74 protein-coding genes and 1 tRNA gene are annotated in these 90643 nt (G+C 46.7%); 39 read left to right on the top strand and 36 right to left on the bottom strand.

Features of this window, described 5'->3' with window-relative positions; all coding sequences use genetic code 11:
- Positions 1-166 precede the first annotated feature (166 nt).
- The 5 genes from IAQ59_RS07165 to IAQ59_RS07145 all read right to left on the bottom strand — a co-directional run bounded on the left by IAQ59_RS07165 (position 167) and on the right by IAQ59_RS07145 (position 7257).
- Positions 167-1531: a phospholipase D-like domain-containing protein gene (locus IAQ59_RS07165; protein WP_209330103.1), complete on the bottom strand. Its 1365-nt coding sequence runs from the start codon at positions 1529-1531 to the stop codon at positions 167-169.
- Position 1532: 1 nt separating this feature from the next.
- A complete protein-coding gene (locus tag IAQ59_RS07160) occupies positions 1533-2549 on the bottom strand; it encodes a WD40 repeat domain-containing protein (RefSeq protein ID WP_209330102.1) in 1017 nt (338 codons plus the stop codon).
- 20 nt (positions 2550-2569) lie between these two features.
- Entirely contained in the window at positions 2570-3949 is a 1380-nt protein-coding gene (locus tag IAQ59_RS07155) for a serine/threonine-protein kinase (protein WP_209330101.1), read from the bottom strand.
- A 124-nt stretch (positions 3950-4073) separates the two neighbouring features.
- Positions 4074-5195 (bottom strand): site-specific tyrosine recombinase/integron integrase, encoded by a 1122-nt coding sequence (gene xerA / locus IAQ59_RS07150; RefSeq protein WP_209330100.1) that lies wholly within the window; start codon positions 5193-5195, stop codon positions 4074-4076.
- Between the two features lie 319 nt (positions 5196-5514).
- Positions 5515-7257: a GMC family oxidoreductase gene (locus IAQ59_RS07145; RefSeq protein ID WP_209330099.1), complete on the bottom strand. Its 1743-nt coding sequence runs from the start codon at positions 7255-7257 to the stop codon at positions 5515-5517.
- A gap of 261 nt (positions 7258-7518) precedes the next feature.
- Between IAQ59_RS07145 and IAQ59_RS07140 the strand changes: the two genes are divergently transcribed.
- The 10 genes from IAQ59_RS07140 to IAQ59_RS07095 all read left to right on the top strand — a co-directional run bounded on the left by IAQ59_RS07140 (position 7519) and on the right by IAQ59_RS07095 (position 19888).
- Positions 7519-9234 (top strand): IlvD/Edd family dehydratase, encoded by a 1716-nt coding sequence (locus tag IAQ59_RS07140; RefSeq protein WP_209330098.1) that lies wholly within the window; start codon positions 7519-7521, stop codon positions 9232-9234.
- A gap of 59 nt (positions 9235-9293) precedes the next feature.
- On the top strand, positions 9294-10070 hold the full coding sequence (locus IAQ59_RS07135; RefSeq protein WP_209330097.1) for an SDR family NAD(P)-dependent oxidoreductase: 777 nt from the start codon (positions 9294-9296) through the stop codon (positions 10068-10070).
- A gap of 202 nt (positions 10071-10272) precedes the next feature.
- The gene (locus IAQ59_RS07130) at positions 10273-12381 is read left to right on the top strand and encodes a bifunctional aldolase/short-chain dehydrogenase (RefSeq protein WP_209330096.1); all 2109 of its coding nucleotides are present in this window, start codon (positions 10273-10275) and stop codon (positions 12379-12381) included.
- A gap of 10 nt (positions 12382-12391) precedes the next feature.
- On the top strand, positions 12392-13675 hold the full coding sequence (locus tag IAQ59_RS07125) for a sugar isomerase (RefSeq protein WP_209330095.1): 1284 nt from the start codon (positions 12392-12394) through the stop codon (positions 13673-13675).
- Positions 13676-13745: 70 nt separating this feature from the next.
- The gene (locus tag IAQ59_RS07120; protein ID WP_209330094.1) at positions 13746-15074 is read left to right on the top strand and encodes an FGGY-family carbohydrate kinase; all 1329 of its coding nucleotides are present in this window, start codon (positions 13746-13748) and stop codon (positions 15072-15074) included.
- A 158-nt stretch (positions 15075-15232) separates the two neighbouring features.
- Positions 15233-16156, top strand: coding sequence for an alpha/beta hydrolase (locus IAQ59_RS07115; protein WP_209330093.1), 924 nt, complete (start codon positions 15233-15235; stop codon positions 16154-16156).
- 153 nt (positions 16157-16309) lie between these two features.
- Positions 16310-17650 carry a metal-dependent hydrolase family protein gene (locus tag IAQ59_RS07110; protein ID WP_245189478.1) on the top strand — a complete coding sequence of 447 codons (1341 nt, stop codon included), beginning with the start codon at positions 16310-16312 and terminating at the stop codon, positions 17648-17650.
- Positions 17651-17760: 110 nt separating this feature from the next.
- Positions 17761-18609, top strand: a complete 849-nt coding sequence (locus IAQ59_RS07105) for a universal stress protein (protein WP_209330092.1) — start codon at positions 17761-17763, stop codon at positions 18607-18609.
- A gap of 146 nt (positions 18610-18755) precedes the next feature.
- Positions 18756-19058, top strand: coding sequence for a hypothetical protein (locus IAQ59_RS07100; protein ID WP_342450686.1), 303 nt, complete (start codon positions 18756-18758; stop codon positions 19056-19058).
- A 47-nt stretch (positions 19059-19105) separates the two neighbouring features.
- Positions 19106-19888 carry an alpha/beta fold hydrolase gene (locus IAQ59_RS07095; protein ID WP_209330090.1) on the top strand — a complete coding sequence of 261 codons (783 nt, stop codon included), beginning with the start codon at positions 19106-19108 and terminating at the stop codon, positions 19886-19888.
- A 4-nt stretch (positions 19889-19892) separates the two neighbouring features.
- On the opposite strand, the gene IAQ59_RS07090 is transcribed toward IAQ59_RS07095, so the two are convergent.
- On the bottom strand, positions 19893-21017 hold the full coding sequence (locus tag IAQ59_RS07090) for a Na/Pi symporter (RefSeq protein ID WP_342450685.1): 1125 nt from the start codon (positions 21015-21017) through the stop codon (positions 19893-19895).
- Between the two features lie 285 nt (positions 21018-21302).
- On the opposite strand from IAQ59_RS07090, the gene IAQ59_RS07085 reads away from it, so the two are divergent.
- The 4 genes from IAQ59_RS07085 (at position 21303) to IAQ59_RS07070 (ending at position 26273) form a co-directional block, all read left to right on the top strand.
- Positions 21303-22439, top strand: a complete 1137-nt coding sequence (locus tag IAQ59_RS07085) for a hypothetical protein (RefSeq protein WP_209330089.1) — start codon at positions 21303-21305, stop codon at positions 22437-22439.
- A gap of 19 nt (positions 22440-22458) precedes the next feature.
- Positions 22459-22902 carry a nucleoside deaminase gene (locus IAQ59_RS07080; RefSeq protein ID WP_209330088.1) on the top strand — a complete coding sequence of 148 codons (444 nt, stop codon included), beginning with the start codon at positions 22459-22461 and terminating at the stop codon, positions 22900-22902.
- A gap of 115 nt (positions 22903-23017) precedes the next feature.
- Complete coding sequence (locus IAQ59_RS07075) at positions 23018-23626, top strand: superoxide dismutase (RefSeq protein ID WP_209330087.1); 609 nt, start codon at positions 23018-23020, stop codon at positions 23624-23626.
- A 211-nt stretch (positions 23627-23837) separates the two neighbouring features.
- Positions 23838-26273 (top strand): TonB-dependent receptor, encoded by a 2436-nt coding sequence (locus IAQ59_RS07070; RefSeq protein ID WP_209330086.1) that lies wholly within the window; start codon positions 23838-23840, stop codon positions 26271-26273.
- Positions 26274-26329: 56 nt separating this feature from the next.
- Here the strand turns inward: IAQ59_RS07070 and IAQ59_RS07065 are convergent, their stop codons facing one another.
- The 3 genes from IAQ59_RS07065 to IAQ59_RS07055 form a co-directional block, all read right to left on the bottom strand.
- Entirely contained in the window at positions 26330-26794 is a 465-nt protein-coding gene (locus IAQ59_RS07065; RefSeq protein WP_209330085.1) for a MaoC family dehydratase, read from the bottom strand.
- Positions 26795-26915: 121 nt separating this feature from the next.
- Complete coding sequence (locus IAQ59_RS07060) at positions 26916-27992, bottom strand: MBL fold metallo-hydrolase (protein ID WP_209330084.1); 1077 nt, start codon at positions 27990-27992, stop codon at positions 26916-26918.
- A 37-nt stretch (positions 27993-28029) separates the two neighbouring features.
- Positions 28030-28266 carry an acyl carrier protein gene (locus IAQ59_RS07055; RefSeq protein ID WP_209330083.1) on the bottom strand — a complete coding sequence of 79 codons (237 nt, stop codon included), beginning with the start codon at positions 28264-28266 and terminating at the stop codon, positions 28030-28032.
- Positions 28267-28489: 223 nt separating this feature from the next.
- Between IAQ59_RS07055 and IAQ59_RS07050 the strand changes: the two genes are divergently transcribed.
- Positions 28490-28996, top strand: coding sequence for a DUF1572 family protein (locus tag IAQ59_RS07050; RefSeq protein WP_209330082.1), 507 nt, complete (start codon positions 28490-28492; stop codon positions 28994-28996).
- A 12-nt stretch (positions 28997-29008) separates the two neighbouring features.
- On the opposite strand, the gene IAQ59_RS07045 is transcribed toward IAQ59_RS07050, so the two are convergent.
- The 3 genes from IAQ59_RS07045 to IAQ59_RS07035 form a co-directional block, all read right to left on the bottom strand.
- A complete protein-coding gene (locus IAQ59_RS07045) occupies positions 29009-29215 on the bottom strand; it encodes a glycerophosphodiester phosphodiesterase family protein (protein ID WP_209330081.1) in 207 nt (68 codons plus the stop codon).
- 96 nt (positions 29216-29311) lie between these two features.
- Positions 29312-29935 (bottom strand): TIGR04282 family arsenosugar biosynthesis glycosyltransferase, encoded by a 624-nt coding sequence (locus IAQ59_RS07040; RefSeq protein WP_209330080.1) that lies wholly within the window; start codon positions 29933-29935, stop codon positions 29312-29314.
- Between the two features lie 151 nt (positions 29936-30086).
- A complete protein-coding gene (locus tag IAQ59_RS07035; protein WP_209330079.1) occupies positions 30087-30527 on the bottom strand; it encodes a hypothetical protein in 441 nt (146 codons plus the stop codon).
- Positions 30528-31079: 552 nt separating this feature from the next.
- Between IAQ59_RS07035 and IAQ59_RS07030 the strand changes: the two genes are divergently transcribed.
- Both IAQ59_RS07030 and yjjX read left to right on the top strand, forming a co-directional pair.
- The gene (locus IAQ59_RS07030; protein WP_209330078.1) at positions 31080-31787 is read left to right on the top strand and encodes a YebC/PmpR family DNA-binding transcriptional regulator; all 708 of its coding nucleotides are present in this window, start codon (positions 31080-31082) and stop codon (positions 31785-31787) included.
- 30 nt (positions 31788-31817) lie between these two features.
- Positions 31818-32399, top strand: a complete 582-nt coding sequence (gene yjjX, locus IAQ59_RS07025; protein WP_209330077.1) for an inosine/xanthosine triphosphatase — start codon at positions 31818-31820, stop codon at positions 32397-32399.
- A 259-nt stretch (positions 32400-32658) separates the two neighbouring features.
- On the opposite strand, the gene IAQ59_RS07020 is transcribed toward yjjX, so the two are convergent.
- Positions 32659-33651 carry an NTPase gene (locus IAQ59_RS07020; RefSeq protein WP_209330076.1) on the bottom strand — a complete coding sequence of 331 codons (993 nt, stop codon included), beginning with the start codon at positions 33649-33651 and terminating at the stop codon, positions 32659-32661.
- 73 nt (positions 33652-33724) lie between these two features.
- On the opposite strand from IAQ59_RS07020, the gene IAQ59_RS07015 reads away from it, so the two are divergent.
- A complete protein-coding gene (locus IAQ59_RS07015; protein ID WP_209330075.1) occupies positions 33725-34630 on the top strand; it encodes a M28 family peptidase in 906 nt (301 codons plus the stop codon).
- A gap of 11 nt (positions 34631-34641) precedes the next feature.
- Here the strand turns inward: IAQ59_RS07015 and IAQ59_RS07010 are convergent, their stop codons facing one another.
- Both IAQ59_RS07010 and IAQ59_RS07005 read right to left on the bottom strand, forming a co-directional pair.
- Positions 34642-35337: a hypothetical protein gene (locus IAQ59_RS07010; protein WP_209330074.1), complete on the bottom strand. Its 696-nt coding sequence runs from the start codon at positions 35335-35337 to the stop codon at positions 34642-34644.
- 86 nt (positions 35338-35423) lie between these two features.
- On the bottom strand, positions 35424-37898 hold the full coding sequence (locus IAQ59_RS07005) for a bifunctional UDP-N-acetylmuramoyl-tripeptide:D-alanyl-D-alanine ligase/alanine racemase (protein ID WP_209330073.1): 2475 nt from the start codon (positions 37896-37898) through the stop codon (positions 35424-35426).
- Between the two features lie 177 nt (positions 37899-38075).
- Here IAQ59_RS07005 and IAQ59_RS07000 point away from each other — a divergent pair, with 177 nt between their 5' ends.
- The 4 genes from IAQ59_RS07000 to IAQ59_RS06985 all read left to right on the top strand — a co-directional run bounded on the left by IAQ59_RS07000 (position 38076) and on the right by IAQ59_RS06985 (position 40536).
- Positions 38076-38417 carry a hypothetical protein gene (locus IAQ59_RS07000; RefSeq protein ID WP_209330072.1) on the top strand — a complete coding sequence of 114 codons (342 nt, stop codon included), beginning with the start codon at positions 38076-38078 and terminating at the stop codon, positions 38415-38417.
- Positions 38418-38431: 14 nt separating this feature from the next.
- Complete coding sequence (locus tag IAQ59_RS06995) at positions 38432-39277, top strand: sugar phosphate isomerase/epimerase family protein (protein WP_209330071.1); 846 nt, start codon at positions 38432-38434, stop codon at positions 39275-39277.
- A 99-nt stretch (positions 39278-39376) separates the two neighbouring features.
- Positions 39377-39859 (top strand): TlpA family protein disulfide reductase, encoded by a 483-nt coding sequence (locus tag IAQ59_RS06990; RefSeq protein ID WP_209330070.1) that lies wholly within the window; start codon positions 39377-39379, stop codon positions 39857-39859.
- Positions 39860-39972: 113 nt separating this feature from the next.
- A complete protein-coding gene (locus IAQ59_RS06985) occupies positions 39973-40536 on the top strand; it encodes a pyridoxamine 5'-phosphate oxidase family protein (RefSeq protein WP_209330069.1) in 564 nt (187 codons plus the stop codon).
- Here the strand turns inward: IAQ59_RS06985 and IAQ59_RS06980 are convergent.
- The 6 genes from IAQ59_RS06980 to IAQ59_RS06955 form a co-directional block, all read right to left on the bottom strand.
- On the bottom strand, positions 40533-41870 hold the full coding sequence (locus IAQ59_RS06980; RefSeq protein ID WP_209330068.1) for a neutral/alkaline non-lysosomal ceramidase N-terminal domain-containing protein: 1338 nt from the start codon (positions 41868-41870) through the stop codon (positions 40533-40535). The two genes, IAQ59_RS06985 and IAQ59_RS06980, sit on opposite strands and share 4 nt — an antisense overlap.
- A gap of 27 nt (positions 41871-41897) precedes the next feature.
- Positions 41898-43067, bottom strand: a complete 1170-nt coding sequence (locus tag IAQ59_RS06975) for an AIR synthase related protein (protein ID WP_209330067.1) — start codon at positions 43065-43067, stop codon at positions 41898-41900.
- A gap of 41 nt (positions 43068-43108) precedes the next feature.
- On the bottom strand, positions 43109-45034 hold the full coding sequence (locus tag IAQ59_RS06970; protein ID WP_209330066.1) for a CHU_0125 family OmpA-like outer membrane integrity protein: 1926 nt from the start codon (positions 45032-45034) through the stop codon (positions 43109-43111).
- A gap of 43 nt (positions 45035-45077) precedes the next feature.
- Positions 45078-45563, bottom strand: coding sequence for a hypothetical protein (locus IAQ59_RS06965; RefSeq protein ID WP_209330065.1), 486 nt, complete (start codon positions 45561-45563; stop codon positions 45078-45080).
- A 167-nt stretch (positions 45564-45730) separates the two neighbouring features.
- A complete protein-coding gene (locus tag IAQ59_RS06960; RefSeq protein WP_245189477.1) occupies positions 45731-46525 on the bottom strand; it encodes a (Fe-S)-binding protein in 795 nt (264 codons plus the stop codon).
- 24 nt (positions 46526-46549) lie between these two features.
- The gene (locus IAQ59_RS06955) at positions 46550-47875 is read right to left on the bottom strand and encodes a 4Fe-4S dicluster domain-containing protein (protein ID WP_209330064.1); all 1326 of its coding nucleotides are present in this window, start codon (positions 47873-47875) and stop codon (positions 46550-46552) included.
- Between the two features lie 90 nt (positions 47876-47965).
- Between IAQ59_RS06955 and IAQ59_RS06950 the strand changes: the two genes are divergently transcribed.
- Positions 47966-48038: transfer RNA gene (locus IAQ59_RS06950), tRNA-Phe, on the top strand.
- 269 nt (positions 48039-48307) lie between these two features.
- Positions 48308-48916: a DUF6134 family protein gene (locus IAQ59_RS06945; protein WP_209330063.1), complete on the top strand. Its 609-nt coding sequence runs from the start codon at positions 48308-48310 to the stop codon at positions 48914-48916.
- Between the two features lies 1 nt (position 48917).
- On the opposite strand, the gene IAQ59_RS06940 is transcribed toward IAQ59_RS06945, so the two are convergent.
- The 5 genes from IAQ59_RS06940 to IAQ59_RS06920 all read right to left on the bottom strand — a co-directional run bounded on the left by IAQ59_RS06940 (position 48918) and on the right by IAQ59_RS06920 (position 57333).
- Positions 48918-51350 carry a PAS domain-containing protein gene (locus IAQ59_RS06940; RefSeq protein WP_209330062.1) on the bottom strand — a complete coding sequence of 811 codons (2433 nt, stop codon included), beginning with the start codon at positions 51348-51350 and terminating at the stop codon, positions 48918-48920.
- Between the two features lie 140 nt (positions 51351-51490).
- Positions 51491-55078 (bottom strand): response regulator, encoded by a 3588-nt coding sequence (locus tag IAQ59_RS06935; RefSeq protein WP_209330061.1) that lies wholly within the window; start codon positions 55076-55078, stop codon positions 51491-51493.
- Positions 55079-55189: 111 nt separating this feature from the next.
- A complete protein-coding gene (locus IAQ59_RS06930; protein WP_209330060.1) occupies positions 55190-56212 on the bottom strand; it encodes a pseudouridine synthase in 1023 nt (340 codons plus the stop codon).
- Between the two features lie 174 nt (positions 56213-56386).
- Entirely contained in the window at positions 56387-56947 is a 561-nt protein-coding gene (scpB, locus tag IAQ59_RS06925) for an SMC-Scp complex subunit ScpB (RefSeq protein WP_209330059.1), read from the bottom strand.
- A gap of 2 nt (positions 56948-56949) precedes the next feature.
- The gene (locus IAQ59_RS06920) at positions 56950-57333 is read right to left on the bottom strand and encodes a TraR/DksA family transcriptional regulator (protein WP_209330058.1); all 384 of its coding nucleotides are present in this window, start codon (positions 57331-57333) and stop codon (positions 56950-56952) included.
- Positions 57334-57605: 272 nt separating this feature from the next.
- Here IAQ59_RS06920 and IAQ59_RS06915 point away from each other — a divergent pair, with 272 nt between their 5' ends.
- The 3 genes from IAQ59_RS06915 to IAQ59_RS06905 all read left to right on the top strand — a co-directional run bounded on the left by IAQ59_RS06915 (position 57606) and on the right by IAQ59_RS06905 (position 60630).
- Entirely contained in the window at positions 57606-58238 is a 633-nt protein-coding gene (locus IAQ59_RS06915) for a 3-keto-disaccharide hydrolase (RefSeq protein WP_209330057.1), read from the top strand.
- Between the two features lie 24 nt (positions 58239-58262).
- The gene (locus tag IAQ59_RS06910) at positions 58263-59420 is read left to right on the top strand and encodes an Ldh family oxidoreductase (protein ID WP_245189476.1); all 1158 of its coding nucleotides are present in this window, start codon (positions 58263-58265) and stop codon (positions 59418-59420) included.
- 70 nt (positions 59421-59490) lie between these two features.
- A complete protein-coding gene (locus tag IAQ59_RS06905) occupies positions 59491-60630 on the top strand; it encodes a hypothetical protein (RefSeq protein WP_209330056.1) in 1140 nt (379 codons plus the stop codon).
- Positions 60631-60841: 211 nt separating this feature from the next.
- Here IAQ59_RS06905 and IAQ59_RS06900 read toward each other — a convergent pair whose 3' ends face one another.
- The 5 genes from IAQ59_RS06900 to rhaM all read right to left on the bottom strand — a co-directional run bounded on the left by IAQ59_RS06900 (position 60842) and on the right by rhaM (position 66894).
- Positions 60842-61006: a hypothetical protein gene (locus IAQ59_RS06900; protein WP_209330055.1), complete on the bottom strand. Its 165-nt coding sequence runs from the start codon at positions 61004-61006 to the stop codon at positions 60842-60844.
- 25 nt (positions 61007-61031) lie between these two features.
- The gene (locus IAQ59_RS06895) at positions 61032-62450 is read right to left on the bottom strand and encodes a purine-cytosine permease family protein (protein ID WP_209330054.1); all 1419 of its coding nucleotides are present in this window, start codon (positions 62448-62450) and stop codon (positions 61032-61034) included.
- An 85-nt stretch (positions 62451-62535) separates the two neighbouring features.
- The gene (locus tag IAQ59_RS06890) at positions 62536-63585 is read right to left on the bottom strand and encodes a GntR family transcriptional regulator (RefSeq protein ID WP_209330053.1); all 1050 of its coding nucleotides are present in this window, start codon (positions 63583-63585) and stop codon (positions 62536-62538) included.
- A gap of 145 nt (positions 63586-63730) precedes the next feature.
- Positions 63731-66547, bottom strand: a complete 2817-nt coding sequence (locus tag IAQ59_RS06885; protein ID WP_245189475.1) for a glycosyl hydrolase — start codon at positions 66545-66547, stop codon at positions 63731-63733.
- A 32-nt stretch (positions 66548-66579) separates the two neighbouring features.
- The gene (gene rhaM, locus IAQ59_RS06880) at positions 66580-66894 is read right to left on the bottom strand and encodes an L-rhamnose mutarotase (RefSeq protein WP_209330052.1); all 315 of its coding nucleotides are present in this window, start codon (positions 66892-66894) and stop codon (positions 66580-66582) included.
- Positions 66895-67367: 473 nt separating this feature from the next.
- On the opposite strand from rhaM, the gene IAQ59_RS06875 reads away from it, so the two are divergent.
- The 4 genes from IAQ59_RS06875 (at position 67368) to IAQ59_RS06860 (ending at position 73613) form a co-directional block, all read left to right on the top strand.
- Positions 67368-68126, top strand: coding sequence for an SDR family NAD(P)-dependent oxidoreductase (locus IAQ59_RS06875; RefSeq protein ID WP_209330051.1), 759 nt, complete (start codon positions 67368-67370; stop codon positions 68124-68126).
- A 97-nt stretch (positions 68127-68223) separates the two neighbouring features.
- On the top strand, positions 68224-71673 hold the full coding sequence (locus IAQ59_RS06870; RefSeq protein WP_209330050.1) for a ThuA domain-containing protein: 3450 nt from the start codon (positions 68224-68226) through the stop codon (positions 71671-71673).
- 176 nt (positions 71674-71849) lie between these two features.
- The gene (locus tag IAQ59_RS06865; RefSeq protein WP_209330049.1) at positions 71850-72617 is read left to right on the top strand and encodes an NRDE family protein; all 768 of its coding nucleotides are present in this window, start codon (positions 71850-71852) and stop codon (positions 72615-72617) included.
- Between the two features lie 15 nt (positions 72618-72632).
- A complete protein-coding gene (locus IAQ59_RS06860) occupies positions 72633-73613 on the top strand; it encodes a YpdA family putative bacillithiol disulfide reductase (protein ID WP_209330048.1) in 981 nt (326 codons plus the stop codon).
- Here IAQ59_RS06860 and IAQ59_RS06855 read toward each other — a convergent pair.
- Both IAQ59_RS06855 and ade read right to left on the bottom strand, forming a co-directional pair.
- Complete coding sequence (locus tag IAQ59_RS06855) at positions 73606-74880, bottom strand: sensor histidine kinase (protein WP_209330047.1); 1275 nt, start codon at positions 74878-74880, stop codon at positions 73606-73608. The two genes, IAQ59_RS06860 and IAQ59_RS06855, sit on opposite strands and share 8 nt — an antisense overlap.
- Positions 74881-74964: 84 nt before the next feature.
- On the bottom strand, positions 74965-76626 hold the full coding sequence (ade, locus tag IAQ59_RS06850) for an adenine deaminase (protein WP_209330046.1): 1662 nt from the start codon (positions 76624-76626) through the stop codon (positions 74965-74967).
- Between the two features lie 132 nt (positions 76627-76758).
- Here ade and cmk point away from each other — a divergent pair, with 132 nt between their 5' ends.
- The 8 genes from cmk to IAQ59_RS06810 all read left to right on the top strand — a co-directional run bounded on the left by cmk (position 76759) and on the right by IAQ59_RS06810 (position 83851).
- The gene (gene cmk, locus IAQ59_RS06845; RefSeq protein ID WP_209330045.1) at positions 76759-77436 is read left to right on the top strand and encodes a (d)CMP kinase; all 678 of its coding nucleotides are present in this window, start codon (positions 76759-76761) and stop codon (positions 77434-77436) included.
- An 11-nt stretch (positions 77437-77447) separates the two neighbouring features.
- The gene (locus IAQ59_RS06840) at positions 77448-78347 is read left to right on the top strand and encodes a 4-hydroxy-3-methylbut-2-enyl diphosphate reductase (RefSeq protein WP_209330044.1); all 900 of its coding nucleotides are present in this window, start codon (positions 77448-77450) and stop codon (positions 78345-78347) included.
- Between the two features lie 132 nt (positions 78348-78479).
- A complete protein-coding gene (locus tag IAQ59_RS06835) occupies positions 78480-79844 on the top strand; it encodes a Na(+)-translocating NADH-quinone reductase subunit A (RefSeq protein ID WP_209330043.1) in 1365 nt (454 codons plus the stop codon).
- A 3-nt stretch (positions 79845-79847) separates the two neighbouring features.
- Positions 79848-81050 (top strand): NADH:ubiquinone reductase (Na(+)-transporting) subunit B, encoded by a 1203-nt coding sequence (locus tag IAQ59_RS06830; RefSeq protein WP_209330042.1) that lies wholly within the window; start codon positions 79848-79850, stop codon positions 81048-81050.
- The gene (gene nqrC / locus IAQ59_RS06825) at positions 81037-81804 is read left to right on the top strand and encodes an NADH:ubiquinone reductase (Na(+)-transporting) subunit C (RefSeq protein WP_209330041.1); all 768 of its coding nucleotides are present in this window, start codon (positions 81037-81039) and stop codon (positions 81802-81804) included. The genes IAQ59_RS06830 and nqrC overlap by 14 nt, the downstream gene beginning before the upstream one ends.
- A gap of 28 nt (positions 81805-81832) precedes the next feature.
- The gene (locus IAQ59_RS06820) at positions 81833-82516 is read left to right on the top strand and encodes an NADH:ubiquinone reductase (Na(+)-transporting) subunit D (RefSeq protein WP_209330040.1); all 684 of its coding nucleotides are present in this window, start codon (positions 81833-81835) and stop codon (positions 82514-82516) included.
- A 13-nt stretch (positions 82517-82529) separates the two neighbouring features.
- Positions 82530-83141 (top strand): NADH:ubiquinone reductase (Na(+)-transporting) subunit E, encoded by a 612-nt coding sequence (gene nqrE, locus IAQ59_RS06815; protein ID WP_209330039.1) that lies wholly within the window; start codon positions 82530-82532, stop codon positions 83139-83141.
- A 104-nt stretch (positions 83142-83245) separates the two neighbouring features.
- A complete protein-coding gene (locus IAQ59_RS06810; protein ID WP_209330038.1) occupies positions 83246-83851 on the top strand; it encodes a DUF502 domain-containing protein in 606 nt (201 codons plus the stop codon).
- Between the two features lie 130 nt (positions 83852-83981).
- On the opposite strand, the gene trxA is transcribed toward IAQ59_RS06810, so the two are convergent.
- The 3 genes from trxA to IAQ59_RS06795 form a co-directional block, all read right to left on the bottom strand.
- Positions 83982-84302 (bottom strand): thioredoxin, encoded by a 321-nt coding sequence (gene trxA, locus IAQ59_RS06805; RefSeq protein WP_209330037.1) that lies wholly within the window; start codon positions 84300-84302, stop codon positions 83982-83984.
- Between the two features lie 89 nt (positions 84303-84391).
- The gene (gene dnaE / locus IAQ59_RS06800) at positions 84392-88678 is read right to left on the bottom strand and encodes a DNA polymerase III subunit alpha (protein WP_209330036.1); all 4287 of its coding nucleotides are present in this window, start codon (positions 88676-88678) and stop codon (positions 84392-84394) included.
- Positions 88679-88818: 140 nt separating this feature from the next.
- Positions 88819-90594: a purple acid phosphatase family protein gene (locus tag IAQ59_RS06795; protein WP_209330035.1), complete on the bottom strand. Its 1776-nt coding sequence runs from the start codon at positions 90592-90594 to the stop codon at positions 88819-88821.
- Positions 90595-90643 lie beyond the last annotated feature (49 nt).

Here is a 90643-nt window from a genome sequence, read left to right as displayed (position 1 = left end):
TACGAATCTATGCTTTCCTATTACCTCAAATCGCAACCTACAATCCAGTGAACCGCCGGATACGAGACCCGTACGTCCGGTGGTGTGAGAGGCGCACCTCGCTAACCTAACGGTTGGCGGGGCCGTCTACTCGATTATAAGCCGTTTTTCTTTCTTTCGTCATATTTTAATCTTCAATTTCAAGTTGTAATTCTTCAAGTTCTCTCGTCAATTTATCTTTTGTCCTTTGGAAATAGTCGTCCCAGTCTTCAATGCTGATTATTATTTTAAAGGTGTCGCTTTCTTTTATTGTAATGATTTCTGTTTCAAGGATTTTTATCTGTCTTTTAAGTTTAGCAATAGCCACTTTCAATAAGTCTTTTTCTTGAACTGTCTCCGATTTTGTTTTGAAGAAATTTCCTTTTTCAAGGTCATCAAGTATCTCAGTTACCTTATTCAAGTCATTTGCATCATACGCTTGTTTTAATTCTATAAAAATTCTTTGTGCTGCTTCCTTAAATTCATCCGCTACTTTGTCGGGATGGCATAAAACTGTGGCTTTACGAAATTTCTTTTTGAGTTCTAATTTTTGCTCGTCTGTTAATTCAAAGATTTCCTTTTCCTTTTCGGCATCAAACTGTTCACGATATTGCCTTTCGTCATTTTCAGCTTTTTCATATTTTGTTTTGTCTGCTTTGAATTTCAGTTTGCGCAGTTTCAAAATATCGAGAATAATTTCACCTAATTCAATTGAATGACGGTGTTGAAATTCAGAAAGCAATTTTTCAAGTTCTATCTTTTCATTGTCAAACCCGTTAAGTTGATTTTCTAAATTCTTAATTTCAAGTTTAAGAGCTGCAATTTCGGGGTCAGTCCAAATTGAAAGTTGCTGATTTTTTGAAATGAAAATTTGAATTTTGTTTATTGCTGAACCAAATTCTTCATTCCTAACATCTTCAATAATATCCTTTAGGTCAGAGTTGAAATCGTATTTCTTAAGTTTTGTACTTTCTTTGTTTAATTCTTCAATATCTTCAAGTAGAATGTAGTTTTTGAGAATTTCTAACCTTTTAATGATTTTGTTTAATGGGAAAATAATTTCTTCAATGACTGCATCTGGATAATATTGTTTGCGTATACTATTGAATTCAGATATGAATTGTTCTGCTAAGGTCGTATCGTTACTTGTTATGATTACATTCTCAAAATTGCTTTCTGCTTTATAGCTCCAATTGTATGAACCTGTAATGACTGTGCTATAATCAATGACACAAAATTTATTATGCATTAATTCTGTATCACCGTTACCGATTTTATAAACTTTTGATTTGGCAGTAAGCAACTGCTCAAAATCAAGTGATGAATTTAGGTTAATATTGTCGTTAGAAATAATGAGAGAAACGGTGCAACCGTTTCTTGCTTTATTTACTAATTCATTGAAAAGGTTTTTGTTAGTAAACCAAGCTACTGCGATAAACACAGATTTCTGTGCTTTGCTAATTTCTTGCTGAATTCTTTCAGCGATATTTTCAAATACTGCTTCTGTTTGCATACTATAACCAAAATTTTACTGTTTTATCCCAACTTCCAGAAGTAAGTGTTTTATTGGTTGAATTGTATTTCAGCGAACTAATTTCTCTTGAGTGAGCATCAATCGATTTCATCAATTCTCTATCCATAAAGTCCCAGACAATTATTTTTCCGTCCCATCCACCAGAAAATAATATTGTCTCATTCTCTGCAAATTCTAGGGCTGATACAAAGTCTGTATGACCTTGAAGAATTGTTTCTGTAATATTCTTCTTTAAATTAAAAATCCTAATTAATTTATCACCGCTGCCGATAACTAAATATCTGCAATCTTTTGTGATTTTTAGAATTTTCGTATCCCAGCCAGCTTCTATTTTTCTTGTTTGGACTAGTTTTTGAAAATCCCATTCTATAATGTAAAAATCCCACCCACCGCTGTATAGGAATTCTCCGTTATCGGAGAATTCAATTGATAGAATTATTGCTTCGTGTCCTTCTAAAGTATGTAAACATTTCCAATTTGTCGTTTCCCAAACTTTTAGTGTTTTATCGTGACTTGCAGTAATAAGGAAATTTCCGTCTGGACTAAATTTAACAGCTGAAATGCTTCTTGTGTGACCTATGAGTTTTTTAATGATGTTGCCGTTTTCTAAATCGATAATTGTTGTTGAAAAATCTTGAAAGCCACCAATAGCGGCAATATTATTTTTTGAGCTTACTGATAAAGCTTCAATCATACCGTGTATAGCAGTAAATTCCACATTTATAGTATTCTTGTTAATATCCCAAGCAACGAGAGAGCCGTCATTGCTACCACAGCCAATATACAGTTTGTCATTATTTATCTCAAGTTGATTAATTGCACCTTTATTTCTAAAGTATTGAAATACTGTTTCACCTTTAAACTTAAAATTTGCTAATCTTCTATCATTAAATTCACTTAATATCTTATTTGTTACTTCAATTGAATTTCCAACTCTAACTAAACCAGTTGAGGTGATTGGAATTAATGAATTGTTTGAGTTTTCTTTTTCAGTCACTTTATTTAAGTTGAGAGTTTTTACCAGTCTGCCATATCAGCGTTACGTTTTGCATTTTCTTCTTCTTTCCGTTGTTTAATTTCGAGTTGTAAAGCTTGAATTAATGGGTGAAGTTTTGTTGAAGGCACTCTGTCAGCAATGTATTCATAAGAGTCCAAGTTGTCCTTTAACATTTCAACAACGGCAACTGCATCTTGGTCGTTTTTGGTCTCCTGTAGCATCAAATCAAACACTTCCATTGCGTTGTATCTGTTGCAATAAACTGAAGCAAATAATGTCATTCGCATTGCCTTTATCTTTGTTTCTAAATCTTTGCTTCCTTTAAAAACTCTATTCATTGCATTAGCAACGAGTTCGGCTTCTGAAAAGTCAATTCTTGATTCTCTAAAGTATTTTTCAGTCGTAGTACTGTAAACGTCTATAAGGTCGTTGCAAAGTGCTGGAAAATTTGCTGCAATTATTTCTAGGATTTGTTTTGGAATATCATTGAATTTCTTGAAGAATGTTTCAGGGTCGTCATTGAAATTAAATAGAGTTTTTACTATGTCTTCAACATTGTCCTTGTCATATTGATTTACTTTTAAATTATCCTTGGCAATATTTATTAAATTCTCGTAAGCATTTGTCGGATTGGCTTGCGGTTTAAGTGAGAGTAAATAGTTATTCAAAGCATTTTCAAGTTCTCCAACTGACTTATACCGATTTTCAGGGTTGTCTGCAATGCACTTTTGAATTATATAAAGAAGTCCGCCAGGTAAGATGTCTTTTTCAATTAGTGTTGGATTTCTATTGGTGAATACATTATAAATGGTTTTACCAAGTTGGTAAATGTCACTTTTCACATTTGCATTTTTTGTGCCGCCAGATTTGAAAAATTCTGGCGGAATGAAACCCTGTGTTCCCATATAAACATTCGAACTTGTCAATATTGTGCTGTCACGGTCTTTAAATTTACCAAGACCTAAATCACTCATTTTTACTTTATTGTCGGTGCTTATTAAAATGTTTTTGGGTTTAATGTCACGGTGAATGATACCTGATAAGTGTATTGCATTAATGCCATTGCAGACTTGAAGTAGTATATCAATTGCTAGTTCTTGATTTGCTTGAAGTTTCTCAAGTTTTTTATCAATGGAGAACTTGCAAAGTGGCATCACAAAGTATGGAATTACACCATCTAAATTTTCAGCAAGAACTTCAATTACGTTGTCGTGCTTAATACTTGCCATCAAGCGAACTTCACGTCTAAATCTTTTTATACTTTCTTCGTCTTTGTCAAGGCATACTTTTAAAGCAAATAAATTATCTCCTTGCTGGACCTTGAAAACTTTACCCATTCCACCTTCGCCAATTTCTTCAACGATTAAATATTTTCCGTCAATTGTGTCGCCAATATTCATATTTTATGTTTGTATGTCGGTTAATGTTGTGTTGTCCTAAAATGGCTTATAACTTACTTATAGGTCTGGTTTGGCCAGACCCTTCTCGCATGAATTTGTTGGATTGGTCTGGTTTGATTGCCTTCTATATTTCTAGATCCATGTCCTCTATTGGACTCCGAATTTCCCTTAGTTTTCGAGTACTTACATGTGTGTAAATTTCCGTCGTTCGGCTGCTCTGATGACCTAAAAGCTCCTGAATAAACCGAATGTCCGTACCTCCTTCATGAAGATGGGTAGCGTAGCTGTGCCGCAACCAATGCGGAGTAGCAGGCTTGTTGATGCCGGACAAATGCAAGGCTTTCTTGAATACCTCTGCCAAACTTTTTTCGCTGTAGGCTCCCCCCTTCTGCCCTTCTATCAGATACTCTCTAGGTTGAGATGCTTTGATATATGACTGCAGAATACCCCGTAACATGGGTGGAAACCGAACCAAACGATCTTTCTTACCCTTACCTTTTCTCACCATAAGAACCCCTCGCTCCAGCTGGATATCGGTCACACGTAGGTTTATCAACTCCCCCCTTCGCAGACCACAGGAATACAGAAGGAGTAAAATCAGCCGGTGCTTTGGGTAGGTAAGGGCCTCCAGAACCGCCTTGACCTCTTCCTTGCTCAATACATGGGGCAATTTCTTCGCCCGCCTCGGACGCCGGATAATCTCCGGCTCCAACTTCCTGTCCTCCAAAATGGCAAAATACAACTTCACCCCGTTGATAAACAACGACTGATACGACTCCGACAGCCCTCGGGCCAGGATATAGTCCCGGTTAAACAGCTCCATATCTTCGTTGGTCACCTCCTCGGGATCCTTGTTTTCCAAAAACCGAAAGAATACCGAGATCGAATCACAATAGTTTTTTACCGTGGCCTCTGAATACCGACGGTTTCGCAGCCAATCCCTAAACCGCTGGATTTCGACCGCGATCCGGTCTGCCAAGGGAGGCAGGTCCGGCCACACCTTCGGAAGTTCTACCTTTTTGACCAAGCTGTAGTCCAGCCACACATTGCTCCCTCTAAAATGCGCCAGAAGGGAAGAAACTTGGGTGTCGGAATACGGAACCGCCCACACTCGCTCTTTCGGATACCAAGAAGCACCCGGAAAGGTCTTAACCAATTCCTTTAGGTCGAAATCAAAAGGAAACTCCAGGCGAAGTACTGGATTCTTTCCGAAAGAATCGTTCTTTAAAACAATGGTTTTCTTCATGACATCAAAAAAAGAAAGTAAACGCCTGAAAATACCGCATTTCCACCATTTTTCAAACGAATAAGGCAAACATTTTACTTGAAGGAATGGCATGAGGGGTTCAAAAGCAATCCCTTGGGCTACCGTTGCGCTACATCGAGTCCCATTGAATGGGGGATGCACGTTCCCGGTATTTACACGCTGTCTCGCCAAGGAGTTCCAAAACCTCCCTGAGCGACGCGCATCTCCCACGCTAGGCCCGCTAAAAAAAGCCGGTGCCACCCACGGTAACAGACATCGCCGCAGATGGCACCGGGTGACGCGACCGGATCGCCGTGTTCTATCCGATATTCTTCTTGTTCAGCTGATCAATGATGTATTCGGAGGTGCGCATGGATAGCGCCAAGATGGTCCAAGTGGGGTTTTTGTCCGCCTGGGATACAAAGGACCCCGCATCTACCACAAACAGGTTTTTACACTCATGGGCCTGCGAATAGCTGTTGAGCACGGAGGTCTTGGGGTCATTGCCCATACGGGAAGTACCCACCTCGTGGATGATCCTACCGGGTGCTGCCAGTCCGTATTGGGTTTCAGCCCCCGGCTTGGTGCCCAGAATCTTGGCGCCCATGGCCGTGAAGATCTCTTCAAAGGTGTCCTGCATGTGTTTGGCCTGCTTTACTTCGTGCTCGGTCCATTTGTAGTGGAAGCGTAGCACCGGAATGCCAAACTTATCTACCACATTGGGGTCTATCTCGCAGTAGTTGTCGTACTGCGGCACACTCTCGCCCCTTCCCGCGATGCCAATGGTAGCACCATACAGGCTTCGGATGTCCTTTTTGAGTCCGGCGCCGTAGCCCCCGTTCGGGCTGGGATTGCCAAACTCATCCTTGATGTGCTGACGCATGCTTTCCATGCCGAAGCCAAACCCGTAGTTTGGCATGCGCATGCCCCCTCCAAATTCGAGGTGATAGCCCCGCGGGAAGTCCAGTTTTTTGTTGTCCAGCCACCAGGGTGTATACACGTGCATGGAACCCACGCCGTCTTCGTTGTATTTGTCCCGACCCAGAAACTCCGGCACCAGTGCGGACCTGCTCGCTCCGGTAGAGTCGTGCAGGTACCTGCCCAATGTTCCGCTGCTGTTGGAAATGCCATTGGGATGGCGGGTAGATTTGGAGTTCATCATGATCCGTGCCGTCTCGCAGGCAGAGGCTCCCAACACGACCACACGGCCCTTGAGTTTGTATTCCTGCATATCCACTTTGCTCACGTAGGAAACACCCGTGGCTTCTCCCTGCTCGTTGGTCGTGACCTTGCGCACCATCGCATAGGTATAGAGGTCCACGTGTCCCTTTTTCATGGCAGGCTTTACCAGCACCGTGCCGGCAGAGAAATCACCGTATACCTGACAGGCCCGGTTGCACTGGGCACAGAAGAAACAGGCCCCCCGTTCGTTGTTTACCGGACGGGTAAGCACGGAAATACGTGAAGGGATGACGGGGATGTTGATTTTCTTACCGCCCTTCATAAAGGCCAATTCATGCAGCCGGGGCTTTGGAGGGGGGAGAAAGTGACCGTCGGGCTCGTTGGGGATGCCTTCTTTGGTGCCGAACACGCCTATCAGCCGATCCACCCGGTCGTAAAAGGGCTTGACGTCGTCGTAGGAAATCGGCCAGTCATCCCCCAGGCCATCGATGCTTTTTCGTTTGAAATCATCCGGTCCGAAGCGTAGGGAAATCCGCCCCCAGTGGTTGGTACGCCCCCCCAACATCCGCGATCTAAACCAGTCAAACTGGGTGCCATCCTTTCGGGTATAGGGTTCTCCTTCAATTTCCCAGCCCCCATAGGCGGCGTCAAAGTCGCCAAAGTCGCGCACGGTACTGGCGCCTCGCCGGGGAGACTCCCAGGGAAAGCGCATCTGCGTGCGGTACTCTTCGAGTGCAGGGTCAAAGTCACTGCCGGCTTCCACTACTGCCACGCTCAGTCCGGCTTCGGAGAGGATTTTGGCAGCCATGCCTCCCCCCGCACCTGAACCTACGATGATCGCGTCATATAGGTCGGGGGATGATTTGATTTCAAAGCTCATGTGTAATTATCTTAATGGTCTATTGTTTTGCTCGCTTGAGGCTCCTAATATAGCAAAGAAGCAAGTATCCCAAATCGAAGTTTCGGTTATTTATCAAATAATCCTTTAATTTCGGACAAACTTTTGCTAACCTTATACCGCCAAATTTGTAAACAGGCCATACTTTTTCGGTAAGGAAAGGAATATTTTGGCAACTGGCATCGGCATTTGCCGACAGGATGGTAAATTGGGCACCAACAAAAGAAAAATAACCTAACACCTATGCAAGATTCAAAACGTAGAAGTCAAGGCTGGTTTGGAAAGACCGGAAAGGATGGATTGATTTATCGCTCTTGGTTTCAGAAACAAGGCATCCCTACCCATGAAATGGCGGGCAAGCCCATAATCGGTATTTGCAACACCTGGTCGGAGCTTACTCCCTGCAACTCCCATTTTCGGGATCTGGCCGAATTCGTCAAAAAGGGCATCCTGGAGGCGGGGGGCTTTCCGGTGGAATTCCCCGTGATGTCTCTGGGCGAAACCGTGATGAAACCCACGGCCATGCTTTTCCGCAACCTGGCCAGCATGGATACAGAGGAATCCATTCGTGCCAATCCGTTGGATGGCGTGGTGCTGCTGTGCGGATGCGATAAGACCACGCCTTCCCTGGTGATGGGAGCATGCAGCGTGGATATTCCCACCATCGTGGTATCCGGCGGTCCCATGCTCACGGGCAGGTACCGGGGCAGTCAGATCAGCACCAGCGATATATGGCGCTTCAGCGAAGCTTCCCGGTCCGGTGCAATGAATCAGGAAGATCTATACGAGGCAGAGCGGGGTCTTTGCCGCAGCGATGGACACTGTGGCGTGATGGGCACCGCCTCCACCATGGCCTGCATGGTAGAGTCATTGGGCCTTACCCTGCCGGGAAATGCGGCCATTCCGGCCCCCGACTCCGGCAGACGCATCCTGGCACACCTGTCTGGAATGGAGATCGTTAAAATGGTCGAAAAGGACATCAAGCCCAGCGACATCCTCACCCGGCAGGCCTTCGAAAATGCCATCATGGTCAATGCGGCCATAGGCGGCTCCACCAACTTTGTCATACACCTACTTGCCATCGCGGGAAGGATAGGCGTGGACCTGACCTTGGAGGATTTTGACCGCTTCTCGGCAAATATCCCCCTAATGGCCAACCTGCAGCCCTCCGGCAAGTATTTTATGGAAGACTTCTACTATGCCGGCGGCCTGCCACCCATCATCCATCAGTTGAGGGATCACCTGAACAGCGAAGCCATTACCGTCACAGGACTGCCCATCGGTGAGGTGAATGCGGCCTTTAAAAACTACAACGAGGAGGTCATCGCTTCCTTTGACAAGCCCTTCAACCCCACATCTGGAATCGTGGTGCTACAGGGCAATCTTTGTGAAACCGGCGCCATCATCAAGCCTTCGGCAGCTAGTCCCCACCTGATGAAACATACGGGCAAAGCGGTGGTATTTGAGGACATTGACGATTATAAAAACAAAATCGATGACCCCGACTTGGACATAGACGAAAACTCCGTGATGATCCTGAAAAACGTGGGGCCAAAAGGTTACCCCGGCATGCCGGAAGTTGGCAACATGGGATTGCCTCCCAAAGTGCTGGCCAAGGGCATCACCGACATGGTCCGCATCTCCGATGGCCGTATGAGCGGGACGGGTTTTGGCACCGTGGTACTCCATGCCACTCCCGAAGCGGCAGAGGGCGGCAACTTTGCCGTCGTGCAGACCGGCGACGTGATCGAGCTGGATGTACTCGCCCGCAAGCTGAATGTGCTGGTGTCGGACGAGGAGCTTGCCGCCAGAAAGGCTAGCTGGCGTAAACCAACTCCTATCACGGACAGGGGCTATGTGGGTCTCTACATCAAACATGTGGAGCAGGCAAACCTCGGTGCGGATCTGGATTTCCTAAAAGGGAGCTCGGGTTCCGAGGTGTCCAAAGATTCCCACTAGATGCGGCAGAAACCCGTTATATTCGGGGAAATTGATATCTACCAACCAACTTACTTTTCATGCAAGTAACAGAAAGCAACCAATCCCCGGTGGCCATTGTGACGGGCGCCGGGGTGGGGATCGGTTTGGCAATTGCGATGGAGCTGGCCAAATCGGGAACCAAAGTACTGTTAAATGATCTGGCAGAGGACCTCACCGAGCAGGGGGCTTCTAAGGTCAATGCTGCCTATCCGGGAGCCTGCTTGGGATTGGCCGGAGACGCGTCCGACCCCTCCTTCATCGAACAGATGGTAGCCACTGCCGTGGATGAATTTGGGCAATTAAATGCGGCAATCGCCAATGCAGGTATCACCATCTACGGCGAATTCCTCCACTACCGGCCCGAGGATTTTCAGAAAGTGCTTCAGCTTAACTTGGGAGGTTCTTTCTTTCTGGCCCAAGCGGCCTCCAAACAGATGATAAAGCAGGGCCGGGGTGGTTCCATCCTGTTCATGTCATCCGTCACAGGCCATCAGGCGCATAAAAACCTGGTACCCTACGGCATGACCAAGGCGGGCTTGGAAATGTTGGCCAAAGGCTTGGTGGTGGAAGTGTCGGAATACGGCATCAATGTCAACGCCGTGGCACCCGGCGCCACCGTCACCGAACGCACCCTGGAGCAGGAGGACTTTGTAGGCATTTGGTCCTCCATCACCCCCATGGGGAGGCCGGCAAGCCCCGAAGACATCGCGCATGCCGTGGCGTTTCTGGTATCGGAAAAGGCCCGCCACATCACCGGGCAAAGCTTGGTCATCGATGGCGGCTGGACATCGGTCAGTCCCTCCCCGTACGCCTGACTTAGGATGGTTTTACCAAAATAAGGTGCATTTTCTCAAAAGTCTTATCAAAAAAAGGCGTTTTTCAGCGTTTTTTGTGGTGCTTATCACGCCTTTTGGTGAAATTGCCCGTAGCAACAGCATAGAACAGGATAGTTAAACCAAACCTATCGTTTATATTCGCTTGATTTCAACGCATGTATTCAAACAACTTAATTACAATATGTCAGTTTTAGAGAAGAATTTTAAACACGTAAACTACCTTTGGGATAAGGAGAAGGAGAAAGAACTGGGAGATGATCAAGTGGCCTTGCTGCTGTATAGATCCAATATTTTAGGTTCAGATTTAAGAATTACCAATTACGGTGGCGGCAATACCAGTTGCAAGACCATGGAAATAGATCCGCTTACCAAAAAGGAGACCGAGGTGATGTGGATCAAAGGGTCTGGGGGTGATATCGGCACCTTGAAGCGAAGCGGATTGGCCGGACTGTATCAAGAAAAGCTACATTCCCTGAAAAACGTGTACCGTGGACTGGAATTCGAAGACGAGATGGTGGGGTTGTTCAACCACTGCATCTATGACCTGGACTCCAAGGCGCCTTCTATCGATACCCCGCTGCACGCCTTTTTGCCCTTTAAGCACATCGACCACCTGCATCCCGATGCGGCCATTGCCATTGCGGCATCCAAGGACGGCGAGAAGATCACCGAGGAGTTATTTGAAGGTCAGATTGCTTGGGTTCCCTGGCAACGACCAGGCTTTGACATCGCCCTGAAGCTGGAAAAAGCAGTGCAGGACAATCCGGGCATTCGCGGCATCATGTTGGGCGGACACGGGCTGTTCACCTGGGCCGATACTGCCTACGAATGTTATGTCAATAGCTTGGAGGTGATCGAAAAAGCTTCCCAGTACCTGGAAGATAACTACGGCAAAAAGCGGCCCGTATTTGGCGGTCAGCGTACACAGTCCCTGCTGGAGGATCAGCGTAAAGATCAGGCGGCCAAAATTGCGCCTATCTTGAGAGGCCTTGCTTCGAGCTACAACCGCATGGTGGGAACTTTTACCGATGACGCCCGGGTGTTGGAATTTGCCAATAGCCATGACTTGGATAAGTTGGCTCCACTGGGAACGAGCTGTCCGGACCACTTCCTAAGGACAAAGATCCGACCATTGGTACTGGATATTCCCGCAGACCACGATTTGAGCGATGGGGCAGCCCTGAAGGAAAAGCTGGAAGTGGAATTCCAGAAATACCGCGAGTATTATACCAGCTATTACGAAGATCACAAGCATCCCAACAGCCCCGGCATCCGGGATTCCAATCCCGTGATCATCATTTGGCCGGGCGTGGGCATGTTTTCGTATGCCAAAGACAAGCAAACCTCTCGCGTAGCCAGCGAATTCTACATCAACGCCATCAACGTGATGAAGGGTGCAGAAGCCATTTCAGAATACGTGGCCCTGCCTTTGCAGGAGGCTTTCGATATTGAATATTGGTTGCTCGAGGAAGCCAAGCTTCAGCGTATGCCGAAGGAAAAGCCCATGTCCCGAAAAATCGCCTTCGTAACCGGAGGAGCCGGAGGAATTGGGAAAGCCATTGCTGACCGCTTGGCAGCTGAAGGCGCCTGCGTATTCATCACCGATATCAACAAGGATAATTTGGATGCTGCGGTGGCCACGTATAGCCGGGACACCGGTGCAGGTACCCTGATGGATGTGACCAATATGGAGGACATCGAGCGGGCCCTGAAGGAGGCCATCCTGAAATTCGGTGGTGTGGATGTGGTGGTTAACTGCGCCGGATTGGCAATTTCCAAGCCCATAGACCAAACCTCAGAGAAGGAGTGGGATCTCCTACAGGATGTATTGGTAAAAGGACAGTTTGCCGTTTCCAAAGCCGCCGTAGCCATTTTGCGAGCACAGAACAAGGGAGGCGATATCATCAACATTGCCAGTAAAAATGCCCTGGTATCTGGACCGAACAACGTGGGCTATGGTACCGCAAAAGCGGCACAAGTGCATATGAGTAGACTGTTGGCTGCTGAATTGGGTCCAGACAAGATACGCGTAAACGTAGTGAATCCAGATGCCGTAATCGAAGGCAGTAAAATATGGGAAGGTGCTTGGGCAGCTGGACGTGCCAAAGCCTATGGCATCAGCATAGAGGAGCTCCCCGCATTTTATGCCAAGCGCACCATCATGAACGAAATCATCAGCACAGCGGATATCGCCGCCGCGGTATTTGCCTTCGTGGGTGGTGACCTAAGCAAGAGTACTGGAAATATATTGAATGTGGACGGTGGCGTAGCCGCAGCATTCGTACGATAATCGACGTAGCATGCGTATTGATGAAGATTTCATCCAGTCGCATAATGGTAAAACTCTTTCGGATCACCGGGAGAGTTTTGCCTATTTATGCGGCAAACTGGAAAAGAAAGCATTGGATGTAGACCAGCTGATCGAAAAGATCCAAGGTTTTCAGATAGCCATTCCTAGCTGGGCACTGGGCACGGGAGGAACCCGCTTTGGGCGATTCCCCGGTGGCGGAGAGCCCCGTTCACTGGAAGAGAAAATGGACGATGTGGGTCTATTACATGCCCTAAACAAAGCTTCCGGTGCCATATCCCTGCATATACCATGGGACATCCCATCGGATGTGGCAGCTATCAAGGCCCATGCTGCCTCTCACGGCCTGGCTTTTGATGCGGTTAATTCAAATACCTTCCAAGACCAGCCCGATCAGGCGCACTCCTATAAGTTTGGCTCCCTTTGCCATACCTCAGAGGCGGTACGTCAGCAGGCCATTGAGCATAACCTCGAGGTAATCCGCCACGGAGAAGCACTGGGATCCAAGGCGTTGACCGTTTGGCTGGCCGATGGCTCGTCTTTTCCCGGTCAAACGAATTTCCGCAAGGCCTTGCAGCGCACATTGGATTCCTTACGGCAGATCTATGCGGGGATGCCCGAGGATTGGAAGTTGTTTGTGGAATACAAGCCCTACGAGCCTTATTTCTATTCCACCGTGATTCAAGACTGGGGTACGTCCCACCTCTTGGCCACGGAACTGGGCGAGCGGGCGTTTACGCTCGTAGATTTGGGCCATCACCTGCCCAATACCAACATCGAGCAGATTGTAGCCACACTGATGATGCGCGGTAAGCTTGGAGGCTTTCATTTCAACGATTCCAAGTTTGGAGACGACGATTTGACAGTGGGCGCTTTGAAACCCTATCAGCTATTTCTGATCTTCAATGAACTCGTTGAAGGCATGGAAGACCCGGAAGGTATAAATCCTGCTCCCGCCTGGATGATCGACGCAAGCCACAACCTCAAAGATCCACTAGAGGATCTGTTGCAGTCGGTAGAAGCCATTCAAATGGCCTATGCACAAGCCCTGCTGATTGACCGGAAGGTCTTGGAAACAGCCCGGGAGTCCAACGATCCTACATTGGCCCAGGAGATTCTTCAGGATGCCTACCGCACCGATGTGAGACCGCTTATCGCGGAAGCGAGGCTACGCTCCGGTGCCGCGCTGCGTCCCATTGAGGCTTTCCGCTCGCTGGAAGTGCGTAAGCAACTGATTCAGGAAAGAGGCGCAAAAGCGATCTCTACCGGATTATGATGCAAGGGTTGGCGGTGCAGCTGATACCGCCAACCCTTTTTATTTTCTATTGTCAACCTAAAACAGACCCATGGCCAGACCTGTCATCGCGATATTTGATATAGGCAAAACAAACAAAAAGTTCTTCCTCTTTGACGAGGAGTTAAACGAAATCAGTGAAGAATACGTCAAGTTTCCTACCATCGAAGACGAAGACGGAGAGGAATGTGACGATCTGGAGAAAATTTCCTCCTGGGCCAAAGAGAAGGTTAGGGAGCTATGTGATAATCCCGACTACGAATTGAAGGCATTGAATTTTTCGACTTATGGTGCTTCTTTCGTATCCATCGGTATCGATGGAAAGCCGGTGACCCCCATTTACAATTACCTCAAGACATTTCCGGAAGACCTCCATGCGGAGTTCTATGCTGCTTATCCGGAGGAGGAAATCAACCGGATCACCGCGTCCCCCACGCTCGGCATGCTGAACTCTGGCCTACAGTTGTACTGGCTAAAAAAGAAACGGCCCGAGGTATTTCAGCGAATCAAGTACGCCTTGCACCTTCCCCAGTATATTTCCTACCTCTTTACCGGGGAAGCGGTCACCGAACCTACCTCCATTGGGTGTCACACCAAAATGTGGGATTTTCCCAAAAAGGACTACCACCAATGGGTCTACGATGAGGGTGTGGCAGAGAAACTGCCGCAGATCGTTCCCACCACTCACTATTTCACCAAGAAAATTGGTGGCAAGCCGGTAAAGGTCGGTGTCGGCATACACGATAGTTCCTCCGCATTGGCTTCCTACCTCTTGAAGATCGACGAGCCCTTTGTGCTGATTTCAACCGGCACCTGGTCCATTACCCTGAACCCGTACCCCGTAGGTAACCTGAGCTTCGAGGAACTGCAAAACGATTGCCTGAATTTTCTCTCCATCCACGGCACAACGGTAAAGGCCAGTCGGTTTTTTCTCGGATACGAGTTGGACCATCAGGTAGAGAAGTTAAACGCGCTTTTCCACAAAATGCCCAAGTACTACAAGGATGTGCCCTGTGATGAGAATATCCTGCAAGGAATCGTCTTTGAGGATATCCCGGCTACCTTTCACCCCGAAACCATGACCCCTACGCCTTTGGTGCAGGAGGTATTTTCCGAAAACCAGTGGAATCCAGGGCAGTATAAAACCTTTGAACAGGCCTACCATCAGGTGATCTGGGGATTGGCACGCATGCAGGTAGCATCTTTGAAGTTGGCACTGGGTGATTCGGACATAAAAAAGGTATATATTGATGGTGGGTTTGTGCACAATAGGCTGTTTATACGGATGCTGGAAGAGCTGCTGCCAGGGTTTGAACTCCAGTTTTCCGATTTCCCATTAGGGTCTGCTTATGGAGCCGCGCTGATGCTACAGGAGCGCTAAAGCGATGTAGCAGCTGAAAGAAAACGGCACTGATTGCGACGATTCCGTGTAAAATGCCGTTCCATTCAAATAAGGTGATAGGGAATTACTCACGGATAGCCTGAAAGGCACGCGAGGTCCGAAGAAGCACTTGAATTACCGATAACCCTTTATTCTATATGCGAAAATTGACGCTATTGATCCTCTTATCTTCCTACATGCTTACCGTTTATGCACAATTTCAACCCATAGATCTTCCACTTTACGCGGGGGAGATACCGTACAGGAAGGTGTCTACCCAACAAGAACAGGTGCAAGTGAACGATATCATGGTAGTACGGACCGTACAGGAGCCCAGGGTGCAGGTGTTTTTGCCTTCTAAATCAAATGCCACCGGGCAGGCGGTGGTCATATGTCCGGGTGGGGGATATGGCGTGTTGGCTTACGATTGGGAAGGGTTGGATATTGCCAAGTGGCTCAACAGCCACGGTATTGCCGGGATTGTACTCAAATACCGGCTGCCGTCTGCCGAGAGCCAAACGGAACCGCATATGGTTCCGCTGACTGATGCAAAGCGAGCGATGCGGCTGGTTCGTTCCAAGGCTGCCGAGTGGAACATTGATCCAGCAAAGATTGGAATTATGGGTTTCTCGGCAGGGGGCCATTTGGCTTCCTCGTTAGCAACGCATTTTGACAGCGGGAATGCCTCATCGGCAGATGTGGTCGAACGGCAGAGCAGCCGTCCCGACTTTGCTATCTTGGCCTACCCGGTGATATCCTTTGATCCCTCCTACACGCATATCGGCTCTAGAAACAACCTGATAGGCCAAAATCCCGAACCCAAATGGGTGGAGTATTTCTCCAATGAACGGCAGGTGACCGAAGATACCCCTCCTTCTTTTCTGTTTCATGCACAGGACGATGCCACCGTGCCGGTGAGTCACAGTATCCGGTTTTTTGAAGCACTTACCCAGCACAAGGTTCCGGCGGAGATGCATGTATATCCTACCGGGGGGCATGGGTTTTCGCTTTCCATTAATGTGGAGGGCACCCAAAAGGGGTGGATGGATAGTTGCATCCAATGGCTGAAAGCACTTGATTGATCGAACGAAAAGGCAAAGAAATATATTGGGTACCAACCCTACGCAGCTCCCGCAATCACGGGAGCTTCTTTTTTGTAGGGTAAAGATAAATCCATAGACTGTTCGCATTATTGGCGAGATTCCTTATTTTTAGTCGCTACTAAATGTGTCTCCATGAATCGATTGATCCTATCTTTTGTTCCATGCTGTTTGTTGCTCTTTTTTGCAGTTTCATTGCCTACGCAGCAGGCCGTTTCACAGGTATTGTTTCAGGACGTACGCGTATTTGATGGGCGCTCTTCCAGTCTCAGCGGCCCAGTCAATGTGTTGGTGGAGGGAAATCAGATTCGACAGATCAGCGGTGGCAGCATCACCGTGGGAGAGTCGGTTCAGGTGATTCCCGGTGGGGGACGTACGCTTATGCCGGGCTTGATCGATGTGCATGTACATATGGTGTTTGGTGCATTGACGATGCGGGAGATGATGTCTCCGATGCTGTCTGAGCGCTTGATTTTGGAGAAGGCCTCCCAAGGCGCGGAGAGTATGCTGCTGCGTGGGTTTACTGCGGTGAGGGATGTAGGTGGACCCATTTTTCCGCTTAAGGCAGCCATTGACAGCGAAAAAGTGGCAGGGCCCAGAGTTTGGCCTTCCGGTGCCACCATAAGCCAGACAGCGGGTCACGGCGATTTCCGTACTCCCGAGGAGCGGTCCAGAAAGTTTTTCGGAGAGGTATCCCGCGCAGAGCGGTACAACGCCACCTTTATTGCAGATGGCACGGCCGAGGTGTTGACGGCTGTGCGGGAGAACCTCCGCTTTGGTGCCAGTCAGATCAAGCTGATGGCAGGGGGCGGTACCTCCTCTGCATATGACCCCGTGGATGTCACGCAATATACCTTAGACGAGATGAAGGCAGCCGTTGAGGCAGCCGAAGACTGGGGGACCTATATTACCGTGCATGCCTATACGGAAAGAGCCGTTCAGAAAGCCATTGCGGCAGGTGTAAAGTGTGTGGAACATGGACAGCTCTTGGAGCGAAAGACCTTGCGGATGATGGCCAAAAAGGGGGTTTGGTTAAGTCTTCAAAATCTGGTGGAAGATACCCCGGATATGGACCCTGCCAGGCGAGAGAAGCGGAAGCCGGTACTGGAAGGGCAGGCCAGAATTTGGCCATTGGCCAAGCAATTGAAAGTAAACTTGGCCTGGGGCACCGATTTTTTATTCGAGCCTGAGCTGAACGAACGGCAAAACGAATTTATCCTGAAGCTGACGGAGTGGTTTGCCCCAGCCGAAATCCTAAAGATGATCACCCACGACAACGCACAGCTTTTACAGCTATCCGGTCTTCGCAGCCCCTATCAGGGGAAGTTGGGCGTAGTGGAAGAGGGGGCTTTGGCCGATTTGATCCTGGTGGATGGGAACCCGCTTGCGGATATTTCCTTGGTCGCCAATCCGGCTGAAAAGTTCCTGGTCATTATGAAAGATGGTAAAGTATATAAAGAAACGATTGGCAATTGAAGCCGGCAGATTGGGTTCCATTTGTTGCAGCTAGGGATGTGTTGATTTACCAGATACCGATATTTTTTGCTATATTTCCGTTACCACAGACGAACTGATTCTATATAGACATGATTCAAGGACTTCCCGATAAGATTGTTGCATTGACCGATTTTTCGCCTTCTTCTGATCAGGCGGTAGAGCTTGCTGCCGAATTGGCAAAGCGGCTTAAGAAGCCGTTGGAAGTGTTCCATGCAACACCGGTACCTCCGGTTCCTTCCATGGCTGGTGCAGATATTCGGAGCGAAATATTGGATGTCGTAGAGCGTGAGGGAGAAGCTTCGATGCGCCAGTTTGTGAAAGGTTTGGAGGAGAGGCATGTTGGCACTTTACTGTCTTCCTCCGTTGTTTCAAACGTTGGATTTGAAGAAGCGGTAGAACAGTTGGTACAAAGGTCTCCGAACTGCCTGTTGGTGTTTGGGAAAAAGAATCGTTCGGCATTGGAGCGGATTTTTGTGGGAAGTGGTTTGACAAGTCTGCTTCGAAGCGGAAATGTTTGCGCTCCCATGTTATTGGTCTCCCCGGAATCCGTCCCGCTCAACGTTTCCAAGCTGATGCTGGCGCTTGACCTCAAATCCAAGTTGGAGGAGGAGCGTTTTGACCTGGTAGCAGGGCTGCTTGCGGCATTTAAGGTCCGCTGGGACTTGGTCTATGCTACGGAAGGAAAACCGCTAGAAGATGCAGCGTTGGAACAACTGCTGGTGGGATCTCTTCCGGCAGATTTGATAGCCAAGATGGAAAATATCTACCTACTCGAATCGAAGGAGGAAATTCGGGACCGCGCCACGGCTGCAGACCAACTGATTGTAGCCTTTCCGAAGCGGAAAACAATTTGGGAATCGATATTTAAGGGTTCCTTCAGTGAGTTTTTAGCTGCCCATCAAGACCGGTTATTGTTGTTAGTTCCAGACACAAATTAAGGGTGATTTCGGCAGCTTTTTGGATGGATGGGCTCGAAGATGATTTAACTCACATAGCTGTTAAAATAAAGCGGACGGTGTTGGAGGTTTGCCTTTTTCCCATTGGCGAGAATACGGCTCATGCGTTGGCTTGAAAAGAAAGCCTCATCTGGTTGCTCTTGTTTGGATTTTCACTTGGATTCTCTTCAGCCATTGCAGAGCCTTTTTTGTTTGTTATAGCGGATGAGGTGGGCAAATTGGCAGTCATGTCAGAACTCATTGCCAATGAAGGGGAGGCCCGTTACCTATTGCGGTTGCGGATTTGTGTGGCGTTTTCAGTAAGATTGGTTATATTTAGTGGGGTAACCACGTCCACCGCCACCGTGCCGTTGGCCTTGGTAACCTATCTTACGATCAGTAGAACGCCCTTACACCTATATATCCCTGTTTATTTACCTTGTAATGCGTAGTTTTGCTGGCGGTCAAACTTTTACACCGCACTAGCGGTTTTACCTGTATGTTACATTATAGCACATTCTTACACACGGATAGTTCCGAATGGGTAACCTTCGTACACGGTGCGGGTGGTAGTAGTGCCATTTGGTACAAACAACTCCGCGATTTTAGCAAATCCTATAATGTACTGTTGGTAGACTTACGAGGCCATGGGCGCTCCAAGAAGGCTGAATACGAGCATTTGAAAAAATACACCTTCGATGTGATCGGTGACGAAGTAATCGAAGTGTTGGACCATTTAAAAATCAAAAAAACCCATTTCGTAGGTATTTCGCTAGGCACGATCATTATCCGGGAGATCAGTGAGCGTTACCCGGAGCGGGTCCAAAGCCTGATATTGGCTGGGGCCGTCATGAAGCTCAACCTGCGCGGGCAGTTGCTGATGCGCATGGGAGTTCTGCTCAAATCGCTCATTCCCTACCTGTTGCTGTACAAGCTGTTTGCATTTGTGATCATGCCCCGGAAGAAACACCGGGAGTCCCGGTACCTATTTATAGAAGAGGCCAAAAAGTTGTATCAAAAAGAATTTATCCGTTGGTTTACACTGGTATCCCAAGTCAATCCGCTGTTGTCATTTTTTAGGATCAAGGATGTAAACATCCCTACACTTTACGTGATGGGTGGAGAGGATTACATGTTTTTGCCTACCATCTCGCGCCTTGTGAAAAGCCACCCTTCGGCCAGTCTAACGGTTATTCCAGATTGCGGACATGTGGTCAACGTAGACAAGCCCGCCCAATTCAATGATATCTCTCTCCGTTTTTTGAATGGACTAAGTCGCTAGAACCCTACTCGCTGTTGAGGTAAATCAATAGGAAAGGGATCACAAAAAATGTGAGCAAGATGTAGGCCAGTCCAATAAGGCGGGACTTGACGATCTGCTTGCCAAACAGGGATGCCAAGCGGGGCGGAATTCTGCGTACAGGCGGAAAAGGAAGGAAAATCAGCGCGCCGATCAGATTAAATAAAAAATGCACCAACGCGATGCTTATAGCAGCCTCTGTCTTATATAGCGCCGCGATGGCCGCGGTGATCGTCGTGCCGATATTTGCACCGATGATAAATGGAAAAACCTTGTCCAAAGATGCCTTTCCCGTTGCCACTACCGTCACGACCAAGGAGGTGGTGATGGTGCTGGACTGAACGGCAGCCGTGGAAAAGACGCCATATCCGAAGGCTCTAAAAGGCTGTTTGAACAGGTGTTTGCTGGCTTTTTTGTATTTAGGCGAAAGGATGGATTCAAATGCGAGGTTAGAGAGGAGCTTGATGGATCCAAATAGTAGGATCACGCCGAAAACTAACCAGAAAAGTGGCCAGTTTAACCACCCATAGAGTAGGTCGGATAGCGGTCGCAGAAAAAACCTATAGGGAGCAAAGTCCTGCGTGTGCTGATTCCCATCGGCCGTCATAAAGAATCCTGCAAGGTGATGGGCCATATCACTTAAGAGCCCAAAGGAGACTTCCAGCGGAAACAACACCAATGTAGTGATAATGTTAAAAAAATCATGCAGCACTGCGGCAGATAGGGCTTTTTTAAAAGGTTTCTTTTGCGTGATAAAGCTCAGGGAAACCAAGTTGGAGGTCAGGGTAGTGCCAATGTTTGCCCCCATGATGAGCGGCACGGCCTGCGTGAGACTAAGGCTTCCCGATGCTACCACAGCCACTACCATGGCCGAGATGGTGGAACTTGACTGAATAAGCGCAGTCATCAGAATGCCGATAAACAGTCCCACAAAGGGGTTTTCGGTAGCAGTAAAGATGTCTTTGGCCACCACACTGTTCAGCTTTCCCACCGAAAAAGTCATCAGGTCAATCGAAAACATAAAAAGCAAAAGACCGAGTAACGCCATTCCTATCAATAAAAGGGTCGGTTTAACGGTTTCTTTGACGAGCATGCTAGGGGCTTGAATCATTCAATAGGTAAAATTTGCGCAAATTTCCGTTAGAAAAAAGTTATTAAGGCGTTTTTTAGATGAAGGTTATGTTAATTTGATTTTTTTGGGATTTGACTGAAATAGTTGATTGTAGGGTGTTTAAGTACTGAAAAAAAACCGTTACCTTTAATTGTTGAGTAAAAGCAGGGTGCTTTTGGCGCGTGTCCCCTATTCTTTGGTTGCTTTTATTAACAATTTGTTAACATTGAGCTCTTATAAACTTACGTACCTTTGTGGCTGCGTTTCACCAGCCTAAGCATTGCCATGGTCAAATTGAAGGATCAAAACATCAATCAGGATGCGCTCTCGAAGGCCGCCTATTCACTTTTTGATTTTAGTAAAAAAGAAAAATCCTTCCTGCTGATCATGTGTATCTTGGTGTCCATCGCGGGCATCATTACTCCCTATACCTATGCAGCGATGTGGTTTGGCTTTGCCTTGGCGGCCTATTCTGCCATTGCCAACGACAGTATTCAGACCATAGGCACCTTTATTGCCTCCAATCAAAACCGGAAGTGGTATTACCTGTGGCTTTTTATGGGGCTGATCTTTGTGGCCACAGTGACCTACAGCTGGGTGGTGTATGACGGTGACGTCAGCTATCAGCGGCTTCGGGTAGAGGGGTTGGATCGTGCACCGGATAATTTTGTGTTTTTGCAGCTTGCAGCGCCTATCGTACTCCTTGTGATGACCAGGCTGCGTATGCCGGTTTCCACCACCTTTTTGTTATTGAACGTATTTACGTACAAAGCCGGTACAATCATTGGCGTGATGCAAAAGAGCTTTATCGGCTACTTGGTGGCCTTCTTGGGGGCGATTATTGTCTGGTTTTTGCTCGAAAAGTTTGTAGAAAACTACCTGAAGGGAAAGCCAAAACCATTTTGGTATGTCTTGCAGTGGATTACTTCGGGTGCCTTGTGGGCGGTGTGGATAATGCAGGATGCAGCCAATATCGCCGTGTTTTTACCGAGAACGCTTGGGGTTTGGGAATTTGTCGCGTACACCGGATTTGTATTTCTCGGATTGGGCTTTCTCTTTTACCTGAAGGGAGATAAAATACAGGGCATCGTCAACGAAAAGACGAAAGTAACGGATGTGAGGGCTGCGACCATTGTGGATTTGGTGTATGCCGTGATCCTCTTTTATTTCAAGGGCTACAGCAATATGCCGATGAGTACCACTTGGGTCTTTATTGGTTTGCTGGGAGGCCGGGAACTGGCCATTGCCCTTGCCAAATCCAGAAAGCTGAAAAAGCGGCGGGCAAGGCTGGTGCGTGCGTATCGCCTTGCCAAAAATGACATGGTCAAAGCCGGAATTGGCCTATTAGTCTCCTTGATATTGGCCCTAATCATCAACGAGGGCGTTCGGAAAGAAGTTTTCGCCTTGTTTACAAACTGGTAACGAAGGTAAGAGAACTGGCATGGAGCTATATTCCAACGAGTATTTCATGATGGAAGCCCTGAAGCAAGCCCAGCTTGGGCTGGAAGAAGGGGAGGTTCCAGTAGGGGCGGTGCTTGTTTGTAAAAACCGGATTATCGCCAGGGCTTACAACCAAACCGAACGTCTTACGGACGTCACCGCCCATGCGGAAATTTTGGCATTGACAGCAGGTTTCAGTGCACTGGGGTCCAAATACTTGCCGGAATGCAAACTCTTCGTAACCCTAGAACCTTGTCTCATGTGTGCCGGCGCTATCTTTTGGGCGCAGCTTGGCGAACTGCATTTTGCGGCAAATGATCCCAAAAGGGGATACAGCAGACTGACCGAGCCGGTGCTGCACCCTAAGACCATCGTGAGCAGCGGGTTGTGTGAGTCAGCATCTCAAAAACTACTGCAGGATTTTTTCAAATCGTTGAGAAATTAGAGATTCCTGGCGATTTTAGAACCATTTTCCGGGATTTGTGGTTGGCTTATTAGGTTTTTTAAACCTAGCAACCATCACATTAACTCAATGTTTCACCTTAAATTTTAACGAAAAAATGGCTTTTGAACTTCCCGCATTACCCTATGACTTTAATGCACTAGAACCGCATATTGATGCAAAGACCATGGAAATCCACCATGGAAAGCACCACAACGCTTATGTCACCAACTTGAACGGCGCTGTAGAAGGCACCGACCTCGCAGGCAAAAGCCTAGAGGACATCATGAAAAACATTTCTTCCGCGTCTCCAGCTGTACGAAACAACGGAGGAGGCCACTACAACCACTCCTTGTTTTGGACCGTACTATCTCCTAATGGTGGCGGTGCGCCTTCAGGTGACTTGGCCAAAGCTATCGACGCGAAATTTGGCTCACTTGACAAGCTGAAAGAAGAATTTAACAAGGCTGCCGCTACCCGATTCGGTTCCGGATGGGCATGGCTTAGTGTAGATGCTTCCGGAGAGCTTCAGGTAAGTTCTACACCAAACCAAGACAACCCCCTGATGGATGTCGCTGACGTGAAGGGCACTCCGATTTTGGGATTGGACGTGTGGGAACACGCGTACTACCTGAACTACCAAAACAGAAGACCCGATTACATCAGCGCCTTTTGGTCTGTTGTAAATTGGGAAGAAGTCGCTAAGCGATACGCTGCGGCGAAATAATCTGCGGATTATTCAAATTATATGGTCCTCCTGGCTGTCAGTCAGGAGGATTTTTTTTTAATATCGGACAATAATTCTGTCCGGTTTCGATACATAGCCCACAAAGTAAACTTTCTTATAAATCTGTAAATCAGTCATATAAGAACTTTTTTTCGTTTTGGCACCGCTTTTTCAAGGGAGGAGTCAACGAACAACTAGTAACTACATCATTATGAAATTTTCAGCATGGTTCTTTTTTACCCTTTTGGCCTACCTGCTCGGTCTCAGCGAATCGGCCGCGCAAGAGCTAGGTAATAGCTTAACCGGTACCGTAGTCACATCAGATGGGGAGGCACTGCCCTTTGTCAATGTAACCCTAAAGGAAAGTTCATCCCAAAACCTAATCACAGGGACCGTGACTGACGGGGAAGGCTTTTTCTTGATAAATTCTGCTTTTAGAGGGGAAGTTATTTTAGAGATTTCAAGCATGGGGTTTGTAACATTCCAATCCCAAGCTCTGCATTTGGATGGCAAGGTAAAGCGTGATTTCGGCGCTGTCAAATTGCAGGAGGAGCTGTCCTCGCTGTCGGAAGTCACCGTTAGCGGTATGCGCGCTCAGGTCGTGTTCGACGCAGACAAAACGGTCGTAAATGTGGAGGGCTCTCCCCTCGCGGAAGGCAACACTGCTCTGGATGTAATCGGTAGGTCTCCAGGCGTTTTCGTGGACAGCGATGGCAACATTAACCTGAATGGAAGAAGTGGTGTGGTCGTGCTGATAGATGATCGGCAAACTTACATGAGCGCAGCGGACCTAGCCAACTTTTTGAGAGCCATGCCTGCGGAAAATATCAAAAGCATTGAAGTGATCAACAATCCATCATCCCGGTTTGATGCGGAAGGTGCTGCGGGTGTCATTAACCTTCGGCTGAAGAAAAACGATCTCAACGGTATGAATGGAAACCTAACAGCAGGCAGTAGATATAACGGAATTTATGCGCCCAACCTTGGAGGAAGCCTCAACCTGAAAAAAGGTAAGTGGACGACCAACAGCAACCTGAACTACAACGAATGGGCGCAGTATAACGACCTAGAGATATTAAGAAGGTTTCAAGTAGAGGAAGGCATCTCGGCATTTGACCAAGTGGCAAGGCTAAAGCTGGTGCGGAAAAACCTGTTCTTCAACGGTGGTGCAGACTATCAGATCAATGCGCAGCACAGCGTCGGGATTAACTTGCAGGCTTCCAGGCAGGATGGAACCGAAGACGGCCTGTCCAATACGGCAATTTCCAACCCTTCCAACACGGCTATTCAACACCTCAGGGCACTCAACGACAGCCACTCGGATAATACCAGGTACTTTGTGAACCTGCATTACGTGGGTGAGTTGGATACCTTGGGCACCAAGCTAACTTCCGACCTGGACTACACACTGATGGATGCGGGCAGTCTCAGCCTATTAACCAATCGCTACTGGACCGAAGACCTCATCGAATCAGGAACCCTAGGCAGGATTTTAACGGGAAACGAAATGGCTTACACCATTCTAACCTCCAAGGTAGATTTTACCAAACCTTTAAAGAAGGGCCGAACGCTGGAATTGGGCGTAAAGGGCAGCTGGGTGAAGTCAGACAATGACCTGCAGATTGCCAAGAGCGAAGAGGAAGGCGGCTTCGAGCCGGATCCAAACAGCAATCAGTTTATCTACCACGAACAGGTGCTCGCGGCGTATGGCAACTACAAAACCAAAGTGGGGAGCAAGCTGGACCTTCAAGCAGGTCTTAGGATGGAATACTCCGATATCTTGGGCAATAGCGTTACCATGAACCGGAGAAATGCGCAGCAGTACCTAGACTTTTTCCCCAGTGTTAGTCTACAGCAGCAGGTCAACGATAACTATCAGATCGGCTATACGCTCAACCGGCGGATAACCCGTCCCAACTACCGGTTGTTGAACCCATTTATCTTCTACATCGATCCGTTGACGGTGGAGCAGGGAAACCCAAATCTGACGCCCCAGTATGCGACCAACTTGGAGATGAACCATACGATCAAAGGGATGTATCAAGTCAGCTTGGGCTACGCACGGACAGAAAATGCCTTTGGGCAAATCATGGTGCAGGATGATGAAACCAGAAGAACGGCCATTCAGATCCAAAACCTAGACGTTACTACAAACCTTAATCTCCGGTTGATCGTACCCGTCGAATTTGCCCCGTGGTACACTACCAACCATACGTTGCAGGTGAGCAACAATACCTTTCAGTCTCAGCTGGGCGGTGAAATGCTGGATGTAAGCCAAGTATCGATGATGGCAAGAACGCAGCACAACCTCTCCTTTGCCAAAGGCTGGAAAGTGGAAGTAGTCGGTACGTACATGAGCAAAAACCGATTTGGACAGTTAGTGCTAAATCCGGCGGCTTGGCTGGACGCAGGAGTCACCAAGAGCTTCAAAGATGATCAGTGGAGTGTCAGCCTAAACGGGACGGATCTGCTAAGAAGTCAGCGGTTTACCGGTAATATCCTGTTTGACCAAATCAATACAGACGTGGCCCAATACAACAACATACAGTCTGTGCGTTTGGGTATCCGTTGGAAGTTTTCGCAAGGAGAAAATTTCAGGATATCTCAGCGAAGCGGCAGTTCAGAGGAACGTAACCGCCTGGACTAATCGCTCGCCGGAAAAAGAAATCGCCTGACTCCTGAAGGGGGCAGGCGATTTTTACATTATAGAAAATGGTATAAAAAGATGAGGTTTGCCGCCAATGCAGGCTTTTTTTCCCCTTTTATTTCAATTTTAACCTTCATTTCCGTCTTGATAGTACCCCGTAAATCGCTGATATTGGCTAGGTTCGCATGCATTCTGATCTCGTCGTTCACCTTCACGGGGTTGGCAAAGCGGAGGTTTTCGATCCCATAATTGACCATCATCTTGAGATTTTTCACCGTGACGATCTGATCCCAAAGGTAGGGCACGAGCGACAGAGTAAGGTATCCGTGCGCAATGGTTCCTCCAAATGCGCCTTCTTCCTTTGCCCGCTTGGGGTCTATGTGGATCCACTGATGGTCCAGTGTGGCGTCTGCAAATAAATTGATCTGTTCCTGGGTGACTTTATGGTAGTCCGAAACGCCTAAATCCTGGCCCACGTAGGCGAGGAAGGCCTCGTAACTGTCAATGATCAGCTGACTCATTAAAATATGGTTTTAAGTTGTAAAGGGATGAGGTAAAAGAGATTTCCCCTAAGGGATGCCGGTGTTTTTGCGTTCAGAGGTCGGTATGACCACATGCACCGGCGTGCAAGTTAGCGGAACTTTACCAAATATTCTTCCCAATGACGGGAAAAATGAACCTTCCGTTTATTTTGTCCGCGTTTTCAAGGAGGATATCCAAGGGCTCCAAAGGAGGTTCGTCTGATAGGTCAAAAGTGCCGAAATGCATGGGGAAGAAATTTTCCGCGCCTATTTCGTTAGCCACTCGAATGGCATCTGTCGGGCTAATGTGGGATTGGTGCATAAACCATTCCGGTTTGAAAGCACCGACCCCTAAAAGCGCATAGTCTGGACTGCCCAATACCGATTTGATGTCGGCGAAATGTGCCCCGTAGCCGCTGTCACCCATGAAATAGATGGAGGTGTTAGCAAAGCGAAAGAAAAAAACTCCCCAAAGTTGCTCGTTTTCATCCATAAGCCCCCTTCGTGACCAATGCCTCGTGGGAACGTACACCACCTGAACAGCCGAATCCAAAAGGTCATATTGTTGGAACCAGCCTGCTTCCTGAATTTGCTGGCCCGCAAGCCAAGGAGTAAGCACCTCACTCATACCGAGACCGGTAAGCACGGTCATATCGGGGTTTTTGGATGCCAAATATTCCACGGTGGATTGGTCACAGTGGTCCCGGTGATTGTGGGAGATAAGCAGGAAGTCGATTTTTGGCAATTTAGCTAGTGCAAGTGGCAACTCGGATTGCCTTTTAAGAAATAAGTTATCGATCAAGATTGGATCAATCAAAAATGTAACCCCGTCTTTTCTCATCAAAAAACTTGCATGGCCAAGCCAAATCAAAAAATCATTCACTCCGGATACTAGCTCTTGCGCAGCTTGTACTTCAAGGACTCGTTTGTCTGCCCTTTTGGCTTCCCGCTGTGGATTACGGGATAATTTCCATTTAAGAAGGTCTGAAAAGCGGCTTTCAAAGGGCTGATACAGATTGCGGAATTTACCGTCTTCGGATTTCGGTGTACCCTTCCATGCGATGCTTTCATTTACCGTTCGCAATTGTTCATTGGAAACAAACAAGCTGTTGATTTCGGCAGGTGCTTTTCCAAGAAAAGGCAAGGCGCCTAGTATCAATAGCAGCGTAAATGAAAAGAGAAGCACGTTTCGTTTCATCAACCATTTTTCCAACTGAACCTAACGGTATTTCCTGTTAGGACGCCCTAAGTAAGGTTTCGATTAGTTCAGATGGGGTTTGAATTTTGGCTATCTTTTCATCCTCGAGCTCCCTTTTCAGCTCGTATTCCAACTCGTAGATAAGCCCTGAAACGAACACCTTATCCATCTTGAGGTCATTGTAAAAGTTTGCTCCTTTATGCTTCCCGGTCAAAGGGATGCCGTAGGACTCAAACACCCGGATGGCTTTGCGCAATGCCTTGATGTTATTCATGTTATTGTTTGGTTTAGTTGTTCCTTAGACGAAAATAAGATCTGATTTGTTTTGTTTAAACGAAAAAAAGGTGGAATTATTTTTAAACGTAGGGGTAGTAAGGGTACCCGTATAGTGCCAGGAAGTGACCTTAAATGCAAACGAAAGTTTGGCAAAGCGTGTTTTTACTGTCCAATCCTCAGGGTTTTGAATCAAGTGTAGTTAAATAAAAATCAGCAGCAGCATGACAGCATCGGCTATGTATTTGGAAAGTGTCCTCCAGTTATTTAGGGATTACAAAGAAATGGGAGAAAACGCCATCCGTCAGATACCAGCGGAGAAGCTTTTTTATCGGTTTAATGAAGACAGCAACTCCGTGGCTATGCTCGTCAACCACCTCCACGGCAATATGCTTTCCAGATGGACAGATTTTTTGCAGAGCAATGGCGAAAAGTCTTGGCGGGAACGCGAGGCAGAATTTGAACCAATTATTAAAACGGAAGCAGTGATGTGGGAAAAGTGGCACGAAGGATGGGCCTGTTTTTTCGCAGCGGTAGAGCCGCTCGGGGAGGAGGACCTAAAGAAAACCGTCCGGATCGGGCACAAGGAACACACGGTGGTAGACGCAATCAGCCGGCAATTGGCCCATTATGCAGCGCATATTGGTCAGATAATTTACTTGGCAAAGATTCTCACGGAAGCTCCCTGGCAAAGCCTCAGTATTCCAAAGGGCAAATCACCCCGGTACTGACTAGTAGGAAACTTATTCCCGAAAAAGCTCCTCGAAAATTCCATCGATTTGGAAAATGCTGTCCTTGGTAAGCCGCATGTCGATTTCCACTATCAGATAACCCCGTTCGATGGCCTTTTCTAGAGCCGCCAAGCTGTTTTCCGGGGCATCTGGGCCAACCACTCCGCCCCGGTGGGCAATCAATGTATAGGGATGGAAGGGGTTGGCCCGTTGGGCCATGGCATAGGGCCATGATGAGCCAAAGTAGCATAAATGGTTTCCTATTCACTGCAGCAATGGTTTGATTGTAAAGGTCGAATTTACAGGAATGGACGGTCATGTAGGGTTTGAATGTTTTTTTTTGCCCAGCTTGAGCAGTTGATAAAGCACTCCAAGGTCCTCGGCGGTGTCGACATCGCTCAATTCAGGCAACAGGCCAATGGAGAGCCCTGCCGCTTTTGCAATGGCTATGGTCTCACGGCAAACGGTGGAGGTACTCCACGGGATTTCCGTGAACAATTGGGGGTGGGGGTGGGTCATGCCTAGCAGGTAATAACCGCCATCCTTGGCGGGGCCTATCACCAGGTCGTTGTGTGTGAGTACTTCGAATGCTTGTTGAAGAATTTCAGCAGAAATTTCGTAGCAATCTGTACCAATGATCAATACCTGTTCGTAGCCGAGCGCCAGAATCTGTGCAAAAGCTTGCTTCATTCGGGCACCCAAGTCAGGTCCTTGTTGTTTGTAGAAAAAGTAATTGGTCGGTGAAGGCGAAGGTTTCCTGTTTTTGCCACTGATAAAAACATGGATATCGACGGTGAGGGATTCCAACACTTTATGGGTATGCTGGAGTAAATATTGGTAAACACGGAGGGCATCCTCGTCTCCGATGCTCGCAGCGAGGCGGGTTTTCACCTTTCCGTGTTCGGGAGTCTTTTGAAAGACAATCACGGCTTGCTTCATAACACAAAGCTACGCAAAATGAGCTTAACGGGATCGATACTCGTTAACGCTATCAAAAATTAACGCTATCAAAAATCGCCTGGTCCGAGGGATAGGGATCCCCCCACAAAAAAGAAACGGGACCAAGAGGTTGGTCCCGAAGGTTAACTCGCTATGAATTGGTACGAGGTCCGCCCCGTCTTGGGCCCTGTTCACCGCCTCGGTTTCGGGGCATCGGCTGCCTGCCTCGCCGGTCGCCGGTACGATCTCTCCATGCATTTGTTCGTTCTTTGCGCTGCCGCATCATTTCCTCCCACTTTACTTTTTGCTCTGGGGTTAGGACAGCCGATATGTCTGCTTGATGGGCTTCCTGATAAGCCTTCATTTCCTGGCGCATGGCATCCATCCGTTGTCTTCTCTCGGTCGCATGTTTCAGTTGGATCTCGTAAATCCGTTGTTTTTGGGCGTCATCCAATTCGAGTTTTTCCGCCATATGGCCTGCTGCACGTGACGCTAGTTGTTCCGGAGTCCTTTCCGGACGAGTATCCTGTTGGGAATAACCTTGGACGATAAATCCCATACTCAGTGCGAATACTATCAATACCTTTTTCATTATTTCGTTGTTTTAAGGGGTTTTGCATTGTTACCTACTAACCTAATCGGGCCCTGACCGGCAAGTGGTGTGGATTTCACTGTTGAATCTATTTCTTAGACTAGCCGTTGTGGCATTGGTTTAATTTGCATGTGGGCCTTAGTTGTTAAGAAATCTTAATTAAAAATACACCGGACATAGAAAATAGGCTTGAGATTCACTCCGGTGAGGGTATTCTAGGGGTTCTTCATAGGATATCCATCCTGCCGTAAGCGGTAGTTTCTTTTTTACCAATGGGGCGGGTCGGCTGCGGCAGGTCCGGGATCGAGTGTGAGGTGGTGTCAAGTCCGGTTTGTGTGGAGGAATGCTGGGGATGAGTAGATCGATCGTTTTGGTCGTAGTAGTCGGATGTAGGTAAACTCTTTTATACGGTTTTTGGACGGGTTAATGGGGTGAAATAAAATAATTTTTGGTCAGTAGGGGAATTTTTAGGGAATAGATTATTGTGGGTACCTAAACGGTGCCATTTCGAAAAATTTGTTAATTTTACCACGCTAAAAAAAATCAATCTATATGGGAAGAGCTTTTGAATTTAGAAAAGAGCGCAAATTCAAACGTTGGAGTAAGATGTCCAAGGTCTTTACCAGACTGGGAAAGGAGATTGTAATAGCTGTGAAAGCCGGAGGTCCCGATCCGACCACCAATGCCAAGCTTCGTACGGTGATCCAAAATGCCAAGGGGGCTGCCATGCCCAAGGACCGAATCGAAGCGGCTATAGCCCGTGCAAGTAACAAAGATGAAAAGGATTACGAGGAGGTCGTTTATGAAGGGTATGCGCCACATGGCGTAGCCATCATCGTGGAGACGGCCACTGATAATATAAACCGTACGGTGGCAAATATCCGCCATTACTTTAGCAAGGCGGGAGGTTCTCTGGGTACTTCCGGTTCCGTGAGTTTTATGTTTGAGCGAAAGGCTGTGTTTCGTTTTGCCAAGGCTGATTTTGACATGGAGGAACTGGAGCTGGAGCTGATCGATTTTGGTCTACAGGACATTGACGAAAACGAAGGAGAAATCTACATTTACACGGCATTTGAGGATTTCGGCAACATGCAGAAGGCATTGGAAGATCGTCAGGTAGAGGTTATTAGTGCGGATTTTCAGCGATTTCCGATGTCGTATACCGAACTGACTCCGGAGCAGGAAGAAGACGTTAACAAAATGATCGAGCGTATGGAAGAGGACGACGATGTCAATCATGTATATCATAATATGGCCTAAGGGCTATTTTTTTTACCACCAAACAAAGAAATGGCATTTCCAAAAAGAAAGAACCTACAGGAAATCCTTCCGCAAGGAAAGGAACTATTGATCGTAGTAGGGAGTAAAAATCCCGTGAAGGTCCAGTGTGTTGAAGATGCGTTCGAAGCAGCGTTTGAGGATCAACCAATCGTACAGGGGTTAAATGTTGACACGCAGGTGGGCAAGCAGCCATTTGGAGATGTAGAGACTTATACCGGTGCGTATAATCGGGCATCGGCCTCTAAGCGGGCATTCCCGGAAGCCGACTATTGGGTAGGCATAGAGGGCGGTGTAGACGAGGTGGGCGATCAGATGGTCGCCTTTGCTTGGGTAGTGGTGCTCAATGGCGGTTCCGTAATCGGAAAAGCAAAAACCGGAACCTTTTTTCTTCCGGAAGCAGTCAAGGTATTGGTAAAAAAGGGTATGGAGCTAGGAGAAGCAGATGATTTGGTTTTTTCGAAAGATAACTCCAAACTTCGTGGTGGTGCTGTCGGCTTGCTGACAAGGGGAATCGTTAACCGGTCTCTGTACTATCGACAGGCAGTCCTTCTGGCACTGATACCTTTTTTGAACAAAGAGCTATACCAGTAGATTTAAAGGACGCCCATCGTGTGGGTGGTTTACTGTAGATAGCCTTAGTACAAAGAAGAAATTCATTGATTAATGGTGCCATCCCCCGATGCCTCTGATCCCAAGGTATAAAGGTTGGTTAAAACAGTTGAGTTACACGTAGAAGGAGAAAGGTTGTTAATCACCCATTACAATAACCAGTTACCTCCGTTTGTGTTGAGCATGCCAATAACCTGGCATGCTTTTTTTGATGGCTGGCTGATTTTGGGAAGCGCTTTGGCTAGGGTGCCAGTTGGTTAAGGAAATTAACCAATGCATCCTGCCAATCAGGGGCGGCGTCCCATTCTTTGCCGATGTAGAGTTCGTTTCTTGCGAGCAATTTAATGTAGTATTTCACCACGATCCGATTGCCGTCGCTGTCGGCAGGCAAAGGCACACCCATGTTATTCATAATGTCCGCCTCCCTTCCCTCGATGCGCATCAGGATAAATTGGACTCGGTCTTGAATAAGTTGTTGCGTTGTCCGTGATTCGGTCAGAAATGCCACCTCGTAGGGGTAGATATTTCCAAAAATGCGCTCCAGGCCTTGCCGTTCGGCCAGTTGCTCAGCTTCTCGTTGCTGTGGGGATTTGCCAAGCAAATCTTGGCGAAAGGTGTTTAGAAATCCTTCCTCCCTGCTTACACCGGTCAGCATCACGCCCAGTTTGAAGACGTTTAGGTTGAGGGGTGTTTGGGCCAGGTAGGTTGCCGTACTGCCGCCACTTCCCGCATCGGTGGGAGGGGTCGGAAACTCGGGAACTTCTAGGACGAGAAAATTCCGACTTTTCTGATTTGCCGTAAGGGACGTAATCTGGGTTTTAAACGCCGCGAGGTCATCGGCTTCAATGCTTAGACCCTGTCCCGGTTTAATGATGGATAGATCCTGGGAAAAAGGGGCAATATGGATGTGAAAGCTTCCGGTGGGCTTTCTGGTTATAATAACCAGATTTCTTACCATTCTCTTGGAAAAAACTTCGGCATAGGTACGCTGATTGCCCTCCGTCAGGGTGACATCTTCCAGTTCGTAGTAGGCGATGGGATCCCCACCGGCTTCCACCAGGGAAACATGTATCTCGGAGGCTAGTTGCTGCCAGGTAAGTGCAGGATCAGCGGTCTGTGACGCAGAAATCAAAACCACCGATTTTCCATCTAAAAAGCCAGCGATGGGTGTTTCCTGTGCGAATGACGGTAGGTTGGCAAAACACGCAAAAACAATTCCCAAAATATATTTCATGGACTTGGAAGTTCCTGTTCGCAAAGTTTAGTAATTTCACGAATATACATAACGTAAGGGACACATTTTGCATATGAGAGGTATCAGGTTATTGTTTTTATCGGTTTACTTTTCGTTTTCTGGCATGATTTCCGCCCAGGGAATTGATAAGGACAGGCTTTTGGAAGACATTAAATACCTCGCTTCTCCCAAGCTGGAAGGACGGGCACCCCTCACGGAAGGCAGTCGACTGGCCCAAGAGTATATTGTTGGGAGATTCAAGGAATTTGGTCTGGTCTCTCAGTACAAGGAATTTGTACAGCCCTTTTCGCTGAAAGAACGTTTTCCGGATAAGCGAAACCCTTTTGGAACCAATGTAGTTGGTTTTGCTCCAGGCTCAGCTTCTGACAAAATTATTTTGGTTTTGGCCCACTACGATCATTTAGGGAAAAGGGGAGAGGATCTTTATCTAGGTGCGGATGATAATGCTTCCGGAGTAGGGGCACTGCTGTCGTTGGCGGGGTATTTTGCCAGGGAGCGTCCGGCGCATTCAATGATCTTTGCGGCGGTGGACGCCGAAGAAATCGGGCTGTTGGGTTCGAAGGCCCTGGTCAACGATTTCCCCTTTCCGTTGGAACAGATCGCTTTGGTGGTAAATATGGATATGATCAGCCGTAGCAGCACCAATCGGCTGTATGCTGTCGGTTCCCGGTATTACCCGCAGTTTAGACCCCCATTATTGGTCGTGAAATCACGTTCCTCCATTGAGTTGGTATTGGGTAATGAGGGAGAAGAAGGTGGCCAAAACTGGACCAATTCCTCGGATCATGCTCCCTTCCACCGGCAGGGTGTACCGTTTGTGTATTTTGGTGTCGATGATCACGAGGACTACCACAAGCCTACCGACACCTTTGAAAACATTGACCCTGATTTTTACCATCAGGCAACCTTGTTAATCTTGGACTTTATCAAGGAAGTAGACGGTACAGCCGTACCCTAATAGATTCACTGTCATTGGATAGAAACGGTGCTTACCGTGATCTGCCCTATCGACCAACTCTCGTCGCATAGTTGATTGCGTGCATTGGTCTGCTTGATTTCATCCCAAAAAATAACTGACGCACGATTTCCTCGGTGCGGGATGATGCGTGTGATGTGATACATCGAGGTCCAGCCAGCTACATTTTGATATTGACACCTTCCTGGAAGGTTGGCGGAAGTAGCCCCGGATTTTGGTTGGTTAAAGCTGGGATGGGATCCCGGAAACGATTGGTAGAGGCAATAGGAAGAAGTGCAAGGGCTATTGGAAAAGGTAGTTCGTAATACTTCCGTGTCATCCAACGCCATCACCCACAGGTCAGGCCCTCCCACTCCTGTCACATTGCCATCCCAACTGTCGTGTACATAAAGTTCTACGGTAATCCTCAGTGCATCGTGTGCGGGTAGTCCTTCCAACGATAGCGTCACGGTGTCATTGTGGTAAAACCCCATAACGGATTTATCCTGAAAGATGCCAAGGTTTCCATTGCTTATCTGTGACAAGTCGCCGGAAGCAAAATCACTTACATACACCTGGATGTCTTCACTCATGGTGCTTTGGCATCCGCTGATACAGAGCACTGGGAAAATCACATACATCCAAGCGGACTGAAGCAATTTGGTTCGGAAGTGCCTGGATAGATCCCAGAGGGCGATCGGATTTTTCAAAGGGTAGCTATTTTTAATTGCCGGAAAACTAGCTGCAAAGAAAACAAAATATTACAAGAACTGAATGAGAAATCTAATCGATTGGCTTAATCTAAAAAATAGATCCTTTTTACCCTACCGCTAATCCGTGTCAGTAACTCATAGGGAATGGTGCCAATGCGGCTTGCCAAGTCGGCGAGGTCGATCCCTTCCCCATACACGGTCACTGCGTCTCCTTCCCGGGCATCAATTCCCGAAAGGTCCACCATGGTCATATCCATGCAGATATTTCCGATCACCGGGGCTTTTTGGCCATTCACTACCACATAACCGATTCCGTTGCTAAAACGGCGATCAAATCCATCCGCATACCCAAGTCCTATGGTGCCTATTTTACCGTCATTAGGCATGATACCCATGCGATTATAGCCAATATGTACCCCTTTTTTGAGGTGTTTGATCTGAGAGATCGTCGTCTTCAATGTGCCTACCTGTTGTAATTTCCCCTTGGACAGCTCGTCGATACTAATTCCATAAAGCCCAATACCTAAACGTACCATGTCAAATGAATGCTCGGGGAAGCGAAGGATACCGGCAGTGTTCAGCGCGTGAATCAGTGGCTTGTATCCGATTGTATTGATTATCTGGGAGCAAAGGCCTTGAAATCGTTCCAGCTGGGCAAGGGAGTGTTTATCGTGTGCGGGATTGTCGGTACTGGTAAGGTGGGTAAAGATGCTTTGCACACGCAGTTCGGGAAAGGAGGTCAGTAGGGCTTTCAGCTCCTCGATGGAATCTTGATCAAATCCCAGCCTCCTCATTCCACTGTCTATGTCCAGGTGGATGGCAATGGATACCCCTTCAGTTTTGGCATATTCACCGAAGTATTTTAGGATACTTGGGCTGTACAGAACGGGTTCCAATCCGTGCCGTACGATTTGCGCAGCGTTTTCCGATGCTACATTTAGTACCATGATCGGCAGGGTTATTCCATTTTCCCGTAGTTCAGCTCCTTCGTCCGAATAAGCAACGGAAAGGTAGTCCGCCCGTAATTTTTGCAGGTGATTAGCAATTTCAGTGGCACCGCCGCCATAGGCAGCGGCCTTCACCATTGCCATTAGTTTGGTATTGGTCTTCAGCTGTTGTTTGTAAAAGAAGAAATTATGGGTGATCGCATTGAGGTTGATTTCCAAGACGGTTCCGTGGATTTGCTCTTCCAATGCCTGCACGATACGCTCAAATTCAAAGGTTCTTGCACCTTTGATGAGGAGCAGGTCGTCAGAAAACCTGTTCAGTTCGCCACTTGCCAGCAGGGCTTCGGTAGTGTTAAAAAATGAGGCAGGCATCTTGCAAGTACGTAGGTGGGCGGAAATATCCGGGCCTACTCCCATGAGTTGGTCTATCTGATAGTGGTGCAATAGCCGGCAGACGTGTGCGTACACTTCTTTCGGATGCTTTATTTGTGGGAAGTCCGACAGAATCAGCACCCGTCGTCGTTTTTTTCGCTGGATTTCCATAAAATCGAGTGCGATTTCCAGCCCTGCGAGGTCATTATTATAGGTGTCATCGATCAACGTGCACAGCCTTTTCCCTGCTTTTATTGCTAGCCGCATATCCACAGCACCCAACTGCAGCAGCCCCTCTTGGATGGATGGGAAGTCCAAGCCTAGCGTTGCGGCAGCTACGATGCAATGGCGGAGGTTTTCCAAGGAAGCATCGTCTGAAAAGCGGGTACTGAACGTGTACATGCTCGAATCCGGTTTGACCAATATAATGCGGGCACCGATTGGAAGTTTTTTAATGCGCAGGGTGTAATCGGCACCTGTATTGTCTGACCAGGATACGAGTTTTGCTTCTGGAAGCAACTTTTCAACGGCATCGGCTACTTCGGCATGGTCTTTTCGGTAAATCAACAATTTACAGTTTTTAAACAGCACTAGCTTCTCCGCCAGTTTTTCGGCTTTGCTGACAAAATTCTGGCCATGTGCGGTGCCTAGGTTCGTCATTATGCCAATGTCTGGCTTAATCATCTCTTCTAGGCGCTTCATCTCATCAGGACGGGAGATGCCGGCCTCCAGCAAGGCTACTTGGTGGCACGAGGTCATGGAAAAGATCGAGAGCGCTACACCAATCTGACTATTGAAGCTCTTTGGACTTTTGGCCGTCTGAAAACGATTGGAAAGCAATTGACCCAACCATTCCTTGACGATGGTTTTACCGTTACTGCCTGTAATGCCGACAACCGGCCCCTTGAAAAGGGTGCGATGCCAGGAGGCCAACGACTGCAAGGCCGCAAGGGGATCTTTTACCAAGTAGAAATTCGCGTCAGGCTGCAACGTAAGATCGATACGATCCAATATCTCAGCAGCGATCACGAAATTTTTTACGCCTTTTTTATAACAGGAACCAATAAACTCATGGCCATTCACCTGATTGCCCGGGAGCGCAAAGAAAACCGTGCCTATACCATGGAATATTTTGCGGGAGTCGATGCTTATTTGTTCAATCGGGGTAGCGTCCGGTAACCTGGGAGTGCTAGCCGATAGGATGGAGGCAAGTTTTTCTGGAGATAGGACTTCAATCATGCGTAGATTTTTACTTTTCTTTCAGCAACCACTCAAAATTACTAAAAATTTGGGTTGCCTTAGCGCTCAGGTTTGTTGAAAATTTCGAAACAAACCACCCGTTTTTTTGATTAATATATTGTTTTCCTTAAATTTACGGAACAAGAAACCGTTGATTAGGCATCAAATCGCTTTCGTATGCAGTCAGGTAGCAATCTAGTCTCAAAAGTTTTTACCGTCGCAGGACTGGCTGTTTGTCTTTGTTTTTTTCAATCAACGTTCGTTCAAGCACAATCGGATAAGGAGAGACCATTTGCCGAGGCAGTGAAAAGCACGGAATCCGTTTTAATGAGGGAAAAGGTAACGACAGATTACCACGTGCCTCGGAAGGTCGACGAGCCAGTTGTCGAAGAGGAAAGGGATCTAAGTGGGTATAGAAAAACCTCTGAAGTAGATGAAAAGGGTGTAAAGTCAGAGACGAAATCCACGCTTTCATTCAACTTGTTTTTATACGTAGTGGATCGATTCAAGGAAAAATAGCCAATCATTGACCTATGGCTTGTTACCTGTCAAAAATCAGTTCTTTTTTGCTTGTTTACCTGATTTCAGGATTATCGCTTATGGTGAATGCCCAAGAAATTGCCCTTCAGCTCTACAGTCTCCGAAATCAAATGAAAATAGACGTGGAGCGGTACCATGAAATTATCAATCAATGGGGGATACGGTACATTGAGGGAGGAGGTACGTATGGAATGTCAGACCAAGATTACCAAGACCTACTGCACCGCAATGGGCTGAAAATGGTTTCTATAGGTGGATCCTTTGAGGAGATGCGGGACAATCCAAAGGCGGTTATCGAGCGTGCGAAAGCTTTTGGGGCAAAGTACATCGTGACCTTTTGGGTTCCCCATGCTTCCGGAAAATTTGGTATGGACGATGCAAAGAATGCAGTCGAGGTATTCAACGCAGCGGGTAAGCTTGTGAAGGATGCGGGGCTTACCTTTTGCTATCATCCACACGGCTACGAATTCAAACCACATGGCGACGGAACCCTGTTTGATTACATGATTCAGTCCGCCCGTGATTTCGATTTTCAAATGGATATTTTTTGGGTCAAAATGGGTGGAGGAGATCCGCTGGGCTTACTTAGAAAGCACCCTGCGAAGTTTCCGCTGTTACATATGAAGGATCGTAAATCGGGAACGGCTGGTACCACTGACGGGACGGGAGATGTGGAAACCAATGTAGTACTGGGGACGGGAGATATTGATATTGCAGGAATTATCCGTCAGGCAAAAATGAACGGTGTGGAATACCTGATCATTGAAGATGAATCTTCCCGATCGGTTAGTCAAATCCCGCAGAGCGTTCGCTACATCAATCAAATTTTAAAGGAGTAATCGGAGCGTCATCACAACCTCTTACGTCTCTTTTCGTATTCTCGGGTGTGTTTGTTTCCCAAATGCACCCTTTTTCCTGCAATTACCTAGTTTTATCCTATGATTATACTTGTGCACATGTGGTGGCTATCGATTGTTTTTAGCAGTATGATGCCTCCATCAGATACCGCAGATAGCGTCCAGATTATTTCGTTTGAGGAATTTGAACAGATGGCGGGCAGACCTTCGGAAAAATTGGTTATTTATAATTTTTGGGCCACTTGGTGCGCACCTTGTGTGAAAGAAATGCCCGCCTTTGAAAAGGTAAATGGCGATTACCCCGATGTAGACCTTGTTTTTATCTCTTTGGATGACGGGAGGAGACCCGAGCGTGTAAATTCGTTTATCGAACGCAGGGCGATCAAGGCGCCGGTATTTTTACTGAGCGATGTGGATTTTAACAGTTGGATAGAGAAGGTGAGTAAGGATTGGTCAGGAGCGATTCCAGCTACCCTTTTTGTTCAGTCGGATGGGACTCGTTTTTTCCATGAAGGTGAGCTAGACGAAAGCGGATTGGTAAATCTAATCAGTAGACTTAAATAACAAGTGCGATAGGAATTATTTCTGCGCTAGCGGCAAACCATTCGACAAAGCTAACTACATTTAGGGACTAGTGGCAGGTATCGGTACCTGCTTATTTCAAATTGAGGGACGTGATGCTATTTGATATACACACTTCGCTGGACGATGTTTTTCAGCGCGTAAAAGGAGAATTGAGGGAGGGAGCACTGGATGCGAATCACCCTTTTCGTTTTTTTCCACTAACCACCTACGGCTCGGAATCACGCTATGTGGTGCTGCGAAAGTTTTCCGAGAACTTTATCTTTTCATTTTTCACCGATTCCAGATCCTCTAAGGTAGGTCAGTTGATGGCAAAGTCCCAAGTAGCTCTTTTATTTTACGATCCCGGGAAGCGTGTGCAGGTTCGGGTAAAGGGAAAGGCAACGGTTCACCATCAGGATGATACATCGGCGCTTTTTTGGGAGAGCATTCCACGGGAGGCAAGAAAGGCATACGGTCCTCTGATCCATCCGGGCCATCGAATTGGCCATCCTAGTGAAGCACATATTTGGCCGGAATCTATTGATGATCGGTTTTTTACTGTCGTAGAGGTCTTTGCCGATAAGCTGGATGTAATGCAATTGAGTGGTTTTGACCATATTCGGGCTGGATTTGAACGAGAAGGCGGTGATTGGCGCAGTTACTGGCTAGCACCCTAGTCAAGTTCGGCACTTTTTTTTATTAGGCGGGTAAAAAGTTCGCTGTGGTAAGCACCATTGTAGGGTCCGAAAAAATTCATGTCTCTTACCTCATATAGGTTCTCGTGATAATATTCATCTGGAGTGATGTATCCGATATAGCCCCCGTTGAAGCAGGTGACAATCAGATTTAATCCCTCTGTTGCTGCCAGGCTATCCCAAGGCTCCAAGAATACGCCGGATATTTCTCCGCTTGAAGAAATAAACAGGTTATCTCCTAGACGGATCACATCCATATGTGCAGGGCTGTCTCCATAAAGCAGGTTGAAAAGCCAAGGCCTTATACGTAAGTTGTCGGCAATCCGAAAATGGGAATCTCTCAATTCCACCGGTACTTTAGCAAAAGCAAGAAGGGAGTTCGATTGGACGGCAATGGGCAATGTATCTGCTCGAATCAACGAATCTAGCTTGAAGGCGTATTTTTTCACACCTTCCGGATTGGAGCCAAGGCTTTTGGGTCTATGGCTGCCGACGGTGCCTGATGCAAACAGGGAAAAGTCCACTTCGGATTCCCTAAGCAAGTTGAAATAGTGGGGATAATCACCCGATAATCCCATGAATTTACCTGGTAGCAAAGTGGAATGGGCACTATACGTGGTTAGTTGGCAGGTTTCTCCGGAGACTTTTTCTACCTGAAGTAGTCGGATATAAGGGTCTACCGGATCCGTTGCAATCAGGCGGTTTGTGACAAAGTCTTCTGCATTGGTTTTCTTATAGCCCAGTCGAACGGTATCCATGGAATTCCAAGCTTGTTGGAGACTTTGGATGGTGCGATCGGCTAAAAGTTGAATGACTTGCTCATCAAAACCGCCCATGGTGAGTTTTCCGATAAGTCCGGGAGAAAACCCCCCGTAACCACTGTGGGTGTGGGTGGTCGTAAAATACAATTGATTCAATGCGGGATTGCTTTGCCTAACCCGGTCTCGAACAATCCCAGCCAAATAGGGATGCACGAAAAGGATCTCATAATTTACAAATGCGATGTGGTTGGTGCCGTTTCCTACGATGATCGTGCGTACGTAGCTGCTGTCCAACACAAACTCATAGTTCCCCCTAGGTTTGTAGGGTATTAAGGGCTTAGGGACATCTGGAGTGATGTTTTCTTTCGCCCATCCTGCTAGTAAGAATCCGGTATCCGAACGGTTCCAAGCTAAATTTTCGATGGATTGGTTGGTGTTTTTGTAGTAGGCAGTTTCCTCGTACGGGGTCCAGTCTACCACGGTCACTGTGGCGAAAAGTAGTCCAAGGAGCAGTAAGGTAATAGCTGCAATTGATTTTAGTACCTTTGGCAGCATGCTTGCTATCTTAGAAAGGATTTATGGCTACCCCTCATAGTGAAATGTACCGTGAGGGCTTTTTAGTGTAAGGGTTTGCCCTTTGCCATCTTGGACGTATCCCACGACCTGTGCATCTACGCCAAAGGACTTGGAGATGGCAATCACTTCTTCTGCGTATGTTTCTGACAGATAAAGCTCCATCCGGTGTCCCATGTTGAATACCTTGTACATTTCTTTCCAGTCTGTACCACTCTGCGCTTGGATAAACTTAAAAAGCGGGGGAATCTCCAATAAATTATCTTTAACAATATGGAGATCCTCCACGAAGTGCAGCACTTTCGTTTGCGCTCCACCACTGCAATGGACAACCCCATGCAGTTGCGTCCGAAGCGATTTTAGAATTTCTACCATAATGGGCGCATAGGTGCGGGTAGGAGATAGAACCAACTTGCCCATATCCAAGGGTGTGCCTGGTGCGGGATCCGTAAGACCGAAACTACCGCTGTATATCAACGCTTCCGGAACCAACGGGTCAAAACTTTCCGGGTACCTTTGTTTGATTTCATGGCCAAATACATCGTGGCGTGCGGAGGTAAGGCCATTGCTGCCCATGCCTCCATTGTATTCTTGCTCGTAGGAGGCCTGCCCATAGGAAGCCAATCCCACAATGACATCACCGGCTTGAATGCGGTCGTTGGAGATTACTTCCTCCTTGCGCATACGGCAGGTAACCGTACTGTCTACGATGATGGTTCGGACCAAATCCCCCACATCGGCGGTTTCGCCGCCCGTGAGAATGGCATGAACACCGTGGTCGCGTAGCATTTGGAGCACCTCCTCGGTGCCATTGATGATAGCAGAGATGACTTCCCCGGGAATGAGGTTCTTGTTCCTGCCTATAGTCGAAGAGACCAGGATGTTGTTTACCGCACCTACACAAAGTAGGTCGTCTGTATTCATGATGATGGCATCCTGTGCAATGCCTTTCCACACGCTTAAGTCGCCGGTTTCTTTCCAATATAGGTAGGCAAGAGAGGATTTGGTACCGGCTCCGTCGGCATGCATGACGTTACAGTAGTCGGGGTCATTACCAAGCACATCTTCTACGATTTTGCAAAATGCTTTCGGAAAAATCCCCTTATCGAGTTTCGAAATAGCCCGATGCACATCTTCTTTGGAGGCCGAAACGCCTCTTTGCATATACCGGTCGTTCATAAGCTGGGTATTTTGCTGGTAAGCGGGCAAAGGTAAACAATTTATTGGGTGATTTCTATGACTTTGAACTCTGTCCTTCGGTTCACCTGATGTTCCTCCTCTGTCTGTGCATTTTCGATGATAAGCTGACGCTTGCCGTACCCCTTGGCTTCTAGCCTTCCAGCATCGATTCCTTGTGAGATCAAATACTGAACAGCCGATTCAGCCCGCCGTTGGGATAGCGCATCGTTATAGGAGTCGCTGGCACGGGCATCGGTATGCGAGCTTAGTTCAATGCGGATCTGAGGGTTGTCGGTTAGTATCTGCACCAGCTTATCAAGCTCCAATGCGGCATCAGGCCGAATATCGGCTTTGTCTAGGTCGTAATAGATGTTTTCCAACACAATAGCCTTCTCCAAGATAAGCGGATCCAATACCACCACAGTATCCAAGGTTATGTTGGTCACCTCTTGGATGAGCTCTTCCTGTCGAGGTGTTTTGCCATTAGTGCTGTATCGAAAGCTTTTGTTGAAGTAGCCATTTTTGGAGGCGATAATGCTGTAGGTCTGTTCCGGCTCAAGTTGGAATCTGAGGCGTCCGTTTTGATTGGAAAAATTACCGTCAATATTTTGGTTATTTTGGTCATAGAGCATCACACGGACTTGGGGCAGTACTTCTTGCCCTCCACTTTCCGTAGTGGCCAAGGTCGTCACGTTAAGTAACACGTTGACCACTTTCGGTTTAGGGGTAAGGTCCTGGAAAAAGTAGATATCGTCATCCCCCTTGCCGCCTTCCCTGTTGGAGGTAAGAAACCCTTCTTTAGGGAAATCGGTGAAGAAAATCCCGAAGTCATCAGCCCTTGAATTGATGTTCGGGCCCAGGTTTTTGATTACCGTCTTGCCGGCATCTTGATGCGCAACGAAAATATCAAGTTTGCCAAATCCAGGGTGCCCATCAGAGGAAAAGTAAAATTCTCCGTTTGGCATAGGTCTAGGGAATAGGTCGTTTCCCGCGGTGTTTATTTCCGGCCCAAGGTTTTGCACATTTCCGAAATCACCATTGGCTACCTTAGTGGCTTTGTATAAATCTATCCCCCCATAACCTCCCGGGCGGTTGGAGGCGAAATAGAGTGTTTCACCGTCGGAACTAAAGGCCGGCGTGGAATTCCAAAATTCTGGTTCCTCATTTAAAGCCATGAAAATAGGCTCGGTGAAGCCTCCTCCGCGAAAGTAGGATGCAAACAGGCTGACATCTGGCAGATCCTTTTTACTGGCAGAGTTGCCTCTGGCATAAATCATGGTATTTCCATCTGGACTGATCGCAATGGTACCTTGATTTAGGCCCTGCTCATTTCTGAATTCGGGGATGGGCTGAATGTTTTGCACGTCTACTTTTATTCCATCCGCCCGAACCCTAAAGAGCTTGGTATACCCTTGACCTACCGCAGAATAAATCCCGCCTCCTCCACGGGAACTGGTGAAATAAAGGTAGTTTTCACTCACCACCGGAGCGTAGTCAATGCCCGATGTATTGAGAAGTTCGTAATTTTCTAACTTGTGGTTGGGCCAAATGGGTTCTATCGAAGCGGTGTATTCGAGGTTTCGGATTTCCTTATCGGCGAGTGCCTGCTGACGGTCATCTTGAGTAAAGGCTTTGGAAGCCTTAAATGCTTCTGCGGCCTCGTCGTATTTGCCCTGGCTTTTGAGGCTTTGGCCTTTGTGATAGTAGGATTCAAACGTTTCCTCCTGTTCCAGCAACTTCTCGTAGTAGGGGAGGGAATTTTCGATTCGGTTGGACAACCGGTAGCTCTCTGCCACGTAATAGTTTGCGTCTTTGTTGTCGGGTTCTTTTTCCAATACTTGTCCAAATGTAGCAATCGCAAGTTGGTATTCACCGGCACTGAATTGGCCAATTCCTTTTTGCTCTAAACTCTTACAGCCTGTAGCAAGGATGAGAACTATGATAAGTAAGGTAAAACCGCGATTCATGTGTTGGCTGTGTTGAATGACGCTTATTTAGTTATAGGTAAAATCAATTAAAATACCGTTTTAGCCAGCTGTCTTTTGCCGAAATGATCCAATTGGCCATTAAATCTTCTTTTTTGCTGACGGTAGGGTCTATCACTTTTGATTCTGGAAGAATATTACCTGCAAGTACCTCTGCTTTTACGCTGCCAAGCTTACTGACTGCGAGTCTGTCGTGTTGAATGACGCCAATCTTGCCTGCGTCAAGCAGGTTTAGATTTAATTTGTTTTCTATCTCCCTCAGCACCCGGACAGAACTGTCTATGGAACATCCGCTTGCGGGCAAGCTTTGTTCGTCTACGGAAAGGACAATGACTTGGTTGAGCAGAACCTCGAATGATGTGGCCATCTGTTGGCCGTGGGTATTCCACCCATCACAAAAAGCTTTCAGCTTATTTTCTATCCAAGTGATTTCATCCTTTGCAAAGGGCCGGTCGGCTTGATAAATCCAAATCCGGGAAGAGTAAGGCATTTCTTCAAAAGGAACGTACATATTCGCTTTAATTATAGGCTAATCCAGTCGGGCTAACTTTTCGCTGTAAGGGTTTAACGTGCAATTCAAGGATAATGATACAAAAATCCGAACATCTAAACTCATAAACACACCGAAAGTTGCGTTTGTTTTTGTTTTGTCTGCCCGAAATAAGAGGAAACATGGTTTTAGAGCCCTTGATCCTTTACGATGATCTCCGCCAAATCCAACACATTTATTTCCTGCTCTTTTTCTTTGTTCTTGATTCCGTCCGAAAGCATGGTGAGGCAAAAGGGACATCCTACAGCGATGGTTTTAGCGCCTGTTTGCAGGGCTTCTTCGGTGCGTTCTATGTTGATATCTTTTTTTCCGGACTCGGGTTCTTTAAACATCTGAGCGCCTCCCGCTCCGCAACACAGGCCCTTTGTGCGGCAACGCTTCATTTCTACCAGTTCTGCGTCCAAGGCTTTGATCACATCCCTTGGGGCTTCGTACACGTCGTTTGCCCTTCCTAGGTAACAACTGTCGTGGAAGGTAATTTTTTTGCCTCGGAAGGAACCGCCCCCTTTAAGTACTATTTTGCCTTCCTGAATAAGCTGTTGCAGAAATTGGCTATGGTGCAGTACCTCATAACTCCCGCCTAAGGCCGGATATTCATTTTTTATGGTGTTAAAGCAATGGGGACAGGCTGTGACAATCTTTTTGATGCCGTACCCGTTGAGCACCTGCACATTGCTTATAGCTTGCAATTGAAAGAGAAACTCGTTCCCCGCCCTTCGTGCCGGATCACCGGTGCAGGTTTCCTCTTCGCCTAGCACGGCAAAGTTTACACCAATAGCGTTTAATATTTTCACAAAGGACTGCGTGACATTTTTGTACCTTTCGTCAAAGGAACCGGCACAACCTACCCAGAAAAGTACCTCCGGTGTTTCACCGATGCTGGCTAGTTCAGCCATGGTGGGTACCTCATACGTATCGCTCATCGAGTTGAATGTTAGGTGTTAAATTTAAGGTTTCTTCTTTAGTTCATCGGCCCATCGAAACCGGTCTGTTGGGGCGAATTTCCATGGGGAAAAGCTGGTTTCGATGTTTTGAAACATGGTGTTCCACTGGGCAGGACTGCTGTTTTCTTCCATGGAAGTGTAGCGTCTCAATTCCAAAATGATGGATAAGGGGTCAATATTAACCGGGCAGGCCTCTACACATGCATTGCAGGTGGTGCATGCGTTGATCTCTTCTTTGGTAATGTAGTCGCCCAATAGGGATTTTCCATCGTCTGCGCCAGGGCCTCCGGAAAGCAGGCTTTTGGTCACTTCCTCGGCACGATCCCGGGTATCCATCATGATCTTGCGGGGAGAAAGCTTTTTCCCGGTGATGTTTGCAGGGCACTCTGCGGTGCATCGTCCACATTCTGTGCAAGCAAAAGCATTCATCAAATTGGTCCAACTCAAGTCAACAACGTCTTTGGCACCAAAGCGGCTGACCTCGGCAGGCTCCTCGGTGGAAGATTCTCCAAGGCCTAACATGAGATTTACCTCTTTGGTTACCTCATCCATATGCTTCATTTTGCCTTTCGGGTTGAGGTTGGAATACCAGGTGTTGGGGAATGCCAAAAAGATATGAAGGTGTTTGGAGTAGCTCACGTAGATGGCAAAAGCCAAGATACCAATGATGTGAAACCACCAAGCGAACCGCTCGGTCATGATGAGTGCATTTTCACCCATACCCTCAAATAGTGGGTGGAGGAAAGTACTAAACATCAGTCCATCAAGCAGTATGTAACCGGTTACTCCCCGTTGGGCAAGCAGCTGATCGGTTGCGTTCATGGTCAAGATCGCTACCATGAGCACAATTTCAATAAAAAGGATCAGGTTGGCGTCTAAGGCCGGCCAGCCTCTCAGTTCGTTCATGGTAAGACGTGGTACCTTCGTAATGTTGCGTCTAACTAGAAATGCCACACAAGAAAAAAGGGTTGCAACTGCCAAGAACTCAAATATATTCATGGCCACCGAGTAGAAACCGCCCAGGAAAGGAGCGAAAAAGCGGTGTGATCCAGTCAGTCCATCTAAGATAAATTCCAACACCTCTAAGTTGATGATCACAAACGCCACGTAGATCAACAGGTGCAAAAAGGCCGGTATAATGCGTTTGAACATCTTTTGCTGCCCTAATGCGATCAAGCCCATTAGTTTCCATCGAACGGGTTTTTGGTCATTCCGAAGTTCCGGTTTACCGAGGAATATGGCTGTCCGGATAAACTGTATCCGTCGGAAAAGGATGATCCCCGCAGCAGCCAACAATACCAAAAAAGGTAGGGTACTTAATATGCTCATTGTGAATAAATTGGTTTTTTCAAGCTAAATTTTCGTGTTAAATCATTTGTACAAACCATACAAATACCTACCTTTGCATCACTTTAAGGAGGTGATGTAGCTCAGCTGGTAGAGCATCGGACTGAAAATCCGTGAGTCGGTGGTTCGAGCCCACTCATCACCACAAGCCCCGCTAATAACGGGGCTTTTTTATTATCTGTCCTTTCCCCGCTGAATGGGGCTGAAATGGATATGTAGGCGATCGAATTCATACCGCAAATTAGCAAATAGTCGTTATGCATACTATTTTGAACCTGTTTTAATTTAGATTGTTGCCAATTCTGTAGTTCCGTTAGCAATAATTTAATCGGGAAGCAACATTTTTGGCAAATTGGTCGCTGGGGACTATATTGAAACGAAAAGTCCATAAACCTGCTCCTTATCTACCCAAAAATGCCTCGTCCAGCCCCTACTCCTATTCTGTTGTTTTTGCTAACCGTTTTCGTGGTTTTTGTAAATCCGGTGATGGCCCAAGAGGTCCATAGGTACGATATTACCGTTGCGGGCTTTGCGATTGGAGAGATGGAGGCAAAGAAGTGGGGCGTCCAAGATACTACCTATTTTCAATTGACGTCAAAGGTTAGTTTCTGGCTGTTTGGGCAGATTAACGTAGATTACCTCACCGAAGTCAGCTATGTAAGAGACCGCCTAATCTCTTCTAGGGTAGAATCGTCTACAAATAGGGGTGATTTTCTATCTAGGGTCTGGCGGGAGGGCAGCGTGTACAAGGTGGATGCCAAGTCCTATAAATATGAATTCAAGGACGAGATTTCTGAGGAGGTGAATTATAGTGCCGTTCGGTTGTTTTTCGAAGAACCCATGGAGACCGATCGGATGCTGGCGGAGAATTACGGTGTATTTGGGGAGGTGTACAAAGTGGAAGATGGGGGCTACGAGTCGCTGGCAAATGGAAACCGAAATCGTTACGAATACAAAGGAGGCAAATTACAGCGTGCGGTGATGCAAAACCCAATAAAAAACTATGTAATAAAGCGGAAATAGACTAGGTTATGTCCCTCTTTTTATCCATGATGGCTTGAATATGGGCTATCTGCTTTTTTTTGAGGGGTTTGGAGACATGGCTGAGAATGAAGGGATGCCCTTTCCACTTGGATTCGGCGCCTTTTTCGCCGCTCTCGTTCATGGTTATTACCGTGAGGTCTGCGTGTATTTGGATGGATTTAAGGGCTTTAAACCAATCTGTTTTTCCCTGTGAATGCGTGTCAAGGTCTAAAAGTACCAGGAGGGATTTACCTGATTGATTTTCTGAGAGCAACGTTTGCCAAGCAACTTCAGAATCGTGAAACTGCCGTGGTCGCTCTGATATATCCTGTTGAATCACCGCATAGCGGTTAACCAGTTGACTCAATTCATCTTGATCGATGATCCAAAGCGCTGTTTCTAAACTTTCAGCTCGGTGCTTTGGCGTTTTTACCGGAGTGGCCTGTTCAAAGGAAGGGTCTAGTATAATTGTCTTCTGGGAAATGTCGGTGATGATCCTATCGATTTCTTGGGCCGTTTCCTGCACAGACGCGATGACTTCTTCCCGGCTTTTCAAAAGGTCATTTTCTTCATAGACAATGTCCTTGTTTTCAAGAAGGGAAAGCAGCATCATCATTCGGGAAAGTGGCGCTCTCATTACATGGGATTGCATCCAAGCGATTTCCTTCAGGATACGGTTTTGCTCTTCGATAGCCGCAAGGTGGCGGACACGCTCAGAGATGTCTAATCCAATAGCAACAAAATACTCCTCGTCATCTACAACCAGTCTTTTCAAATTTATCTTTACCGGATAAATGGTCTCGTCCTTGCGTTGGTAAATCGTTTCCAGATTAATGCTGAGATCTTCCTGTTCGAGGAGGGGTTTTAGGTACCGCGAACTGAAATCTTCGATTTCGATATCTGGCATCAAGTCCGTTAGCTTCCTATTGGTAAGTTCCGCATCGCTGTATTTTAGGTTTTTGATCGCTGCTTTATTGGCATTGATTATAGTCAAATTCCGATCGAAGAGGTAAATCTCATTGAAGGATTCCTCGACTATTTTGCTGAGCTTCCGTTGATTGGCAAGAGCTAGTTTTTCTTTGGTCACATCCTCGGTCAGCATGATGATTCCTCCGATTTTGTCCCCGTCATACCAAGGATTTATCCGCCATTTCATGAAATTGACAGAACCGTCGGCCCGCTCGAACCGGTCTTGATCCCGGCCAAAGCTTTTCCCTTGGAGACTTTGGGCGTGAAATTCACGCCATTCCTTTCCGATCTCCGGAAAAATCTCATAATGCGATTTGCCCAGCAGGTTTTCGTCGGTAATTTGGTAATCTTCCAGCCATTTTTTTGAGTAGGCCATATAGCGCATCTCCGTGTCAAGCATGGCAATAGCGGAAGGTGCTTCTTTGATAAACTGCTGCTGGTTTTCCAGCCTTTTTTTTCGTTCGGTTACGTCTTGTACGATTCCGTATATCCGGACACATTGTCCATTGTCAGCTTCGGAATTGATCTTTATCCGCACCCATTTTTGGGTGCCTGTATAGGTCCTGATTTTAGTTTCCAAGTCAACCGGCATACCTGAATTGATAGCCGTATCCATCGCCGCTATCACTTCCTCTCGATAACTACCCTCTTCGAAAAATTCCAGCCCATTTTCAAGATTTTCCCGGAAATCTTCTGGAACCTCGTGGATTTGTCTGGTAGCTTTTGACCAATTTAGCTGCTTTGTGGCAGGAAAGTACTCGAAAGCCCCCACTAAGGCCATTTGCCCGGCTTGCTCCAAAAAGTTTTTGGTTTTTATCAGGCTCCTTTCGGTTTCCTTGGTGGCCGTAATGTCTCTGACCAAGACGATGACACGGTCTGTACCAAATGGTGAAAACCGCGCGTCAAAATCACGGGTAACTCCATCGATGGGTAGCTGATATTGAAGGGAACAGACCTCTTGGCCTTTCAGGCAGGAGGTAATGCTGTTTAGCATCGGTTCAGCCAAAGAGGTTGGGAAAACTTCCCGTATGTATTTTCCCATAAAGTGCTCTAAGGGAAAAGCGAGTTCGTTTATCTGGGTTGGCTTTGTCTCTAAAAACCTGCCCTCGTGGTCGATAATAAAAAACAAGTCTGGAAGCGCAGCCAAAATAGATTCTATGTAACCTTTATTCTTTTCGGTCACTTCCTGCCATAGAAATACCCAATATCCTTCTGGTGTAGTCTCCCAACTAGCATTTAGAAAGGCAGCGCCATTTTCAGAGGGGATCTTAAGCGTCTGTTCGAAGTTTTTACTCGGGGTTTCCTGCATACGGGTTAATATCCTGTCAGCCCACGGTTTTGGAAACACCTTCGAAATAGATTGGCCAACCAAGGTTCTTTTTGTAGGGGCTAAATACTTCAGGGCAAGTGGATCAGAAAGGGTAATTACGCCGTTCATTTCTACCAGCAGCATTCCGTAACCCATACGGTTTAAAAATTTTAGCGGTAAATGAATGTTTAGGATACTAAATGCTTCCATAATCAACAGAAGGAAAAGAATGCGCACTCTAAATAGAAAGGTACGGCTTTTATCTGTTTATCTAGGCCATGTGGCCGGTTTCTTTTTTAAACTCCTTGTCCGATTTGAGGGTGTTCGCTCAACTCGTAAATTAACTTCGGCTTTAGTTGTTTCCATTCTTTATCGATCTCAGCCGCTAGCTTCTCCATCACATCCCAGTCCGGTGTGGAGAGTCCAATCAACTGGTTCATGAAGTTTGTCAGGTTGCAAAAGTACATTGCTTCAGTAGATTCTTTTATAAAGCCGGCCAGTTGTATGGCCGCTTCGAAGTTTTTCCGATGTATGAGTTCACTTAAATCGGCTAACTCCCTTCCAAGTTCTATTGATGAAGAAAGCATAAGTTGGTAAATGCGCAAGTCTCCATTGATACTTTTGAGCAGACTAATCTTATTAAATCTTTCCAATTCCTCGGTACCTTCCAAGGCTTTATCGTTTATATTCTCTTGGAATAAATACCGGATGATGAAGGTGTACAGGTCGTCTTGTTTAATGGGTTTTGTAAGGAAATTATCCATTCCAGCTTGGAGACACCGCTCTTTTTCCTCGGTAAGTGCAGTAGCGGTAAGTGCGATAATCGGAACGGTTGAAGCACCTTTGTTTGGTAGTGCACGAATCTGTTGAGTGGCTTCTATACCGTCCATTTCCGGCATGTTTACGTCCATTAAAATGAGGTCGACAACCTGGTTTTGAGCGATTTGTAGCGCCTCTACGCCATTGTTTGCTTCCAAGATTTTGGCATCCGGTATCATTCTGCTTAGAAAGGTTTTTGCCAGCAGTTTATTCATGGGAACGTCTTCGGCAATGAGAATTACCTTGGAGGATCCGGAGTTATTGATTTCGGGCTGCAGTTTGCTATTATGCTTGCCTGCATCACCATCAGACCCCACGGATTCGATTAAGGTGCGAAGTGTGTGGAATTTGATGGGCTTCACGAAGCAGTGGGATATATCCAGCCGATTACACGCAGCTTTAAGATCCACATCATCCAATGGACTATGTGCCAAAATCACGGGTAATTCTTCGTTTCCTATTCGCATTTTCTCTCGAATGATTTCGATGGTTTCAAGTCCATCTAGAAATGGCATGTGGTAATCTACAATAGCCAAGTCAAACCGATCTTTTTCATTCAGCAGTTTGAGACTTTCAAATCCGTTCCTAACCCGGGTAGTAAGGATGCCCCAATGATTGAGGATTCGTTCGGTGATTTTGCTGCTGTTTTCGTTGTCGTCTATAATCAGTACCTGCTGTATAGATCCGTTAATACCGTCGCGTTCTCCGTCACTTGGCGATATCCTGGTTTCCAGCTGAAAGGAAAATTCCGATCCCTGGCCCGGTTCGCTTTCCAATTTGATAGAGGCTCCCATTTTTTGTGCAAGCAAATTGGAGATACTAAGCCCAAGTCCGGTTCCGCCATATTTCCTAGTGGTGGAGCTGTCTGCTTGAGTAAAAGCAGTGAAAAGGCGCTCCTGCTTTTCTTTTGGGATACCAATTCCGGTGTCCCGTACCGCGAATGAAAAAATGCCGGAATTTTCAGGTGTCTGCTTATAATTTAGTCGAAGTTCTACTTCGCCTTTTTCGGTGAATTTTACAGCATTTGTGAGCAGGTTGATGAGTATCTGCTTTAGGCGCGTGGGGTCAAAGTAGGCGAATTGGGGAGTCTCGGGATCTATGTTTAGTAAAAGCTCCAGGTTTTTTTGTCCGGCAGGGTACTTGACGATATCTACTGCTTCTTCCGCTATTTCCCAGACATCGGTTTCAAATATCTCCAAATCCAGCTTGCCGGCCTCGATTTTCGAAAAGTCCAAGATGTCATTGATGATTCCGAGAAGTGACTTTCCGGATACGTGGGCATTGGCTGCATACTGCCGTTGGATGTCATCCAATGTTGTGCTGAGCAACAATTCGGTGAAACCAATAACTCCATTTAAAGGGGTACGGATTTCATGGCTCATATTTGCCAAAAAATCAGATTTCGATTTACTGGCTTCTTCTGCCCGTTCACGCGCCGTGATCAGTTCTTGCAAGGTCTGATGCTTCAATTCGATGTTTACCAGAAGCTGCGCGAGGAAAGTCAATAGAATGCGCTCACTTTCCCGATAGGTGTATTTTCTTTGAACGAAATCCAAGCCTACAAACCCCAGGCACTGATCGCCACTCAGGATAGGTAAGGTGTAGAAGCTTTGAATATTTTGGCTTTCAATTAACTTGCGAACGGGACTTTTCTTAGGCAGTAGAGAGGAATCTTCCCAAAGTATTTCTTTTCCACTCCGGTGTATTTCCGCATACTCTTGGATATCGGAAATGGACACGTTTTGTAGTGTGGTGATTTGGGGTGTGATGCCCTCTGCGCACCATTCATAGGTATTGCTGTAGGTGCCTTTTTCCCAGTCGTATGAAAATATGTAAGCTCTATCCGCTTGGCTAAATTCCCCAAGTTTTCTAAGCGACCATACAAGTGATTTACCTACTTCGGAGGGTGGCATATTGATGTAGGTCAATGCCATGTCTACCAAGATGTTTTGAAGATTGGCCAGATGACCTAGCTCAATTTCAGCGTTTTTGGAATCATTAATATCCTGAAACACGCCGTAAAAGCGGATACACTGGTCGTTCTTAAATTCCGCTTTGGCCAAGGATCTCACCCACTTGAGGTTTCCTTTTGCGGTGACGATGCGAAAAACTTCGTCGTAGCCCTCGCCGGTTTCAAGAGCGCGTTTGACTAAAAATTTGATTCGCGACCGGTCGTACCCTTCTTGGTAGAATTCGATACCTGAATTTAAGTTGGGATCGAAATCTGACTCTACTTCGTGGATTTCACGGGTGATCTGCGACCACTTGATTCGATTGGTGGCAATATCCATGTCCCAGGCTCCAATATGGGCAAGCCTGCCGGCGTCTTCCAGAAGCTCTTTGGTATGCCGAAGTTCTGCTTGCGATTTAATTCGTTCGCTCACATCCCTTGCAGAGGCATACACTCGTTCATTGATCCGGACACCGTGCCATTCTAGGTGGATATAGTTCGTGTTTTTGCATTGAAATCGGTTGATAAAACTAAAAATCATTCCCTCTTCCTCTAGGGCTGCCAATGCTGCCCTGGAGGATTCGAGGTCTTCCGGATGGATTAGCTCAAACAGGGATTTTCCCAAAATGTCTCCGATAGCGTGTCCGGTTTTTTCTTCCCACGAAAAATTTACACGTAAAAAGTGCCCGGCTTGGTCTATAATGCAAAGGAAATCTAGGTTGCCTTTGGCAAATCCTTCGTAATCTTTTTGCGCCTGTTTTTGAGAGGTGATATCCATCAGCAGTACGGATATTTCAGTATCCTCCAAAATCGTGGATTCATACCTAAACCACTTATTTAGCGAAACGAAAAACACCTCGTTGAACGATTCCTGGGACGGATTTTGAACTACATAATTGAGTACTGTCCAAGGAAATTCATGTTCAGGTTTAATCGTTTCCAGCTGGGTGGATTTCTCCGAGTTAATACCTATAGCCTTCCAAAATGCGGGGTTTGTCTCCAGTACTAGAAAGCAGGTTGCGCCCTTTTTTAGTCCAGATAGATTTTGCTGCTTAAACCTGGCATATCCTAGTGAGCTCTTTTGGAGAGGGTTGTTGGGATTGGTACGGTTCATTAATAAGAAGTAACAAAGTCATGCTAATGATCACTTGAAGTAAAAATACACGTTTTATTTTAATTTTTTCGGGAACCGTGCCAAAAAGGCAAGAAATCAAAAAGGCCGTCCTCAAGAGGGCTTTTTTGATTTGCCTAAGTATTTTAGGTTTATGACCTCGGTTTCGGATAAAAAACGGTAATTACCTCTAGGCAGGTCTTTTTTGGTTAATCCGGCATACATGACCCTGTCCAGTCCGATTACTTCGTAGCCGAAATGGGCAAATATACGTCGAACAATCCTGTTTTTGCCCGAGTGAATCTCTAACCCAAGGATCGTCCGATCTTTGGAAAGCACTTGTAGATCATCTACGTTCGTTGGGCCATCTTCCAATTCGATGCCTTCTTGAATTAATTCAAAATCTTTTTTAGTAATGGGCTTATCTAAGGTGACCTGGTAAATTTTTTTTATCTGATTGGAAGGGTGTGCCAGCCGTTCGGAAAGTTCTCCATCGTTTGTAAAAAGGAGCAGACCGGTCGTGTTCCGGTCCAGCCGGCCGATAGGGAATACCCGCTCGTCGCAGGCGTTTGCAATCAGTTGCATCACCGTTTTTCGCTCGAAGGGATCATCTGTCGTCGTGATGAAATCTTTAGGTTTGTTCAGAAGCAGGTATACCGGTTTTTCAGGGTTCAACTTGCGGTTTTTGTAAGAGACCTTATCGCTTCTCTTTACTTTATAACCAAGAGAAGTGACCACATCGCCGTTTACCAAGATTTCTCCTTTTTCTATCAGCTTGTCCGCTTCCCGCCGGGAACAGATGCCCGCATTGGCGATGTATTTATTCAGCCTGATCTCCTCCTCGCTGTGATCACCTTTTCCACTTTTGAAGGCGTACTCCGGTTGGGACAGGGCCTGCTTTCCAGGTCCATCCTTTTTTATTCTGGAAAAGGGCTTCTTAGGGTCGGGCTTTTGCCTAGCCGGGGCCTCCTCTACCCATTCGTAAATGGGTTTTTGCGACTTATCCCGTCCTTTATATAGCTTCTTAGCGGTTGATTTTTCTTGGGGATTAGCGCCAGGCTGCCTTTCTTTTGAGCGAGACGATGGATTGGCTTTGTTGGCATACTTATCTCCGTACGCTTTTCTTGGATTTTTCATTAGACTAGCAGCATCTCTGCTGTATTTAAAATGGATTGTAGTTGATTCTTCGGAAATACCCGAAAACTAACACAAAGGTAGTGCAATTATTTTGTAATTTCGGTTATCAGGCGCAAAGAATGTGGGTCGTCGGCCCCCGATGATGTCGGTAGATTTAGGTTTCAGGCAGAGAACTCAGTTGGTTTGATTGCCAATTTGGTTTTCTTCCTCTGCAAAATCCTTGGGCTGGGGCAAGTCTTTGAGATCGTTGATACCGAAGTAATCCATAAACTTTTGGCTGGTTCCGTACAGCATCGGCTTACCCAGACTGTCGGATTTGCCTTTGATGGTGATCAGTTCCTTCTCCAGTAGTTTTTGCACAGAATAATCGCAGTTTACACCGCGTATTTGCTCCATCTCGGACTTTGTGATCGGCTGTTTGTATGCAATGATAGATAGTGTTTCCAGTTGGGCTGTGGATAGCCGGCGTTGGGATTGGTGTTTTAGCAGGATGGAGATGCTGCTTTGGTACGAAGGTTTGGTCAAAAAAAGGTATCCCCCGCTGATCTTTTCCAATCCAAAGGCGAAGTCCTCTTGTTGGTATTTTTCTGTAAGTTCCGAGACCGCATTTTCTATATGGGCTACCGGTACTTCGGATTCAAACATCTCTGAGAGGCATCGCTGAATATCGGGGACAGCCAAAGCTTCTTGGGAGCAGAATATGAGGGCTTCGATATGGCGGTGTAGAAAATCCACGCTTATTTTTTGGCGAGTTTTGCCTCAATGCTGTGCATTGTGTGGGGAACAGCCTTTAGGCGTTCCTTGGCGATGAGTTTCCCCGTGTCCACGCACACACCATAAGTGCCATTTTTGATCCTTCGCAGTGCATTCTCCAAATTGATGATGAATTTTTGTTGCCTGGCAGCGAGCTGACTCAAGTTTTCCCTTTCCAAAGTATCCGCTCCATCTTCCAGCAATTTGGACGTAGAGGCCGTATTATCAGTTCCACTATCGTTGCTTTTGCTCAGCGTTTGTTTGAGCTGGGATAACTCTTCCTTGGCTACGGCAAGCTTTTCGTTAATCAGCTCTTCAAACTCCTTTAGTTCTTCTTGTGAATAGGAAGTTTTCTCTACTTGACCCATGCGTTTAACGGTTTACTGTTTACTTAATCAATTAGTCAAAAATTGATAAAAATTTCCCTAAATTACGGCTAGGTTTTGAATTTCAAAACCTATTCATCCTAATTTTGACAGACCAGACCGCTTATCCCCGAATGAACGATATGGAATCTGTCCGGTAGCGATGGGGCGTTTTCCCGTACCTGTTTCTGCCGTTTACGTAAAGATAGCTTTGACATCTATATAGGAATGCCTTACATTTATCGAACTATTAAAGCCAATAAACCAAAAACAACATGAAAAAAATCATTTTACTGTGTACCCTGGCCGTTATTGCCTTTTCTGCCCATGCACAAAAGAAAAGCAAGGATGGTTGGTATACGCTTTTTGACGGAAAATCCCTAAAAGGGTGGGAAGTAGGCGTAAACGCCGAATCTTTTAATGTGGTAGATGGAGCCATCAAAGTAGATGGTCCCCGTGCCCATCTGTTTTATGCCGGAAAGGTAAATAAGCATGATTTTAAAAACTTTGAGTTTGAGACCAAAATCAAGACTGAACCCAAGGCCAATTCGGGTATTTTCATCCATACTACCTACATTGAGGATGGGTGGCCGGATGTTGGTTACGAGATACAGGTAAATCAAACACACGGAGACTGGAGAAAGACCGGTAGTGTATATAGTTTTAAGGATGTGCGGGAAACGTTTGTAAATGACGGGGAGTGGTATACCAAGACGATCATCGTTCAAGGAAATAAAGTGACTGTGAAAGTCAACGGGAAAGTCATCAACGAATTTGTGGAAGCCAACGACAGGGGTGATATCGGAGAAAGCAAGAAGCGCTTGGGTCATGGCACCATTGCCCTACAGGCACACGATCCAAATAGTGTAATCTATTACAAAGATATCCGGATCAAGCCATTGCCTTGAAAATTGGTTTTATGGAAATAAATTATGGCCCAACGCTTCCATCACATTATTGGAAGGTTGGGTCTTTCATTTAATATCCCATGCGTGATGGAGCCTACTCCCTTTGGTCATTCGGATTTAAGAAGGTATGTCCGTGAAGTATTTGAATGGACCGGTATCCCTGCGGCGGATGCCGAGCTAGCCGCTGATGTATTGGCATACAGCGACGAGCACGGTATTGACTCCCATGGTGTAGCCCGTTTGGACACGTATTTTGACTTGATAATAGGGGGGAAGATCAATAAGAACCCAATGATCCGCGTAGTTCGTGAAAAGGCCTCCGTAGCGACTATGGATGGCGATAATGGATTGGGGCTGATAGTAGGGCCCCGGTGTAATGAAATTGCGATGGACAAAGCCGGAGCGTATGGTTCCGGCTGGGTAAGCGTTTGCAACACGAATCATTATGGGGCGGCAGGGTATTATCCGGTTCAGGCGCTGGCAAGAGACCTGATTGGCCTATCCATGACCAATACGACAAAGGGCGTTGTTCCTTTTAACGGCAGAGAAAAAATGTTGGGAACCAACCCAATCGCGATTGCTTTTCCGGCAAGTACCGAAAAACCACTCATTATCGATATGGCCAGCAGTACGGTGGCCTATGGTAAAGTAGAAATCGCAGAGCGACAAGGCAAGTCGGTTCCACATGGCTGGTGCATTGATGCTCATGGACATACGACTTTGGATCCCATAGCGATGATCCAAGGTGGCGCATTGCTTCCTCTTGGAAGTGATGAGGCTGGAAGCGGTCATAAGGGATACTGCATAGCCACCGTGGTGGATTTACTTTCGGCGGTTTTGAGCGGTGCCAATTGGGGTCCTTTTGCGGTGCCGTTTGCCATTAAAGGTGCCCCTAAAGAAGCGAAACAAGTAGGTAAAGGCATTGGACATTTTTTTGGAGCGTGGGATATTGATGGATTTCAGGATCCTTGTATTTTCAAGCAATCGGTGGATGAGTGGATCCGGGTTATGCGGTCTACTCCGCCGTTACCAGGTGCAAGCGAGGTGCTGGTTCCTGGCGAGCCTGAACACCGCGCTTACGCCATCCGTCTACGGGATGGTATACCGCTTGATCCAAAAGTCGTGGATTCGCTACAGAGAATTTCCAAGGTTTCCGGTGTGAGGATGCCGGCATACCACTGAGCTTTCAGAGATAGAACCATGAACAGGGAAAAGCTGTTATCCCTAGGTAACTACGTCCATCGTCTAAGCATTGAAGCCTGCACCCGAATATGTGGAAAAATGGTCCGACCGAACCAACTTCGTTGCTCGGGTAGTGCTGCACTTTTTTTTGTTTGTTGTGTTTTCAAATAGCGTTTTTTCACAGTCGAGCTATTCATCCATTGACTTGCGGGTACTGCCTCTAGACTTACAGCCTACGCAGTATTTTTTCGCAAAATTGGAGGATAAGCGATCCGATCGGACACCGGTGGCGTTCTTGGTTTCTTCAGTAAGTGCGGGTGCTAACCTGAGTCTGGTTGATTTGCGCGGAGGAACGATGCGTGGACTTGAGGCTTTTGTTTTCGGCGCTGTCCTAAGAAACCCTTCGCTCAGGCCGATCAGTGTGCAGGTAAGGGATTGCAAAATCGTAGAGAAAATCACGGACAGCAGTAGAGGCATCATAGCGGGCGATGTATACCTCGACTTCGGTTTTTTTTTGCAGCGAAATGGAGAAGCTGTTCACTTGCTTGATTTTCAAGGTGGGATGTCCTATAAGCGCAAAGTAGGACAAGTAGCGGTGATAGAGCCGATTTTTCGAAAGTCCTTGGGCAATGCACTTACCTACTTTCACGACTGGATAGAGAGGGAAGCCAGTATCAACGAGAAATTGGCAGACCGGGTTACGGTGTCGATGCGGGATTACCGGGTGGATAACCGGGATGATACGGTTTTTTACGACCCTAAGCGGCCCCTTACCTGGTCGGATTTTACAGGAAGGCCCAGAATGGGGAATTTTGCGGCTTCGATTTTTGCGAGCATCGCATACGAGGGAGACAGCAGGCTGGTGGACGGAGAAGTTCAGATTGAGCTGATGTTCAAGACTTACATGCTTAAAAACTCTTCTTGGGTAAGGCCAGGCAACAATGATTATGGATTGAACCACGAGCAGCGTCATTTTGATATTGCTCAGATCATCACCGAGCGGCTGAAAAGAAGGCTTTCCTCGATGGACTTGCTACCCCACAATTTTGACAGGGTAGTCTCTTTCGAGTTTTTGGAAAGCTATCGGGAGATGAACCGAATGCAGGAGCAATATGACAGAGAAACATCTCACGGGACGAATAGATCTGCACAGGAGCGATGGAATGCCCTTATCGATCGTGAGCTCGGGTCTTTCGGTGTCATGGAATAGCTCAGTGTGTACCCGCAAAAAAATGACCGGAAAACGCTGCCGGAATCAACGATCTTTTGCCACCTGGAGAGGTAGGGACATGACACAATGGTTCCTCAGGCGAGGACATCTGAGGGTGTAAAAGATGCAATTTATCACACTCAAACCTTGAGGGTGTCCATTCTTTGGGGCAAAAAGTACTTCTCGCAAAGCCTCTTTCGGGAAGCACTTTCTATTTGTTCATCCATGAGGGTGCGGTGACAAACCAGAGGAGAGTTCCTACAGCCATGAGGGTTTTGCAGTTATCCGAGGTAATGGAGCCCTGAAATACCAATATCGCTGGGACAATGGATAATCCCAGTCCGATAAATGAGATAATTTTTATAAGGGGTTTCATTTAAAACTGTTTTAGTAAATTGCGTTTAGGCTGGGAGCTTCGCACCCGCCGATACTGTTTTCTTTTGGTTAATCTTGGCCGCAATGATGTAAACCGCTACCGCCACAAACCATCCCGGAAGGCCTAGGAAGAAGATCTCCACGCCTCCAAACAGGTTTAGACCCAGACAAAAAACCAGCGTAATTCCCCAAGTAAGTGCGGCAGACCAGTTCAACTTGGATCCGGTCAAAAGGGCGTAGTTTGACTGAAGGCCAATTCTCTCGAACAGGTAAATATCAATGAATATAACCGCACCCAATGGCATCAATATCAAGCCATAGAGAGCCACAAATTCCAGGAGCATCATCACCAAGGCCGGAAAGCAGGCCGCTATGGTGGTTATTAAACCGACAAATAGGGTCACCTTCCACGTCTTCCATTTTGGATTGATGGATTGTATTGCCAATCCGGCCCGATATAGGGTGGGGTTGGCAGTGGTCCAGCCTGCAATAATCACGCAGATGGCTCCTGCTATCCCCACGGCACTGTAGGCAATCGGCCCTGGTGCAAAAGTCAAGCTGTTTTGGGATTCAAGCAAAAAGAGTGAATACAGGATGCCAGAAGCGATCCATGCGATAAAGTGGCCCAGAAATACGCCCGTTGCAGAAGCAAAGCCAAATTGCCACTTTTTAGCATAGCGCAGGATGGACATGTCAGCGAGGCCAATATGCATGGCCATGTTACAAAACCAGGCAAAGAACATCACATGCCAAAAGGTGAATTTGCTCTGTCCTTCCAAGGGAATGCCGGTCCATATTACATCCTTGGCTACAGGCCAAAACTCACTTATCTGCGAGACACCGAGGCGTGGCAATACAGCGATCGCAGACGCAATGAATATCATGATCATCCAGGGTGCTGCCACGTTGGCGAATTTGGACACAAGGTCAAATCCAAACATGGCGACCACCGTGGTGATGGCTCCTATCCCAAAAACCGTCAATACCCAACCCACGCTGTTTGGATACACGTCGGTTAACTGTGGCATGGCCAAGTCAAAAGGGATTCCAACCGCAGTTGCGGATACGGCTATCATAGCGCCTGCAAGAAAGCAGAAGAGGCCTGCATTTACCAGATTATAGAGTGTGGTAAATCGGTGTCCGGCTATTTTTTCCAGCTGGTAATAAAGGGTCACTCGGGTTTTTACCGCAATTTTACCGGTATAAAATGCCCAGCTTAGCACGGCCAGAATATTTCCGATGATCAAGCCGCTCACCAAGTCCACCGCACTGGCGCCATGGGCTACAAACAAGGGGCCTATAACAAATTCAGTACCCGCCGTGTGTTCTCCAGCGTAGGTACCCAGAAAACTCTTCCAACCCTTAAGTTTATTTTCCGGTATTGGCTCTTGCTCGTATTCATTTACCGCATCTAATCGCTGTACTAACGCTTTTCTATTCCACATAAAAACTTGCTTATACCTATATGTTTACTTTTTACGTTCATCCTGACCCCAAGCCGGTGTTGGAAGCTTTACGGCAAATCCGGGATCAGACCGAACCTCGATTGATAAAGTTAAATACGTTTTTTACAGATTCTTTTTTTTGCTTTCGGATCATATAGGCGGCGGTCTCTCCCATAAGCTTGAAATCCGTGGAAATGACCGTGATGCCGAGCAGTTCTTTCAGCGGGGTATCATTGTAAGAAATGATACCGATATCTTCCCCCAACGCTAGGTTTTGCTCTCTGACCTGTTTGACCAGATTGACCAGGTCGTTTTCTTCGATTACAATGAAAACGTCTCCAGACCGAAGTTCCATGTCGGTGTAGACGGTCTCCAGGATTTCGTGGTCAAACTCAAAATCTTTGCAGAATTTTTTAAACCCCTCCATGATTTCTCTAGGGTAGGGATAGACGGTTTGCTGCGGATATACCAACAGCAGTTTTTCATAATTCTGGAGTTGGAAAATACCCTCACAAAGGGCTTTATAAATGTCGTGTTTGAAATCTTGGTAAATGGCAGCTGCTTCCCCTTCAAAATCCGCCAGGTAATTGTCCATGATCAGCAACTTCTCCGAAGGGATTTTTTTGAGCATTTCCAGCACATTACTATCGTGGTTGTAATGGCTTTTGTCCTCGTTTTTAAAGTGCGGCATGATCACAAAGTGATCGTATGCCCCCATGTTTTCTTCCAAGATGTTCAGGAGATTTTTCGCATCGCAGTGGTATATTTGTAGGTCTACCTGTACAGAACTCCCCATGCTATCAATAAAGGAATTGTAAATGCGCAACTTGTAGTTACTCAATTTATTCATCAAGAAAAGTACCGTCTCCTTATTGTGGGAAATATTTCTCGCCACATAGTATCCTTTCCCTTTGACCGATACGATAATCTTTTTTTCCTTTAGTTGGTTGTACGCCTTTTCTACGGTATCCCGGGAAAGGTAATACTCCTCGCTGATTTCATTGATGGAAGGAATCTTATCACCCACCGCGAGGTGCTGTGTCTCGATGTCTTCGATAATTGAATGGACTATTTGAAGGTATTTTGGGATCCTGGAGTTTTCATCCAGTCGTATGGAAGTCTTAGTCGCTAACATGACAGGGTTATTTCAGTTTGTCAATTGGGTTCCAGTGAATTGCTGTAATTTATCAATGAAATCGAGTATTTCCGAATAATTGAAGTTCTTATTTTTGAAAAGTCTAATTAATTGATTCTTGGCTGATAATACCGGTTAAGTTTTATCAGCGGTAAATTTCCAAAGTAACCGGGCCTTGGATTCCGGAGGGCATTACCTCCCATCCGGACGCATCAAAAGGTTTGTAGTCGATGTTTACAAAGTTGATTTCATGGTAGTTACGCCATTCTTCTCCCTGTTGATCCATGTATCTGATCCGGTTTGCCATCAGGTTGGCTACTTCTACCTTTAGGATGTTTTTGCCAGCTACCAGGTGATCGCTGATATCGATTCGGAAGGGAAGACCGTACACGTACCCCGCTTCATTTCCGTTGACCCAAACTTTCGCGCTTTCGTGTACGGTCCCTAAGTCGAGTATAAAGCGCTTTCCGGACACGTTGTCAATCTCAAAGGTGGTTTCATAAGCACCCACACCGGAAAAGGATCGGTTTCGCTCATCTCCCCAAAAAGTCCATGGCCGGATCGTTTCGATTCGCCGGTTTTCGGGCATGGAAGGGCCACCTGATAGAAAGGAAACCTGCCAGGGCCCAATAAGTGTTAACGAATATTGTCTTTCATTTTTGCAGGGCCAAAGGCTTGCCGAGGCGTCGGTTTCTGGCAGTACCCTCAATGCCTGGGATTCTCCGGAAGCCAGCTGAACCCGCACATAGAACTGATTGGCTTCTTCCCTCGATTCGGCTTTTCCGGATCGGCCCTGCTGTGGGTCTAGAATGATCGCTTCCTTGCCGCCGTGATTTAGAGGGATCCATTCATCGATGGCTTCTGCGGTATGGTTTACCAAGTAGTAGTAGGTTTCTTTGTCTGAGATTCGCCTGATAAATTTAAGCCCCGATGCCGTAAGGTTTTCTCTTTTTACACCAGAAAAGTTGAGCGCTTCTTGAAAGTCTTCGCTTTCTACTAGTTGGCCTTTTCCGTAGTGAGCCGCTGCAACGCCGGAAACTACAGGCCGAAAATCGACGCTTTGCCAAAGCTGCTCCAGCGCTGCTCTCCGTTCTTGGGTTTGGTGAAATCCAGGAACATCCTTGGGCTTTTCCTGGAAGATAACCCGCGCGCCTTGTTTGGCCAGCTGCATCAATGTCTCCAACGTTTTTGGCGGCATGTACGTTAGCTTGGGTACAAGAATGACTTCAGCCCTACTTCCTCCTTTCAGAAGGAGCTGTCCGTCTTTTACCTGAATGTCTTTCAATAGGGCATCTGAAATAAAGTCAACCGCATAGCCCTCCTCCATCAGTCTTTTGGAACATTGGTAAAAGGGAGTAGGATGTAGCCACTCGTCGATGTTGTGAACGGTGATCATTTTAGAAAGCCCCTTAGGATCCGCCCAGACATCGTAGATGGGCCAGTACATCAAGATCTCATGGGAAGGTAGCCCCTTTTGCAGTATTGCTTGACTTCGGGCAATAAAATCATTGAAGCCACTGAAATGCGGCCATAGGCTGTTGTGGGTGGTTAGGTTTAGCGATGCGTAAAACAGCCAACCGGGAAAGGCCAGATCTTGGGGAGAATAGGTGACTCCGTGATAAAACATGTGGTTAATCCCAGCCAAAAAAGCTTGTTCCAACTCTGGTTTTGCCTGCGAATACGAGGATTTAAAATGTTCTCCTAGCCAGGTAAACGTTTCGGAAGAGACGAGGTTTTTTCCGGACAAGTGTGCCGCCGATGACGCAAACTTGAGCATTATAGGGTCTGGGTCTACATTACGTATATCGGCGCTGTCCCTTCTTAACCCGGGAATTGGGAAGTAGCTGGATCCAAAGGTTTCTCCTTCGGGAATGTCCACTGTGGCGTACAGGTCCAGCAGGTTTCCCGGTGAACCATGGGCCTGGTTTTTGGTTTTCTTACCGTGCCCGTGCGCCCAGTCTGTCCACTGTTGGGTGAAATTTTCCAGTAGCATATCGCTGATCGTTTCCCGGTAATCTGATTTCAAACGAATAGTGGCTTCTGAAGGATCGGATGACAACAGGGTGGGGAGGTGTTTTTTCAGATCATAGCCGCGCCTTTTTTCAAAGTAATCGAAAAATCCCGAAGTGAAGTCCGATCCATAAACTTCGAAGCTGTCATTATAGAATGCCCTAAAAGATGGGGTGTTTTCTGAAAAGGCATCCTCAAAATGGGTAAGATACTTCTTGACCGATTCACGGGAGTAATGGTCTAGTGTAAGGCCTTGACCTCCAGGTGCAGCCCGTTTAACTTGTTGTCCCGTTTGGGCTGTAAAGACCACAAAAATTTGGTGATTGGCTTTTTCATCCCAATTCAGGGTGCCATCTACTTGCAAGTGATTCGTGATTTCCGTTGCCTTTCCGTTTTCGGAATATGCCATCACACATGCCACCTCGTAGGTCATGTGCGCTGCTTTGCGGTCTTCCATCTTTACCGGACGGTCTATTGTCTGGCCATCCCAAGTATACGCTTGTATGATCATGCGTTGCGCAGCCATTTGAGGCGTTACCCAAGGCCCTCCATAGGGCCATCCGGTGCCTTGTGTCAGGTCGATTCCCATACCGTGGCTGCTGGCTTCCGCTACGGTATGATCCAACAATCCCAACCATTCCTGGCTCAGGTACTCCACAAACCGGTCCTCAAAACCCTTTGCCCCGTAAATGGGGGCAATTTCCAATCCTCCGAGGCCTGCAGCCGCGTATTCTGCCAGTAAGTTGCTTATATTGGCGGAATCCACGGCATTGCCCATCCACCACCACCGGGACCAGGGTTTCGCAGTTGGGGTTATTTCCGGCCAATAGCTCTGTGTATCGTTCGATTGGTGCGGGTGTGAAGCCTGAGCCAGAATGGCAGATCCCTGGCACATGCAGCATAGAAAAAGAAAGACGTAAATGCAGGTAAATTGGGTAGCGTTTTTTTCCATTTGTTACGAGGTTAGCGCAATTGGAATGGCTTCTATTTCAGACTGAACACTTTGTTCAGTGGTTTGGTAACGGGGGAGTTATCTGTGTTCGTTTCCATGATATCGGCCATGTAAGCCCACCATTTTTTCACCACTTCATGGCTTCCCAAATCCTGAGAAGAGCCCTCTCCCGAGGTTTGCTGAAAGGCAAAAAGCGTGTTGGAATCTTCGTCGAGAAAGATGTGATAGTCTGTGATGCCAGATTCTCTTAGTAAGGCTTGCAGAGTCGGCCAAATTTCATCGTGCCTTCTCTCGTACTCTACTGCAAATCCAGGCAGTAGTTTCATGGTAAAAGCTATTTGCTTCATCGGTTTGGGATTGTTTTTTAATCAGTTTTCATGCGTCTATAATTGATTTTTCACAGGTCACATGGAATCCCTGCCTACCGGCAGTGAGGTCGCACGAATTCCTCGATAGCCATCGGGGCAGCCCTCCGTGTGTCGCTTGCGTCGTGCTAGATTTCATGTGCGCTTCTACTTAGGTACGAACGTACAGTCACGTGCATCCGGGTAGTGCCAACGGGGGATGATTTTTACCCAACCATTTACTTGTTGGCCTGTGCCGGTTATTCGGTGTGCTGTTTTTATGGCGTCGAAAACTAAGTGAATTTACCTTAACATGTAAATTTAACAAATAAAAATGCAAAGGCTGTCCTGTACTTTCCGGTAGCCTATTTACCGTTTTCGTAAAATAGTACCTTATCTTATATAAAAAGCGCAAGCCTCTTATGGATTCCTGCGGCTGATGTGTTAGTTTAGGGGGCTATTTAGAAAAATCCAAAATGACAAAACTACGATTTGAAAATCAGGTGGCGGTGGTTACCGGGGCGGCAGATGGAATTGGCAGGGCTGTAGCCGAGCGGATTGCTGCCGAGGGGGGCACGGTTATTTTGTGGGATATTCAAGAAGACCTGCTGAGAAGGAGGCAGGAAGAGCTTCAGCGGGCCAAACGACAATCCCTTATCCAGGTAGTAGATGTGTCTGATGAAACACAGGTAAAAATGGCATTTGAAGAGGCTGCTGCCAAATTCGGTCGTATTGACATCTTAGTCCATGCTGCTGGAATCGTCGGTCCTACTCAAACCAAGATTACGGATTATCCGATAGAAGCATTTGACCAAATTTACAAAATAAATCTTCGGGGGTCTTTTTTGGTATGCAAGCACGTGATACCCCATATGGAAACGAACGATTATGGGAGGATACTCCTTATTGCTTCCATTGCCGGAAAGGAAGGAAATCCGTTTATGTCGGGCTATTCAGCCACGAAGGCTGGTGTAATCGGCTTGGTCAAAAGCCTCGGAAAGGAGTTGGCTACCACTGGAATCACGGTCAACGGGATTGCTCCGGCTGTAATTAAAACCCCGATGAATGCGGATACAGCGCCCGAACAATTGGAGTATATGGCATCGAAGATACCTATGCAACGCTTGGGAACGGTGGCTGAGACAGCCTCGTTGGCTACTTGGATAGTTTCCAAAGAATCCAGCTTTAATACTGCCTTTGTATTCGACCTTTCAGGAGGTAGGGCTACCTACTAGCTTTATATGCTAATGTGTTTCGGAAAGTATAGGTCTTGTTGGTAGATTTTTGGTTGGTGGATAGCAAAAAAATGACAAACAATTAATAATGAATACGATGAATAATTGCCTAAAACCTATTGGTGCGTTGCTGCTCCTCCTTGTTTTTGCCTCAACGACGGTGTTTGTCTCCTGTACAGGACGTTCGGGAGATCCCAAAGTCCTGGTGTTCAGTAAAACATCCGGGTACTATCACCAATCCATTCCAGATGGAATAGCTGCCATACAACGTCTGGGAGAAGCGCATGGATTTGAAGTGGATACGACCAAAAATGCGGCGCTGTTTACGGAAGAGGTTTTGAAGGAATACGATGCCGTCATTTTTCTCAGCACCACGGGAAATGTATTGGATCACTATCAGCAGGCGGATTTTGAGCGCTATATCCAGGCTGGTGGGGGCTTTGTGGGTATCCATGCTGCCGCTGACACCGAATATGATTGGCCTTGGTATGCTAAAATGGTGGGAGGAAACTTTCTGGATCATCCCGGCATCAACGATCCACACCCCAATGTACAGGAGGGGATGTTGGACGTAGTGGATAAAACCCACTCTAGTACCGAGTTTCTCCCAGAAAAATGGGGCAGAAAGGACGAATGGTACAGCTACAAAAACTTCAACGAAGCCGTCAACGTGTTGATTACGCTCGACGAAGACAGTTATCAAGGTGGTGTGGACACGGGCTATCACCCCATTGCCTGGTATCATGAGTACGATGGTGGGCGTGCGTTCTATACGGGTGGGGGGCATACCTCGGAATCGTTTACCGAAGAGCTTTTTATGAAGCACATTCTGGAGGGGATTCGGTATGCAGTCGGCAAAACAGGCAAGCGGGATTATTCGAAGTCCACAAGTAAGCGTGTTCCCGAAGAAGACCGATTTGAAAAAATAACCTTGGCATCCGGTGTGTTTACAGAGCCCGTAGAGATGGCTATTTTGCCAAATCTGGATATTTTGGTTGCCCAGCGAAGAGGTGAGGTATTGCTGTATAAACAGGATGGATCAACGGTGAAGCCGGCGGGACAATTGGACGTATACTGGAGGACTGATGTGCGAGGTGTGAATGCAGAGGAGGGGCTTTTGGGCCTTCAGGTAGATCCAAACTTTGCGACCAACCGTTGGGTATATCTTTTTTATAGCCCTACGGGTGAATGGGTCAACAGACTTTCCCGTTTCAAGTTTGAAAACGACAAGTTGAATATGGCCTCCGAGCAGGTGATCCTAGAGTTTTATTCACAGCGGGATATCTGTTGCCATACCGGGGGCTCGATAGCCTTTGATAAAGATGGGTTGCTATATGTGTCTGCTGGTGATAACGCTACGCCCTTTAATCAGGCGAACTCCAGATTCACCCTTCGCGGGTATGCACCCATCGACGATCGTCCGGGAAGAGAACAATATGACGCAGCCCGTTCTTCGGGTAACAGCAACGATTTGAGGGGGAAGATTCTACGGATTAAAGTGAACGAAGACGGAAGTTATGATATTCCGGACGGTAATTTGTACCCAAAGGGTATGGCTGGAACAAGGCCGGAGATTTATGTGCAGGGGAATCGGAATCCTTACAGGATTTCAGTGGATAAAAAAACTGGATACCTCTATTGGGGTGAAGTGGGTCCTGATGCGCGTGCAGACAGCCTCGGTGTGAGAGGTCCCATGGGTTATGATGAGGTGAATCAGGCCAAAAAGGCAGGAAATTTTGGTTGGCCCTTTTTCGTAGGGAACAATTATCCCTATACCGTTTACAACTTCGATACAGGGGAGTCAGGGATTACCTTTGACCCGCAAAAGCCGTTGAATATCTCCAAAAATAACACCGGAATCCGAGAATTGCCACCTGCACAGCCTGCATTTATCTGGTACCCGTATGTTGAATCAGTTGAATTTCCTCTGGTAGGTACAGGGGGTAGGAATGCCATGGCTGGTCCGGTATACTACTCCGATTTATACCCTAACGGGGGAGGTCTCCCGGACTATTTTGATGGCAAACTGTTCATTTACGAATGGATAAGAGGTTGGGTGAGAGTGGTTACCATGGATGAAAATGGGGATTACGTACAGATGGAGCCTTTTATGCCAGGCACTCGCAACAATGCACTGATAGATATGGAGCTTGGTCCAGACGGTAAGTTGTATTATCTGGAATACGGCAACGGTTGGTTTTCCAAGAATCCTGATGCTGCCCTGTCCAGAATCGACTACAATCCCGGAAACCGGGCGCCCGTGGTCACGGCAATCAATGTAGACCATACCTCAGGTGCACTCCCCTTAACCGTAAATCTGGAGGCAGAAGTACGTGACCCTGAGAATGATAAGTTAGGTTTTCAGTGGGATCTCGGAAATGGTGAAGTGGTGGAAACCGCTGAGCCTACGCTAACCTATACGTTTGACCAAGTGGGCGATTATGCCATTCGTCTCAACGTTACAGATGCTGGAGGGCTAACTTCGCAGTCGCAGGCCGTGGAGGTTTATGCCGGCAATATGGCACCTTTGGTAAGTATAGCGGTAGCAGGAAACCAATCTTTTTATTTTCCCGGAAAAAAAGTGAGCTACCAGGTAGAAGTGACAGATCCGGACGATCCCGCTGCCGATTATGATTTATCTACCCTGTACGTAGTTGCGGATTACATAGAAGGCTTTGACCAAGCGGAGGCGTCCATGGGTCATCAAGTGATGACGGAAGCCATGGCAGGGAAGAGCCTGATGGAATCGCTTACCTGTAAGACCTGCCACAAGGAAGATGAGGCTTCTATCGGGCCTGCCTATTTTGATGTGGCCAGAAAGTACCGCAATAACCCCTCTGCAGAGGCACATTTGGTGAACAAAATTATGAAAGGGGGGTCAGGTATCTGGGGTGAAACGGTAATGCCGGCAAACCCAGATGTGAAGGAAGGAGATGCAAAGAAAATTATTGCCTACATACGATCCCTATTGGATGAGTCTAGCAGGCAGCCTTCTCTACCTGCTTCTGGGACCTTGGATCCAACGCTGGGAAAGCCGGTGTCTGATTCTGGAACACTTCGGATTACAGCTACCTACACAGACAAAGGTGGACGAGGGATCAAGCCACTTACCGGTGGTGGGGCAGCGTACCTGAGAAGTCCCAAGCTGGATTTTGCAGGCGTGAAGAAGGAAAACTTTGGTACCTACGATATAGGGGGTAGGGCCATTCTGATTCCTGCCACGGATAAGGAAAGCATAGCGTCCTTAGGTGCCATAGACCTTACGGGTCTCCAATCGTTAGAAATTCAGTTGGGAAGTCAGAAACTGGTAGATAACGGCTATCAGATCTCGCTAAAAAGAGGTAGCAAGGATGGAGCTGAGATTGCCTCCAAGTCAGTGAAAAGCTCGGATTTATCAGAAGCCCAAGGGCGTTTCGTTGGAACGGTGAGCTTGCCGATTGGTTCTGATCTGAGTGGTAAGCAAGAGGTCTTTTTGGTGATGTCTCCGCTAACAAATGAAGAATCCGTCCCATTGGCGATTACCGCCGCCGAAATAAAGGCGCGATAAGCCTTTTGTAATAATCAGAGGCTTCCTGATTTTCTTTAGCTAGGAACAGGAAGCCTTTTGTGTTGATGTATTGCCCGATAGGTATAAAGGCAGCATGCACTGGCGGGAAAAAAAACTTCTTTGGCGCTGGAATTGTTAAGGGAGCTCGTGGGGTTGAATATAGCATCGAGAAGTTTATGTGTTTGATTGCATTTAATTGGATGGATCATCCTGTATATAAAATGGTATTAGTGGCCAATAGAGACGAGTACTTTAAACGGCCGACTGCCTCCCTTCGTTTGTGGGATGAGGGCTTTTATGCCGGTAAGGACTTAAAGGCTGGTGGAACGTGGATGGGGATTCATCCAAACGGGAGATTCGCCGCTTTGACTAATTTCAGGGACATCTCCAATGAAACCCCAGATAGCAAAAGCCGGGGGGAGCTGATTCCCAAATTCTTGTCTGGGAATAACTCGGTTTTGGAGTTTATTGCCCACCTGCAAGAAACTAAATACCAATACAATGGCTTCAATCTGCTACTGGCAGAACAGGAGGAGATGTGGTTTGTTTCTAACTACCAAGAGGCCGTGCAGCGGGTGAATCCCGGATTGCATGGACTTAGCAATGCCCTGCTGAATACTCCTTGGCCAAAGGTAGACATGGCGAAGAATGAATTGGGTGGTTTGATTGCCGGGCAGGAGATCGACTTGGAGGAAGTGGGTTCGCTGTTGCAGTCCCGGGAATTAGCAAGAGACGAAAACCTTCCTTCCACGGGGTTGTCTCCGCGGCTGGAAAAGGCGGTTTCGGCCCAATTTATTGAGGTAGAGGACTATTATGGTACGGTGAATACAACAGCGCTCTTGTGGAAGCATACAGGAGAAGTTGAAATACTGGAGCGTCGTTTGATGCCGCAAAAGGAGCGCACAAAGATCACCTTTTCAATGAATGCGCTTCAGCGCAATTGAGTAATGGAAAGCGATATGGATAAACTGGATGTGTTGATCATAGGAGGTGGGCCGATTGGCATCGCCTGCGGTGTAGAAGCCGAACGAAAAGGGTTGAATTACCTAATCATAGAAAAGGGTGTTCTCACGAATTCGATTTTTCATTACCCCTCAAATATGACCTTTTTTTCTACTTCCGAGAAGTTGGAAATGGCTGATATTCCTTTTATGTCCATAGCCAATAAGCCGACGCGTACAGAGGCGCTGGAATATTATAGGCGCATTGTGAAGCATTATCGGCTAAAGATACACCTCTACGAAGAAGCACTTAAATTGACCAAGAATCCAAACGGGACGTTTGAAGTTATCACGAACAAAGCCTCTTACCGTGCAGCCCATTTGGTAATGGCCACCGGTTTTTATGACCTTCCAAATAAGATGTCGGTGCCAGGTGAAGAATTGCCTAAAGTATCGCATTATTACAAAGAGCCTTGGCCCTACATTGGGCAAAAAGTAATGGTGGTCGGCGGTGGAAATTCGGCGGTAGATGTAGCCTTGGAGACCTGGCGTAAAGGCGCTGAAGTGACCATGGTGGTGATGAAGCCTACCATTGACCAAACGGTCAAATACTGGGTGCTCCCGGATATCGAAAATCGCATTAAAGAAGGATCCATAAAGGCGTATTTCAATGCCACCATCGCTGCCATTGAACCCGATAACGTTTCGATTAAAACCCCAGAAGGACCTGTAAAGGTGCCCAATGATTTTGTACTGGCCATGACGGGTTATAGACCCAATTTTGCCTTGCTTGACCAGTTGGGGGTCGAGCTTAGCTTAGATGAGCATAAAAAGCCTTGCTATGATAATCAAAGTCAGGAATCAAACGTTCCTGGGCTTTACCTGGCGGGGGTAGTTTGCGGAGGTCTTAACACCCGCGAGTTTTTTATTGAAAATACCATTGTGCACGCTTCCTATATCATGAATGATATCGTAGGGAAAAAGCAGGGGACTAGCTAAGCGTTTTTGGGGTCTCCTCTAGGTTGTCCGGAAAGCGAAGCGTGAAGGTACTGCCCACTCCCCCTTTGCTGCGTACTTCGAGTGTGCCTCCGAGCTTCATGGCATTTTGGTAACAGATATGGAGACCCATTCCTGTGCCTTTCTCGTTGGCCGTACCGTAGGTAGGCTTGATTTCTAACTGAAAGAGGTCATTGAGTTTGTGCTCCGAAATCCCTATTCCATTATCTTTTACCGAAATAATGATTTGTCCGTCGTCGCTGCTTACTTCCAGCCAGATTGAGCCGCCCTGATTGGAAAACTTAATGGCATTTTGGATCAGGTTTCGGGCGATGAGTAGCACACGATCTGTTTCGCCATGTACTTCGGGGTTTCCGTTAAAGTTTACATGCAAGGTTAGTTGTTTTTGGGCCGCAATAGATGCCATAATGTCCAAGGTGTCTTTTAGGAGCCCTTTCAGGTCAATTTGTCGGACACGATTCTGTGTGTTGTTTAGTTCAAATGAGGACCATTCCAGGATGTTCTCCATCATTAGGTAGGTCCTTTTGGTGTTTTTCAGCAATTCACTATGAATAAAGTTCAGCTCTTCCGGAGTCAGATCCCCCGCCTGATCAATCAGTTCTAAGGTTTGTAGGATTGAGTTAAGCGGGTTTTTCAAGTCATGCACGATAATGGCGATGATCTTATCTTTTTGCTGATTGAGATTATTCAAGTCTCGGTTAAGCAGGGCCAATTCGTTCCGTTTGAATTCCGCCTCTGATTTTTGAAAATGGTAATATTGTTTGATAGTGGTTAAAAGAAGCGTAATGCCAAGTAACGAGCCAATATAGGTAAGTATATGATCGATAAACAGGTAGTTTTCCGAAATATAGTTGCTTGGGATCCAATCCGAATGATAAGTTCCAATGTAATAAAGCACCACAAAGAAAACTATGTTGACAGCGGTCCATCCAGAAATCATTTTGAGTGGTGCGATACTGATCAATACCACGTTCATGAGGATGAAAATGTAGGATGTTGGCCCGAGGATGCCGTCGTTCAGGAAAAAATTGGCCGCAATAAGCGGATAGCTGAGCCCACCAAAAAGGTAAAGGGATAGCCGGTACCGGTTCTTTATACGAACCAAATAATAGACACATGCCAGAGGCACCAAGGTGAAAAAAGAGATCAACGTAAGCCCGGGTTGATTTAAAAAAACATTGAGAATACCCATGGCAACTAGGTATATGGCAATAATAAACAGCATGGAGTTAAATATCTGTTTTTCCATCACCGGGGTCCGGTGCCAAAAAAACCAAGACTTAAGTTGCTCCACTATTCTATTCCAATTGACCATGTACCGAGGAATAACTTTCTAATTCAAGTCGTTATATAAGGAAACGAAGTTAAATGATTTTCCGTCAAAAAGGCCTTTGTCGCTGAGTTTTAACTCAGGGATCACCAATAAAGCCATAAAACTCAAGGTCATGTAGGGAGAACCCAATGTGGAGCCTAGTCGTTCCTTTGCCAGCCTGTCCAGCTCGGTGTAGCGGGCGGCGGTGAGAAAGGCATCATCGGTAGTCATCAATCCGGCAACAGGAAGGGGAAGGGTTTTGCAGATTTCGCTGTCACAGAGGGAAAGTCCGCCTTTTTGGGCAATGATAGCGTTCACAGCATTTGCCATGTCCCGTTCATTGGTTCCGACGACTACGAGATTATGGGAGTCATGGGCCACCGATGAGGCGATTGCACCTTTTTTTAACCCAAAGTTCTGGATAAATCCCAAAGCGGGTGGGGCTTTTTTGTATCGGTTGATTACAGCTATTTTGAGTATATCCTGTGTAGTATCCGAGACAAGGTTGCCATTGACAGCTGTGAGGGTTGCCCAAGTTTGTTTGGTAACCAACTGACCGGCTTCTGCTACAATTACCCGGACATCTTTTTGTTTATCTTGGATGATGAGCGAGGCTTCGTGGATAGGGTCTGCGGTAAACCGATTGATTGATGTGGTCTTTACAGAAGGTATCAGGCTTTCGTGTTTATTGGCTACCATCACTCCGTTGATGTAGGTTGCCAGTACGGAAAACCTTTCTAAGTCTTCTACGACGATGAAGTCAGCAGGGTCGCCTTCACGGAGAGTGCCCACGTCCAAACCGTAATGAGCTATGGGTGCGAGGCAGGCGGCACGTAACACATCAAATAGGTCTTTTCCCCGGTCAATTGCTCGCGCTACCAGTTGGTTGATATGCCCTTCAATCAGGCTATCCGGATGTTTATCGTCTGAGCAAAACATGATGCTTTCAGGGTACCGATCTATCAGGTCAATCAGCGCGTCAAAGTTTTTTGCAGCGCTGCCTTCTCGAATGGCGACCTTCATTCCCTGTTTGATTTTAAATTCAGCCTCTTCGTAGTTAAAGCATTCGTGGTCGGTACTCATGCCACCGGCTATATAGGCTGCGGCAGCTTCCCCTGTCAATCCCGGTGCATGACCATCGATTGGTTTGCCTGCCTTTTTAGCGAGTGCGATTTTTTGCATAACGTTTTCGTCCCGGTTGATTACCCCCGGCCAGTTCATCATTTCTGCGAGGTATTTGATGCGATTATCGGCTAGCAGTTCAGCGATTTCCGACGTCCCAATGGCAGCACCGGCGGTCTCAAAAATGGTAGCAGGGACACAAGAGGGGGCACCGAAGTAAAATTTAAAATTGACGGAAGAGCCGTTTTCGATCATGTAGGTCACTCCATCCATACCGCATACGTTGGCGATTTCGTGAGGATCCGATACGGTGGCGACAGTGCCATGGACCACCGCCAGTCGTGCAAACTCAGAAGGAACCAACAAGGAGGATTCTATGTGGACATGAGCATCAATAAACCCGGGAAGCATATACTGTTGCGGTGCGGTGGATAGCCGTTTTATAGAAGCGATCCGTCCTCGGTGAATACCAACTTCAGCGGGGTAAATGACTTTATGGTAAATGTCTACGTATTGCCCCGAAACGTTAACGATCTTATTGTCAGTAGGTCTTTTTTTCATAAATAGCAAAATAAAATTCAAGCATCGTTGACAAATAAAAAATTCTAAATGGGTTCAATGTATCCGTAATCTATTTAAAACTACTATATTTGCAGCCGAATATTCAATCGACGTCAAAGCTACTTTTCCTTAATGAAAAAAATCATTATCGCTATAGATGGCCTTTCTGGATGCGGAAAAAGCACCACAGCAAAATCGGTGGCACAAGCGTTGAAGTATGCTTACATCGATTCAGGGGCCATGTATAGAGCAGTGACGCTTCATTTTTTGAACCAGCACACCAATTTACGGAATATTGAGCAAATTCGGCAATCTTTAGAGCGGGTAAATATCGATTTTCATGTCAACGAAGCAGATGGTACTCAGCGAATTTTTTTAAATGGCCAAGATGTGGAGGATGAGATTAGGGGTATGGAGGTCACAGAGTCTGTCAGCGAAGTGAGCAAAATCAAAGAGGTGAGGCAGGCATTGGTAGCTAAGCAGCGAAGGTTGGGTGCTGACAAAGGGGTAGTGATGGATGGGCGCGACATAGGCACGGTCGTATTTCCCCATGCGGAGCTAAAAGTCTTTATGTCTGCAAAACTTGAAGTGCGGGCTGAACGTAGATTAAATGAACTTAAGGAACGGGGTCAGTCTGCAGACTTGGCCCAGATCAGGGATAATCTAGCGAAGCGGGACCATATGGATAGTACGAGAGCAGAGAGCCCCTTGGTAAAAGCTATAGATGCGGTGGAGATAGATACTAGTGACCTGAGGTTTGAAGAGCAAGTGACAAAGATATTGGAGCTTGCGGGCCAAAAAATGAATTGAACAATAAAGGCATGGAAGTAACAATTGATCAGAATTCGGGTTACTGTTTTGGGGTAGAGTATGCTATCCAAATGGCCGAAGATGAAATGGAGGGTGAAAACACGCTCTATTGCCTAGGAGACATCGTCCATAACGATATGGAAGTGAAAAGGCTTCGTGAAAAGGGCCTAAAGGTGATTGATCGGGAGCAACTTAAGTGCTTGTCGGATTGCAAAGTGCTCATCCGGGCCCATGGCGAGCCGCCCGAGACGTACAAACTGGCAATAGAGAATAACATTGAGTTGATCGATGCTTCCTGTCCTGTGGTACTCAAGTTGCAACATCGGGTAAAGACGGCCTTTGACAAGATGGAGCGAGAGCAGGGACAAATCGTCATTTATGGCAAGAAAGGGCATGCTGAGGTGATTGGGTTGACGGGGCAGACCTTGGAGAAGGCGATTGTCGTGATGGACGATGCTGACTTGGATCGTGTGGATTTTAGCAGGCCGGTTACCTTGTTCAGTCAGACTACCAAGAGCACCAAGGGCTTCTATGCCCTCAAGGAAAAGATAGCGGACCGTATCCGAGAGGCCAAGGGAACGCTTACAGAGGTTGATTTTAATGCCAATGATTCCATTTGCCGGCAGGTATCCAACCGGGAACCGCAGCTTTTGAGATTTGCCGCTGAGAATGATGTGATTGTGTTTGTGTCAGGAAAGAAAAGCTCCAATGGGCGGGCACTCTACCAAGTATGTCAGCAGGTGAATAGCAGAAGCTATTTCGTGGAGAATGAAGACGAAATTGATCCTTCCTGGTTTGAAGGGGCTTCAAAAATAGGTATTTGTGGAGCTACATCCACCCCGATGTGGTTAATGGAACGGCTCAGGGACTTTATTCAAAGCCTCGAGGATAAAACCGTTTTCGCACAATAGTGAAGTAAGTATTTGAGTCTGTGCAAACATGGCACAGCATGCAATAAATAGCGGATTTAACTTCTAATAACTGATGTAATTTATTAGATTTGAGCCGTTTTTCAAAGGATCATGTAGTTCTAAAATTCAAATATGTCAAAACTAGTAAAGCTAAAGAAAGGGTTTGATATAAATTTAGCCGGGAAAGCTGAGAAAAAGGTTGAAAGTTTTCCTACGGTTAAAACCTTCGCTATCAAGCCGACAGACTTCCTTGGAATGGAGAGGCCCAAGGTGCTAGTCAAAGAAGGGGATACAGTGAAAGCAGGTACCCCGCTATTATTTGATAAGAAGATGGAGAAGGTGCAGTTCGTGGCACCGGTGTCCGGCGAAGTGGTCGAAGTCAAGCGGGGAGAGAAAAGAAAACTTCTTGAGATAAAGATTTTGGCGGATAGCGAAATCGAATTCGAGTCCTTCGAAAAACTTTCTGCGGCTGATATTCAGTCGGCAAGCCGAGAGAAACTAATTGACCAAATGACTCTGAGCGGTGTTTGGCCTCAATTGATCCAACGCCCTTTTGGTGTAATAGCTAATCCCGCTGATGAACCAAGGGCTATTTTTATTTCAGGCTTTGATAGTCATCCTTTAGCTCCCGACTATGAAATTCTTTTCAAAGGGCAAGAGCAAGCCTTTCAAACTGGGATTGATGTATTGAAGAGATTAACCAAGGGGAAAGTCTTCTTGGGTCTCAATGCAGAGGGAACCGCTCCTGCCGCGTTTACCAATGTAAAAGGTGCAGAGATTAACAAATTTTCGGGTCCTCACCCAGCGGGGAACGTTGGCGTACAAATTCACCACATTGACCCCATCAACAAAGGCGAGATCGTATGGACCGTAAGTCCATATGGTGTGATCCAGATCGGTAAACTTTTTCTCAAAGGGGTGTATGATGCCTCAAAGGTGGTTGCGCTTACCGGCTCAGAACTCAAAAAGGCGGCTTATACAAATACCTATTTAGGTGCTTGCGTGGATACGTTTGTTGCAGGAAACACAAAATCGGATAATCTGCGCATTATTTCCGGAAATGTTCTTACCGGTTCCAAGATCAATCCTGACGGGTACATGGGCTATTATGACCATCAGATCACGGTTATTCCTGAAGGGGATTACGAAGAATTTTTAGGATGGCTAAAACCGAGCGCGAAGAAATTAAGTTTTCACAAGGCGATAGGCATGCTGTCGTTTCTAAGTAGAGACAAGGAGTATGTAGTAGATACCAATACCCATGGCGAAGAGCGGCCGTTTGTTATCAGCGGTTCCTTTGAGAAAGTGATGCCTATGGATATACTTCCCACATACTTGTTTAAGGCAATCCATGCCAACGACTACGATGAAATGGAAGAGTTGGGCATCTATGAACTGGTGGAGGAAGATGTGGCGCTATGCGAATTTATAGACCCTTCGAAAAATGAAATACAGGCGTTACTTAGAAGTGGTATCGAATTATTAATGTATAGTTAAGATATGAAAGTTTTACAAAACCTGTTCGATAGTGTTAAGCCAAACTTTGAGAAGGGAGGCAAATGGGAGAAGTTCTACACACTGTATGAGGGTCACCGCACAATTGCATTTGCTCCGGATTTGGTAACGGGCTCAAAAGGGTCACAAATCAAAGATGCGACCGATTTGAAGCGAATCATGATTACCGTGGTGATTGCGATGATTCCAGCGTTGATATTTGGGATATTGAATGTTGGACATCAACATTTCTTGGTCACGGGTGAAGAGGCAACTTGGCTGGATAAAGCCTTGATCGGAATGATCTCTGTCCTACCCATCTTGATTGTTTCCTATGGGGTAGGTCTCTCTACGGAGTTTACCTTTTGCGTGATCCGGAATCACCCCATTAGTGAGGGTTTTTTGGTGACAGGCATGTTGATAGCGCTGGTGATGCCTCCAAATATTCCCTTGTGGCAGGTGGGACTAGCGACCATCTTTGCGGTAGTGGTGGGCAAGGAAGTCTTCGGGGGAACAGGGATGAATATCCTCAATGTTGCCATGACCGCAAGGGCTTTTTTGTATTTCGCTTATCCGGCACAAATTTCCGGTGATCAGGTCTGGACTTACCTGGGAGATAAGGCTCCGATCGATGGATACTCTGGAGCGACAGCCTTGGCGGTTGCCTATAATGCCGGCGTAGACGGTGTTTCAGCGACCGATGCATTGGCGAAACATAACTCAGTGTTAGGGGATGGTATGTTCAGTTTCGCCAATATGTTTATGGGTTGGATACCTGGTTCAATCGGTGAGACTTCCACCTTAATGGCGCTAGTAGGCGCTGCAATTTTGATCGGAACGGGCGTAGCAAGCTGGAAAATCATCTTCAGTGGATTTGCGGGGGCCTATGTAATGGGACTTATTTTGAATATTTTGGCGGTTAACGAATACATGGCGATGCCTCCTCAATATCATTGGGTAATGGGGGGATTGGCGTTTGGAATTGTCTTCATGGCCACGGATCCTGTATCGGCAGCTCAGACAGAAACTGGAAAATGGATTTATGGATTCCTGATTGGTGTATTGACAGTGATTATCCGGGTAACAAACCCCGCGTATCCTGAGGGAATTATGTTAGCTGTTCTATTTATGAATGTCTTCGCTCCCCTCATTGATTATTATGTAGTTCAGGCAAACAAAAAAAGGAGGTTACAACGTGCAACAGTCTAATGCTTATGTGATTACGTTTTCTGTAATCCTAACCATCGTTTTGGGCTTATTACTTTCCGGAACAGCAGAAGTATTAAAGCCGATTCAGAAGAAGGCAGAGGCCTTGGATACCAAAAAGCAAATACTCGGTGCGGTGGTATCGTCCGACGAAATCCGAAAAATGAAGGCCGAGGAGATAGATGCCTTCTATGAAAGCAGAATATCCTCCAAGGTAGTCAATATCAAGGGAGACGAGGTAACTGAACAGGACGGCGTGGCAGTTACTGCCGAGTCGGTTGATGTGGGTAGAAATTACAAAAAGGCACCCGAAGATAGACTTTACCCTGTTTTTATATTTCACAAAGAAGGAAATCAAGATGCGGCTGAAGCCTATATCCTACCAGTTTATGGTGCGGGTCTGTGGGATAACATTTGGGGATATGTGGCGCTTCAAACGGATTTAAATACGATCGAAGGGGTTACTTTTGCCCACGCCGGTGAAACTCCCGGGCTTGGTGCTAGAATTACCTCTGGAGATGTGCAGGCCCGTTTTGAAGGCAAAAAGGTGTTTGACGAAGGTGGAAACCTTGCATCTGTTGCCATGCAGAAGGGAGAAGGAAAGGACTATTCAGGTGACCCTCATAAGGTGGATGGACTTTCGGGAGCTACGATCACAGCAGTAGGTGTAAATAACATGTTGCAGGCGTACCTAGGCCATTATAAGGCTTACTTGGAAAAGGTAAAATCCAATCAGGACGCAATGGCTTTAAATTAAACTTTGGAACGTTTCAATTGTATATAAGATGAGTACAGAAACCGCTGAGAAAATAGGTATCGTAAAGGAAGTAGAGCCTTTACTATCCAAAAGACGAAAAAAATTGATCACTGATCCCTTGGTTGACGACAACCCAATCACTATCCAAGTATTGGGAATTTGTTCGGCGCTGGCGGTGACTACGCAAATGCAGCCCACGTTGGTAATGGCTTTGTCTGTTATCTTTGTAATGGTAATGGCCAACTTGACCATTTCCCTGCTTCGAAATAAGATACCAACCCGTGTTCGAATTATTGTACAACTGGCTGTTGTGGCCTCTTTGGTAACGCTGGTAAACGAAATATTGAAGGCTTTTGCCTACGATATGTACAAAGAGCTTTCCGTTTTTGTGGGGTTGATTATTACCAACTGTATTGTGATGGGGCGATTAGAGGCCTATGCTTTGGGTAACAAGCCTTACGATTCCATACTTGATGGCTTTGGAAGCGCCTTGGGCTATTCATGGATCATCTTGGCCGTAGCATTCTTTAGAGAATTGTGGGGTTCTGGGTCTGTCTTTGGAGTACCTGTGTTTGATGCAGTTTCTGGTTTATTTGGAGAAGATTTTAACTTGGCCACCAATGGGTTGATGGTTAGCCCAGTAGGAGCATTTATCATACTAGGGCTTATCATCTGGGTACAACGTACCAAGACCGGCTATGTAGAACACTAAATACGAAAGAGAAATGGAATTATTTAGCTTAGGAATCCGATCGATCTTTATCGACAACATGGTTTTCGCCTACTTTTTGGGAATGTGTTCTTTTTTGGCCGTTTCTAAAAAGGTAAGCACTGCACTTGGTTTAGGTGCCGCCGTAATTTTTGTATTAACTATTACGGTGCCTTTAAACTGGCTTTTGAATGAGTTTGTACTGAAGGAAGGCGCATTGGCGTTTCTCGGTTCAGGGCTGGCATCTGTTGACCTCAGCTTTCTTCGGTTTATCATGTTTATCGCGATCATCGCTGCGATGGTACAGTTGGTAGAAATGGTAGTGGAAAAGTTTGCACCAGCTCTTTACGGCGCTTTGGGAATTTTCCTCCCCTTGATTGCGGTTAACTGTGCGATCTTGGGTGGGTCCCTATTTATGGCGCAGCGTGATTATACATTAGCAGAAGCTACCGTATATGGATTTGGATCTGGAACAGGCTTCTTTTTGGCGATTGTAGCACTCGCGGCTATCCGCGAAAAGCTAAAATACTCAAATGTGCCCAATGGGCTTAAGGGATTGGGTATCACCATGCTACTCACAGGTTTGATGGGCATTGCGTTTATGTCTTTCATGGGGATCGATTTGTAATTTAGGTACATTGAATAATCTTGTATAGAAGCCCTGTTTTTATAAGCAGGGCTTTTTTTGGTACACTTTTTATTACTCGTTTTGGAAAACTTATTAGGCTTATCATGTCAAGCTTTACATCTAAAAGAATCCTTGGGTACTTCTTTCGTGGGTTGTTGTTTGTAGTGCCATTTGCACTTACTGCCTATATCATCCTTTTGGCGGTGCAATTCCTCGATAATCTGATTCCCATCAATGTCCCGGGTTTGGGCATTTTGGTGGTGTTCGGTATAGTGACGGCGGTTGGATATATGACCAGTTTGTTTTTAACTCGATCAATTTTTGAAGAGCTGGAAAAGATCGTTTTTAAGATTCCGCTCGTAAATATCCTATACACAAGCATTAAAGACCTGATGTCGGCTTTTGTAGGCGATAAGAAAAAATTCAATACCCCTATCATTGTAAAGCTTTCGGAGAATACGCACCGGTTAGGTTTCATGACGCAAGGCGATCTTAGCGCCTTAGGTGAACCTAATTTGGTTTCTGTTTATTTCCCCCATTCCTATAATTTTAGCGGAAACTTGTATTTGGTTCCTAGGGATAACGTCAGGGTGTTAAAGAATGTCAATAGTACTGAGATTATGAAGTTCATCGTCTCAGGAGGGGTATCCCAGCTTAGTCAGTTGCCGGTCGGTGTAGTTCCCACGGAGGATGCCACCGAGACTCCTTGATCGATATAGTGAATCCAATTTGCCAGATAGATTTCTGCCTATAAATGAAGAAAGCCGACCATTTGGATCAGCTTTCTTTGCTTTATGTGTGATTCGTGATTAGGTTGCGGGGAAAAATACCCGCCGCAGATTATAGTTGAGCCTCAAGTTTTTGGCTTAGGACAGATTTTGGAACTGCTCCGATTTGCTTGTCCACGATTTGACCATCTTTGAATATCAGCAGTGTAGGAATGCTCCTTACTCCAAATTTCATGGTAATCTCCGGGTTGCTATCCACGTCCAATTTTCCTATGACGGCTTTCCCTTCGTATTCACCGGCCAACTCTTCTACAATTGGACCGATCATCTTACAAGGTCCGCACCATTCAGCCCAAAAATCTACTAATACGGGATGCGCTGATTTTAGCACTTCCTCAAAGTTAGCGTCGGTAATTTCTAATGTTTTTGCCATTTCTGTTTAGTTATCAATTTATTACAGATCATATAAGTAAATATGTAAAGCCCATCTTATCCCAATTAGTTCCTAAAGCGCGGTATTTTTTATAGGATCTTGTAAGCCAGCTCAGGGATGGAGTTCAATGCTTTGATCATTTCATTTGAGGGATCCACTGTGAATTTTTTGGACATCAGGTCCAAGGTGATCTTTTCCCGGTCGTCAATGATATTGATATATAGTTTGGCAGATCCTTGGTGTTTTTGGGTGATTTGCTCTAGCTTTTCCATGAGATCACAGCTCAAGTCATCCAGTGCGATGTGTACCCGAATTCCCTTAATCATTTTCTCCCGGAGCTCGTTGAGGAGGGAGATGTTGTTTATCTTAAACTCCACTTCGGTGGGTTTGTATTTGTTTGGATAGATGCTACCGGTGACATAGAGAAACCATCCGGTCATAAAGTATTCTTTGTATCGGACGTAGTCATCTCCAAAAATGAAAAAGGTATACCCACCGTGGTAGTCCTCGAGTGTTAGGGTTCCGAAGGGTTTCCCTGTTTTTGTGGTGCGATGGGCAAAGGAGGTAACTGCTCCGGCAATCTTTATTTCACCTCTGGATTTGATCCCTTCCAAGTTGGCCAGTTCAGGCAGTTGGGTGTTGGTAAAGGCTTCGATCTCAATTCTAAACTGATCCAACGGATGCCCCGAAATGTACAATCCCACTACCTCCTTTTCGATATTTAGCTCTTGTAGTTGGCTGAAAGGTTCCATTTGGGGTACGTTTGGGAGGGGGATGGCCATTCCGGAACTACCGCCAAACAACGAAACCTGGGAGCTTTCCTCCTCTTGAATGACCTTTTGGGCATACTTAATCGCCTTTTCTATCAATGGAATTTCTCCTTCTGGAGCTTCCAGGTATTGTCTTCGGTGATATTCCTTGAAGCAGTCAAACCCTCCTGCCATCGCCAATACTTCCAAAGTTTTTTTGTTTACCGCCCGTAGGTTAACCCGCTTTACAAAGTCGAAGAAGTCTTTGTAAGAACCTGCTTTTGTCCGTTCTTCGATGATGGCATTCACGGCAGCTCCCCCTGCGCCTTTGATGGCAGCGAGTCCAAATCGTACCTGCCCCTCCATATTTACGGTAAAGCCGTTATTGGACTCATTGACATCCGGACCCAACACTTCGATATTCATGCGCTTGCACTCTTCCATGAAAAAAGTCACTTGGGTGAGATCGTTCATGTTGTTGCTCAGTACGGAGGCCATGTACTCTGCAGGATAGTGCGCCTTCAGGTAGGCGGTTTGATAAGCAATCCATGCGTAACAGGTGGAATGGGATTTGTTGAAGGCGTAGGAGGCAAAGGCTTCCCAGTCTTTCCATATTTTTTCCAGTTTGGTTTTGTCGTGGCCTTTTCCGCCCGCTTGTTCGATGAATTTGGGCTTCATCTTGTCCAGTACGTCTTTTTGCTTCTTTCCCATGGCCTTTCGGAGTACGTCGGCCTCACCTTTGGTGAATCCGGCAAGTTTTTGGGAAAGCAACATAACCTGTTCTTGGTATACGGTGATACCGTAGGTTTCCTTCAGGTATTCCTCCATGTCATCGAGGTCGTACGTAATGGGCTCCCGGCCGTGTTTTCGGTCGATGAATTTGGGGATGTATTCCAGCGGACCGGGACGGTATAGGGCATTCATCGCAATAAGATCGGCAAATACCGTTGGCTTCAGTTCCCGCATGTATTTTTGCATCCCAGCAGATTCATACTGAAATATCCCCACTGTTTCTCCCCGTTGAAATAGCTCGTAGGTTTTCTCATCATCGATTGGAAATGCCTCGGGATCCAACTTAATGCCGTGCCGTTCCGCCACAATTTTCACCGCATCCTTGATCAGCGTGAGTGTTTTCAAACCCAAAAAGTCCATTTTCAGGAGGCCGGCACTTTCCACCACGGAGTTGTCAAACTGTGTACAAACCATTTCGGAATCCTTGGCCAACGCCACAGGCACATAATTGGTGATGTCGGCAGGGGTGATGATGACCCCGCAGGCATGGATACCGGTGTTTCGTACAGACCCCTCTAGGATCTTTGCTTGATTTACCGTCTTGGAGTTATCGTCTTGTCCCTTGGCGATCCGTACTAGTTCTAGGGCACGTTGAACGTTTTCGTGGTTGTTTTTGAGCTTATCTGAAAGTTTGGCTTGATCTTTCGCTAGGTCAAATAGCGCCTTTAGCTTCAGGTCAGGTACTAGCTTGGCCAAGCGGTCTGCCTCTGAAAGCGGCAGGTTCAATACCCTAGCGGTATCCCGGATGGCTGATTTGGCCGCCATGGTACCATAGGTGATGATTTGCGCTACTTGATTCGCACCGTATTTTTTGATGACGTAGTCGATTACCCGCTGTCTTCCTTCGTCGTCAAAGTCGATGTCAATATCCGGGAGTGATACCCTGTCCGGGTTTAGAAAACGTTCAAATAGTAAATCGTAGGCAATGGGATCCATATTGGTAATACCCACGCAATAGGCAACAGCAGACCCTGCAGCTGAACCCCTTCCCGGGCCCACCGAAACGCCCATGTCCCGCGCCGCTCGGGTGAAATCCTGCACAATCAAAAAATAACCCGGATACCCGGTCCGTTCGATTGTTTCTAACTCAAAGTCGAGCCGGTCTTGGATTTCCGGCGTTATTTCGGCGTAGCGTCTTTTGGCCCCTTCGTAGGTGAGGTGCCGAAGGTAGGCATTCTCTCCGCGTTTTCCGCCGTCTTCCTCGTCCTTAGGATCGACAAACTCCGCAGGAATGTCAAATTTGGGCAGCAAGACCTCTCGTGCCAGTTTGTAGGCTTCAATCCCCTCTGCGATTTCATGGGTACAGGCAATGGCTTCTGGGAGGTCGGCAAAAAGCTTTTTCATCTCGTCCGGCGACTTGATATAAAACTCTTCGTTTGGAAAACCGAACCGGAACTCCCGGCCACGCCTTCCGATGTATTTTTTGGGTTTTTCTACCAGCTCTCCGTCTTTTACACAAAGCAGGATGTCATGTGCATTCGCATCGGACTTGTAACTGTAGTATGCGTTATTTGCAGCAAAATATTTCACGTGGTGTTTGTGTGCAAACTCCAGCAAAACTTCATTGACCTTCTCTTCTTCTGGGATGCCATGGCGGTTTAGTTCCACGTAAAAATCTTCGCCAAAGGTCGCCTTCCACCATAAGAAGGCTTCCTCAGCCTGTGATTCACCGACATTGAGGATCAAATAAGGGATCTCACCCCAAAGGCCTCCGGTGGTGGCAATTAGATTGTCCTTGTAACTCAAAAGGAGCTCTTTGTCAATTCGTGGCACGTAGTAAAAACCTTCGATATTTGCATAGGAAGCGAGCTTGGCCAAGTTGTGGTATCCGGCTTTGTTTTTAGCGAACAATACGGCTTGGAACCCATCGTCCTTACTGCTTTTGTTTTTCCTGTCCCGGCAGATGTTAAATTCGCAGCCTAGGATTGGCTTGATATCGTTTGCAAGGGCTTCCTTCACAAAGTTGAAGGCCCCCATCATGTTACCGTGATCGGTCATTGCGATGGCAGGCATACCCTGTTCCTTGGCTATTCGGATCAGTGTGGGTATTTCAGAGGTAGCCTGGAGAATAGAGAATTGGGTGTGCACATGCAAGTGTACAAATGGAATGTCTCGAAGGTCGGAGATATCGGCTTTTCCGGCTGCTCGTAATACATCTTTGGCGGCCGCTTTTTGTTCATCCACGGCCATGTCAAAGTTTGCGGCATCCAGATTTGGGGCTTCATAGACTACCTCCGAAATTTTCAAACCGGCTTCGGGAGCAATTACTCCGGCGGTAATCAGACCGAAAAAACACTTGGCTGTCGCATCTACGTCATACGCCGCATCGTGCGCCGAGTCAAACCCCACACCAAAAAGCTTTTGATGGAGTTCCGTCAGTGTGGGCCACTTATATTTACCGCCTTTACCACCTGGTATGGCGCAAAAGTCGGTGGAAAGATCCTTGGTGTCCAAGGTTTTTTTGGAGAGAAAATCGGTGCTGACTTCTTTTCGTAAAAATTCGGCACCGGTGACGTTGATGTCAAACTCCACATTGTGCCCGACGAGGTAGGTAGTTTTTGCCACGTCTTCTTGAAACATCGCAAGGACTTGCGTCAGGGGCTTGCCCTCTTCGTTTGCACGCTTCGTCGAGATGCCGTGGATTTTCTCTGCATTGTAGGGAATCGTATACCCCTCTGGCTTTACGATGTGGTTATGCTGAGAAAGAAGCCTTCCGTGGGCGTCGTGTAGCTGCCAGGCGAGTTGCACCAATCTGGGCCAATTGTCTAAATCGGTAATGGGAGCATCAAAACTTCTGGGTAGGCCGGTGGTTTCCGTATCAAAAATAATATACATGTAGATCTCCAGGTTTTTTGAAGATCTAAGGTAAGGCGAATCTGTCTGATCTGCCAGTACAATGGCCGAAATCAGTAGCGAAAAATGAACAGGGGACAACCCCGGTGCCCCCTGTTCAATGGCGTCGCTTTATGCCCTGTTTAGTCTTTTGTCAATGTGAACTGATCTCGGATGGTTCCATCCAGGTCATAGACGGTGTAGCGCAGGGTTTTGCCCTGTATTTCCATGTACTGGTAGAGGAACTCCGCGGCAAATTGTACCTCCGCATAACTTCCCTTTTCGGCTTCTTTATTTTTCCCCTTGGTGCCAATGGAGATTACGTACCGCGTGCCCTTATCGGAGTTGATTTTACTGTTAATCAGGGGTTTGGAGCGCATATAGTAATGGAAATGCCCACCCATGACCATGTCTACCTCATACCGGTCAAAGATGGGAACCCACTCTGCAATGATATCTTCGTACGGTTCCACGGCATTGTAAGGAGGGAAGTGGGTAACCACAAATTTCCAGTCGGCCGGGTTATTTTTCAGCACCTGTTCCATCCAAGCGCTTTGCTTGGATAGGGGGAGTGTGGCGTCTAACATGATATATAAAGCATTTTGGTAGGTGAAATAATAGGACCTCCCACTAGGTAGCTCCTCGGGTCCGTTGTCCGGATAACTAAACATATCCTCAAACATCCAAGCTCCTAGGCCATCCTGACTGTCGTGGTTTCCCGGTACGGTCATCAATGGTCGTCGGGCAATGGTTTTTCCGGCAAATCCGAAAAGCTGATCCCAATCGTCCCGGTGCAGGCCAGTATTTACCAAGTCCCCGGCGATGATATAAAACCTGTTGTCTTGGTGCCGTTGGTCTGCCTGATGAATAAGATCACCCCACTGATCCGTATTGTGCACATCTCCAAACCAGATAAAGGAGAACGGAGCGTTTTTTTCGCCGGCTGTTTGGAAACTTTCGGGGTTCGACCATCCTGTCTCCACGCTGCCCACTTGGTAACTATAGTGCGTGGCAGGAGTGAGTTCTTGGAGAGTGGTGGTAAAGCGATGGATATAGCGGTCATTTTCGAGTAGCCGATCCTCCATAAGGGAGGCGTTAGCGGTTTGGGTGAGCGTATCCGTGCTGCCAACCTTCCAATACCGAACTAAACCTTCCTTTACCGAGGGGTTGGTGCGCCATTGTATATCGACGGCGTTTTGGGTATCTCCGCTCCAAGTCAGCATGATTTGATCCGGATCGCCTGAGGAAGGAAAGTCTGTAGTCCGAAAGGCTCCGATCAGGTGGGCTTCACGCGCCCTACCGCGAATGGTGGTCAGCAGGGACTGCCCCTTCATTTCCTGCGGTACCTCCGTTAGGGTGAGTCCGTCCCAGTCATGGTAGGTAAAGGCGCCCACTTCCAGCGGTTCGATATGTTGAGTCTCGGGAAAAACCGGCTCAATCTCCAGAAGATCGGAGGCATCTTTGGGAGCCAAGCTAATAAAATACACCGGTCTGTGTTTATCAAATCCGTTGATGCCGAGGTTTATCTCCCCGGCAGAAAAGTCTTTCTGCCAGACTTCGTAGGTGGAATGGGTATTTTTTATCTGTAGGTCGGTGCGGTTAAATCCAGATTCCTCCAGCCAAAAGGGAACCGTTTTTTGGTCTTTGTCACGCATCAGAGAAACGGTAACGGGCACATTCACCCGAATCACCCAGTACTGGGTAGCCATTACCTGCTTCTCCTCCTCAGTGAGGTAGGATCGGATAAAGGACTCGCTGATGGTATCCAAGGTCGGTTTGTCGAATTGTTCATAAAACCGGCTCACAAGATCGTCCATTATCCCAGTGAGGGTTTTCGAATGGTTGGTGTGTGTGGGTCTTTCGGTGCAGGAACCGAGGATAGCGATCAAAATGCCTACGACGAACGGTTTTTTAAACATGTTAATTTTTATTGAACGATAAATGCTTCCATACATTGCTACTGTAATC

Source organism: Lunatimonas salinarum (assembly GCF_017811155.1).
In the GTDB taxonomy this organism is placed as follows: domain Bacteria; phylum Bacteroidota; class Bacteroidia; order Cytophagales; family Cyclobacteriaceae; genus Lunatimonas; species Lunatimonas salinarum.
Note: the sequence above shows the minus strand (reverse complement) of the source record. Positions and strands in the feature narration are given on the sequence as shown.

Excerpts from the sequence above, each read along its gene's own strand:
- IAQ59_RS07165 (WP_209330103.1), bottom strand. The coding sequence starts at position 1,531 with ATGCAAACAGAAGCAGTATTTGAAAATATCGCTGAAAGAATTCAGCAA.
- IAQ59_RS07155 (WP_209330101.1), bottom strand. The coding sequence starts at position 3,949 with ATGAATATTGGCGACACAATTGACGGAAAATATTTAATCGTTGAAGAA.
- xerA (WP_209330100.1), bottom strand. The coding sequence starts at position 5,195 with ATGAAGAAAACCATTGTTTTAAAGAACGATTCTTTCGGAAAGAATCCA.
- IAQ59_RS07145 (WP_209330099.1), bottom strand. The coding sequence starts at position 7,257 with ATGAGCTTTGAAATCAAATCATCCCCCGACCTATATGACGCGATCATC.
- IAQ59_RS07140 (WP_209330098.1), top strand. The coding sequence starts at position 7,519 with ATGCAAGATTCAAAACGTAGAAGTCAAGGCTGGTTTGGAAAGACCGGA.
- IAQ59_RS07135 (WP_209330097.1), top strand. The coding sequence starts at position 9,294 with ATGCAAGTAACAGAAAGCAACCAATCCCCGGTGGCCATTGTGACGGGC.
- IAQ59_RS07130 (WP_209330096.1), top strand. The coding sequence starts at position 10,273 with ATGTCAGTTTTAGAGAAGAATTTTAAACACGTAAACTACCTTTGGGAT.
- IAQ59_RS07125 (WP_209330095.1), top strand. The coding sequence starts at position 12,392 with ATGCGTATTGATGAAGATTTCATCCAGTCGCATAATGGTAAAACTCTT.
- IAQ59_RS07120 (WP_209330094.1), top strand. The coding sequence starts at position 13,746 with ATGGCCAGACCTGTCATCGCGATATTTGATATAGGCAAAACAAACAAA.
- IAQ59_RS07115 (WP_209330093.1), top strand. The coding sequence starts at position 15,233 with ATGCGAAAATTGACGCTATTGATCCTCTTATCTTCCTACATGCTTACC.
- IAQ59_RS07110 (WP_245189478.1), top strand. The coding sequence starts at position 16,310 with ATGAATCGATTGATCCTATCTTTTGTTCCATGCTGTTTGTTGCTCTTT.
- IAQ59_RS07105 (WP_209330092.1), top strand. The coding sequence starts at position 17,761 with ATGATTCAAGGACTTCCCGATAAGATTGTTGCATTGACCGATTTTTCG.
- IAQ59_RS07095 (WP_209330090.1), top strand. The coding sequence starts at position 19,106 with ATGTTACATTATAGCACATTCTTACACACGGATAGTTCCGAATGGGTA.
- IAQ59_RS07090 (WP_342450685.1), bottom strand. The coding sequence starts at position 21,017 with ATGATTCAAGCCCCTAGCATGCTCGTCAAAGAAACCGTTAAACCGACC.
- IAQ59_RS07085 (WP_209330089.1), top strand. The coding sequence starts at position 21,303 with ATGGTCAAATTGAAGGATCAAAACATCAATCAGGATGCGCTCTCGAAG.
- IAQ59_RS07080 (WP_209330088.1), top strand. The coding sequence starts at position 22,459 with ATGGAGCTATATTCCAACGAGTATTTCATGATGGAAGCCCTGAAGCAA.
- IAQ59_RS07075 (WP_209330087.1), top strand. The coding sequence starts at position 23,018 with ATGGCTTTTGAACTTCCCGCATTACCCTATGACTTTAATGCACTAGAA.
- IAQ59_RS07070 (WP_209330086.1), top strand. The coding sequence starts at position 23,838 with ATGAAATTTTCAGCATGGTTCTTTTTTACCCTTTTGGCCTACCTGCTC.
- IAQ59_RS07065 (WP_209330085.1), bottom strand. The coding sequence starts at position 26,794 with ATGAGTCAGCTGATCATTGACAGTTACGAGGCCTTCCTCGCCTACGTG.
- IAQ59_RS07060 (WP_209330084.1), bottom strand. The coding sequence starts at position 27,992 with ATGAAACGAAACGTGCTTCTCTTTTCATTTACGCTGCTATTGATACTA.
- IAQ59_RS07055 (WP_209330083.1), bottom strand. The coding sequence starts at position 28,266 with ATGAATAACATCAAGGCATTGCGCAAAGCCATCCGGGTGTTTGAGTCC.
- IAQ59_RS07050 (WP_209330082.1), top strand. The coding sequence starts at position 28,490 with ATGACAGCATCGGCTATGTATTTGGAAAGTGTCCTCCAGTTATTTAGG.
- IAQ59_RS07045 (WP_209330081.1), bottom strand. The coding sequence starts at position 29,215 with ATGGCCCAACGGGCCAACCCCTTCCATCCCTATACATTGATTGCCCAC.
- IAQ59_RS07040 (WP_209330080.1), bottom strand. The coding sequence starts at position 29,935 with ATGAAGCAAGCCGTGATTGTCTTTCAAAAGACTCCCGAACACGGAAAG.
- IAQ59_RS07035 (WP_209330079.1), bottom strand. The coding sequence starts at position 30,527 with ATGAAAAAGGTATTGATAGTATTCGCACTGAGTATGGGATTTATCGTC.
- IAQ59_RS07030 (WP_209330078.1), top strand. The coding sequence starts at position 31,080 with ATGGGAAGAGCTTTTGAATTTAGAAAAGAGCGCAAATTCAAACGTTGG.
- yjjX (WP_209330077.1), top strand. The coding sequence starts at position 31,818 with ATGGCATTTCCAAAAAGAAAGAACCTACAGGAAATCCTTCCGCAAGGA.
- IAQ59_RS07020 (WP_209330076.1), bottom strand. The coding sequence starts at position 33,651 with ATGAAATATATTTTGGGAATTGTTTTTGCGTGTTTTGCCAACCTACCG.
- IAQ59_RS07015 (WP_209330075.1), top strand. The coding sequence starts at position 33,725 with ATGAGAGGTATCAGGTTATTGTTTTTATCGGTTTACTTTTCGTTTTCT.
- IAQ59_RS07005 (WP_209330073.1), bottom strand. The coding sequence starts at position 37,898 with ATGATTGAAGTCCTATCTCCAGAAAAACTTGCCTCCATCCTATCGGCT.
- IAQ59_RS07000 (WP_209330072.1), top strand. The coding sequence starts at position 38,076 with ATGCAGTCAGGTAGCAATCTAGTCTCAAAAGTTTTTACCGTCGCAGGA.
- IAQ59_RS06995 (WP_209330071.1), top strand. The coding sequence starts at position 38,432 with ATGGCTTGTTACCTGTCAAAAATCAGTTCTTTTTTGCTTGTTTACCTG.
- IAQ59_RS06990 (WP_209330070.1), top strand. The coding sequence starts at position 39,377 with ATGATTATACTTGTGCACATGTGGTGGCTATCGATTGTTTTTAGCAGT.
- IAQ59_RS06985 (WP_209330069.1), top strand. The coding sequence starts at position 39,973 with ATGCTATTTGATATACACACTTCGCTGGACGATGTTTTTCAGCGCGTA.
- IAQ59_RS06980 (WP_209330068.1), bottom strand. The coding sequence starts at position 41,870 with ATGCTGCCAAAGGTACTAAAATCAATTGCAGCTATTACCTTACTGCTC.
- IAQ59_RS06975 (WP_209330067.1), bottom strand. The coding sequence starts at position 43,067 with ATGAACGACCGGTATATGCAAAGAGGCGTTTCGGCCTCCAAAGAAGAT.
- IAQ59_RS06970 (WP_209330066.1), bottom strand. The coding sequence starts at position 45,034 with ATGAATCGCGGTTTTACCTTACTTATCATAGTTCTCATCCTTGCTACA.
- IAQ59_RS06965 (WP_209330065.1), bottom strand. The coding sequence starts at position 45,563 with ATGTACGTTCCTTTTGAAGAAATGCCTTACTCTTCCCGGATTTGGATT.
- IAQ59_RS06960 (WP_245189477.1), bottom strand. The coding sequence starts at position 46,525 with ATGAGCGATACGTATGAGGTACCCACCATGGCTGAACTAGCCAGCATC.
- IAQ59_RS06955 (WP_209330064.1), bottom strand. The coding sequence starts at position 47,875 with ATGAGCATATTAAGTACCCTACCTTTTTTGGTATTGTTGGCTGCTGCG.
- IAQ59_RS06945 (WP_209330063.1), top strand. The coding sequence starts at position 48,308 with ATGCCTCGTCCAGCCCCTACTCCTATTCTGTTGTTTTTGCTAACCGTT.
- IAQ59_RS06940 (WP_209330062.1), bottom strand. The coding sequence starts at position 51,350 with ATGGGTTACGGAATGCTGCTGGTAGAAATGAACGGCGTAATTACCCTT.
- IAQ59_RS06935 (WP_209330061.1), bottom strand. The coding sequence starts at position 55,078 with ATGAACCGTACCAATCCCAACAACCCTCTCCAAAAGAGCTCACTAGGA.
- IAQ59_RS06930 (WP_209330060.1), bottom strand. The coding sequence starts at position 56,212 with ATGAAAAATCCAAGAAAAGCGTACGGAGATAAGTATGCCAACAAAGCC.
- IAQ59_RS06920 (WP_209330058.1), bottom strand. The coding sequence starts at position 57,333 with ATGGGTCAAGTAGAGAAAACTTCCTATTCACAAGAAGAACTAAAGGAG.
- IAQ59_RS06915 (WP_209330057.1), top strand. The coding sequence starts at position 57,606 with ATGAAAAAAATCATTTTACTGTGTACCCTGGCCGTTATTGCCTTTTCT.
- IAQ59_RS06910 (WP_245189476.1), top strand. The coding sequence starts at position 58,263 with ATGGCCCAACGCTTCCATCACATTATTGGAAGGTTGGGTCTTTCATTT.
- IAQ59_RS06900 (WP_209330055.1), bottom strand. The coding sequence starts at position 61,006 with ATGAAACCCCTTATAAAAATTATCTCATTTATCGGACTGGGATTATCC.
- IAQ59_RS06895 (WP_209330054.1), bottom strand. The coding sequence starts at position 62,450 with ATGTGGAATAGAAAAGCGTTAGTACAGCGATTAGATGCGGTAAATGAA.
- IAQ59_RS06890 (WP_209330053.1), bottom strand. The coding sequence starts at position 63,585 with ATGTTAGCGACTAAGACTTCCATACGACTGGATGAAAACTCCAGGATC.
- IAQ59_RS06885 (WP_245189475.1), bottom strand. The coding sequence starts at position 66,547 with ATGGAAAAAAACGCTACCCAATTTACCTGCATTTACGTCTTTCTTTTT.
- rhaM (WP_209330052.1), bottom strand. The coding sequence starts at position 66,894 with ATGAAGCAAATAGCTTTTACCATGAAACTACTGCCTGGATTTGCAGTA.
- IAQ59_RS06875 (WP_209330051.1), top strand. The coding sequence starts at position 67,368 with ATGACAAAACTACGATTTGAAAATCAGGTGGCGGTGGTTACCGGGGCG.
- IAQ59_RS06870 (WP_209330050.1), top strand. The coding sequence starts at position 68,224 with ATGAATAATTGCCTAAAACCTATTGGTGCGTTGCTGCTCCTCCTTGTT.
- IAQ59_RS06865 (WP_209330049.1), top strand. The coding sequence starts at position 71,850 with ATGTGTTTGATTGCATTTAATTGGATGGATCATCCTGTATATAAAATG.
- IAQ59_RS06860 (WP_209330048.1), top strand. The coding sequence starts at position 72,633 with ATGGATAAACTGGATGTGTTGATCATAGGAGGTGGGCCGATTGGCATC.
- IAQ59_RS06855 (WP_209330047.1), bottom strand. The coding sequence starts at position 74,880 with ATGGAAAAACAGATATTTAACTCCATGCTGTTTATTATTGCCATATAC.
- ade (WP_209330046.1), bottom strand. The coding sequence starts at position 76,626 with ATGAAAAAAAGACCTACTGACAATAAGATCGTTAACGTTTCGGGGCAA.
- cmk (WP_209330045.1), top strand. The coding sequence starts at position 76,759 with ATGAAAAAAATCATTATCGCTATAGATGGCCTTTCTGGATGCGGAAAA.
- IAQ59_RS06840 (WP_209330044.1), top strand. The coding sequence starts at position 77,448 with ATGGAAGTAACAATTGATCAGAATTCGGGTTACTGTTTTGGGGTAGAG.
- IAQ59_RS06835 (WP_209330043.1), top strand. The coding sequence starts at position 78,480 with ATGTCAAAACTAGTAAAGCTAAAGAAAGGGTTTGATATAAATTTAGCC.
- IAQ59_RS06830 (WP_209330042.1), top strand. The coding sequence starts at position 79,848 with ATGAAAGTTTTACAAAACCTGTTCGATAGTGTTAAGCCAAACTTTGAG.
- IAQ59_RS06820 (WP_209330040.1), top strand. The coding sequence starts at position 81,833 with ATGAGTACAGAAACCGCTGAGAAAATAGGTATCGTAAAGGAAGTAGAG.
- nqrE (WP_209330039.1), top strand. The coding sequence starts at position 82,530 with ATGGAATTATTTAGCTTAGGAATCCGATCGATCTTTATCGACAACATG.
- IAQ59_RS06810 (WP_209330038.1), top strand. The coding sequence starts at position 83,246 with ATGTCAAGCTTTACATCTAAAAGAATCCTTGGGTACTTCTTTCGTGGG.
- trxA (WP_209330037.1), bottom strand. The coding sequence starts at position 84,302 with ATGGCAAAAACATTAGAAATTACCGACGCTAACTTTGAGGAAGTGCTA.
- dnaE (WP_209330036.1), bottom strand. The coding sequence starts at position 88,678 with ATGTATATTATTTTTGATACGGAAACCACCGGCCTACCCAGAAGTTTT.
- IAQ59_RS06795 (WP_209330035.1), bottom strand. The coding sequence starts at position 90,594 with ATGTTTAAAAAACCGTTCGTCGTAGGCATTTTGATCGCTATCCTCGGT.